The organism is Mesorhizobium bavaricum (assembly GCF_056781655.1).
On record NZ_JBXAYV010000002.1, the window covers coordinates 172,687 to 288,029 of the forward strand.

General features: G+C 58.5%; 100 protein-coding genes and 5 pseudogenes (1 of these 105 running past the window's edge). 51 read left to right on the forward strand and 54 right to left on the reverse strand.

The genetic code is table 11. The features are described from left to right. Positions 1-490 carry the end of a ParB/RepB/Spo0J family partition protein gene (locus AC1RZR_RS37025; protein WP_481829879.1) on the forward strand. It extends 1,661 nt beyond the left edge of the window, so only the last 490 of its 2,151 coding nucleotides appear in the window; the start codon falls outside the window, past its left edge; its stop codon occupies positions 488-490. A gap of 331 nt (positions 491-821) precedes the next feature. On the opposite strand, the gene AC1RZR_RS37030 is transcribed toward AC1RZR_RS37025, so the two are convergent. The 10 genes from AC1RZR_RS37030 to AC1RZR_RS37080 form a co-directional block, all read right to left on the reverse strand. Further along, positions 822-1,802 (reverse strand): GlxA family transcriptional regulator, encoded by a 981-nt coding sequence (locus AC1RZR_RS37030; protein ID WP_481829880.1) that lies wholly within the window; start codon positions 1,800-1,802, stop codon positions 822-824. A gap of 69 nt (positions 1,803-1,871) precedes the next feature. After that, complete coding sequence (locus AC1RZR_RS37035; protein WP_481829881.1) at positions 1,872-3,077, reverse strand: M20 metallopeptidase family protein; 1,206 nt, start codon at positions 3,075-3,077, stop codon at positions 1,872-1,874. Between the two features lie 220 nt (positions 3,078-3,297). Continuing rightward, positions 3,298-3,591, reverse strand: a complete 294-nt coding sequence (locus AC1RZR_RS37040) for an Lrp/AsnC ligand binding domain-containing protein (protein WP_488657414.1) — start codon at positions 3,589-3,591, stop codon at positions 3,298-3,300. A gap of 28 nt (positions 3,592-3,619) precedes the next feature. Next, positions 3,620-3,790, reverse strand: a complete 171-nt coding sequence (locus AC1RZR_RS37050; RefSeq protein ID WP_481829882.1) for an Lrp/AsnC family transcriptional regulator — start codon at positions 3,788-3,790, stop codon at positions 3,620-3,622. Positions 3,791-4,015: 225 nt separating this feature from the next. Then, positions 4,016-5,182, reverse strand: a complete 1,167-nt coding sequence (locus AC1RZR_RS37055) for a M24 family metallopeptidase (RefSeq protein WP_481829883.1) — start codon at positions 5,180-5,182, stop codon at positions 4,016-4,018. Between the two features lie 26 nt (positions 5,183-5,208). Further along, entirely contained in the window at positions 5,209-6,045 is an 837-nt protein-coding gene (gene ehuA, locus AC1RZR_RS37060) for an ectoine/hydroxyectoine ABC transporter ATP-binding protein EhuA (RefSeq protein WP_481829896.1), read from the reverse strand. Then, positions 6,030-6,689 carry an ectoine/hydroxyectoine ABC transporter permease subunit EhuD gene (gene ehuD / locus AC1RZR_RS37065; protein WP_434725490.1) on the reverse strand — a complete coding sequence of 220 codons (660 nt, stop codon included), beginning with the start codon at positions 6,687-6,689 and terminating at the stop codon, positions 6,030-6,032. Before ehuD ends, ehuA begins: the two co-directional genes overlap by 16 nt. Further along, positions 6,686-7,330, reverse strand: coding sequence for an amino acid ABC transporter permease (locus AC1RZR_RS37070; RefSeq protein WP_434725491.1), 645 nt, complete (start codon positions 7,328-7,330; stop codon positions 6,686-6,688). Before AC1RZR_RS37070 ends, ehuD begins: the two co-directional genes overlap by 4 nt. Before the next feature lie 37 nt (positions 7,331-7,367). Then, positions 7,368-8,219, reverse strand: a complete 852-nt coding sequence (locus tag AC1RZR_RS37075; RefSeq protein ID WP_481829884.1) for a transporter substrate-binding domain-containing protein — start codon at positions 8,217-8,219, stop codon at positions 7,368-7,370. Positions 8,220-9,155: 936 nt separating this feature from the next. Next, positions 9,156-10,247, reverse strand: coding sequence for a threonine aldolase family protein (locus tag AC1RZR_RS37080; RefSeq protein WP_481829885.1), 1,092 nt, complete (start codon positions 10,245-10,247; stop codon positions 9,156-9,158). 345 nt (positions 10,248-10,592) lie between these two features. Between AC1RZR_RS37080 and AC1RZR_RS37085 the strand changes: the two genes are divergently transcribed. From AC1RZR_RS37085 to AC1RZR_RS37110, 6 genes are all read left to right on the forward strand, one after another. Further along, positions 10,593-11,885: an amidohydrolase family protein gene (locus tag AC1RZR_RS37085; protein ID WP_481829886.1), complete on the forward strand. Its 1,293-nt coding sequence runs from the start codon at positions 10,593-10,595 to the stop codon at positions 11,883-11,885. A gap of 88 nt (positions 11,886-11,973) precedes the next feature. After that, the gene (locus AC1RZR_RS37090) at positions 11,974-13,095 is read left to right on the forward strand and encodes a M24 family metallopeptidase (protein ID WP_481829887.1); all 1,122 of its coding nucleotides are present in this window, start codon (positions 11,974-11,976) and stop codon (positions 13,093-13,095) included. A 5-nt stretch (positions 13,096-13,100) separates the two neighbouring features. Then, entirely contained in the window at positions 13,101-13,799 is a 699-nt protein-coding gene (locus AC1RZR_RS37095) for an SDR family NAD(P)-dependent oxidoreductase (RefSeq protein WP_481829888.1), read from the forward strand. Between the two features lie 172 nt (positions 13,800-13,971). Then, complete coding sequence (locus AC1RZR_RS37100; protein WP_481829889.1) at positions 13,972-15,603, forward strand: aldehyde dehydrogenase; 1,632 nt, start codon at positions 13,972-13,974, stop codon at positions 15,601-15,603. A gap of 43 nt (positions 15,604-15,646) precedes the next feature. After that, a complete protein-coding gene (locus AC1RZR_RS37105) occupies positions 15,647-16,828 on the forward strand; it encodes a M24 family metallopeptidase (RefSeq protein ID WP_481829890.1) in 1,182 nt (393 codons plus the stop codon). 14 nt (positions 16,829-16,842) lie between these two features. Continuing rightward, positions 16,843-17,061, forward strand: a complete 219-nt coding sequence (locus tag AC1RZR_RS37110) for a hypothetical protein (protein WP_481829629.1) — start codon at positions 16,843-16,845, stop codon at positions 17,059-17,061. Between the two features lie 15 nt (positions 17,062-17,076). Here AC1RZR_RS37110 and AC1RZR_RS37115 read toward each other — a convergent pair whose 3' ends face one another. Further along, positions 17,077-17,286 carry a DUF1173 family protein gene (locus AC1RZR_RS37115; protein WP_481829630.1) on the reverse strand — a complete coding sequence of 70 codons (210 nt, stop codon included), beginning with the start codon at positions 17,284-17,286 and terminating at the stop codon, positions 17,077-17,079. A gap of 173 nt (positions 17,287-17,459) precedes the next feature. On the opposite strand from AC1RZR_RS37115, the gene AC1RZR_RS37120 reads away from it, so the two are divergent. Beyond that, complete coding sequence (locus AC1RZR_RS37120) at positions 17,460-17,684, forward strand: hypothetical protein (RefSeq protein WP_481829631.1); 225 nt, start codon at positions 17,460-17,462, stop codon at positions 17,682-17,684. 182 nt (positions 17,685-17,866) lie between these two features. On the opposite strand, the gene AC1RZR_RS37125 is transcribed toward AC1RZR_RS37120, so the two are convergent. Continuing rightward, entirely contained in the window at positions 17,867-18,325 is a 459-nt protein-coding gene (locus tag AC1RZR_RS37125) for a hypothetical protein (protein WP_481829632.1), read from the reverse strand. Between the two features lie 228 nt (positions 18,326-18,553). On the opposite strand from AC1RZR_RS37125, the gene AC1RZR_RS37130 reads away from it, so the two are divergent. Then, complete coding sequence (locus tag AC1RZR_RS37130) at positions 18,554-19,237, forward strand: transposase (RefSeq protein WP_481829633.1); 684 nt, start codon at positions 18,554-18,556, stop codon at positions 19,235-19,237. Between the two features lie 35 nt (positions 19,238-19,272). On the opposite strand, the gene AC1RZR_RS37135 is transcribed toward AC1RZR_RS37130, so the two are convergent. Beyond that, on the reverse strand, positions 19,273-20,466 hold the full coding sequence (locus AC1RZR_RS37135; RefSeq protein ID WP_481829897.1) for a DUF1173 domain-containing protein: 1,194 nt from the start codon (positions 20,464-20,466) through the stop codon (positions 19,273-19,275). A 185-nt stretch (positions 20,467-20,651) separates the two neighbouring features. Here AC1RZR_RS37135 and AC1RZR_RS37140 point away from each other — a divergent pair, with 185 nt between their 5' ends. The 6 genes and pseudogenes from AC1RZR_RS37140 to AC1RZR_RS37165 all read left to right on the forward strand — a co-directional run bounded on the left by AC1RZR_RS37140 (position 20,652) and on the right by AC1RZR_RS37165 (position 29,027). After that, positions 20,652-25,214 carry a strawberry notch-like NTP hydrolase domain-containing protein gene (locus AC1RZR_RS37140; RefSeq protein ID WP_481829634.1) on the forward strand — a complete coding sequence of 1,521 codons (4,563 nt, stop codon included), beginning with the start codon at positions 20,652-20,654 and terminating at the stop codon, positions 25,212-25,214. A 12-nt stretch (positions 25,215-25,226) separates the two neighbouring features. Next, positions 25,227-26,282: a DUF7146 domain-containing protein gene (locus AC1RZR_RS37145; RefSeq protein WP_481829635.1), complete on the forward strand. Its 1,056-nt coding sequence runs from the start codon at positions 25,227-25,229 to the stop codon at positions 26,280-26,282. A gap of 247 nt (positions 26,283-26,529) precedes the next feature. Next, positions 26,530-27,471, forward strand: a complete 942-nt coding sequence (locus tag AC1RZR_RS37150) for a DUF2493 domain-containing protein (protein ID WP_481829636.1) — start codon at positions 26,530-26,532, stop codon at positions 27,469-27,471. Positions 27,472-27,534: 63 nt separating this feature from the next. Continuing rightward, the gene (locus AC1RZR_RS37155; protein WP_481829637.1) at positions 27,535-27,795 is read left to right on the forward strand and encodes a type II toxin-antitoxin system prevent-host-death family antitoxin; all 261 of its coding nucleotides are present in this window, start codon (positions 27,535-27,537) and stop codon (positions 27,793-27,795) included. After that, positions 27,785-28,204 (forward strand): annotated as a pseudogene (locus AC1RZR_RS37160) (hypothetical protein). The gene AC1RZR_RS37155 and the pseudogene AC1RZR_RS37160 overlap by 11 nt, the downstream one beginning before the upstream one ends. Before the next feature lie 289 nt (positions 28,205-28,493). Then, positions 28,494-29,027, forward strand: a complete 534-nt coding sequence (locus tag AC1RZR_RS37165) for a hypothetical protein (protein WP_481829638.1) — start codon at positions 28,494-28,496, stop codon at positions 29,025-29,027. A gap of 59 nt (positions 29,028-29,086) precedes the next feature. Here AC1RZR_RS37165 and AC1RZR_RS37170 read toward each other — a convergent pair whose 3' ends face one another. Beyond that, the gene (locus tag AC1RZR_RS37170) at positions 29,087-29,818 is read right to left on the reverse strand and encodes a DUF736 family protein (protein ID WP_481829639.1); all 732 of its coding nucleotides are present in this window, start codon (positions 29,816-29,818) and stop codon (positions 29,087-29,089) included. On the opposite strand from AC1RZR_RS37170, the gene AC1RZR_RS37175 reads away from it, so the two are divergent. Further along, positions 29,724-30,047, forward strand: coding sequence for a DUF736 domain-containing protein (locus AC1RZR_RS37175; RefSeq protein ID WP_006205585.1), 324 nt, complete (start codon positions 29,724-29,726; stop codon positions 30,045-30,047). The genes AC1RZR_RS37170 and AC1RZR_RS37175 overlap by 95 nt on opposite strands. A 58-nt stretch (positions 30,048-30,105) precedes the next feature. Further along, complete coding sequence (locus AC1RZR_RS37180; protein ID WP_481829640.1) at positions 30,106-30,420, forward strand: hypothetical protein; 315 nt, start codon at positions 30,106-30,108, stop codon at positions 30,418-30,420. 140 nt (positions 30,421-30,560) lie between these two features. Here the strand turns inward: AC1RZR_RS37180 and AC1RZR_RS37185 are convergent, their stop codons facing one another. Both AC1RZR_RS37185 and AC1RZR_RS37190 read right to left on the reverse strand, forming a co-directional pair. Continuing rightward, positions 30,561-30,968 (reverse strand): hypothetical protein, encoded by a 408-nt coding sequence (locus tag AC1RZR_RS37185; RefSeq protein ID WP_481829641.1) that lies wholly within the window; start codon positions 30,966-30,968, stop codon positions 30,561-30,563. Next, complete coding sequence (locus AC1RZR_RS37190; RefSeq protein ID WP_481829642.1) at positions 30,965-31,645, reverse strand: nucleotide-binding protein; 681 nt, start codon at positions 31,643-31,645, stop codon at positions 30,965-30,967. Before AC1RZR_RS37190 ends, AC1RZR_RS37185 begins: the two co-directional genes overlap by 4 nt. A 488-nt stretch (positions 31,646-32,133) precedes the next feature. Here AC1RZR_RS37190 and AC1RZR_RS37195 point away from each other — a divergent pair, with 488 nt between their 5' ends. Together AC1RZR_RS37195 and AC1RZR_RS37200 are read left to right on the forward strand one after the other, a co-directional pair. Continuing rightward, on the forward strand, positions 32,134-32,541 hold the full coding sequence (locus AC1RZR_RS37195; RefSeq protein ID WP_481829643.1) for a hypothetical protein: 408 nt from the start codon (positions 32,134-32,136) through the stop codon (positions 32,539-32,541). Beyond that, positions 32,538-34,775 (forward strand): relaxase/mobilization nuclease domain-containing protein, encoded by a 2,238-nt coding sequence (locus AC1RZR_RS37200; RefSeq protein ID WP_481829644.1) that lies wholly within the window; start codon positions 32,538-32,540, stop codon positions 34,773-34,775. The genes AC1RZR_RS37195 and AC1RZR_RS37200 overlap by 4 nt, the downstream gene beginning before the upstream one ends. A 252-nt stretch (positions 34,776-35,027) precedes the next feature. Here the strand turns inward: AC1RZR_RS37200 and AC1RZR_RS37205 are convergent, their stop codons facing one another. Then, the gene (locus AC1RZR_RS37205; RefSeq protein ID WP_481829645.1) at positions 35,028-35,666 is read right to left on the reverse strand and encodes an FMN-binding negative transcriptional regulator; all 639 of its coding nucleotides are present in this window, start codon (positions 35,664-35,666) and stop codon (positions 35,028-35,030) included. A gap of 28 nt (positions 35,667-35,694) precedes the next feature. Further along, complete coding sequence (locus AC1RZR_RS37210; RefSeq protein WP_481829646.1) at positions 35,695-36,360, reverse strand: helix-turn-helix domain-containing protein; 666 nt, start codon at positions 36,358-36,360, stop codon at positions 35,695-35,697. An 86-nt stretch (positions 36,361-36,446) separates the two neighbouring features. Between AC1RZR_RS37210 and AC1RZR_RS37215 the strand changes: the two genes are divergently transcribed. Both AC1RZR_RS37215 and AC1RZR_RS37220 read left to right on the forward strand, forming a co-directional pair. After that, positions 36,447-37,583, forward strand: coding sequence for a trans-sulfuration enzyme family protein (locus AC1RZR_RS37215; protein WP_481829647.1), 1,137 nt, complete (start codon positions 36,447-36,449; stop codon positions 37,581-37,583). A 39-nt stretch (positions 37,584-37,622) separates the two neighbouring features. After that, complete coding sequence (locus tag AC1RZR_RS37220; protein ID WP_481829648.1) at positions 37,623-38,258, forward strand: LysE family translocator; 636 nt, start codon at positions 37,623-37,625, stop codon at positions 38,256-38,258. Positions 38,259-38,555: 297 nt separating this feature from the next. Here the strand turns inward: AC1RZR_RS37220 and AC1RZR_RS37225 are convergent. Continuing rightward, positions 38,556-39,164, reverse strand: a pseudogene (locus AC1RZR_RS37225) (cobalamin-dependent protein); the annotation flags it as partial. A gap of 392 nt (positions 39,165-39,556) precedes the next feature. Here AC1RZR_RS37225 and AC1RZR_RS37230 point away from each other — a divergent pair. Both AC1RZR_RS37230 and AC1RZR_RS37235 read left to right on the forward strand, forming a co-directional pair. After that, positions 39,557-41,193 (forward strand): annotated as a pseudogene (locus AC1RZR_RS37230) (thiamine pyrophosphate-dependent enzyme). A gap of 5 nt (positions 41,194-41,198) precedes the next feature. Beyond that, positions 41,199-42,446 carry a pyridoxal phosphate-dependent aminotransferase gene (locus AC1RZR_RS37235; RefSeq protein WP_481829898.1) on the forward strand — a complete coding sequence of 416 codons (1,248 nt, stop codon included), beginning with the start codon at positions 41,199-41,201 and terminating at the stop codon, positions 42,444-42,446. Between the two features lie 156 nt (positions 42,447-42,602). Here the strand turns inward: AC1RZR_RS37235 and AC1RZR_RS37240 are convergent, their stop codons facing one another. After that, positions 42,603-43,811: a M24 family metallopeptidase gene (locus AC1RZR_RS37240; protein ID WP_481829649.1), complete on the reverse strand. Its 1,209-nt coding sequence runs from the start codon at positions 43,809-43,811 to the stop codon at positions 42,603-42,605. Between the two features lie 68 nt (positions 43,812-43,879). Beyond that, positions 43,880-45,457 carry an ABC transporter substrate-binding protein gene (locus AC1RZR_RS37245; RefSeq protein ID WP_481829650.1) on the reverse strand — a complete coding sequence of 526 codons (1,578 nt, stop codon included), beginning with the start codon at positions 45,455-45,457 and terminating at the stop codon, positions 43,880-43,882. A gap of 458 nt (positions 45,458-45,915) precedes the next feature. On the opposite strand from AC1RZR_RS37245, the gene AC1RZR_RS37250 reads away from it, so the two are divergent. From AC1RZR_RS37250 to AC1RZR_RS37270, 5 genes are all read left to right on the forward strand, one after another. Next, positions 45,916-47,037 (forward strand): mandelate racemase/muconate lactonizing enzyme family protein, encoded by a 1,122-nt coding sequence (locus AC1RZR_RS37250; protein ID WP_481829651.1) that lies wholly within the window; start codon positions 45,916-45,918, stop codon positions 47,035-47,037. A 158-nt stretch (positions 47,038-47,195) separates the two neighbouring features. Then, entirely contained in the window at positions 47,196-48,785 is a 1,590-nt protein-coding gene (locus AC1RZR_RS37255) for an ABC transporter substrate-binding protein (RefSeq protein WP_481829652.1), read from the forward strand. 14 nt (positions 48,786-48,799) lie between these two features. Further along, the gene (locus AC1RZR_RS37260; protein ID WP_481829653.1) at positions 48,800-49,756 is read left to right on the forward strand and encodes an ABC transporter permease; all 957 of its coding nucleotides are present in this window, start codon (positions 48,800-48,802) and stop codon (positions 49,754-49,756) included. A 33-nt stretch (positions 49,757-49,789) separates the two neighbouring features. Continuing rightward, entirely contained in the window at positions 49,790-50,647 is an 858-nt protein-coding gene (locus AC1RZR_RS37265) for an ABC transporter permease (protein WP_481829654.1), read from the forward strand. A gap of 180 nt (positions 50,648-50,827) precedes the next feature. Next, the gene (locus AC1RZR_RS37270) at positions 50,828-52,516 is read left to right on the forward strand and encodes an ABC transporter ATP-binding protein (protein ID WP_481829899.1); all 1,689 of its coding nucleotides are present in this window, start codon (positions 50,828-50,830) and stop codon (positions 52,514-52,516) included. A 21-nt stretch (positions 52,517-52,537) separates the two neighbouring features. Here the strand turns inward: AC1RZR_RS37270 and AC1RZR_RS37275 are convergent, their stop codons facing one another. Continuing rightward, on the reverse strand, positions 52,538-53,458 hold the full coding sequence (locus AC1RZR_RS37275; RefSeq protein ID WP_481829655.1) for a LysR substrate-binding domain-containing protein: 921 nt from the start codon (positions 53,456-53,458) through the stop codon (positions 52,538-52,540). Positions 53,459-53,676: 218 nt separating this feature from the next. Here AC1RZR_RS37275 and AC1RZR_RS37280 point away from each other — a divergent pair, with 218 nt between their 5' ends. The 7 genes from AC1RZR_RS37280 to pcaF all read left to right on the forward strand — a co-directional run bounded on the left by AC1RZR_RS37280 (position 53,677) and on the right by pcaF (position 63,401). Continuing rightward, positions 53,677-55,089 (forward strand): NAD-dependent succinate-semialdehyde dehydrogenase, encoded by a 1,413-nt coding sequence (locus tag AC1RZR_RS37280; RefSeq protein WP_481829900.1) that lies wholly within the window; start codon positions 53,677-53,679, stop codon positions 55,087-55,089. 334 nt (positions 55,090-55,423) lie between these two features. Continuing rightward, positions 55,424-56,602, forward strand: coding sequence for an acyl-CoA dehydrogenase family protein (locus AC1RZR_RS37285; protein ID WP_481829656.1), 1,179 nt, complete (start codon positions 55,424-55,426; stop codon positions 56,600-56,602). After that, positions 56,599-57,837, forward strand: coding sequence for a CaiB/BaiF CoA transferase family protein (locus AC1RZR_RS37290; protein WP_481829657.1), 1,239 nt, complete (start codon positions 56,599-56,601; stop codon positions 57,835-57,837). Before AC1RZR_RS37285 ends, AC1RZR_RS37290 begins: the two co-directional genes overlap by 4 nt. A 1-nt stretch (position 57,838) precedes the next feature. Further along, the gene (locus AC1RZR_RS37295; protein ID WP_481829658.1) at positions 57,839-58,966 is read left to right on the forward strand and encodes an acyl-CoA dehydrogenase family protein; all 1,128 of its coding nucleotides are present in this window, start codon (positions 57,839-57,841) and stop codon (positions 58,964-58,966) included. Positions 58,967-59,025: 59 nt separating this feature from the next. Then, positions 59,026-59,994 carry an NAD(P)H-dependent flavin oxidoreductase gene (locus tag AC1RZR_RS37300; protein WP_481829659.1) on the forward strand — a complete coding sequence of 323 codons (969 nt, stop codon included), beginning with the start codon at positions 59,026-59,028 and terminating at the stop codon, positions 59,992-59,994. Between the two features lie 118 nt (positions 59,995-60,112). Then, positions 60,113-62,194 carry a 3-hydroxyacyl-CoA dehydrogenase NAD-binding domain-containing protein gene (locus AC1RZR_RS37305; protein ID WP_481829660.1) on the forward strand — a complete coding sequence of 694 codons (2,082 nt, stop codon included), beginning with the start codon at positions 60,113-60,115 and terminating at the stop codon, positions 62,192-62,194. Position 62,195: 1 nt separating this feature from the next. Further along, on the forward strand, positions 62,196-63,401 hold the full coding sequence (gene pcaF / locus AC1RZR_RS37310) for a 3-oxoadipyl-CoA thiolase (RefSeq protein ID WP_481829661.1): 1,206 nt from the start codon (positions 62,196-62,198) through the stop codon (positions 63,399-63,401). Between the two features lie 242 nt (positions 63,402-63,643). Here the strand turns inward: pcaF and AC1RZR_RS37315 are convergent, their stop codons facing one another. The 13 genes from AC1RZR_RS37315 to AC1RZR_RS37375 all read right to left on the reverse strand — a co-directional run bounded on the left by AC1RZR_RS37315 (position 63,644) and on the right by AC1RZR_RS37375 (position 76,466). Further along, entirely contained in the window at positions 63,644-65,791 is a 2,148-nt protein-coding gene (locus tag AC1RZR_RS37315) for a type IV secretory system conjugative DNA transfer family protein (protein ID WP_481829662.1), read from the reverse strand. Between the two features lie 11 nt (positions 65,792-65,802). Next, positions 65,803-66,828, reverse strand: a complete 1,026-nt coding sequence (gene virB11, locus AC1RZR_RS37320; RefSeq protein WP_481829663.1) for a P-type DNA transfer ATPase VirB11 — start codon at positions 66,826-66,828, stop codon at positions 65,803-65,805. Then, positions 66,825-68,288, reverse strand: a complete 1,464-nt coding sequence (gene virB10 / locus AC1RZR_RS37325) for a type IV secretion system protein VirB10 (protein ID WP_481829664.1) — start codon at positions 68,286-68,288, stop codon at positions 66,825-66,827. The genes virB11 and virB10 overlap by 4 nt, the downstream gene beginning before the upstream one ends. After that, positions 68,288-69,073, reverse strand: a complete 786-nt coding sequence (locus AC1RZR_RS37330; RefSeq protein WP_481829665.1) for a TrbG/VirB9 family P-type conjugative transfer protein — start codon at positions 69,071-69,073, stop codon at positions 68,288-68,290. Before AC1RZR_RS37330 ends, virB10 begins: the two co-directional genes overlap by 1 nt. A gap of 8 nt (positions 69,074-69,081) precedes the next feature. Beyond that, entirely contained in the window at positions 69,082-69,801 is a 720-nt protein-coding gene (locus AC1RZR_RS37335; RefSeq protein ID WP_481829666.1) for a VirB8 family type IV secretion system protein, read from the reverse strand. A 66-nt stretch (positions 69,802-69,867) separates the two neighbouring features. Further along, on the reverse strand, positions 69,868-70,911 hold the full coding sequence (locus AC1RZR_RS37340) for a TrbL/VirB6 family protein (protein WP_481829667.1): 1,044 nt from the start codon (positions 70,909-70,911) through the stop codon (positions 69,868-69,870). A 182-nt stretch (positions 70,912-71,093) separates the two neighbouring features. Further along, positions 71,094-71,267, reverse strand: coding sequence for a hypothetical protein (locus AC1RZR_RS37345; protein ID WP_481829668.1), 174 nt, complete (start codon positions 71,265-71,267; stop codon positions 71,094-71,096). 9 nt (positions 71,268-71,276) lie between these two features. Beyond that, positions 71,277-71,828 (reverse strand): type IV secretion system protein, encoded by a 552-nt coding sequence (locus AC1RZR_RS37350; RefSeq protein ID WP_481829669.1) that lies wholly within the window; start codon positions 71,826-71,828, stop codon positions 71,277-71,279. 9 nt (positions 71,829-71,837) lie between these two features. Beyond that, complete coding sequence (locus tag AC1RZR_RS37355) at positions 71,838-72,995, reverse strand: transglycosylase SLT domain-containing protein (RefSeq protein WP_481829670.1); 1,158 nt, start codon at positions 72,993-72,995, stop codon at positions 71,838-71,840. Then, the gene (locus tag AC1RZR_RS37360; protein WP_481829671.1) at positions 72,979-75,381 is read right to left on the reverse strand and encodes a VirB4 family type IV secretion/conjugal transfer ATPase; all 2,403 of its coding nucleotides are present in this window, start codon (positions 75,379-75,381) and stop codon (positions 72,979-72,981) included. The genes AC1RZR_RS37355 and AC1RZR_RS37360 overlap by 17 nt, the downstream gene beginning before the upstream one ends. Further along, positions 75,378-75,671: a VirB3 family type IV secretion system protein gene (locus AC1RZR_RS37365; protein WP_006339854.1), complete on the reverse strand. Its 294-nt coding sequence runs from the start codon at positions 75,669-75,671 to the stop codon at positions 75,378-75,380. Before AC1RZR_RS37365 ends, AC1RZR_RS37360 begins: the two co-directional genes overlap by 4 nt. A gap of 3 nt (positions 75,672-75,674) precedes the next feature. Further along, a complete protein-coding gene (locus AC1RZR_RS37370) occupies positions 75,675-75,989 on the reverse strand; it encodes a TrbC/VirB2 family type IV secretion system protein (protein WP_023720448.1) in 315 nt (104 codons plus the stop codon). A 12-nt stretch (positions 75,990-76,001) separates the two neighbouring features. Then, on the reverse strand, positions 76,002-76,466 hold the full coding sequence (locus AC1RZR_RS37375; RefSeq protein ID WP_481829672.1) for a lytic transglycosylase domain-containing protein: 465 nt from the start codon (positions 76,464-76,466) through the stop codon (positions 76,002-76,004). A 276-nt stretch (positions 76,467-76,742) separates the two neighbouring features. Between AC1RZR_RS37375 and AC1RZR_RS37380 the strand changes: the two genes are divergently transcribed. Genes AC1RZR_RS37380 through AC1RZR_RS37390 form a run of 3 tightly spaced genes read left to right on the forward strand, consistent with a single transcriptional unit; the run spans position 76,743 to position 78,051 of the window. Beyond that, a complete protein-coding gene (locus AC1RZR_RS37380) occupies positions 76,743-77,345 on the forward strand; it encodes a hypothetical protein (RefSeq protein WP_481829673.1) in 603 nt (200 codons plus the stop codon). Further along, positions 77,342-77,890, forward strand: a complete 549-nt coding sequence (locus tag AC1RZR_RS37385) for a thermonuclease family protein (protein WP_481829674.1) — start codon at positions 77,342-77,344, stop codon at positions 77,888-77,890. Before AC1RZR_RS37380 ends, AC1RZR_RS37385 begins: the two co-directional genes overlap by 4 nt. After that, positions 77,887-78,051 (forward strand): hypothetical protein, encoded by a 165-nt coding sequence (locus AC1RZR_RS37390; RefSeq protein ID WP_481829675.1) that lies wholly within the window; start codon positions 77,887-77,889, stop codon positions 78,049-78,051. The genes AC1RZR_RS37385 and AC1RZR_RS37390 overlap by 4 nt, the downstream gene beginning before the upstream one ends. Here the strand turns inward: AC1RZR_RS37390 and AC1RZR_RS37395 are convergent. Continuing rightward, positions 78,048-78,392, reverse strand: a complete 345-nt coding sequence (locus tag AC1RZR_RS37395) for a hypothetical protein (RefSeq protein ID WP_481829676.1) — start codon at positions 78,390-78,392, stop codon at positions 78,048-78,050. The two genes, AC1RZR_RS37390 and AC1RZR_RS37395, sit on opposite strands and share 4 nt — an antisense overlap. Before the next feature lie 339 nt (positions 78,393-78,731). On the opposite strand from AC1RZR_RS37395, the gene AC1RZR_RS37400 reads away from it, so the two are divergent. From AC1RZR_RS37400 to AC1RZR_RS37410, 3 genes are all read left to right on the forward strand, one after another. Continuing rightward, positions 78,732-80,345 carry an RcgA family putative transporter gene (locus AC1RZR_RS37400; RefSeq protein WP_481829901.1) on the forward strand — a complete coding sequence of 538 codons (1,614 nt, stop codon included), beginning with the start codon at positions 78,732-78,734 and terminating at the stop codon, positions 80,343-80,345. Then, positions 80,335-81,360: an RcgR family putative quorum lactone hydrolase gene (locus AC1RZR_RS37405; protein ID WP_481829677.1), complete on the forward strand. Its 1,026-nt coding sequence runs from the start codon at positions 80,335-80,337 to the stop codon at positions 81,358-81,360. Before AC1RZR_RS37400 ends, AC1RZR_RS37405 begins: the two co-directional genes overlap by 11 nt. A 103-nt stretch (positions 81,361-81,463) precedes the next feature. Next, positions 81,464-81,736 carry an ATP-binding protein gene (locus tag AC1RZR_RS37410; RefSeq protein ID WP_481829678.1) on the forward strand — a complete coding sequence of 91 codons (273 nt, stop codon included), beginning with the start codon at positions 81,464-81,466 and terminating at the stop codon, positions 81,734-81,736. Between the two features lie 89 nt (positions 81,737-81,825). Here the strand turns inward: AC1RZR_RS37410 and AC1RZR_RS37415 are convergent, their stop codons facing one another. Both AC1RZR_RS37415 and AC1RZR_RS37420 read right to left on the reverse strand, forming a co-directional pair. Next, positions 81,826-82,164 carry a helix-turn-helix domain-containing protein gene (locus AC1RZR_RS37415; RefSeq protein ID WP_481829679.1) on the reverse strand — a complete coding sequence of 113 codons (339 nt, stop codon included), beginning with the start codon at positions 82,162-82,164 and terminating at the stop codon, positions 81,826-81,828. 260 nt (positions 82,165-82,424) lie between these two features. After that, on the reverse strand, positions 82,425-83,411 hold the full coding sequence (locus AC1RZR_RS37420; RefSeq protein WP_481829680.1) for a GlxA family transcriptional regulator: 987 nt from the start codon (positions 83,409-83,411) through the stop codon (positions 82,425-82,427). 94 nt (positions 83,412-83,505) lie between these two features. On the opposite strand from AC1RZR_RS37420, the gene AC1RZR_RS37425 reads away from it, so the two are divergent. Genes AC1RZR_RS37425 through AC1RZR_RS37440 form a run of 4 tightly spaced genes read left to right on the forward strand, consistent with a single transcriptional unit; the run spans position 83,506 to position 88,524 of the window. Next, on the forward strand, positions 83,506-84,756 hold the full coding sequence (locus AC1RZR_RS37425) for a sarcosine oxidase subunit beta family protein (RefSeq protein ID WP_481829681.1): 1,251 nt from the start codon (positions 83,506-83,508) through the stop codon (positions 84,754-84,756). An 18-nt stretch (positions 84,757-84,774) separates the two neighbouring features. Then, positions 84,775-85,050 carry a sarcosine oxidase subunit delta gene (locus AC1RZR_RS37430; RefSeq protein WP_477345445.1) on the forward strand — a complete coding sequence of 92 codons (276 nt, stop codon included), beginning with the start codon at positions 84,775-84,777 and terminating at the stop codon, positions 85,048-85,050. Then, on the forward strand, positions 85,050-88,016 hold the full coding sequence (locus AC1RZR_RS37435) for a sarcosine oxidase subunit alpha family protein (RefSeq protein WP_481829682.1): 2,967 nt from the start codon (positions 85,050-85,052) through the stop codon (positions 88,014-88,016). Before AC1RZR_RS37430 ends, AC1RZR_RS37435 begins: the two co-directional genes overlap by 1 nt. Continuing rightward, positions 88,009-88,524, forward strand: coding sequence for an aminomethyltransferase family protein (locus tag AC1RZR_RS37440; RefSeq protein ID WP_477345449.1), 516 nt, complete (start codon positions 88,009-88,011; stop codon positions 88,522-88,524). The genes AC1RZR_RS37435 and AC1RZR_RS37440 overlap by 8 nt, the downstream gene beginning before the upstream one ends. A gap of 147 nt (positions 88,525-88,671) precedes the next feature. Here AC1RZR_RS37440 and AC1RZR_RS37445 read toward each other — a convergent pair whose 3' ends face one another. The 5 genes from AC1RZR_RS37445 to AC1RZR_RS37465 form a co-directional block, all read right to left on the reverse strand. Then, positions 88,672-89,817, reverse strand: a complete 1,146-nt coding sequence (locus AC1RZR_RS37445; protein WP_477345451.1) for an iron-containing alcohol dehydrogenase — start codon at positions 89,815-89,817, stop codon at positions 88,672-88,674. Position 89,818: 1 nt separating this feature from the next. After that, positions 89,819-91,201, reverse strand: a complete 1,383-nt coding sequence (locus tag AC1RZR_RS37450) for an aldehyde dehydrogenase family protein (RefSeq protein WP_481829683.1) — start codon at positions 91,199-91,201, stop codon at positions 89,819-89,821. Further along, positions 91,198-91,995, reverse strand: coding sequence for an N-formylglutamate amidohydrolase (locus tag AC1RZR_RS37455; RefSeq protein WP_477345455.1), 798 nt, complete (start codon positions 91,993-91,995; stop codon positions 91,198-91,200). The genes AC1RZR_RS37450 and AC1RZR_RS37455 overlap by 4 nt, the downstream gene beginning before the upstream one ends. Positions 91,996-92,411: 416 nt before the next feature. Continuing rightward, positions 92,412-93,611, reverse strand: coding sequence for a M24 family metallopeptidase (locus AC1RZR_RS37460; RefSeq protein ID WP_477345457.1), 1,200 nt, complete (start codon positions 93,609-93,611; stop codon positions 92,412-92,414). 76 nt (positions 93,612-93,687) lie between these two features. Beyond that, complete coding sequence (locus AC1RZR_RS37465; protein ID WP_477345459.1) at positions 93,688-94,368, reverse strand: GntR family transcriptional regulator; 681 nt, start codon at positions 94,366-94,368, stop codon at positions 93,688-93,690. A gap of 293 nt (positions 94,369-94,661) precedes the next feature. On the opposite strand from AC1RZR_RS37465, the gene AC1RZR_RS37470 reads away from it, so the two are divergent. From AC1RZR_RS37470 to AC1RZR_RS37485, 4 genes are all read left to right on the forward strand, one after another. Beyond that, positions 94,662-96,260, forward strand: coding sequence for an ABC transporter substrate-binding protein (locus tag AC1RZR_RS37470; RefSeq protein ID WP_481829684.1), 1,599 nt, complete (start codon positions 94,662-94,664; stop codon positions 96,258-96,260). 151 nt (positions 96,261-96,411) lie between these two features. Beyond that, positions 96,412-97,374: an ABC transporter permease gene (locus tag AC1RZR_RS37475; RefSeq protein ID WP_477345463.1), complete on the forward strand. Its 963-nt coding sequence runs from the start codon at positions 96,412-96,414 to the stop codon at positions 97,372-97,374. Positions 97,375-97,376: 2 nt separating this feature from the next. Further along, entirely contained in the window at positions 97,377-98,198 is an 822-nt protein-coding gene (locus AC1RZR_RS37480) for an ABC transporter permease (protein ID WP_477345465.1), read from the forward strand. 4 nt (positions 98,199-98,202) lie between these two features. Then, positions 98,203-99,846 carry an ABC transporter ATP-binding protein gene (locus tag AC1RZR_RS37485; protein ID WP_481829685.1) on the forward strand — a complete coding sequence of 548 codons (1,644 nt, stop codon included), beginning with the start codon at positions 98,203-98,205 and terminating at the stop codon, positions 99,844-99,846. A 12-nt stretch (positions 99,847-99,858) separates the two neighbouring features. Here the strand turns inward: AC1RZR_RS37485 and AC1RZR_RS37490 are convergent. Both AC1RZR_RS37490 and AC1RZR_RS37495 read right to left on the reverse strand, forming a co-directional pair. Beyond that, positions 99,859-100,194, reverse strand: a pseudogene (locus AC1RZR_RS37490) (site-specific integrase); the annotation flags it as partial. A gap of 108 nt (positions 100,195-100,302) precedes the next feature. After that, positions 100,303-100,830 carry a helix-turn-helix domain-containing protein gene (locus tag AC1RZR_RS37495; RefSeq protein ID WP_481829686.1) on the reverse strand — a complete coding sequence of 176 codons (528 nt, stop codon included), beginning with the start codon at positions 100,828-100,830 and terminating at the stop codon, positions 100,303-100,305. A 117-nt stretch (positions 100,831-100,947) separates the two neighbouring features. Between AC1RZR_RS37495 and AC1RZR_RS37500 the strand changes: the two genes are divergently transcribed. Further along, positions 100,948-101,550 (forward strand): hypothetical protein, encoded by a 603-nt coding sequence (locus AC1RZR_RS37500; protein WP_481829687.1) that lies wholly within the window; start codon positions 100,948-100,950, stop codon positions 101,548-101,550. Positions 101,551-101,607: 57 nt separating this feature from the next. Beyond that, positions 101,608-102,066 carry a hypothetical protein gene (locus tag AC1RZR_RS37505; RefSeq protein WP_481829688.1) on the forward strand — a complete coding sequence of 153 codons (459 nt, stop codon included), beginning with the start codon at positions 101,608-101,610 and terminating at the stop codon, positions 102,064-102,066. A gap of 681 nt (positions 102,067-102,747) precedes the next feature. On the opposite strand, the gene AC1RZR_RS37510 is transcribed toward AC1RZR_RS37505, so the two are convergent. From AC1RZR_RS37510 to AC1RZR_RS37550, 9 genes and pseudogenes are all read right to left on the reverse strand, one after another. Continuing rightward, positions 102,748-104,418 (reverse strand): ABC transporter ATP-binding protein, encoded by a 1,671-nt coding sequence (locus AC1RZR_RS37510; protein ID WP_481829689.1) that lies wholly within the window; start codon positions 104,416-104,418, stop codon positions 102,748-102,750. Next, positions 104,418-105,243 (reverse strand): annotated as a pseudogene (locus AC1RZR_RS37515) (ABC transporter permease). Before AC1RZR_RS37515 ends, AC1RZR_RS37510 begins: the two are co-directional and overlap by 1 nt. Positions 105,244-105,251: 8 nt before the next feature. Further along, positions 105,252-106,211, reverse strand: a complete 960-nt coding sequence (locus AC1RZR_RS37520; protein WP_481829690.1) for an ABC transporter permease — start codon at positions 106,209-106,211, stop codon at positions 105,252-105,254. A gap of 11 nt (positions 106,212-106,222) precedes the next feature. Further along, positions 106,223-107,812: an ABC transporter substrate-binding protein gene (locus AC1RZR_RS37525; RefSeq protein WP_481829691.1), complete on the reverse strand. Its 1,590-nt coding sequence runs from the start codon at positions 107,810-107,812 to the stop codon at positions 106,223-106,225. A gap of 250 nt (positions 107,813-108,062) precedes the next feature. Next, complete coding sequence (locus AC1RZR_RS37530) at positions 108,063-109,493, reverse strand: aldehyde dehydrogenase family protein (RefSeq protein WP_481829692.1); 1,431 nt, start codon at positions 109,491-109,493, stop codon at positions 108,063-108,065. Positions 109,494-109,651: 158 nt separating this feature from the next. Further along, positions 109,652-111,241: a GMC family oxidoreductase gene (locus AC1RZR_RS37535; RefSeq protein ID WP_481829693.1), complete on the reverse strand. Its 1,590-nt coding sequence runs from the start codon at positions 111,239-111,241 to the stop codon at positions 109,652-109,654. A 216-nt stretch (positions 111,242-111,457) separates the two neighbouring features. Then, on the reverse strand, positions 111,458-113,041 hold the full coding sequence (locus tag AC1RZR_RS37540; RefSeq protein WP_481829694.1) for an ABC transporter substrate-binding protein: 1,584 nt from the start codon (positions 113,039-113,041) through the stop codon (positions 111,458-111,460). 498 nt (positions 113,042-113,539) lie between these two features. Beyond that, complete coding sequence (locus AC1RZR_RS37545; protein WP_481829695.1) at positions 113,540-114,934, reverse strand: MmgE/PrpD family protein; 1,395 nt, start codon at positions 114,932-114,934, stop codon at positions 113,540-113,542. A gap of 207 nt (positions 114,935-115,141) precedes the next feature. Next, a complete protein-coding gene (locus AC1RZR_RS37550; RefSeq protein WP_481829696.1) occupies positions 115,142-115,324 on the reverse strand; it encodes a hypothetical protein in 183 nt (60 codons plus the stop codon). Positions 115,325-115,343: the final 19 nt, after the last annotated feature.

A 115,343-nucleotide genomic window follows, 5' to 3' on the forward strand; every position in this document is an offset into this window, starting at 1 on the left:
GCTGTTCGCGCACTGCGTCTCGCTGACCCTCAATGCGGTGGTCGAACCCTGGAACAGGCGAGCGAAGGCGCTCGAGCATGCAGACGTGCTTGGCCGCTCGCTCCAGTTCGACATGATCGAGGCGGGCTGGACGCCCACGGTCGAGTTCCTCGGGAGGCTCACCAAGGCGCGGATTCTACAGGCTGTCCGTGAAGCGCGTGGCGCAGACTCCGCGCAGCTGATCGACCACATGAAGAAGGACATCATGGCCCGTGAAGCTGCCCGTCTTCTCGAAGGCTCGAACTGGCTGCCTGAGCCGCTGCGCGTTGAGGTCGATGAAGTGTCTGCCGATGCTGGCGACGCGGCCGCCAGCGAGATGTCGGACGAGGCGGCTCTTGATGGCGATGCCGCCGAGCTGCCGGCCTTCCTTGCCGACGAGGCGGATCCGTCCTCCGATGAGCCGGTGACCATAGACAGCGACGAAACGGACCAGCTGCAGGCCGCCGAATAACCGGCCTCACGCTCGCACCGGGCCCGGCACTCCCGCCGGGCCCAATCCAGTTCCAACTCACCCTCAAGCCCGGGATCGCCACAGCGCGCGCGCTTTCGGCTTCAGAGCCGTGAGGCAAGATCGCCATAATGCCCAAAAGATTGAAATTCAAAAATGCAACTTCGCCGGCCGGGAGCCGCCGCGCGCATTCGTCCGAGGACGGCTAATTATTAACGCCCGCCAAATGCAAACCCAGGAGAGCAATAAAATCTCGTTGATCGAAAGGCTGCTGGGATTTTACATCAGTTGCCGTTGGCTCAATCCACCGACCCAACTTTGAAGACAGTGCTCCTCAACTGGAGGCTCTAAGGTGACTTGGCGTAACTCCGAATGTCTCACGGAAAGCGCGTGTAAAATGCGAAGCATTTTCAAACCCGACCTCGATGGCAATATCCAAAAGCGAAGTCCCGGTCTCTGCTAACAGATGACGGGCCCGTTCGAGGCGCACGCGGCGGTACGCTGAGGCGGGCGAGGTCTTAATCGTCTTCATGAAAAGGCGCTCCAGTTGTCTGCGAGACAACCCGACCGCAGCCGACAATTCGGAGATAGAGAGTGTAGTCTCAATGTTGCCTTCCATGACGATCAGGGCGGCCTGAATACGCGTATCGCTGCAGTCCACCGACAGCGGTTTGCGCGGCTGTATATGCCTCGGTGATCGGGCCCTATCGATTTGGAGGACCTCCAAAGCGTTCTTCTCTGCTCGAATACCTATGTGTCTTCTCACTATCGCAGCGGCCATGTCGGCGGTGCTACTGCCGCCGGCACATGACCCTCTCATACGGTCAAGGTTGAAGATGCGGTCCGAGCGTACCAAATGGCCGGGAAACCGTTCTCGAAATTCTTTGTAATGTAGCCAACTTACGCAGGTACGATGCTGCCTCATCAATCCGGCATCGGCCAGAATGAAGGACCCGGTACATACTCCGATCAATGTTACTTTCTTAGCTGCTGCCGCCTTGAGAAAGGCGACCGTCTGGCCGTCGATCGGTATATCTGCAGCCAACAAGCCTCCGACCACAACGATATAATCAAAATCACTTGGATCCAAAAAATTGGAGGTTGGCGCGACGCGCACGCCGCAGCTTGAGGTGATCAAATTGCGGTTGCTGGCCAAAACTTCCCAGTCAGCCAGAACTCTCCCAGATCGATCAGCCTCGTCGCTTGCGAGGCGCAAAGTATCAATGAACATCGCAAACGCAGAAAGCGTAAAGGATTGGGCGAGGATAAAGCCGATTTTGAGTTGGCCGCGTAGGCGAGGTGCATGAAATGTCATTCAAACCTCTGGAACAAGATGTGGACAATACGTGCTCGGTCTCAAACTGAGCTGCGTTTGCTATTGAGCTCACGAGGTCAGCGCGAGGCTGCGATCGTTTGTCTGTTCCAACAAGCTCCAGCAGTATTTGATTGCCAACTCAGTGGTAGGAATGACCAAGTCGTCCGAAGCGGCAAAAGCTGGCGTATGCAAGCCCGACTCGTGACCGGGTTCCCGACTACCAAACCAAAAGTATATTGCGGGCACGCTTGCAGAGTAGAACCCGAAGTCATCGCTTCCTTCAGCTGTTTTATCGTCCCGGAAACGGTCCTTGCCGATTGTGTCGCTAACCATTTGCCTGAATCTCTGCACAAGCTTAGAATCGTTGATTACTGGGGGTTCTCCAGTGCTGATCACACAATCGGCACGAGCTCTATGCAACGTCGCCACACCCAACGCGATGTCGTTCACGCGCTGCACAAGAAGAGATCTTCGTTCCGCGCTCTTAGTCCGGATCGTACCCTCGAGCACAACTTGCGGGCAGATGATGTTACTTGCTTCACCTCCATGGATGGTGCCAACGGTGATTACTGCAGCGTCGTCGGGCGGCATCTCGCGTGAAACCACTTTCTGCACCTCGTTAATGAACGCGGCCGCTATGGCTATCGAGTCCACACCTCTATACGGCGCCGCGCCGTGGCTCATCGTGCCGTTTATGGTCAACCGAAACTGGTCCGCCGACTTTGTAGCCGCGCCTTCCCGGGCGCCGTAGGTGCCTGAAGGAAGATCAGGGCTAACGTGAAATCCAACCGCATAATTAAAACCAGCAAGGAGCGCACCTTCGACGATGGAGCGACCGCCAACCGGTTCAGCCTCTTCTGCGGGGTGAAAAAACACACGGATCTTCCCAGCAAAGTTGTCGCGCATTCGGTGAAAAGCCAAGGCCGTACCCAGTGCGATCGAGCCGTGGATATCGTGACCGCAGGCGTGCATCACGCCCGGGACTTGGGATTGATAGGGGAGATCAGCCCGCGCTTCGTGGATCGGCAGAGCGTCGATGTCGCCGCGAACGGCAATTGCAGGCCCAGCCCCTACAGCCTTACCGACAATATCGACATAAAGTCCGGTGTTATGGAAAGGCCGGGCGCCCTCCACCCCGAAGCGCTCGAGCATCGCCAAGATTCGGCCCTGAGTTTTTCGCTCCTGATTGGAAAGCTCTGGTTCCCGATGCATGGCATGACGCAGTTCGAGAACCGCCTCACATTCCGCCCCAGTAAGGTAGGTGTTATCACGCATGGTCGGAACCGTTCATGTTCTTAGCACAAAACTTAGTCTATCCGCCGTACACCGCACAAATCGATCATCTAGCGACGGCTGACATCGCGAATTTTCTGTAGGCATCCCATATCCAGAATGATCCTACGCTGCGAAGGGCTCAAACTAGCTGAGAGGCCCGCTTAAGGCACTCAATGAGCGGTAGCCGCCACGTTGCTGAAGAAGTGATGTCAAGTGCTAATCATGACCGGTCGTCGCCCGAAGAATAAAGGTCGTCGATGGGGTATTCGCTGAACCGCTTGACATTCTTGGTAACGATATAGGTATATACCTTGTCAATTCCGACATTCATTTCAATAAGGTTGTTGATCACAAGCTGATAATGGCTTATATCGCGGAATACAAATTTGATAACATAGTCAATCTGACCGTTAACGCCATAGCATTCTACCGCTTCGCGACATCTGGCAATAGCGTTTTCAAATTGAAGTACACTGGCGGTGGTATGATCCTTCATGGTGACTTCGACGATCATAACCAACGTTTTGAAAAGGCGATCGATGTCAATGTCCGCCAGGTAGCGCCGGACGATGCCAGCCTTTTCGAGTTCGGCGAAGCCGTTCGAAACAAGGGCTGACCGACAATCCAACCAATTCAGACAGTTTAGCCTTTGTAATCCTGCCATTTTTTTGAATGGCTTGTAGGATCTTAATGTCGATTTTGTCCAGTTTCATTCAGCAGTCTCTTGTTGGGTATCCCTTTGGAAAAAGGCCTCAAATTGCTGGCTTAAAGGTTGATCACGCAGGAGCCCTCTCAACCGCAAGTGCTTTCATGCTGCCGCACAAGGCTGGCGGGCTTCCGAAGGGAATGCGCCAAAGCAAAAGGCCGCCAGCGCGGCGCCGGGCGGCCTCTAGTAGTCTATCGGTTTCTGGCAGCTAGGCCAGCACCTAGTTGTGGGGCTAAACGACGAAGAGCTTACGTTCGGATTTTCCAAAGACCTCAGCGCCCGTCTCGGTCACCCGGAAAGACTCGCTCAGCGTCACGCCGAAATCCTCTTCCACCCAGGTGCCTAGCATCATGTGGAAGGTCATGTTCGGCTCCAAAACGGTCATGTCCGTGGGCTGAAGGCTGGCAGAAGGCTCCAGCCCCATACCGATCGAATAGCCGCATCGGCTGTCTTTCGAGAACCCATGGCGATTGAGTGCACGATGATAGGCGTTGGCGACATCGGCGCAGGTAACGCCCGGTCGGACCGTGGACAGTCCCGCCTCCAATCCTTCATGCACCCCGTCATGCAGCCGACGAAGTTTTTCAGACGGAGGGCCTAAGCTAATCGTCCGCATGATCGAAGCACTATAGTGATGGCACAGGCCGACAATCTCGAAATTGAGTTGCATGCCATTTTCAACCGTGCCCAGGTACCAGTTGAAATGCGCTGTGCCGATACGGGGTCCTGAGGATATATTAGGGACTTTGATGGTTATCGTATCGATGTCTGGCAACCCTGACGCTAGCGCGTGTATGACATCACCGCCAATTTCGCATTCCCGACGACCCGGCCTGGTCGCCGAGATTGCCGCCAGGACACCGGCGTCCGCTATGCGTGCCGCGTCCCGCATGAGGGCTATTTCGGCATCCGATTTGACGAGGCGTTGGGAAAGGATCAAACCGGAAATATCGGCGAGCGTGCCAGCGCCAAGACGGCTTTCGTACTTACGATAAGCTGCCCGGCTAAGAACGCCTTCCTCGAGGCCTAGCAAGCCAGTGTGCGCCCCCGTGTCTTCAAGCATGTCAAGCACGAAGTCGTGCCCGTTCCTTTCGGGGTTACCGACCAATGTCTCAGGATAGCCAATGATATTGTCTCGGGAGATTTGGGTCGTGTAAATGCCTAACGGGACATCCTGTTTGCGCAAGACCAGCTTTGGTTCGGTCCAGGCCGCATCCAGAATCACCATCTGTGGGAGGTATCCGGAACTGCCGATATATCCGCTTAAATAGGTCATTGAACTGCCGTCCGTTGTTAGGACGGTTTGTAGGCCGCGCTGTGACATGGTTGCCTTCAGCGCAGTCCATCGTGCCTCGTATTCGCTTCGCGCGAAAGGCTGTGCGCCTCTTTCGAGAGCCATAGTCATCTCCCTGTATGGAACTGGTGTCAGCGGGCTTCGAGAACGGCTCGGAGGAATTGGCGCGTGCGCTCCTCGCGCGGCTCATCAAAAATAGCTTTCGCTTCTCCGATCTCGTGTAACTGGCCTTGCCACAGGAAGGCCACGCGATCGGCAAAACTCCGGGCAAACTCCATCTGGTGGGTGACAAGCAACATTGTCAGCGTGCTTTCATCGGCGAGCTTCCGGAGCACATTTAACACTTCGCCGACAAGTTCTGGGTCTAGTGCGCTTGTGACCTCATCAAAAAGCATGATGTCGGGCTCCATAGCGAGTGATCTAGCTATGGCGACACGTTGCTGCTGGCCTCCCGAAAGGCGAGAAGGAAGCTCATCGGCCTTGGCACTAAGACCAACCATCTCAAGATAGCGACGCGCCCGCTCTGCGGCCTCATTGCGGGGCAACCCCAAGACTTTACGAGGCGCAACCGCAACATTTTCAGCGGCGGTCATGTGCGGGAAGAGATTGAACTGCTGAAAAACCATCCCAATGCGGCGCCTTTTGGCGCGAGCCGCGGCATTGTCCGAGCGTTGCCTGTCGTGCGGCCAAGAGCCATGGCTCAGCGTTTCCCCATTAACCTTTATCTCGCCACCGTCGATTGCCTCGAGTGTCATCAAGGTCCGGAGCAGCGTCGACTTACCGGAGCCGGATGGCCCGATAAGCGCTAATTTTTCTCCGTGCGGAACTGAAATAGAGACGTCGCGCAAGACGGTTACGGGTCCGTACCGTTTAACTACGTGAATGAATTCACATGCCGGGGCTTGTGGCGTGGAGGGCTCGGCCTTGACGGTTGAGAAGTCGGCGATGGCATTCATCGGATAATCCAGGAGCGCTCTAATAGCCGCGTGAGGCCGGCGGCGATAAGCGACATGAGCAAAAAGAGGATGCCTGCGAGCGTCATCGGCTCGGTATACCGATAGCTTTCGGTTCCGATCAGCTTCGCGGCGGTGAGGAGTTCGAAGACTGAGATGCTGGAGAGCAATGCAGCATCCTTAAATAACCCGATCAAGTAAGTACCGAGCGCGGGTATCATGGGAGGAATCGCCTGAGGAATAATCACCGTTTTCAGCGTTTCGAAAGGTGACATGCTAACTGCCCATGCCGCCTCGCGCTGCGTGGGATGAACCGCCAGCAACCCTGCACGGTATACCTCCGCAATGTAACAGCTGTAGTAAACGCTGAGCGTCAAGACGCCGGCGCTGATCGGCTGCAAGGCGAACCCGAGCTTAGGCAAACCAAAGAAAACCAAGAACAATTGTACGAGCATTGGGGTGCCACGGATGAATTCGATGAAGCCCCCCGAGGCAATTGACAACGTTCGCGACGCACTTAGGCGTGCCAATGCCAGAGGAAGAGCGATCACAAGAGCGATCGCGAAACTTATCATCGACAGCTCAACGGTGAGGAGAGCGGCCGTCAGCAGGCGCGGCAAAATCTCAACGGTGTAGCTGAGTGAAAAAAAATCGGTCATCCTGCCAGTCCAAGGCGTCGTCGGGTGGAGCGTTCGAAGGCAAGCATAGAGTGCGATATGAGTTGGGACAATACGAAATATATCGCGGCCACGAGCAGAAAGATCCTGAATGGCTCAAACAACATAGCGTTCAGCTGAGTGCTTGCTGATGTCAATTCATAGATACCAATCATCGAAAAAACTGATGTTCCTTTTAGGATATCAATCATCGAGTTTGACCATGGTGGGATTAATCGCAACAATGCTTGCGGCGTTAGTACCGTCGATATTGTCATCCAACGGGGCATTGAAAGGGCGTAGGCCGCCTCGCTTTGGCCGCGTGGAACAGCTTCGAATGCACCCCTTATGATGTCGGCCCCATAAGCGGCACCATTGATCGACAGGCCTACTACCCCCACCGTCATCGACGTCAACACTATTCCGAACTCTGGCAACACGAAGTAAAGCCAGAATAGCTGCACTACGAGGGAGGTTCCTCTGATGATTTCGACAAAGAAACGAACCGCGTTACCGAGATAACGGTTGGGCGATATGAGGGCCAAACCGGCTGCGAACGCGAGAAGGGACGACAAAACCATGCAGATGAGTGATAGCTCAATTGTTGCCAGCGTCGCCCAGAACAATTCAGTCGTCACCCTCATTGTTGAGCACCCTTCTCGCGATCTGTCGAAACAGGAGTTATTCAGGCTTGGCGGCGCAAACGTCGCCAGCCGTCTTTAGAATGTCCTGCGTTTCTGCCGCAGATTTCGATCCGAATTTTTCCTGAATCTTCATGGCCTCTCCCGAGTCGACCAGTTTCTTAATCTGAACGTTGAGCTCCGAAACGAAGGCAGCATTTTTCTTCGCAAAGGGGAATCCTACGAAAGCGTACGCAAATTTCGGAGGATGAAAGCCTTTGAGCACCTCGAGCTGGGGCACCTGCTCAACCATATGTTCAGCGGCATCAGAGGTTTCGTTCAATGCCTGGACCTGACCGTTGAGCAAGGCCTGAATCATCGAGTTCTGGTCGGGCAGGGGTATCAAATGATCATCCGGAACGCCCGCCTTCAGCATATAGCCCTGTTCGGCCGAGCCAGCGTATACCGCAGCTTTCAGCTTGTCATCCTTGAAGGAGTTCCAATCCTTGATCCCGTCTGGATTGCCTTTTTTGATGACCAAAGTTGAAACGGCGACGGAATAGGGGATCGTAAAAGCGACTTCCTTACAACGCTCCGGCGTAATGTTCATGCCTGCGCCGACATCGAAGCGCCCAGATTTCACGCCTGGCACGATCGAAGACCACTCTGTAACTGTCGGATTGAGCGTCTTCACGCCCATGCCCTCAAGCGCCTCAGCGAGTGTTTCTACGGAGTTTCCTGTGATTTTGCCGGCGCCGTCATAAAAATAGTACGGCTTGTCCACGATGATTGCGAAACTGAGCCCGTCGGCCTTGGCCTTGTCGGTGAAGTCGTCAGCTTTCGCGAGAGGGATTGCTCCCAATCCAACGCAAGATGCGATCGTGCTAATCAGCAGTCGGGATATTTTTTGCATATCGGTTCCCCATCGGTTCAGCACTTGTTAATAGATGTGCAGAGGCAATCATGGACATTCCGAGACCCATTCTCGTTCGAATTTTGGCCTCGTCACAGAGGTTTCTCCGCGATAAAGGCGAAAATGCAGAAAAATCGTCTGTGGCTCGGGGGAAGGGCATGGCAGTTGTCGATGTCGCAAAACATTTTTCTGTTTCGCAAGGGCGCTGACGCGACCTATGCGGCTCTCGAACAGCAATCACGACATGGTATCGCAGCGGGAATTAAAAACAGGAAGCCTAGAAAGCGGGCTACCATCTCAGCGCGCTCGTAGATTTCGCGACGACCGCCGTTCCACGCACGTCGACCGCCCTGGCCCGCAAAGGCGTAGGGCGGACTCAGTGTATTGCCGCCTCTTGAAAGCAACTAGCAGTCGCGGCCAACCAGCCGATGAACCTGCACTTCGAAGGGCTGCGGCAAGTCCCTGGGCAGCGGCGGGAGTGCTGCCTCCTAGAGCTGCCAAAGATGGATGTCGCTGGTCACGGAGCAGGATACGAATGATCCAGAATCCGCCACTCGGTGGCGTGGTGCAGGTCGGCAAACTCGCAAAGCGCTATAGGGCCGCCGTCTGTTGGTCGACCAGGCGCATTGCGAAGGTCCCCGCGAGCCCCGCACAACCGAACCGGGTGCTCGCAGCCAGTGACGAACATAGCGCGCGCCGCTAAGGCACCATGCTGAGTGCAAGTACCGGCCTCCCCAACTTTTATTAACGCTAAGGGAGACGATAGAGGGGCCGGCCAGTTGCAATCCCAAAGAGGTTGGTAGGGGATCCTCAAGTAGCATGGTGCTTGCCGAATGCGAATCGCGATACCTATTTGGTTGGCGAAGGGCAGCCGACCTGCCTACTGTAGACTTGCTTAATGCGGAAGGAGTCCGGGATATTGGACCGAATAGCGCGCTATATCGCCGCTGACTCGGCCTCTTGAAATACTGCGAGGCAGTTATCAACGTCAATACGTTTGGTATCGAACGATGTAACGAACCTTAACACATTCCCTTGGTCTCTAGACCAGATACCGTATTGAACTCCTGAGCGCTCTAGAAGACTCATAGTACACGCGTCCACCTCGACAAATACCTCGTTGGCTTCTGTGGCATGAACGATCTTCACACCGGTCTTGCCTGAAAGACCTGTTGAAAGCCGGGCTGCCATGGCGTTTGCGTGTTCCGAGTTCCTCAGCCATAGGTCGTTGCGAAGATAAGCAGCCCATTGTGCGGAAATAAACCGCGATTTGGAGGCAAGATGACCAGCGCGCTTGATCCGGTATGCCAAGTCACCTGCTAGAGCTCCGTCGAAAACTACCACAGACTCCGCCGAAAAGGCCCCATTTTTCGTCCCACCGAAACAAAGGACATCGACGCCAGCCTTCCACGTTAGCTCAGCGGGCGTTACACCCAGAAAGGTGAGCGCGTTGGCAAAGCGAGCCCCGTCCATATGTAAGCGCAGACCGAACTTTTTGCATACTTCGCTGATTTCCTCGATTTTGTCAGGGCGGTATACGGTTCCAACCTCTGTTGCCTGGGAGATACTCACGGTGGTAGGTTTCGAATGGTGGACGCCACTTTCGAACGCCCTTTCCACTGTCTTGTCGAGCACAGTCGCTTCCAACCGTCCGTCTGTGCTTTTCAACCCAATCAACTTGGCTCCACCTGTAAAAAACTCTGGCGCCGCACATTCGTCATAAAACACATGCGCCTGATCGCTGCAGAAGATGCTTCCATACGGAGGTGTTAGGCAAGCCAGAGCCAGTGCATTTGCTGCAGTCCCAGTTAAAACAGGGAAAAACCGCAAGTTACATTCGAAGACTGCTTTGAGCGTGTCTTCGACCTCTCTAGTTTGCTCATCCTCACTGTAGGAAGACCCGGTACCGCGATTCGCCAGTATGATCTCATCGATAATTGCATGAGAGATACCCGCGATATTATCGCTCCGAAAATCCATCTTGCACCTATCAATATGTTTATCAAAGGTCCCAGGGGTTGCCTCCATGGCGCCCGTCGCTGAACTTCCGGTCTCTAGAAATCAACGAACCGCGATTGGACTCAACAAGCAGTTGGCGTTGACAGTCGCAAACCGATGCGCTGCAGACATTCTGCATTGGACCCTAAATCCAGTGGCTTTTTCGGATATCGAGGGCTCCAACAGGCAGAGCTTTCGCGAGAACAGGTGAAACTTCGTGCTGCGTGCCGCGCCGAAAAGTCGAGTGAGCTCGTTGGATGGGTCGTAAACGGGCAAACACGGTCTGGCGGAACGCGTCGCAGTTGGGATAGGCTATGCGCAAGGTATAGAATCGAGCCCAGCCGTTCCTTCAGTTACACGCATTGGGAGAATGTGGTGGCAAATGCCGACAGACAAATTCAACAGCTGGTCGAAGAAACCTCATTTATAGATACGCACGAGCATTTGATCGAGGAAAGCCAGCGTCTTAGTGGAGATCTTGGTCAGTACCTACCTTGCGACGATTGGTCGTATCTATTCACGGACTACGTAGTTGACGACCTGGTCGTTGCGGGAATGCCACTTGCCAAACTCAGAGACTTTCTCAGCCCAACCCTTGCCGGTACGGCAAAATTCCAACTTGTCGCGCCACATTGGGACCGCATACGGCATACTGGTTATGCACAGTCTCTACGGCACACGTTCCGCGGACTATATGGCGAGGATGACCTAACTGCCGAAAGCGAGCCGAGGATTGCTGCTAAATACTATGAAACGCGCCAGCCTGGGTTTTATTCGGCCGTATTCCGACGTGCAAACATCGAAAGCTGTCATGTCAACTCGGTGAGCCGAATTTTCATGCTGACAGAGCAACCGAACCTTCTAAAACAGGACATCAGCATCCTCAATTTTTCTCGCTGCAGCCCGGCCGATGTAGCTCGTATTCATGCTGAGACAGGGAAGGAACCCAGTACGCTCCAGGGTTGGCTCGACATCATCGATTATTATTTTTTCACATTTGCCGGTAGAGCAGTCGCCGTGAAGTGCCAAATCGCCTACTCGCGCACGCTGAATTTCGCTCCCGTCGCCGAGGATTATGCGGCGCAAGTGTTTTCAAAGCACGTTGGGATTAAAAGTGGGCATCCTGCCGACCAAGAAGAAGTGAATTCACTGCAAAGCTTCTTGTTTCGATACTGTGTGGATAAGGCGACGCAATACGGTCTGCCGGTGAAACTGCACACGGGCTATCTCGCAGGTCACTCTTGGATGCAACTCGGCCGCGTGCGCGATAACGGTTCAGACGTTGCACGTCTAGCGCGCGAATTTCCGAACGCGCGATTCGTATTGATGCATATTGGATATCCTTACGGTGATGAATACATTGCTCTGGCAAAGCATTATCCGAATATTGCCATCGATATGTGTTGGGCGTGGATTTTGAGCCCGATAGCAAGTGTTCGCTTCCTTAAGGAATTTCTGCTCGCGGTACCAGCTAGCAACATTTTTACGTTCGGGGGCGACTGTGTTGCTGTGGAATCTGTATATGGTCATTCCTGCGTAGCCCGACAAGGAATCTCGATTGTTATTTCTGAACTACTTGATGAGGGCTGGATTGGCCGCGATGAGGCGCCTGCACTCATCGAAAGGATCATGCGCGGCAATGCGCTCAGTTATTTCCCAAACGTTTAGGCGGATCGACCGTGGCTCCGCACCTCTCTCCTTTGACCCCAGCCGTGCACCATGACTCAGCTATGCGGCAGTACGAGTGAAGCGGCCAATGAAGCTTGACTATACCAACAGGATCGCTGCATTTCGGAGCGCGATGGCCACGGCCTCGATCGACTTGGCAGCCATTGGACCGAGTTCCCACATGGATTGGTTGATCGGTTTCCACCCTCACTCTGACGAGCGACTATGCTTACTGCTGATTGGCCCAGCTACGGAAACCCTGGTCTTAGCGGCGCTCAATGCCGACGGCACCCGCACGCGGACTGACGTGGCCTTCCACGTTTGGGAGGACGATATCGGACCCACCAAAACCTTGGTCGAGGCGATCTCGTTTGTAGGCTCGGCCAATGCGAAGCATATCGTGCTTGACGAAACCATGCGTGCGGATTTCGCCTTTCTGGTATTAGATGCATTGCCTATTGCGAGAACTTCATTGGTGAATGAGGCTCTAGGTTTTCTCAGGATGCGGAAGGATAGCGCGGAACGTCGGCTCCTGAAGGCTAATGCCACTATCGCGGACCGCGCGATGACCGCAGCTTATGCCGCGATCTGCCCCGGGATGTGTGAGAAAGAGCTTGCCTCGGTCATTCGAGCGCAGCTTGCAAAGGATGGGGCGTCCCTTGAATTTTGTATCGTGGCCTCCGGTGCCAACGGCGCCATTCCATACCATGAGACGGGGTCTCGCCAATTCGAGGAGGGTGACGCGGTCCTGATCGACTTTGGAGGTCGCTACCAAGGTTTCTTAAGCGACATTTCACGAATGGCAATTGTCGGTGGCCCTCCCCAAGGCTACGCACATATTCATTGGGTGGTTGAAAGTGCTGTTAAGGCGGGGCTCCAGGCGGCGCGGCCGGGTGTCTTTGCGCGCGATGTAGATGCAGCCGTCCGGGGCGTAATTGCGGAGGCTGGGTACGGCGAATTCTTCACCCATAGGACTGGTCACGGGCTCGGCATTGACCTTCACGAACCCCCTTATATTACAGGGACGTCAGACACCCTCCTTCAGGAAGGGATGGTCTTTTCGATCGAGCCTGGCGTGTATTTGCCCGGCCGATTTGGGGTGAGGCTTGAAGAGATCGTGATCCTGCAGGCCGACGGCGCCCAGGTCCTGTCGGATCTTCCTCGGCGGGCCCATGTTTCGCCGCACCCCATCATACGAAATCAAGGATAGAAAGCATGACCTCAACGCAACACCATCAGCCCAGCACACTTATAACCGGGGTGGGCGGCAGTATTGGAACGGCGATCATAGCCTCTCTGCAAATGGCCGGGAAATCCGTGATAACCTTGAGCCATATCGGTATGTCGAAAGGGGACTTGGAAGCCGACTTCCAGGACGACGCGTCTTTGGTGGATGCCGTAAATAGAATTACGCTTCCTCTCGACGGGGTCGTGCTTGCTCACGGCATGCTGCAACCCGGTCCCCTCAGTCGTGTTTCACCATCGGAGTGGCGCAGTCATCTTAATGTCAATCTCAATAGTAGTTACGCGATCCTTCACACTGTCGTCCCCAAACTTAAAGCTGGTGCCAGCATCGTGGTCATATCGTCGACAGCTGGCCTCGATCACAGCCCGGTCGGCGGGCCTCATTACACGGTCAGCAAATGGGCTCTTAATGGTCTTGTACGCCACTTGGCTGCGGAGCTTGGGCCCCTATCCATCAGGATAAACTCTATTTGCCCCGGCTGGATCGACAATCCTATGGGGCGCGCTTTCCTGACCGATGCTGACATTCAGGCGGGTATAGCGGAAATTCCCCTAAAGAGGCCAGGATCTGCCGACGAAGTGGCTTCCGTCGTCAAGTTTCTGCTGGGATCGGAGTCGAGCTACATGACAGGCGCTCTGGTTCCGGTGTCGGGCGGTTATAGGTATTAGCACGGCCGCCCAACCGGCGGTTACATCTCCGTAAACGACAGCTCACATATTGCTGGTTCGACATCCAGGGCTCATGGAATGCCCGTACCTCTCTCAATGATGATCAGCCAGTAGCTATGGCTCCGCCGCGTATTTACGCGAGCGTAAACCACTCTGCGGCCAAACGTTCTGTATGGAGCTCAATTTCGATGCAGATTTTCTTATTGCGCCCCAACAAATGGGCGGAGTTTCGGTAGCTTTAGCAGAACCTCTTCCACGACTGCCAGCTCAAAGCACAGACGGGCAGCAAGCTCTTTATGGGGAACGAATGTCAAAAACCGCAGTTGACTACGAAGTCTTGGCCGCCGGCCTCGCCCTTCCATCGAATGCGCTGATTGACGGTAAACTAGTCCAGGCGAAGTCCGGCCGTACGTTCGAGACAGTCAATCCCGCAACCGAGACGACAATCGCCGTGGTCACCAGTTGTGACGCATCCGATGTCGATCAGGCCGTTGTGGCCGCTCGAAAAGCATTTGAAAGTGGGATTTGGAGCAGGGCGGGCATTGCTAGACGCAAGGATGTTCTTCTCAAACTGGCCAGTTTGGTCCGTAGGGATGCGGAACAGCTCGCCGTCATCGAGTCGTTGGATACTGGCAAGCCGATCACAGATTGTCTTAATGAAATCGGAAACGAGGTTCCAAAGTTTTTTCAGTGGTATGCTGAACTGCTGGACAAGAGCTATGGCAAAGTCGCTCCCACTGAGAATGATGTACTCGCTTTGGTCGTTGAAGAACCGATCGGTGTTGTCGGGCTGGTGCTGCCCTGGAACTTCCCGCTCCTCATAACAGCGTGGAAGGTGGCCCCGGCGTTAGCGTCGGGGTGCTCCGTTGTTTTGAAACCCGCCGAGCAATCGCCTCTGACTTCGATTAGGCTCGCTGAACTGGCTCTCGAGGCCGGATTGCCGGATGGCGTATTCAACGTCGTCCCCGGAACGGGCGAAATCGCCGGCAAAGCTCTCGGCCTCCACGGCGACGTCGATGCGGTGTCTTTCACGGGTTCATCAGAGGTGGGCGCCTTATTCCTCAGGTACGCATCCGATAGCAATCTGAAGCGTGTAGCCCTCGAAATGGGCGGCAAAAGTCCCATGATCATCTTGTCGGACGCGGATATTACCGACGATCTGATCAACCATGCCGCTTTAGCCGCTTACTGGAACGCCGGTCAGAATTGTTCGGCAAACATGCGCCAACTAGTAGATATCTCCAGAAAAGACGAGTTCATCGAGAGACTTTTGGTCAAAATTCGCTCTCTCAAGATTGGGAATCCGCTTGATCCATCGACGGAAGTCGGGCCAATGATCACAGGAACCCATAGAGACCGCGTTCAAAATTTCATCAAAATCGGACGGGACGAAGGAGCAACGACCGTACAGGGCGCCGATGTCCCATCCAAGGGCTTTTACATCCCGCCAGTCCTTTTTACCGACGTCACGCCTGACATGACGATTGCGCGCGAGGAGATCTTCGGCCCGGTCCTTGGTGTCATCGCCACCTCAAGCCCTGAAGAAGCTTTGCGCATTGCACGCGATACCAAATATGGGTTGCATGCCTCAATATTCACGAAAGACTTTGCGAAAGGTTTTGCCTTGGCCCGACGTATCCCGTGTGGGACGGTTTCGATAAACTCGTTTTCAGAAGGCGACGTCACTACGCCCTTCGGTGGCTACAAGCTGTCCGGGTCCGCTGCCAGGGACAAAGGACTCGAAGCCATGCAGCAATATCAGCAGACGAAGACCATCTGGTCAGCGGTCAGCCCGGGGTTATGACGATCGTCCGCGAGTCGACAATTCTAATCACAGGAACGTTTTTATGGCATTCGAGAAACCTTTCGCTCCTGCCGAGTTTCAGAGACGCCTCACGGACGTCAAAACCCGGATGGAGCTTGCCGGACTTGACCTTCTCATATGCCAAGATCCAGCCAACATGGGTTGGCTCACTGGGTTCGACGGATGGTCCTTTTACACGCCGCAGGCAGTGGTCGTGCATCTAGACCAGGAACAACCGATATGGTTTGGCCGTGCGCAGGATGCGAGGTCCGCAGCAATCACCACCGACCTAACGCCTGACAACATCGTCCCGTTTTCCGAGAGGCTGGTTCACCAGCCTGAGGACCATCCTTTCGATGAGCTTTGCGATTTGATTAAGGCCCGCGGCTGGGAAACAGCGCGCATTGGTGTTGAGCTTGACGCTCTCTACTACACCGCACGGGCGCATCGGCATATCGTCCAAGGCCTTCCTGCGGCGCAAATTGTCGACAGCCGCGAACTGGTCAACTGGGCGAGGCTCGTGAAATCAGACGCGGAACTTGTGTATATGCGTCAAGCCGGTCGTCTGATCACTAAAGTGATGAACGAGGCCATCACACTTACCAAGCCAGGCGTTCCGGAAAACGAGATCATTGCCGAAGTCTATAGGTCCCAAATTCTGGGTATTGACGCGAAGCACGGCGATTACTCCAGTGCCTGTCCATTAATTCAAGTCGGTGAGGGGACGAGCACGCCTCATCTCACTTGGACAAGCGCCCCGCTGCCGAACAGCGGTCTGGTAGTGATGGAGCTGGCGGGTGTTAGGCGACACTACCATGCGCCGCTCAGTCGCACGATTTCGGTCGGTAGACCTTCCGACGCAGCTAAGAAACTAGCTGATGCAATCATTGAGGGCGGAGACGCCGCCCTTGCAGAAGCCAAGTCAGGAGTAGTCACCGAAGAAGTCGAAGCGGTCTGGCAAAACGTGTTGCGAAAGTATGGTTATCGCAAAGACAGCCGTGTCGGCTATTCTATCGGCCTGAATTACCCACCGGATTGGGGCGAGAAGACGGTGAGCCTGCGAAAGGGCGAAAAAACCGTCCTTCAGCAAGGGATGTGTTTCCACTTCCAATCCGGAGTCTGGCTTGAAGACTTTGGAATTGCGATATCGGAGTCGTTCGTGGTTACAGATAAGGGCGGTGAACGTCTCGCCGACGTTGACCGCCGCCTCTTCACTGTTGGCTAGAGCGGACGGCCGGATTGACCAAAGCGCTCCAAGACTGCGCCATGATCGTCGTTTCGGGCGGCGTGAAGATGCAACACCGACATGCGACTGCGTTTACGCCGCGGATCGTCGCACCCGCAGCATGCTCACCGAAAAAGACTATCGCTGGTCACCTCTCAGATAGCGGCTTGCTGTCCAACGCATTGTCTGAATCGATGGCCGCCAACCGATTCAAGACATTGATGGAAATTTGAGATGCCGTTCCCAGCCTATGGAAGGGCCGGCATCTCCCCATCACCGACCCGCCAGGTCCACGCGCTCATCTCCGGCCGGTTCGCGATCATATCCTGCAACGAGGCCTCGAACGCTTCGTCCGCACCGGCCGGGACGACAAAGAGCGCGATCGGCTGCGGCCTGTTCTGGAGCGAAGCGTTGGCGATCGGCTGGTCGGTTCGCAGGTCGTAGCGCAATCCCTTCATACTCACTCGCGCAGACGAGCAAGGGCATCGACAAGCCGCTTTTCTGGACCGTCTCGGAAGGCATCCAGTTCGCGGACACCACCATCAACGCAATCTCCTCGACAATGGCGAGGTCGGCCAGGTTCAGTCCGAATGTCGCGACGCCGCCAGCATTGCCCGGCGCGAGCGACAGCATGACGCTCGAGGAAAAGCTCGAGGCGATCTGGAACATAACCCCTGTCGAGCTCAGGGGGACCGCCCGCAATGCAGACCCCGAGACCGGGTGGGCCGAACATCGCGGCAAACGCACGATTCTCGTTAACGCCGGAAGGCATGATGCTGCCTTCAGGCTGCTCGATGATCTGTCGGATCTCGAGATCGCCGAGTACCTGTCCAAAGTGCGATTGCGTCGGAGTTGACGAAGGAAGACGACGATGGGCATCTATAAGAACCGCGCTTCGGCGGCAAAGCGTCTCCATCACGGTGACCGACTTTCGCTCAATGGATGCACCGCGTACGGCCCATCTTCAAGCTGTTGAGACATGCGAGACCGTATGGCCAACTGCAACGAGGATACAAGCATCCGGCCTTCAGCAAAACTTCAGTGCCTGCGACGCGGGAAGTACCCGGCATTGCGTAAAGCGCCGATGAACAGGCTGGCCGGGCCTGCGATACTCGTCCTGGCCTGCGTTGCGAGCGGCAGCGTGTTCCAGTCCTCCAACGGAGCGATAAAGTTGGAGAAAGTGCCATTGACCATGCAATGGCTGGTCAACAAGCCCTGCTTATCCAGCACCAGAACCCCTGTCTGATTGCTTGGATACCGGATGGCGGCGACGCGCTGAAGTTCCATGTCGCCATCGATGCGCAAATTGAAAAGCAGGACGCCGTGGCTTCTATGGGCGATTTCCGCGACTTTTTCCGCGAAAGGAACAGAAAGCGCACGAACGCTATCGACTGCCATCCCGAAAACAAGCGCGTCCAGCTCATCCGCCGCCATGAGAAGATTAGTTCCCAAGAATATAAGGATTGCAATCGGTCCAGCCGGATTGTGCACAGTCATCGCACTCCGCCGGCTAGACGCCTGAGCATCGCGTGTATGAGGCAGCTCTCTCTCGGTAGGCATGTTTGCCCCCGTTGATTGAACCGATTGCCCAGGCCCATGACACACCGCTTGCTCGTTGCGGGGCTTCTCCGATAAAGCACGGCGAAAGCGATATGATACGTCGGGTACTCGCTAACACGAACTGCGACTTGGCTAGCAAGTCATGCTCACATCAAGGAACAGACTATGAAGCGCCAGATCCGGCCATTCATCGTGGAAGTGAAACAGAGGCGCGGTAAGCAGAAGCCAAGCCGTTCGATCTGGGGCGATCTCGACCTGTCCAAGATTGCCGCGGAGATGACGCAGCCGGCTCATGCTGCTCCGCTCCCAAATTCGGAGGTCATTGACTTCAGTATAAGACCCCTTGATGCTGAAGAAGGGGAAAAACCACAAGCGGAGTATATCATGGCCGATTTTCAGGACGCTCAGACTGTTCAGACAACAGTAGCGCCAGCCAAAGTGGAAGTGCCTGAATCGAAGAAGAAAGTTCCGCGAGCAAAGAAATCGAAGGCAGAGCTCGTAAAGCCTTCCCGCAAGAACGGAGCGAAACCTGCGCCCGCGGCCGCAGAAGCTCCCGTGGCAGCGAAGACCGCCCGCAAGACATATTCCGAGAAGGAACGCGCCCAGAAGCTTGCCCAGATCGAGAAATCGATCGCTGCCGGCGCGACCAGCAAGATTGCGGTCGGCCAGGCCGGCATATCGGAGCAGACCTACTATTATTGGAAGAGGGCTGCCGCACCTTCCTCAGACAGCGGCGATCTCCGTGATCTTGTCGCCCTCGAAGAAGAAAACAAGCGCCTCAAGAACCTGCTTGCCGAGCGTCTGCGCAAGGAAAATGCCGAGCTCAAGAAGAAGCTGGGCCTGGCCTAAGGCATCGTGAGCATCGCTGGAAATTCCGCCGACACTTAAGGCGGTAGCGGCGGCATATCGCCTTCGCCGACCCGCCACACCCAGGAGCCGATCTCCGGTCGCGCGGCGATCATTTCGTCGAGCGACGCTTCGTAGTTCTGGTCCGCTCCGGCCGGAACGACAAAGAGCGCGATCGGCTCGTCCTTGTTCTGAAGCAACGCATTGGCGATCGGCTGGTCGGGTTGCAGGTCAAAGCGCAACCCCTTGACGCTCTTCTCGCGAAGGCGGGCGAGCCCATCGACGAGCCTTTTCTCCGGGACCGTCTCGTAGGGAATCCAGTTCTCGGAGACCACCATCAACGCGACCTCCTCGACAATGGCGAGGCCGGCCGGGTTCAGTCCGAAGGTCGCGATCACCATCAGATGTGAGTTCGGATCCGCTGCCCACAGCGACAATTCTCTCTCGAAACGTGCCTGCAAACGGCGGTGCAATGCATCTTCGATAATGAAGGGAAAGCCGGGCAAGTGCCTGATGACGAGTTTCTGACCGGAGCGGGCGGGGACGATCTCCTTCACTTCGCCGACCAAGACGAGCAACTTTCGGGGACCTGATTTAGGCGGGAGGGCCGTGCCGAGAACCGCGTTGCGACGATGCTCGATGGCTTGCTTGTTCTCGGCGCGAAACGGCTCGGGCACGAACAGGATATCCGCGAGTGGGCCGCCCCTCACCGTCATTTGCCCGGCAGCCTCGAGCAGATGCCAGCGGACATTCCACCAATGCCGTTTGCCGGCCCACCTCGATGTCCAGACCGTCAGTTCGGCCTCGTGCCAGAGATAATGAAGCAGGCCACGCAGCGACATCCTCCTGGGATCGGCCGTTACGCTGGCGGAACTTTGCCCCGCAGGCACCGATGCCGCACGGCTCCCCGTCTTCGACAGGCTGAAGTCCAACTTGAGGGCGGCCAAGCCGTTTTGCGGATCGAGCTGTATCGCGCTGCCCATCAGGGCGCCCAGCCCGGACAGTTCGTAAGGCGATTCATACGAATCGCAGGACGGATCATGCCCGCCGCCGCTCAGCGGCATGCGCTTGATCAGATGAAGGTCGCCGATGCGGGCGATGTACATCGGGCAGCCCGGCTCGCGGCACAGGCATAGCGGGCGCTCGCTGCGGGCATAGGCGTTCGCCAGCGCCGACTGCAGGTCGGGCGCTCCCTCCTCGTAGACCGCACTGCCAATTCTGAACCGTCGCATCACCTCCACAGCTCCAGGTCGCCGCCGCATTCCTGTGCGCGCATTCAAGTCATGGGTTTGCAAAGAGCGCAACCCCTTTGGGGCATCGGCGCCAGAGGCAGAGGGGAGCCGGGAGGAGCGTGGCCCGGCTGGCGCGGAGAGAGTGTCGGCGCGGGCGCCATTCCCCTCTCGCGAAGGACATTTCCATGAACATCGTTTCGACCACACCTGCCGTTGCCCGGACGGCTACTCCAATCGGCGCGCCGACGCCGGCCTCCATCGACACCGCCCAGGCGATTCATCAAGCGGCAACGCTGCTTCTGCCTTTCCTCGAGCAGGGCAAGCCCGTCACCACCGCCGCACTGCGCACCGCCATGACGACCAGTTTTGGCGGCAGCGATGCGCAAGGGTTCTGGCTTTGGAAGGACGCCTATGAGGCGCTCGAAGTCTCCCAGGTGCTGTTTCTGCGCCGGTTCGGTCCGGCGATCCTGTCCCGGTCGAGCACGCCCCAGGCAATGCTGGCGATGATGACGCGCATCGCGGACCTTCTTCCCACCCACACGCGGCGCTCCGACGAGAGCCAGGCCATGCAGCAGCTCTCCACGCCCTTGCCGCTCGCCTTCGTCACGGCGCACGCTGCGGCGATCGCATCTTGCGACCTGGTTCTCGAACCTTCGGCCGGCACCGGTCTGCTCGCTGTCCATGCCGAGATGGCGCGCGCTTCGATCGCCCTCAATGAGTTTGCCGCGACGCGGGCCGATCTCCTCGGACTGCTGTTTCCAAGGGTCCCCGTCTCGCGGCACGACGCGGCCCATATCGACGATCATCTCGACGCGGCCATCGAGCCGTCCGTCGTGCTGATCAATCCACCGTTCAGCGTCGGCGCCTATGTCGACGGCCACGTCACTGACGCGGCATGGCGGCATCTTTCCTCCGCATTCGCACGCCTGCGCGCTGGCGGGCGCTTGGTCGCCATTAGCGGCACCGGGCTGTCTCCGGAAAACCCCAAATGGCGGCCGGCCTTCGAGCGCCTGCAGCAGCAGGGCACCGTCATTTTCACCGCGGCGATCGATGGCCGTGTCTACGCCCGCCATGGCACCACCACTGAGACCCGCCTGACAATTATCGACAAGGTACCGGAGGCCGACCCGACCGGGTTCGTCCGGCCTCCGGGCAAGGCAACTGATGTCGAAACGTTGCTCTCCTGGATCACGGATCTGCCGCCCCGGACACCGGGCGGCTTTCCGGATTCGATCAGTGCCCTGTCCAACGTCATCGCGCGCAATGCCGCCATGCACATGGCTGCCCGATCGGGGGTGAGAGCCGCACCCCTCGCTGTCTCAACGGCTGCTCCGCAGGCCGTCCAATCGGTCCGTACGAATGCGCGGGCCAAACCCGACCGCCAGGTCAAGGCAAACAGCACGCCGGCGGTCCCCCTCGCCTATGAGCTACGCGACTGGATGCCGGAAGAGGGCGGCCGCCTCACCGACACGATCTACGAACCCTACGCGCTCCAGTCGATCGACATTCCCCGCGCAAAGCCGCATCCGACGCCGCTCGTGCAGTCGGCCGCAATGGCCGCCGTCGCGCCGCCAAAACCTTCGTATCGGCCGCTTCTTCCTGATGCGATCATCGACGAGGGCCTGCTGTCGGACGCCCAGCTCGAAAGCGTCATCTATGCCGGCGAAGCCCATTGCGGCCATCTCGCCGGCACCTGGACGGTTGACGAGACCTGCGATGTCGTCTCGGCCGCGCCAGAAGGGGCTGCGAACGCGGTCCGCTTCCGTCGTGGTTGGTTTTTGGGTGACGGAACCGGCTGCGGCAAGGGACGGCAGGTCGCCGGCATCATCCTCGACAATTGGCTGCAAGGGCGGCGCCGCGCGATCTGGATTTCCAAGTCGGACAAATTGCTTGAGGACGCTCAGCGAGATTGGGCGGCACTTGGCCAGGAAAAACTTCTCGTGCAGCCGCTGTCGCGCTATCGGCAGGGCACGCCGATCCGCCTTGCCGAGGGCATCCTGTTCACGACCTACGCGACGCTGCGCTCGCAGGAACGGGAAGGCAAGAAATCCCGGATAGCCCAGATCCTCGACTGGGTTGGCCAAGAGGCGGGGAGGGCCGAAGGCCCGACAGGGAACGGAGGAGAGTCGGCAGGGAAGGCCGAAAGCCAGACAGGAATTGGAGAAAACCCGTCGGCGGCGAAAAACTCGTTCGATGGCGTCATCGTCTTCGACGAGGCCCACGCCATGGCCAACGCCGCTGGCGGCAAAAGCGAGCGTGGCGACGTCGCGCCGTCGCAGCAGGGAAGGGCGGGACTGCGGCTGCAGCACGCCCTTCCCGACGCCCGTATCGTCTATGTCTCGGCAACCGGGGCCACGGCGGTCGAGAACCTCGCCTATGCGCAACGCCTCGGGATCTGGGGCAGCGAGGATTTCCCGTTCGCCAACCGCTCTGAATTCGTCGCGGCGATCGAGGATGGCGGCGTGGCGGCGATGGAAGTGCTCGCCCGTGACCTTAAGTCGCTCGGCCTCTACACGTCGCGCTCGCTCTCCTATGACGGCGTCGAATACGACCTGCTCGAGCACGCGCTGACCGAGGAACAGATCCGTATCTACAACGCCTATGCCGACGCATTCCAGGTCATCCACAACAACCTGACGGCAGCACTCGAGGCGACCAACATCACCAGTGTGTCCGGCACGCTGAACCGGGACGCAAAATCGGCGGCGCGCTCGGCCTTCGAGAGCACCAAGCAACGCTTCTTCAGTCATCTCATCACCTCGATGATGACGCCGACCCTGATCGGGGCGATAGAGCAGGACCGCGCCGACGGTCATTCGGCGGTCGTGCAGATCGTCTCGACCGGCGAGGCGCTGATGGAACGACGCCTTGCCGAAATCCCGACCGAGGAATGGTCGGACCTGCATGTCGACGTCACGCCGCGCGAGTACGTCGGCGGCTACTTGATGCACTCCTTCCCAACCCAATTGTTCGAGGAATATTCGGACGCGGAAGGGAACGCCTATTCGCGGCCTGTCCACGACGAAGATGGCAATCCGGTTCAATGCCGCGAGGCCGTTCGCCGGCGCGACGAGATGGTCAAAAAACTCGCATCGCTGCCGCCGGTCGGCAGCGCACTCGACCAGATCATCCACCACTTTGGCACCGACACCGTCGCCGAGGTGACCGGCCGGTCGCGCCGCATAGTGAAGAAGAGCGGCCGCGACGGCATCGACCGGCTGGCCGTGGAAAACCGCCCTGGCTCGGCCAATCTCGCCGAGACCCAGAGTTTTATGGATGACGACAAGAGCGTTCTGATTTTTTCCGATGCCGGCGGCACGGGCCGCTCGTACCACGCCGATCTCGGGGTCAGGAACCAGGGGCTGCGCAAGCACTATCTGCTTGAGGCCGGCTGGCGCGCCGACAACGCCATCCAGGGTCTCGGGCGGACCCACCGCACAAATCAGAAGCAACCGCCGCTGTTCCGGCCCATGGCCGCGAACGTGAAAGCCGGCAAGCGCTTCCTGTCGACGATCGCACGACGGCTCGACACGCTAGGTGCGATCACGCGCGGCCAGCGCCAGACCGGCGGGGCAGGGTTGTTCCGCGCCGAGGACAATCTCGAAAGCCTCTACGCGCGGGCCGCACTTCGCCAATTTTACATGCTGCTGCATCAGGGCAGGATCGAAGGTTGTTCGCTCACCACCTTCGAGACGGTGACCGGGCTGTCGCTGACGACCGATGAGGGCGGGCTGCGCGACGAACTGCCGCCGATCACGACCTGGCTCAATCGCCTGCTGGCGTTGCGGATCGAAACCCAAAACCTGCTGTTCGAGGTGTTCGAGCAACTGATGACGGCGAAGGTCGAGGGCGCGGTCGCTGCCGGCTCCTATGACAAAGGCCTGGAAACGATCACGGCGGAGAGTATCGTCGTCACCGATCGCCGCACCGTCTACGCGCACCCAGTCTCGGGCGCGCAGTCGCATGTGCTGACCGTCGCGCGCAAGGACCGAATTCGGCCGCTCAGCCTCGTCGACGCGCTGGCCATCGTCCGGGCCGAGCCGCAAGCGGTTCTGCTGGTGAACGCCCGTTCCAACCGTGCGGCGATCCGGCTGCCCACTGCGAGCCTGATGCTCGACGACGGAACCATCGAACCCCGAGTGCGCATGCTGCGGCCGACGGACGAACAGCGCTTCGGGCTCGACGCCCTTGCCGAGACCCACTGGCAGCCCGCCGACCGGAATCTGTTCTGCGACCTGTGGCAGGCAGAGGTCACTGCCGTCCCGGAGTTCACCACCAGCACCTTTCACATCGTGACGGGCCTGCTGTTGCCAATCTGGCGTCGGCTGCCGGATCATGATTGTCAGGTCTACCGGATCCAGACCGATGCTGGCGAGCGTATCATCGGGCGTCACATCGCGCCGACCCTTGTGGCGACCATGTTGCGCAATCTGGGTATCGATCATGTACCGGCGCTCGCCCCGCAAGATGCCTGGACCACCGGGCTCGTGGAAGGCAGGGTCGGACTCCAACTCGCCGACGCACTGATCCTGCGCCGCAGTCGGATCATGAACGACTACCGTATCGAATTGATCGGCTTTACCGACGCTTTAGTTCCGCGGCTGAAGGCGCTAGGCCTGATCTCCGAGATCATCTCCTGGAAGCTCCGGCTGTTCATCCCGGCGAGCGAGCAAGGGCCGTCCATCCTCGCCGCGCTCCTCGACCGCCACACACTGGTCGGCGTCACCGACCGCGCGTCAGTGGCGTGAGGGGAGACGATCATGACCGTCTCGGCCTCCGAGCTGGCACGCCGCCTTGGCGAACATGCCGAGGCGGTGTGCCTCGAATATCTCTCCAACGGCCATCGCTCCGGCAATTACTGGATGGTCGGCGATGTCCGCAACACGCGCGGCCGCTCCATGCATGTGCGGCTCAAAGCGGTGGGCGGCAAGGCAGCCGGAAAGTGGGTCGACGAGTTGTCGGGGGAACATGGCGACCTGCTTGACGTCATCGAGCTGAGCTGTGGTCTGGTCGACTTCCGCGAGGTCGCGGACGAAGCACGTCGCTTCCTCTCCATGCCGCTGCCATCGCCCCAGCCTGCGCCCCAGTCCCTTGGCGCGCAGCGCCAGCCTGCCGCGGCACGCGGCTCCCCCGACGCTGCGCGTCGCCTGTTCGCCATGTCGCAACCGATCGCCGGCACGCTGGCCGAACGATACCTCGCCAGCCGCGGCATTCTGCTCTCCGTGCATGAGCGTGCGCTGCGCTTCCATCCCGGCTGCTACTACCGGGATTTCGTGACCGGCGAGACGCGGACCCTTCCTGCCCTGATTGCCGCTGTCACCAGCTTCGACGGGAAGATCACCGGCCTGCAACGCACCTGGCTTGGTCCCTCGGGTCAGGGCAAGGCGCAACTCGCCGATCCACGCCGCTCACTGGGTCATCTCCTGGGCAACGCCATCTGGCTTGGCCTTGAGCCCGGTGCGCTCGCCCCGGTCATGGCCGCCGGCGAGGGGTTCGAGACGATGGCGTCGCTTAAGGTGGTGATGCCGGCGCTGCCGGTTGCCGCCGCCACTTCGGTCAATCACCTCGCCGGCCTTACCTTCCCGCCTGGCTGCCGTCGCCTCTACATCGCGGCCGATGCCGATGCCGCCGGCCGGCACGGCATCGAGCGTCTCAGCCAGCGAGCCGGCGAAGCCGGAATCCTCGCCCTGGTGTTGCGGCCGCAGCTCGGCGATTTCAACGACGACCTGCGTCATCTCGGGCCCGCCCGTCTCGCGGCATGGCTCCGCGACCAGCTCGTCCCGGAGGATGCCCGTCTCTTCCTGCCGGCCGGATGAACGACCCCGACCGGCAGGCGGGCAAGGGTGGCGTGAGCGGAAGACTTGGCAGGCATGGCGCGGTCCGCCGGAGAGGCCGCGCCCGCGGCCTGCCTGAGAGGCGACCCCTGCCACCCCCCAGTCACGGCCGCAACGGCTGCGCCGTCCTTCGCTCGCGCTCCGGCCTTCGGTGCGGCCGTGCCCGGGGCGCGGCCGGGATGCGCTGTCAGGCCGCGAAGGGCGCGGCCATAACCGACGGAGACACGCCATGACCCACAAGCTTCCCCTCGACGACGCCTACGAGCCCTACCACGCCTCCTCGCCGACCGACCGCGTCATCCTCGAACTGCAGATGTACGGCCATCGCCGGCATCAGGACGAACCTGATCCTCGGCCACTTCCCGACGACGAAGTGATCCGGGCCGGCCTCGCCGGGATCGTGGAAACCTTCGCCGGCATGCTCGGCGACACGAGGCTCGAACCCGATCTCGACGACCTGCTATGGTCCTTCGCAAACGTCTTCCACCGTGCCGCCGAGCGTGTCGCCCGCAGCCTCGACCGCAATGAGGAGGCGCAGCGTTCGAGCCAGCAGGAGCAGGACGGCTCCGAGGTGAAGTCGGTCGATCTCGAACGGCTCACGGCCGAAGGCATCACCTATATCGAGCGCCGCAACGTGCTCGAAATCATGCGCGATGAGGCCGCCGACCTCTACGAGGCACAAACCGGATCGGCATGGCGGCCGCGCACCGGCTCCAAGATCTCCCACCAGGCGATGACCGCTGCGGTGATCGACTCCCGCGACTTCCTCGCCGCCCGTCGCCACGCCGAAACCGAGGTGCTCGTTCCAGCCGGGACCAAGATCGCCTTCGCCGGCGGCCTCGACTGCAATGATCACGACCGGATCTGGGACGCGCTCGACAAGGCTCGCGAGAAGCATCCCGACATGGTTCTGCTCCACGGCGGCAGCCCGCGCGGCGCCGAGCGCATCGCAGCCTGCTGGGCCGAGAACCGGAAGGTCACTCAGATCGCCTTCAAGCCGGACTGGAGCAGGCACGCCAAGGCGGCCCCGTTCCGCCGCAACGACCAGCTTCTCTCGGTGGTGCCCTACGGCCTGATCGTCTTTCCCGGCTCCGGCATCACCGACAACCTTGCCGACAAGGCGCGTCGGTTGGGCATTCCCGTCTGGCGGTTCGCGGAGGGCGGCGCGTGAGCGCCGTTTTCTTGCAAATCCAGAAAATCCAGATAATATGGAGACTGATCAAGGAGTCCAGCCATGCGCCAGTTCACGACGGGGGATCTCAACAAGCAGGTCGGCGACGTCACCGACGTTGCCAGCCGCGAACCCGTTATTCTCACCAAGCACCGGAAACCCCGGTTCGTGCTGATGAGCTACGAGCACTACGAACGGATGCGCATCGGCGGCGATCCCCGCCGTGCATACCATGTCTCCGACATGCCGGAGGAACACAGGGAACTCTTCGCCGCCGAGATCGACCGATTGGCGCGCGGGGAAGGATACGATGATGAGCGGTAGATTTCTGCCTGGTCAGGTGATCTCCTACCCGTATCTTTGGGCATGGCAACACGAGCGCGGCGAAACGGAAGGCCGCAAGAGCCGGCCGACCTGCGTGGTCATCGCTGTCCGCGGCGCAAGAGATGGCCTGACCCATCTCGCGCTCCTGGCGATAACCACTTAGCCACCGACCAGCGATCGGGTCGGTTTGGAAGTCTCCGCTATCGAGTGCCGCCGCGCCGGTCTGACCGATCTCAAACGCTGCTGGATCGTGGTTGACGAATACAACTACGATATTGCCGAACGCTCCTGGTACATCGAAGCCGACGGCAAGCCCCTCGGTCGGTTCAGCAAGGCATTCATGATGAAGATCGCAGGCGCCTTTATCGAAGCGCGCAGCGAGGGCCGCCGCGTCAGCCGTCTGGATTGACGTTCTCTTTTCGCGGCCATGCGCTCGATCCAGGACGTGAGCCTCTGACTGGCCGACAAAGACAACTAGCTCCAAGCGCGAAGCGCCACTAGCCAGATGCGCGTAGCGCCTCCGGCAGCGGCAAGGTCCGGGCGCGCCGGCCTGCGGCCGGCCGGCTCTCGTCGCGGCGTCCCGCCGCTCCGCGAGCCGGCTTTGCCGTCTCGGCCTTCGGGTGACGATCCCTAGCGCAAGGTCAGGGGAGAGGGCGGCCGGCGCGGGGCGGGGGCGCTGGAGAGAAGGGAAAGCCACCATGTCGATGATATTCATAGGCGGATCACGCGAGATATTCGAGCTGCCGGAACCTGCCATCGCTCGCATCGGCGCAATCGTTGCTGCCGAGCACGGCGTGCTGATTGGCGACGCGCCTGGAGCCGATGCCGAGGCGCAGGGCCTCCTCGCCGGCTACAAGTACGAGCATGTCGGTGTCTTCCATGCCGGCAAGGAACCCTACAACAATCTGGGCGATTGGGCCGCCTACCATGTCCCGTCACCTGGAGGCACTCATGGATATTGGTACGACGCCGCCAAGGACCGGGAGATGGCGCGGCGCGCCGACTTTGGCATGATGGTCTGGGACGGCGCATCACCCGGCACGGCCGTCAACGTGCTTCGGCTCGCCATCGCGAACAAGCCGTGCGTCATTTACGATCTGACCAGGGGCCGGATGGCGACGACGTACAATGTGGAGGACTGGTGCGCCATGCTCCGCCATGTCGATCCGGACATTCGCCGCCAGGTCGAAGCCCGCATGATGCCGGACGAGCGTCTGGCGTTGCCAGGATGATGGATGCGGTCCAGCCGACAGGCCGGCGGGTTCCTTATGTTCATCCGGCTCCTCGCCGCCTAATCCACTTGTATGAGCGGACGGAGCCGGCCCCTTTTCCACGCGCAGAGCCGCCGGGCGTCGTGCAGATGATCATCTTGACCCGTCTCGCCTCTGAAGCGGGTGCAAGCCTGCCGAACAAGATCCTGGCTTGCCGGGTCATCCAACCTGACTGCGCCGTATCGTCCCGAGGGGCGTGAAGTTCGCTGCCAGCCGGCTCCGATCTCGAAACCGCTATGCCGCCATTCCGAGCACGCAAGGAGGTCACGCGCCGGGCTGCTGTTCGATGTGTTGGCAATGCCGACGACATGACCCGAGAGGCTGCAGCATGTTCCTGCGATCCGGCACCGTTGCGTCGGCGGTCTAGCGATGGCGGCCTGAGTTCTTGTCCATCTGCCGCATCCGGGCCATTCCCGTTTCATGTCGCCTTTGTAGACGACCGCCTGCTTTGTGCGGTCAACCCCCGTTGGGGGTACACTCGGCGAATATTCAGGAAAATTCGATTTTTGTTTTTGGTCTGCGGGCAGGCGAAGGGCCTTCCCGCAATTTTTCGGCAAATAGAATTTTCCAGAATTTTCGCCGAGATGACCGCAGCAGGACGGCCCTCTCCTTTGGCGCCATCGGGAATGGTCCCGATGCAACCGAAGGAGAACTACCATGGCCACCACGATCGCAAACCTCACCACCAAGGCCGACGGCTCGATGGAAGGCGTCTTTGCCACGCTCCGGGTCAATGCCCCGATCACCCTCATTCCGAACACCAACAAGTCGCGCGAGGACGCCCCCGACTACCGGATCGTCAACAAGCGCACGGGCTTCGAGATCGGAGCCGGCTGGCACCGCATCTCCCAGCGTTCGGGCGAGGAATACCTCTCGGTCAAGCTGGAAGCCCCGGAGATCGGCGTCATCTTCGGCAATCTCGCTCCCGCCCCCGGTGGCGAGGAAAACAAGAAGGTCATCCTCTGGAACAACCCCCAGTGAGGCATCGGTGGCCGGCCCCGCAAGGGGCCGGCTCCCCACCGGCAAAAAGGAGGTTGCAATGAGCCGCTATACCATCACTGTCACTGGTACCACCGGAAAAGTCCGCTCGGATCCAGACGCTGTCATCGGTTACGATCCACCACTCCGGACCTACTTCCTGCAAGCGTTCCCGCACGAAGAAACCGACGAGCCCGGTCTTTGGCTCGGCACCCACGATCGCGCGTTCGAAACGCTTGAGGATCTTCACCGCGCAGCCATCTCACACGGCTACGACTTCATCCCGCTGTCGCCCAAACTGGCCGCAAAGCTGGCCGACGACAAAGCGGCAGCTAGCGGGCGTCCGGTGCAAAACGCAATCCTCGGCAGGTGCTGAAACACCTCAACCAACCCAAGTAGGCAACACGTCTCAGGGCCCGCGACGGAACACTCCGTCGCGGGCCCTTTTTTTGCGCGTCGCAAAAGAGCCACGAACATCACCCGCTACAGCAAGAGACAGCGACTCCAAACCGCCGATTATTCCTTCGGCAGTTTGTGTTTATGAATGCCGATATAGTCCTGGACAGCCTTTCGCAGCAGTTCGGTCATGCTGTGCCCGTTGCTGATCGCCAGCAACTTGAACTGGCGCTGCTCCGCAGCCGTCAGATAGTAGCCGCAGCGGATCATCTCCTCCTCGCGAATCTTCTTTCCGGCGATGGGGTCCTTTTTCTGGCCCTGCCGCAGTAGCTTGCGGAAATCGGGCCCGACTGCCGGTGACGGCTTTGTCGATTCCTGCATCAGTTGCGCAGCTTGCTCCTTGTTCCCTGACGGCTCGGCCTTCGGCGGGATGAACATGCTCGGCAGCGCCGGCGGCTGCGTGGAGATCGCCTTCATCATGCGGGCCTTCTTGTCATCACCGGGTTTCGGTGCGGTTTCTTCACTCATGCCGCGTTCCTTGTGGCTTCGATGAAGGTTTGCAGAAGGTCGTCAAAGACCCCTTCGCTCTCGGCAACCGCCTTCGCGTCAGGCACCTCGGGGCTGTAAAGGGTCTGCCCGGTCTGAAGGTCGCGGTAGGCAATGCGATTGTGCAGGACGTGTTCTGCAATGGGCGTGCCGTTGGCCTGGATGATGGCGCGCAGTTCGGTCAGGGCTCGCGCCCTGCCATCGATGATGGTCTGCTTGGTCAGCACGAATATCGCAGGCAGCGGTCTACCCCGGCTCTCGACCGCCAGCGGAATGTAGTGGTCGGTGATCTGGATAGCGGCGGTTACATCGTCTAGGGCAAAATACACCGGCACGACCACAATATCGGCGGCGAAGAGCCCGGCCATGAGGTTGTCATTTGTGGTGCCTTCCGTATCGATCAATACGACGGAGCGCTCACCGTTGTGAGTGGCTGCAGCGTCAAGGATTTCCTGCGGGGTCATCGCGCTTACCAGCTGGAGCCTGTCAGGACGATTGCCAGCGTCACCCAGCATCTGGAACCAGCGGTTCATATTCTGCCGCCGATCGCCATCGATAAGAGTGACCGAGTAGCCGCGATGCAGCGCGACGGATGCGAGGGTGCGCAGCATTGTCGATTTGCCGGTGCCGCCCTTGGGGATCGCAGCGGAGATGATCATGGGGCCTCCTTCCGGCGTTGTCTCCTTGTCTCGATGTTAACATGGAGACAAGTCATCATGGACACATGAAACAAAATCACGGTCGAAACATCATGACATAGTCGACGGGGAAGCCTGGTTTGGCAACCCAGGCGCGCACAGATAAGGGCTCGCTAAAGATGCAGTTTTTGCGCAGCTGCTTTCGTCAGAAAAGAAGGTCCGGTGGCCCATCGACTGCGCATTTCTAAGCTTTGCCGGCTGCGCATAGGGCCCGATGTATCCATGTTAACATGGATACAAGTCGCCAACGCATCATAGACACATCGCATCAAATCACGATGGGAACATTTCGCCCGCGCTGCTGCCGCTGACAACTGGGCTGGTGAGAAGAGCGACTATATTTTCTTTCCTCGCTTTCCCCGTATTGGCAGGATAGCCTATTTTGTGATACACACAAAATAGGCGGCGCGGCCCTGGCGGGCCTTAGCGCCCGCAAGCGGGCTTGAGAGATGGATGCAGACGCCCAGAAAGCAGCGGTGAAGAGCGCGTCACGACGCTACGGCGAGGTGACGCACATCCGATTTTCGGCTGACGAGCTGGCCAACCTCAAAGCCATTGCGGAGCGGGACGGCGTTACCGTCAGCGAGGTCGTCCGGCGTCTCGTGCGGGCAGAGGTCGGGCATCTGCCTATCGCGTCAGAGGTGTTGCGGCCGGCGATCGTGGACATGACCGATCAGCTGCGGCGCGTCGGCATCAATTTCAATCAGGCCGTGCGCGCCATGAACGACGGTCGAGTTGCCCAGGATGAGGATCTTGAGCAGGCATTGATTGCCGTGGGCAACCTCGTGCGGCAGTTCCGCGACGAACTGAAGGCGATGACTGGCGGGTCCCGCAAGGCGAGGGAGGCCCGGCCATGAGGGGTCGTCTTGCTGGCTACGCGGCCGAAATTGAACGCTATCTGCGGGGCGCTCCCGGCGTGAAGCGTGAGGAGTTGGACGAGGAGAAGTCTCTGACGGGCGCCGGGCGCGAGGCGAGCGAATCCCAGGCGATGAAGAGTTATGAACGGACCGGTGGCAGCGGACGGGTCGGGCAAGGACAAGCCGGCTCGATGGTAAGTGCCAGGAACGGGCCTCGTTCGTCGCCGGGCGGGACAGGCGTGGCGGGGAGCCCCGTTTCCAGCAGGTCACCGAAGTCCGCCGTGGCTGCGAGCCCGCCCAACGCCGCTAGCGCGCCGATCATGGTCTATGGCGCTACGCTCGCCGGTTTCTGGCCGGACGAGGAGGAGGAAGACTGGAAACGGCGCGGGGGCGGCGGCCGTGTTACGGGTCGCGCGAGCGGTACAGGACGGGCGGCGCGCGTCGCCTATCAGGCGCGGGCCGTGGCTGCACGGGCAGGCTATGCGGCGGGCGCGCAGCCTGCCGTGTTCAAGGTTATGCCCAATCCGCCCTCGACCAAGGAAGCCGCCGCTCGGCTGCTCAATTACATCGGGAAGCGCGAAGACGAAAAAGGCGAGAAACACGACATCGAGATTTTTGACGAGGACGGGCAGATCCTTGCGACAGGCGGCGCACGAAAAGCGTTCCTGGAGACGTTTTGCCAAACGTTCGAGCCGCCCCTGGAAAACACCAATTTTATCGAGGTTCGTTTCGAACTCGCCGGCGAGGTCACCGATGCCGCATTGAGCGAGGCCTTGAACAAGGCCTTCGGCGCAAAACCGTTCATCTATGCGCAGGACGGCCAGACGGTGCAGGTTTACGCACACACCGATGAGCGGGCGGGGCCGCTTGCCAAGGTGCTTGCCGGCGGCCGGGAGAATTCGCGCAGCAAGGCGCTCGACAAGATCGAGGCGCGCTTGTCGGAAGCGATGGGCGCCGCTGGCGTGGTCGCCAAGGCAGAGGTAACGGCGGCCGTCAACCATGAACCCAAAGCGAAATACTTTTTGCAAAAGTTTATCCGCACCCACAGCCAGGTCCGCCACGCAAATGGCGAGCCCGTGCCCGGGGCGAAGAATGCCACCAAGGCGGCGGCTTCGGTCTACGAGCAATGGCGCCCACAGTTTTCGGGGCGTGAACGCCGCAATGCCTATCACCTGCTTTTCTCGGCAAAGGCCGGCACCGATGCCAACGCCGTTATGGCCGCGGCGCGGGCCGTGATGGAAGAGCGGGCGCCAGGATACAAGTTCGTCCTGGCGCATCACAAGGACACCAAGCACGTCCATATCCATGCGATGGTGCAGGCGCGCTCTGCCGAAGGTGAGCGCCTGAAGTTCTACAAGCCAGATCTGGTCGCCTGGCGCGAGACTTTTGCGGAAAAAGCACGCGAGAACGGCATTGCGATGGTGGCGACGCGGCGCATGGATCATGCGATGACGCGGCCCTTCACGAAGGAACATGCCGGAGCCTACAGCCGCGCCCAGAGCGATCCGCGCTACCAGGTCAGCGCCAAGACGATCGAGCGGGTGGAGGCCAAGCGGCAACGCCGTTTGGATGGACAATCCCTTGTCGTGAACGGCGATGCAATCGCTGCCGCATGGCAAAAGACTGTGACGACGATGCGTACCGCGGGCATAGTCGGTCAGGCTCTCTCGGCGGCGGAGTTGATCGGCAACAATTTGCTGCTGTTGCGTCGCGACCGCACAGGGGAGGGACAACCAGGTCCTGCCGCGGATCGCGGAGCTGATCAATCTAGGCAGCAGTCTTTCCTGTCCCATCCCGGTATGAGAGAATTGAATGCACTGATAGGAGATTTGAACATGGCGCAAACCCCCTTGGAAATGCGGCGTCAGATGGCCCGCGTCAATCAGGCTCTGGACAACATGCGCGAGACGCTGCCGCCGGCGCATCAGGGACAGTTCGAACAGTTTCGTGAAGAGGTGAACGACAAGATGCACGACCGTCTCGCGCGGCTGCAATTCGAGCGGCAGCAACAGCGTCGTGGTGGTGGCGGTGAGGAGCCAATCCCCGAGCGCGAGGCGCGAGGGCGAGACCTCCCAACTCGGGACGATCCCCGCCAGCCGGTTGAGCCGCGCACAGGCACCGAACAGGAGAAGGTGAGTGCCAAGCAGAAGGACGCCAACAAACAGAAGGCACGGCAGTCGGAAGAGCAGGACCGCAAGACCCAGCGCTCAAACGATAACGATTACGAGCGCTGAGCAAAGATCGCTTACCGGCCCTCTGGAACGCGGGAGAGTGCAAGGAACGAAAATGTCGCCGAGGCTCGTTGGTGCCTCGGCGGTTCAGGATCAGGGGCCACGTATGTCGTTGCGGGGCATTATATTGAATCTGCCAACTGCCGCATCGCGGGGGGTTAGATGCTGGTCCAGTTTCCGGCGAGCCGAAGCATTTGTCTCTCGAGTCACCCGCTGGGATCCAAGCCTCGGCAGCTTCGTCGGGACAGTTAGATGCTATTGGGATTTGGCCGCCGCGGCCGCGAGCATTGCCTGTCCCACCTCAACAGCGCCTTGTGCGGTCAGCGTCTCGCCGGCGTTCTGGATGTCGCGCAGCTCTTTGTTTTGGCTGAGCTTGAATTTTCCAACCAGGCTGGTGATCTCGATCTCCAAGGCCACGATCGCCTTGGCCATCGTGTCAATGAAATCCTTCGGCGCGTCGCCCATCTTCCACGGGGCCGGCTGATTGGCCTCGTGCATGTGAGTGAGCTTCGCGACGTTGCGGCGCACATAGCGCTCGTCGTCCCGGACAGTGATGCGACCATGGGCGTGGGCAACGAGATAGTTCCAGGTCGGCACCTGCTTATGGGATTCGTGTTTGCTGGGATACCAGTTTGGCGAGATGTAGGCGTCGGCCGCACGGAAGACGACGAGCACTTCATCGCCATTGGCAACCTCCGTCCAGACCGGGTTTTTACGAGCGACATGGCAATTGAGGACGCCCTTGTCGCCCTTTGAGCGGTCGAGCTCGAAGGGGATATGGTTGGCGTCGAGGGAGCCATTGCTCTGGGTGATCAGGATACCAAAGGGGTGTTTTTCGATAAGATCGAACAGGGCGTTCTGATCGGGTACGGCGAAATGCGGAGGAACGTACAAGGGGGAATCTCCTGTTGAAGGGCAGTTGTCAGTGGTCAGCGAGGTCTTGGCGAGCAGCCAGCGGCGACCTCGCTGCCGGCGAAGAGGGGGCCGGAACCCGCTGTCCACCGCGCTCGAGAACCGCCATCGAGAAGTGAGCGGGCACGTCGGATGCCGCGGCATAAGAGTGGGGTTGATCCGTAACGAGGCGCGCACTCTCGGCTGCATTTAGGATGATCTCGTGGCTGCCCACCGTGACCTTGAGCGAGCCCTGGGTAACCGAGAGCAGTTCGCGGGTATCGGGACTGTGCGCATCGGCTGCAAACACATCACCCGGCATGAGGACCCAGCTCCAAAGTTCGAACATTGTGCGTCCCGAGGTCGAGGTGTGAAGCTGTGCCCTGCTGCCTTCAGCGCTTGTCCAAAGCGTCCTGGTCACGCTCCGTTCGATCGGCAGGTCGGGGGCCATGGAAGGCGCCTCGTTCAGCAAATCGGCAACCGATAGGGAAAACGCCGCCGCCAGACGGCAAAGGATGCCGATACTCGGGTTTGCCTTACCCTGTTCAAGCGCGACAACCGTCCCTTTCGACAGGCCGGCCAGTTTGGCCAATCGATCGAGGGTCAGGTTTTGGTCGCGTCTCAGATTCTGGATCCGGATCGCGATCGCCTGGCCAAGCTCCTGCTCAGTCTCCAGAGGTGTCGGGGTGTCGGTCATTATATTGACTTCGGCTCTCGCTTCGCTTACGGTCAATATAATGACCGGCGCAAAATTGCAACCGCGCCTTAAACAGGAATTGGCCAGTGCGCTTTGAAACGAAGGCAATCCATAGCGGTCGAGCTGTCGATCCATCCACGGGCGCGGTTTCTTTACCGCTTCATACCAGCACGACGTTCGAGCGCGGTGCCGACGGCTCGTTTCCGTTTGGGTTCGAGTACACTCGCGATGCAAATCCGACGCGCAATGTATTCGAGTTGGCGATGGCCGCGCTCGAACGTGGACACGAAGGCATAGCCTTTGCGTCCGGCATGGCTGCAATCGCTGCGGTCTTTGAAAGCCATCCCTCGACGGGGCGAATCGTTCTTCCCGACGATATCTATTTTGGCATCCGCTCGCTGATCGACGAAACCGACATCGGCTCTCGCTTCGACTTCCACCCAGTCGACATGCGCGATCTGGATGCGGTGCGCGCCGCGGTCACCTCAAAGCGGACTGGCCTCGTCTGGGTCGAGACCCCATCGAACCCGATGATCCGCGTTGTCGACATTTCGGCTATCTGCAAAATCGCCCATGAGGCCGGCGCCATGGCGGTGGTCGACAATACGTGGGCCACGCCCGTGCTTCAGCGGCCGCTTGAGCTTGGCGCGGATGCGGTCATGCACTCGGCAACAAAGTACATTGGTGGCCACTCGGATCTGATGGCGGGCGTCGTTGTTGTCCCGCAATCGTCGCCATTCGGACGTCCGCTACGGATGGTCCAGAAACACAAGGGCTGCGTCGCGGCACCTTTCGACTGTTGGTTGGCACTGCGAGGGCTGCAGACATTGCCGATCCGCATGGGCGCTCATTGTGAAGGCGCCCAGAAGGTTGCGGAGGCCTTGGCGTCCCATCCCCGCGTCGAGAAAGTGCTCTTTCCAGGCCTGGAAGATGATCCTGGACACGAACTGGCTACGCGGCAAATGAGCGGTTACGGAGCGATGCTTTCCTTTATCGTCGAAGGTGGAACCGATGCCGCGATGGCGGTGGCCGGCCGCCTCAAGCTTGTCGTGCGGGCGACAAGCCTCGGCGGGACGCACTCCCTGATCGAGCATCGCGCATCCGTCGAGGGTTCGAAGTCTAAGGCGCCAGGCGGATTGCTGCGAATGTCCGTGGGGCTCGAGCACCCTCAGGACATCATTGACGACCTGAAGCAGGCCCTGAACGCAACTTTCAACGTATGAAGCGCAGCCAGTGGGCCCTCGTCTGCCGAAGGATCTGTGATGGACCATAACCTCAGCCATTTCTTACTGGTCTATACCGCCTATATTATCGCCGCCGGCAGCCCAGGCCCGAGCACCATGCGGATCATGGGAACGGCGATGCAACAAGGCCGCCAGGCTGCCCTCGCTATCTCCGCCGGCGTTGTCACCGGGTCGGTTTTCTGGGGCATCATGGCGGCAACGGGCATTTCCGCTCTCCTAGCCACCTATGCCCAGGCTCTTGTCGTCCTGAAAATTCTAGGGGGCTTCTATCTGCTGTTTCTTGCGTTCAAGGCGGCGAGGGGAGCTTTGTCACCCGAGACGGCCGACAGTGTTGCGGCTATGGCCACCCGGCCTGTTTCTGGCTTGGCACTCTATAGGCGTGGTCTTCTGATGCATCTTAGCAATCCCAAGTCGATTCTGGCCTGGATAGCCTTGGTCACACTTGGGCTCGGTCCCGATGCCTCGGCGACGGACGTAATCCTCATCCTCGCAGGGTGCGCAGTGCTGAGCGCGACGATTTTTTGCGGATATGCCGTCGTGTTTTCCACGCAACCCATGGTCCGGATGTATCGGCGGGCGCGGCGGCGAATTGAGGGTGTTTTGGCGGTCAGTTTCGGCTATGCGGGCCTAAGGCTCGTGCTCTCTCGAATCTGAAAAACCTTTCAACCTGTAGGCGGCGCATCCGAGCTCTTGAAAGCCAGACGTAGGTTTGACAATGTCCGAGCAAAACGCCAGTTTTTTAGGCGAGAAACTGAGACTGCCGACGCCAGCTTAAGGCGCATCGAATATGACGTGGACATTATGTCGTATAGCGAAGCCCACTTGCAAGTAGCTTAAAATCGAGGGGAAGGCGTTCGATAGACATTTTGAATCGAGGGGCTCGGCCACCTCGGCTTCTTAACCCTGATTATTGCGCGACTACGGAGGCATGGAGGCAACCGTCCTCTTTGGTCAGTGGTCGCGGCGCTTTCCTTCCAGAAGATCGACGACCGCCCGTGCTGCATCCAGGACGTGGTTTCCAGGGCCAACACGGCGGCTACTCCATGGTCAAACTGATAATCCTGACGCGGCACCACGCCACCGCACACGACGATGATGTTTTCAGCGCCTTTTGCTTTCAGCGCTTCGACGAGGTGGGGAAGTAGTGTCTTGTGTTCGGGGGCGAGCGAGGACGCTCCGATCACATGCACATGAGAAGCCACGGCCATGCCTGCCGTTTCTTCCGGGGTTTGCAACAGTGGCCCACCGACCACGTGGAAGCCGAAATCGCCAAACGCCGGTGCAATCACTTTGGCGCCGCGGTCATGGCCATCCTTTCCGAGCTTGGCCACCATCAGCTTCGGTTGGCCGCCAAGCGAGACGGCAACGTCTCTGACGCGGGACATTAGGGTTTGGTATTCGGGCTCATTTCTGGACGGAGGCGCCGTAAACCTCCGAGGTCACCTCAGGAACGGCCACGTGATCGCCGAAGGCGCTACGCAGGGCGTCGGAAATCTCCCCAACCGTCGCGCGAGCATGATGCGAGCAGCCAAAGCGTAGAACGCGCCCCAAGGCCGAGCGGGTTGTTGCAGGCCGAGAAGGAGCTTGACGCCAGGGGCTGGCTGTCTGCAGCGCTAAAAGCGCCAGAGTAGAAGACTGAGGCGGTTTCGATAGCCGCCGAATACTGGACCTTCCACTTTGCGACCCGGGACAGCGATGTCCAGGCTTTTTTGCGCCTTGTGGCTTCAGCAGGACTTGCACCGACAGAACTCGCGCTCCCCCCCGATTTTCGTCCGCCCACGGTATCGCGTAGGGTGAACTTCCTTGAGGATTTTTGGCACCCAATGAATTTTTTTCGCTGGGTATGGCCGCAGATTTCTGGTTTCTCTACCGCATCGAATTCAACCGCAGAACGTCATAGTCGGGTGGTCAAGGATCACCCGGGGGCTTTTTGCAACCATTGTGAGGGCATCATGCGGAGCGGCGGGCAGGTTCTAGTTGAAGCATTACGGATAAACGGGGCCGAGGTGATCTTTGGTGTGCCCGGAGAAAGTTACCTCGCCGCACTGGACGCCATTCACGATCAGGGGAATGCCCTGCGCTATGTCACCATGAGGCAAGAAGGAGGCGCAAGCTTTGCCGCCGCAGCCTATGGGGATTTGACGGGGCGCCCTGGCATCTGTTTCGTAACGAGGGGACCTGGCGTGACGTCCGCCACGATCGGCTTGCATACCGCGATGCAGGGCTCGACGCCGATGATCCTCCTGATTGGCCAAATTAGCCGGCCTTACCGCGACCGCGAAGTTTTCCAAGAAATTGATTACAGACGCTTCCTCGGTGAAACCGTGAAGTGGGTAGCGGAAGTAGATGACGCCGCCCGGCTGCCTGAGTACGTCAACCGAGCGTTTAAGATCGCAGTGTCCGGACGACCAGGGCCGGTTGCGCTTGCGCTGCCCGAAGATATGCTGTTTTCGCTGACCGATACCCCCGACCTAGCTGCGGCTCGAGCGACGCCCGCCACTCCTTCTCCCGCAGACATCTATGCAGTCGGCCAAATGCTTGAGCAGGCAAAAAGACCCCTGTTACTGTTGGGAGGAACAATCTGGACACCAGAGGGGCACGCGGCCGTCATTCGGTTTGCCGAGGCACATGACCTGCCCGTCGCCATCGGCTTCCGGCGCCAAGGATTATTCCCCCATGATCATCCCAACTTTGTAGGTAGTGTTGGCTTTGGGGCGGCATACCGCAGCCGAACCAATACGCCCGCGAGGCCGATTTGGTTATCGCTCTGGGCTCCCGCCTGAATGATCCGACTACGATGAAACATAAGATCATTGCAGCGCCACGACCCGACTGCCAGCTTGTACATATCCACCCGGGGGCGGAAGAACTGGGGAGGCTCTATCAGGCCGATTTGCCGATCCTGGCGGACCCGAGCCTCGCCGCTTTGGCGCTCGCTGAACTTCGGCCCACGCGTCTCCATACCGCAGCAACGTCCGACGCTTTGGCCGGTTACACGGCCCATGTGACGTTGCCGCCTCAACCTGGGCCGGTCGACATGGCCGAGGTCATGCGCGTGCTCAACGAGCGCCTTCCTCGCGACACGACAATGACCACCGGTGCCGGGAACGCCACTGATTGGGCCAATATCCACTACTGCTATCGGCAATTCTTGGGAGCGGCGGCTCCGATCAACGGGGCGATGGGTATGGGCGTTCCAGCTGCCGTTGCGGCCAAGTTTGCGCGACCACACTCGCCTTCCATTTACATCGGCGGAGATGGCGACTTTCTGATGAACGGCCAGGAGCTTGCAACTGCGATCCAGTACCAGCTGGACCCACTGTTCATCATCATCGACAATGAGAGCTACGGTACGATTCGTGGCAACCAAGAGGCACGTTACCCAGGACGGGTCTCCGGGACCAATCTGCGTAATCCCGACTTTGCCAAGGTCGCAGAGGGGTATGGCGCACATGGTGAACGGGTTGAATTGACCGAGGATTTTGAACCCGCGCTCGAGCGCGCCCTTTCATCGGGCCGCGCCGCCGTAATCCACGTTTTGGTCGGACCGAAGAGTCTCGGCCCGAACCACTTTTTGGCGGAGGCTTGAGAGTGATGTTGTCCGACACGATCCGCAAGGTTCCGGGATCCCCAATCGGTGCGATGTTTGACCGTGCCACCGAGTTGCGATCGCGTGGTACTGATCTCATCGATCTATCCCTGGGCGAGCCCGACTTCGAAACGCCTGAGCACATCAGACAGGCGGCGATCGACGCGATCAATGCGGGGTATACACGATATACAGCTGCAGACGGTTCGGTGGCTCTCAAGGACGCGGTACGACGAAAATTCGCGCGGGACAATGGTTTGAATTTTGAGCGCTCCCAGGTCGTAATCGCGTCCGGCGCAAAGCCGCTGATTGCGAGTGCAATGCAGGTGGTTCTGAACCGAGGGGATAAGATTATTATCCCCACCCCAGCATGGACGTCACACGTAGGCATGGCGCAGGTATGTGCAGCAACACCCGTGCTGCTGGAGACTGCGGAATCCGAGGGATATAGGATTGACGCCCGCAAGCTTGAAAGGGCGATCACGGCTGAAACGAAGCTCCTTCTTCTGTGCTCGCCAGGCAATCCGACGGGTGCGGTAGCGTCCGCCGAGGAACTCGGTGCCATAGCGGAGGTGCTGCGTCGTCATCCCCACGTCAACGTAATCTCAGATGATCTTTATGAGCATGTCGTCTTCGCGCCGGCGACCTTCGCGACGCTGGCACAAGTGGCTCCGGACCTAGCTGAGAGGGTGTTGACGGTCAACGGGTTGTCGAAGGCTTACGCAATGACCGGATGGCGCATCGGATATGCAGGTGGACCATCTTGGTGGACCACCGGTTTGCGTGTTTTGTTTTCCCAGACTAGCGGCGGGCCATGTTCAATTAGCCAAGCTGCGGGCATCGCCGCCCTCGACGGTCCGCAAGAGTTTTTAGCGGAATGGCGCGAGGTCTACCGCAGGCGTTGCGCTCTCGCGGTAGACGCCCTCTCCAAGGTACCCGACCTTAGGCCTCGAATGCCCCAGGGCGCATTCTTTTTGTATGTGGAATGCGGGGCGTACATTGGCAAACAGGCACCCAACGGCGAGGTCATCGCATCATCGACTGACTTTGCGGATCATTTGTTGGCTGCGGGCGTAGTCACAGTGCCAGGGGCCGCCTTCTATGGGGACCCGTTCATAAGACTGTCGGTAGCAACGTCTGATGCGAACATCGTCGAAGGTATTCGACGGATTGCTGCGGGTTGCAGCCAGCTGAGAGCGGGGGAAATGACAACCCCTGCCAATCTTGTTGTCAGCAAAGAGCTTACGTCCTAGCAACAGATCGCGCGGGTCGACGCCCGTCCCAGCCGTCGACCCGTTGCATCGCTATTCCGAGGTATCGCGTGGTAGCTGCGTGCCACCCATAACAGGCACCGAGGCGAGGCAGCTTTCCCAAGGAGCTCGCCGCGGCCAGGTGCCCTACAGCCTACTTCAGACGAAAAGAAGGTCCCGTGACGCGAAATTCAGGCACTCAGCGCCGGTGTCCGTAATCAGCCACATATCCTCGATGTTGAACTCGCCGACGCTAGGCGGGTAGTAGGGAAGCTCGAGGCAGACCACCATGCCGGGCTCAAGAACGGTATCATTCATCCCAATGAACGGCCGTTCTTCAACCAGGTTGTCGATTCCAATCGAATGACCAAAATGACCGCGCGTGTAGTTCGGCAGACCGTTCGCCCGGACCGTCTGCTCCGCAACCTGGTGAACCATGCGCATGGTATTGCCTGGTTTCAGCTCCATGGCCGCTGCGTCATATGCCTTGCTGAGGGCTTGATAAACCAGCAGCGCCTCTTTCGATGGTTGCCCAAAGATCGCGACGCGCGCGCAATCGCTGTAGTAGCCACTCAGGCGGACGCCAGCGTCGACCTTGATGACGTCGCCATTCTTCACTTTGTTGGTGTCGCCTATGCCGATGGCGTTGAAGGCCCAACTACCTTGATATTCCCCGATCGCCGGGTTGGCTCTGAAGGTTTCAATGGCGCCCAGCTCGCACTCGACGCGCATCTCTTCGAGGGAATAACCCTCTTTGATGCCCCCGAAAGAACGCTCGAGCATTTTATCAAAGACAATGGCAGCGTTGCGCAGCCGCCTGATTTCCTCGGGATGTTTAATCGCGCGCAGCTTGTAAATGGCATCGGCCCAGTCGACGAACGTGGCCCGGCTGCAGGCATTTGCCAAGTGTGTCCGGGTTTCGACCTGCATGAAGTCCAGATCAGTCGCAACACGACCGCCGGCACATTTCCATTCTTCGAGGACACCGGCAACAATGGCGGCAATCTCGGCATGCCTGTATTGCTCCGGGCGCACAGGGCGCAAATCGGGGCGGGCGTCGTTCGGCCGAGACGCAACGATATCTAGATCGCGCGCCTCGATCCACATTGAGTACGCACGGATATCTCGAATGTCGGTGGCCCGTTCCGCGGCGCCGCATAGAAAGTCGCTGACGATCATGACGGGCTCTAAGCCAGGATCGGCCGGGATCAAAACCATGTCGGTGCCCGTCATGCGCCAGCTTAGATCGAGAAAACTGCTGTGATAGCCGGACGCGTAAAAGAAATTGGCGGGTGTGATCGCTAGGTACGCCGCTGACCCGTCCTTCTGCAGTTCAGCCTGGATCCTCCGGCGTACCTCAGTGTGCATGCTCACCATCTATCTACTTTCAACTTAATGCCTGATGACGCCGTGAAGAGTTGTCCAAGACGGCGGTTCTATGCGTTAAACCACCACCGCTCGTGGCATTTGTGCCCGTCGTGAGGCCAGTTCCAGGCCGTGACATCGGGAATGTGCAGTTTGCTTGTCACCCCGTCCACATAGTTGTTGAACAGAGGCACGATTGCGCCGCCATCATCACTGAGAATGGCTTGCATCTCATAGTACATTTGCCTGCGCTTGTTGTCGTCGAATTCGGACCGTGCCGTTAAAAGGAGTTCAGAAAACCGTGGGTTTTCCCAGAAGGTCTCGTTCCAGTTGCCTCCAGGAGCGTAAGCTGTCACAAAAGCCCAGTCTTCGGTCGGCCGCCCGCCCCAGTAGGAAAAGGACCACGGCTTCTTCATCCAGATATTCGACCAGTAGCCGTCGTTGGGTTCGCGCACGACGTTGATATTGATGCCGGACTGCTTCGCATGCAGCTGATAGAGCACCGCAGCGTCCACAGCGCCGGCAAACGCTGCGTCAGAAACGTACAGATCGACCGAAAGATCCGACGCCCCCGCCTTCTTTAAGTGGAACTTGGCCTTGTCCGGATCGAATTTCTTCTGGAGCATTTCACCGTTGTGGTACCGGTTCTTGGAGCTGATCGGATGGTCGTTGCCGACCTCACCATGACCCAGCAGAATCGTTTCTAAAAGCTTTTCGCGATCGAGGGAGTATTTCAGCGCTAGGCGGACATCAACGTTGTTGAATGGCGCTTTTCGTACATCCATCGGGATGGTGTTGTGCCCTGTACCCTTGGTTTCGAAAATCGCGAGATTCGGCACCCTTGCCAGCAGGTGCGCCGTTTTCAGATCAATCCGGTCGATCAGGTCGAAGCTGCCAGATCGCAGGGCCGTTTGACGAGCAGTTGCGTCAGGGACCGATAGGACCGACACACCGTCGAAGAATGCTGCGTTCTCTTTGTAAAAATTGGGTTGGCGCGAGAACTCCGCACGCACACCCGGATCGAAGTTTTCGATCTTGTAGGCACCCGTACCGATACCGGACTTCCAATCCGCGGTGCCATCCGCGTTGGCGGGCATGATCGCGAAGTGGAAGTCGCTCACAATGTACGGAAAATCAACGTTGCCGCCACTAAGGGTAAAAATGACCGCATCGTTGCCATCTGTCTTTATGTTCACCCCTTCCAACAGCGCCTTGGCGGCTGAAGTCGACTTTTCACCCATGTGATGCCGGAAGGAGGCGACAACATCAGTGGCGTCCACTGTCTTCCCGTTGTGAAACTGGACACCCTTGCGTAGCTTGAATCTCCAGGTCTTGGCATCTGAGCTAGGCTCGACGCTCTCCGCAAGATCGCCAGTCACTTTTCCATCTGGCGCGATCTCGGTCAGATGCCCGCGATAACAGTAGCCGGTGAAGATCGTGAAATCATTGTCAAAAAGCCCAGGATCGAGCGTATCAGTGGTGCTACCGTGGCCGAGGCCGACGCGTAGCGTGCCGCCTTTGTTCGGCGCAGCTTGCACCTCAAGCGCCGGGAGGGACGAGAGAGCGATGGCTCCCATGCCCGCCATCGCACCTTTGATTACTTCCCGGCGCGTGGCGCCACGCGAGAGCTTGTCGTCTAGTCGGGCCATTGGTAGCTCCTTATTCGCGGCAGGCGTTCTGCCTGACGCTACGGTCCCCATTGTGACCAATTTGCGAAGCTGCGGGCCTGCGAGCAATCCAATTAGATTCAAGCCCAAACGAAAAAAATGTGACTAGACGGAAACGTTTAACTGGGCACGTCGGGTGAGAAACACCTGCGCTGCGCCCGCTTAGAACTTGAAGGCCACTAAAGCCTGCCGGAGCGGATTTCAATTGCAGTACGCCACTGCCACGGGAACAAGTAACCACCGAGAGCGGCTTGAGCCACTTGTGCGAGCAGTGCTGGGTCATGCGACGACAAGGCCTGGTTAACTACCGATGGACCCGATGCTCTCTTGGCCCAGGGTCCGGTACGGTCCGATCGGAAAGTTCTAAGCGCGGCACAATGCCGTGAAGCATCACCGATAAGCGGATGTGCCTGCCCTCGAATGGGAAGCAAGGGAATAAGATGCGTATTGATCGAATTACTCTTTACTCGATTCCGGTAACTATCGGCTTGGACCTGACGCGATACGTTGCGAGCCAGTCGTTCGACCCCGCTTTGGATGACCTTGTCGTTAAGATAGAAACGGATAACGGCCTGGTTGGGTGGGGTGAGGTGGTGTCAGCACCGCCATACTTTCTTCCTGAAATTTCCGCCGGCGCCCGTGAAGGTATCCGGCACGTTGCACCCGTGGTGCTGGGCCGGGATCCGCGCCAAGTGGCAGCGATCTTTCATGACGTTGCTCTTGCACTAAGGGGCCATGGAAACGCCAAAGCGGCCCTGGAGATGGCACTTTGGGATTTGGCGGCAAAGTCTCACGGTTTGTCTCTCGTTGACCTTTGGGGTGGGCGAGTCTCCAACAGTTTTCCCGTTCACACTCTCGTCCGGATCGGTACGCGCGAGCAGACTCTGGCCGTGTTGGAAAAAGAGCGTGCTCGGGGTGTTTACCGCTTCCAAATTAAAGTGGGAGCCGGCGAAGCCCATGAGGACATTGAAACCATTCGCATGGTCCAGGACATGGCGCTCCCTCATGAGCGGTTCTGGTATGACTCTAATCGGGCATGGCTTGTAGACGACGCTATCAGGATCATTTCTGCTGTTCGAGATCTATCCCCCATGATCGAGAACCCCTGCGATACCTACGAAGAATGCAGGATTGTCGCCAAGAGAACGGGAGTTCCGTTCATGCTTGACGAGGTCATCGACAGCCCACGACGTTTTTTGCAAGCTTCCCAAGAAGGCATTTTGGACGCGGCGACACTCAAGATGTCTTGTGTCGGCGGATTGGAGGCCGCTCGTCAGGCTATGAGTCTGGCAAAGATCTTGGGCGTGCCAGTCCGGATAGAAGATTTCCATGGAACGGGCATTCTGGCGGCCTGCGTAACCCATATGGCACATACGTTGCCGCGAAACCTCATTTGGACACTGTACGACTATGACAGGGATAACCTCATACCTTTGGTCAAGAACCCGTTGGTCGTTACCGCGGGAGACATACGTATTCCCGATGATTGCGGTCCTGGGCTGGGCATCGACGTGGACGAAAGCTTGCTCGGAGAACCCGTTGCCGTACTCGAGAGGAATTGATGCCGCTGCGGGTTGAGTCGGGGCAATCGGGCTCTACGGGACGCTGATGGCGTCCTCCGACTTGTCGACAAGCGTCGAGCGCTTGCCGGCTGTCGAACTGCGCATGGTCTTAGAAGCGAATTACCCAACCACAGACCAACAAAACACAGGGGATTGAAATGGACAAATGGGATACAAGTTTGACCTCATCTTCGGGCGTGAGCCGTAGGCGTTTTCTAAAATCTGCGGCAGCTGTGGGAGCGCTTGCGGTCAGTTCCTCAGGGTCCATATTTCCGGCAGTCGCGCAAAGCGCTACGGCTAAGAAAGGTGGGCACTTCAAGATCGGCGTCGCAGATGGTTCTACGACCGACTCGCTCGATCCGGCCACATGGTCGAGTTCGTTTACCGAAACGTTCGGCCACAGTTTGCACGGCTATCTTACCGAATTGGATCCCGACGGGAATCTGGTCGGTGAACTCGCCGAAGCTTGGGAACCGTCAAAGGACGCAAAGACGTGGACCTTCAAACTTCGGAAAGGGGTAGAGTTCCACAATGGCAAGACCCTAAGCGCCGAAGATGTCATCGCGTCGATTAATCATCACCGCGGCGAACAATCCAAGTCCGGGGCAAAGACGATCGTCGATCCAATCGAAGACATTCGGTCCGATGGCCCGCAGACCGTTACCGTAGTTCTGAAACAAGGCAATGCAGATTTTCCGTACCTTCTGGAGGATTATCACTTAGCGATCATGCCTTCTAAGGACGGAAGTGCAGACACCTCCGGCGTTGGTGCCGGCGGCTATGTGCTCGATGCCACTGACTTTGGCGTCAAGGCATCGTCTAAGCGTTTTGCAAACTATTGGAAGCCAAACGCGGCCTGGTTCGACTCTTTTGAAATTCTCGCAATTCATGACGTTGCGGCCCGCACAACTGCTCTGTCGACAGGCCAGATCCATGCAATGGACAAATGCGAGCTTAAGACCCTCCACCTCCTTGAGCGCAACAAGAACCTGAAAATATCGTCGCTGACTGGCACCCAGCATTACCAGTTCCCAATGCTTGTTGATGCTGCCCCGTTCGACAACGTCGATGTGCGCTTGGCTCTGAAGCATGCCGTTAACCGGCAACAACTGCTCGACACGGTGCTATATGGATATGGCCAACTAGGCAACGACCATCCTATATCCCCCTCAAATCGCTTCTTCGCAAAAGACCTCCCACAGCGAGAGTTCGATCCCGACAAAGCCAAATTCCATCTGAAGAAGGCGGGTGTATCGGACTTGAAAGTGAGCCTGTCGGCTGCTGATTCAGTCTTCACCGGGGCGGTCGATGCCGCGCTCGTTTATCAACAAGATGCTGCCAAGGCGGGGATCACTATCGATGTCGTCCGAGAACCTAGTGACGGCTACTGGGATAATGTCTGGATGAAAAAGCCCTGGTGTACAACCTATTGGGCAGGTCGGCCGACCGCAGACTGGATGTTTTCCCAGGTTTACGCTGCAGATGCAGTGTGGAACGAAACGCACTGGAAGAACCCTCGCTTTAACGAACTTCTCGTTGCGGCAAGAGGTGAACTTGACGACGCCAAACGGCGTGAAATGTACGCGGAGATGCAACTTCTTTGCAGGGATGACGGCGGCACAGTCATCCCGCTCTTCGCCAATTATGTAAGTGCACTGTCTGTAAAAGTCGGTCACAACAAAATCGCATCGAACTGGGAATGGGACGGCTACCGTTGCGCAGAGCGGTGGTGGTTCACCGATGTATAGAAAGTTGTGAAGGAATGACGGCGATTTCGAAAGTCATTGGTCAGCGCGTCGCCTTGGGCGCGCTGACTTTGTGGATTGTCTCACTCATCATCTTCGCTGGGATTCAATTCCTTCCCGGCGACGCCGCCACTGAGATTCTGGGGCAGTCGGCGACACCCGAAACGGTCGCAGCGTTCCGCAAGAGCCTAGGGCTCGATTTGCCATTCTACATTCGTTACGTTGACTGGTTTTGGGGCGTGTTGCACGGCAATTTTGGAAATGCTCTAGCCAGTGGCAGAGACATTTCTGAAGCGATCCGACCGAGGCTTGTGAACACTTTGATTCTCGCGGCAAGCGCAGCAGCCATCTCTGTTCCCTTGGCCCTGTGCGGAGGAGTTGTCGCAGCGCTTTATAGAAATACGTTCATAGACCGCGCGATCAACGTTATCACTCTTACCTGGATCTCTTTCCCAGAATTTTTCGTGGCTTACATCCTTATATTGATCCTCGCCGTCCATGCGGGCGTCCTTCCAAGCCTTTCCGACGTCGATCCCAACACTAGTATTATGGGGCGCGTTCAAACCATTGCGCTTCCGGCACTAACGCTATCGTTTGTAGTCATTGCCCATATGATGAGAATGACGCGCACTTCGATCGTCACCCTATTAGGAAATCAATATATTGAGACAGCACGCCTGAAAGGATTGCCCGAATGGCGAATCCTCGTCAGTCATGCCTTTCCTAATGCGCTAGCGCCAATAGCCAACGTCGTCGTTCTCAACTTGGCATATCTCATAACTGGGGTTGTTGTCGTTGAAGTCGTTTTTGTATACCCAGGCCTTGGTCAACTTATTGTAGATTCTGTACAAAAACGGGACATTCCGGTTGTCCAAGCGTGCAGTCTTATATTTGCGGCCACCTACGTTATTTTGAATCTTACGGCCGACGTTCTATCAATCGTCGTCAACCCAAGACTCATGCATCCGAAATAATTCCGACCATCGGGACAGCGGCGAGTAACACTCATGACAATTCTACACCCGCACGGTGCACTCAGATCTGGAGCTAGAAAACTCGCTTCCGTGCCTTTAAGTGCCCAAATCGGGATGACAATCATCGGGCTCTATTTGCTAACGGCAATTTTTGCTCCCTATTTGTCACCCTATGGGGAAGCGGAAATAGTAGCGACGCCCTTCGAACCTTGGGGAGGCCAGTTCTGGCTTGGCACCGACAGCCTGGGGCGTGATATGTTTACCCGGCTCGTGTTCGGCGCTCGGAACACCATCGGAATCGCTCTGATCACAACGATCCTGGCTTTTACCTTGGGTGCTACAGCGGGCCTGGCAGCTGCCGCTTTCGGGAGGTGGACGGATCAGATCCTATCGCGACTGGTCGATGTTCTGATGTCGATCCCGCAACTGATCTTTGCGCTTCTTCTCTTATCAATTTTCGGCACCTCCATACCCACCCTCATAATCGTTATTGCCGTGCTGGATTCCACCCGTGTGTTTCGGCTCACCAGGGCCGTGGCAATAAACGTAGCCGTTCTCGACTACGTGGAGGCCGCGAGGCTTCGCGGGGAAGGTCCGATCTGGATTATGAGCCGGGAGATTCTGCCTAATGTCGCGCCTACGCTAATAGCCGAATTTGGACTTCGGTTCTGCTTCGTTTTCCTGCTGATCAGCGGCCTTTCGTTCCTCGGTCTCGGTATCCAGCCACCCACTGCAGATTGGGGGTCTATGGTGCGAGATAGCGCGACCTTGATCACTTACGGCGATATCACGCCTCTCCTTCCCGCCGGCGCAATTGCGCTCCTGTCAGTGGCCATCAATCTTGTCGTGGACTGGTTTCTGCATCGTGCTAGCGGGCTTAAGGAGGATTGAGCCAGCGGCCGGTTTTTGAAATTGGCGGCCTCTCAAACGCAAGGCGTGGTGGGCGCACGCCGTGCAAATCCGCTGACGCTATAACCGCTTACTTTCTGCGTGAGCGAGAGGGCAACTATGCCCGGTAACGCTCAGAAAATAAAAACATAAGAAACGAAGGGAACGGCATTGTCTGGCAACATCGTACGTTTAAATGCACCTCACAACGCCACGGCGGAGCACGACAATTGCGAGCGCGATCTTCTGCTCGAGATACGCAACCTTAGGATCGAGGCGACCGTGTACTCCCAGGAGGGAGCGCATGGAGATATTACACTCGTTGATGACGTATCGTTGTCGCTACGCCGTGGCAAGGTCCTCGGCTTAATCGGCGAATCCGGCGCGGGTAAGTCAACGATCGGCCTGGCAAGCATGGGCTACGGGCGCGGGGGGGTGAAGATCACCGGCGGCCAAGTCATGGTCAACAAACGTGACATACTTGAAGGCGGAAAGGCGGGGTTGCGCGCGCTTCGGGGCCGAGAAGTCTGCTATGTGGCGCAATCTGCAGCCGCAGCGTTCAATCCAGCACACCGGCTGATGGATCAGGTCGTGGAGGCCGCTCTTTTCCATACCTCGACGACACGAGCAGAGGCGGAAAAGAGGGCAGTAGCCCTGTTTAGGAAGCTTGGCCTACCTGAGCCGGACACTATCGGGCGACGCTTCCCCCACCAGGTGTCAGGCGGGCAATTGCAACGCGTGATGACGGCGATGGCTCTATGCTCCGAGCCTGATCTTATTGTCTTCGACGAGCCTACGACTGCACTGGACGTCACGACACAGATCGATGTGCTGGCCGCCATCCGGGATGCAATCCATGATACCGGCGTCGCCGCGCTATATATCACGCATGATCTGGCCGTGGTGGCGCAAGTTGCCGATGAGATAGCTGTCCTGCGCAATGGAAAACTGGTCGAGCACGGGATGACTCAACAGATCATCAAAGCGCCCAAAGAGGCTTACACGCGCGCCCTGGTGTCTGTGCATGAGATCAACCACGACCAAAAAGGGTCTCAATCAGCCCCCATTCTCACCGTCAATGGCGTGACAGCGGGTTACGGAAGCGGAGCGGTGAAAATCCTGCGCAATGTCTCGCTTGATCTCCGGCCCGGGCAGACCCTGGCAGTCGTGGGTGAATCAGGGTCGGGCAAATCCACGCTTGCACGCGTCATAACAGGGTTGCTGCCGCCGCTCGCAGGCCGGATCCAGTTTGACGGCCATGAACTCCCGTCACGGCTTGCCGATAGGTCTAAGGAAGAACTCCGCCAGCTTCAGATGATCTATCAGATGGCGGATGTCGCAATGAACCCTCGCCAAACTGTCGCGACAATCATCGGCCGTCCGCTTCAATTCTATTTCGGGATGAGCGGCACAGAGCGTGATCAGCGGATCGCCGAGTTGCTTGAGACGACGGAACTTGGCCAGGCCCTCGCCGGTCGTTATCCGGGGGAACTGTCGGGAGGACAAAAACAGCGTGTCTGCATCGCCAGAGCTTTGGCGGCAAGGCCGAAACTGCTAATCTGCGACGAGGTCACATCGGCGCTCGACCCCTTGGTCGCCAACGGTATCTTGAAGCTTCTTTTGAAGCTGCAGCAAGAGGAGGCGCTCGCCTATCTCTTCATCACTCATGATCTGGCAACCGTCAAATCAATCGCCGATGCAATGCTGGTGATGTATCGTGGGGAAGTCGTCCGCTACGGGCCCAAAGATCAGGTGCTGAGTCCACCCTTCGACCCTTATACGGAACTTCTGCTGGCCTCGGTTCCGCAGGCAGAAGTCGGATGGCTGGATGAGGCCATTAAGTCGAGGCGGATGGAGAGCGCTGGAAACTAGCGGCCGCGCGGACGGTAAGACTCAGTCTACGGGCTCTGTCGCCAAAAAAGGATTTTCCGCTTTGGCTGCTGCAGTCAGCCATGTGCTGAAAGTGCGCACGTTTCGCGCGCTCCAAGACCGGGCCGGTGCCACAAGAAAGTAAGTCATACCCGTCAGGGTGGGTTGCTTGAAAATCGGCACCAGTGTGCCCTGAGCCAGCGCCAAATCGGCGAAAGGCCGGCGCCCAATGGCGATGCCCATGTTCTGCTGGGCAGCCTGCAGCGCCGCCGATCGCGTGTCCACCTCCAGCCAGTGGCCAACGTCACCAAGGGAAACCTGGTTTTGCTCCATCCAGATCCGCCATTCGTCAGGCGAAGACGCGCAATAGATAAGCGGGTAGGCCAGGAGATCAGATGCCTGGGTGATCGGCCCACGCCGTGCGAGGAAGGCCCGTGAGCAGACCGGAGTGATGGTCTCTTGTATCAGGGCTATCGACTTATATGCGCCAGAAGGCTCCGCCCCATACTGAAAGGCAAGGTCAATATCACTGCCGGACAGGTCCACCTTCTCGGGGCTGGTGATTAGGGTGACGGAGATCTCCGGGTATTGCTCGGCAAATCGGGCCAGCAGGGGTACCATCCAAAGCTCGGCGAGAGAGGGGAACAAATTTATTGAAATTCGCCCGGTCTTTCGCGCCAAGGAGACTTTGATCATCGCTGCTTCCAGCTGATCGAGGATGTCGCGCAGCTCCGATGCCAACTGTGATCCAGCCTTCGTAATTCTGAGGCGGTTCTCAGATTTGATCAGTAGTTTGGTTCCGACGTGGCTTTCGAAAGACTTCACTTGGTGGCTAATCGCGCTTGCCGATATGCCGAGCTCGTCACCAGCCGCCTGCAAATTGCCGTGACGTGCTAGCGCTTCAAATGCCCGGATCGCGGCAAAAGGCGGAATCTTGCGTCCCATCAGGCTGTCAGCGCTCCTTGCGCCTTATCCGGCACATTGGTGGTGTTAGCATATTAGCAAGCCACGCATTGGCGCGCAAAGCTCGACGATGCAACTCCGTACGACGGAAAAACATCAAACCCGACTGCGATTCTATTCAATTGAAGCTGCCCCGACTATGGCGGATCAACCCTTCCATAAGGTTCATGCCAGGGTGCAGAATGATGACGCAGGTTAAGATGGCCGCGGACTATCCGGACACGCAACTTTTCATTGGCGGCAGTTGGCGATCTGGAACATCCAAGATTGACGTCATTAGTCCCTCGACGGGAGAGGTGATTGGATACTGCGCTAAGGCGACAATTTCAGATCTTGATGACGCGGTGGCGGCTTCGATAAGGGGCTTTCAGGATTGGTCCGCCACCCCCGCGCACGATCGGGCCGTGGTTCTGAGGCGAGCCGCCGATATCCTCGAGGCCCGGGCAGATTTGATTGGGAGCCAAATCTCTGCGGAACAAGGCAAGCCTGTCCACGAATCTGTCGGTGAGGTCCTTTATTCTGCAGAGGTATTGCGGTGGAATGCCGGCGAGGCGGAGCGAATCTACGGTAGGGTGATCCCGTCGCGTCAATTTGGGGAACGACTTATGGTTCTCCCGACGCCCGTCGGTCCCGTTCTTGCTTTGACGCCCTGGAATTTCCCAATCTACCAACCTGTCGCGAAAATCGCCCCGGCCTTGGCCGCTGGATGCTCGGTCATCGTGAAACCGGCCGAAGAAACGCCGGCGGGTGCTGCGGCGTTGACCAGGGCGTTGCATGATGCAGGATTGCCGGCGGGGACGATCAACATGGTGTTTGGCAACCCTGACGAGATCTCGAGCTACTTAATCGCCTCCCCTGGGATTCGCAAAGTGTCTTTCACCGGATCCGTTGCCATTGGGCGCCTGATAGGTGCCAGAGCGGGACAAGCGCTCAAGAAGGCCACCTTGGAGCTGGGAGGGCACGCGCCCGTTATCGTGTGTCCCGATGCCGATCCGGTCCTTACCGCCCAACTCTCTGCAGCACACAAGTTCCGGAATGCTGGTCAAGTCTGTGTCTCCGCCAGCCGTTTTATCGTGCATCATTCCATCGCCGAGGAGTTTACAACCGCATTCGTGGAAGCGACAAAACTGCAGGCCATCGGCCCGTTGATCAATGCGCGGCGGGTCGCAGCGGTAGATGAGCTTGTTGATCAAGCGGTGAAGGCTGGAGCAAAGCTGGCCTATGGGGGAAACAAGCGACCACAGGCTGGATTTCACTATCCGCCCACCATCCTGAGTGACGTGCCTTCTTCGGCGCGCATCATGCAGGAAGAGCCGTTCGGCCCGGTCGCTGCAATCTGCACCTACGACGACCTCGACGAGGCCCTGACAATCGCAAACAGCCTTCCCTTCGGGCTGGCCGCTTACGCGTTCACTGACTCCAGCGAAGCGGCAGAGCTGCTGATCAACGGCCTGCAAGCCGGCATAGTCCAACTCAACAGCTTCGGGCTGGCTTATCCGGAGGCACCCTTCGGGGGCATCAAAGATAGCGGTTTCGGCAGCGAAAACGGCATAGAAGGCATACAGGGATATCTGCACCCCAAATATGCAGCGCTCACCGCCCCCGTCAGATAAACCGTAGCTGACAGGCGACTGCTGAGCCTATCGTCCAAGGCGCGTTTCAGGGACGTGGCCGAGCCGGTTGCTCTCAAAGCCATCGTGCCCGCCCATGCTTGATCAAGCGTCTGATGCCGAAGCGCATTGGTGCCGCAACCCCTTGAAGTCATGCTATTTATTTACTCGGGATGCGCCTCTCAGGTCTCGCCACTTGTTGGCGGACTGCCGATTCAGAACCATTCAAAGGCGTTGTTTTTTTTTCAATTTCGAGAGTCCGGTTAGCCGCGTATGGGTTGGCATCAGGCTAATCCGCCTGCTGACGAAGTCTCGTCGAGAGGAGCTTGACCGGCGAATGCGTATCATTCCTACAGAAGACGAAGCTGCCGAATTGCGTGGTCGCGTCCTTGAGTTTTGCGAGAGGACGATTCCCCTAACCGTACGCGGGTTGGAGCGCCAAGGCACGATGAGTGACGGCGATTCTGCAGCCTTCTTTAAGGCGCTCGGCCAAGCGGGCTGGATCGGCCGCCACTGGCCCGAACAGTACGGTGGGCGCAGCGCGAGCCATCTGGAGACCGCCATCATCGACGAGGCGCTCGGCTATGCGCGCGCTCCCCTTTCGGCCTACCTCCTTTCCGTCAAGGTCTTCGGCAACTCGCTGATGCTGTTCGGCACCAACGAGCAGAAGAGCAAATACCTTCCTATGATCACTGCCGGCGACGCGATGTTTTGCCAAGGGTTCTCGGAACCCATGGCCGGGTCCGATTTTGGATCCCTGCGGACCGCGGCTGTTCGCGCAGGCGACAAGTACGTCGTCAACGGCCACAAAATCTGGACCTCCTCTGCCGAGGTCGCGACGCATATGTATCTCGCCGCGCGGACCGATCCAAAAGCCGTCAAGCATCGTGGGATAAGCCTCTTCGTCCTCGACATGAACACGCCAGGTGTCACTGTTAACAGTTTCCCAACACTTGGCGGCGGTGTCCTGAACGAAGTCTTTCTGAGCGATGTGCACGTTCCCGCCGAAAACCTTCTCGGCGAGGAAAACCGCGGCTTCCATCAGGCGATGCGCAGTCTTGATCTGGAACGATCCTGTATGGACAGGGTCGGGGCCGCGCGGCTCTCCCTCGATCGGCTCGTCGAATACGTTAGGCGCGAGGGAAGCGACTGCGGCAGGGGCCGTCTCGCCGACGTCAGCATGGTCCAAGACAAAATCGGTGAGCTCCGGACGAAGCTCCAGGTTGCCCGCAGTTTCGGGTATATGATCGCTCGTAACTTAGACGCCGGGAAGGGGATCAGCGCCGAGTTCTCCTTTGGAAAACTCTATGTCGGCTTGTTGACCCAAGCCTTGGCGGACGCAACGGTCGACATTGTCGGTCCACTGGCCCAGTTCGAATACGGTTCCGATCTTGCAATCTTTGACGGCCTCTTCCCAGCCGTTTTCCGCGCCTCTCCGGCGCTTACCTTGGCTGGGGGGTCAAGCGAAATCCAGCGTGGGGTGATTGCCACTCGTGGCCTGGGTTTACCGAAATGACCTCGTCAGGTTCTCTGGACGGCATACGTGTCGTCGATTTTTCAGGCTATATTGCCGGTCCCTTCTGCACCCAACTGCTGGGTGATATGGGCGCCGACATTATCAAGGTTGAGCCACCGGCCGGCGAGCAATGGCGAGGCCAAGATCCGTTCTCGCCGGGGTTCAGCAAAAGCTTTGTTGCGCTCAATCGCAACAAACGATCCATCGTGCTCGACCTGAAGACGGACGAGGCCCTCACCACCGCGAAAGCCCTGATCGCATCGGCCGACGTAATGGTCCACAACTATAGGCCGGGCGTGGCTGAACGCTTGGGTATAGGATACGAGGCGGTCCGCGACCTCAACCCGCGTCTGATCTATGCTTCGAATTCGGCCTACGGACAAAAAGGGCCGAGGGCCCTCCACGCCGGCTATGATCTGGTAATCCAGGCGGTCTCCGGCTTGATCGCGTCAAATCCAAATCCGGATGGGAAAGCCCCGCGGCGGTACGCCGGTATCGCGTTGATTGACTTCACCGCTGGTCAGACGCTGGCGATTGGAGTGCTATCCGCGCTTATCCAGCGACAGCGCACTGGCGTCGGGCAGAAGATCGAAAGTACGCTAATTGAAGCAGCCCTTAGCCTGCAGCGGCAAAAATTGGTGTCGATTGAAGCCGTGGATGGGCAAAACCCCCAGAAGTCGCAAGGGACGGTCAGAGATCGCATGCGGGCATCCGCGAAGCACATGCATGACCTGGTCGCGCGTGAACTCTACTACCGCACCTACGAAACAAGTGACGGCTATGTCACGGTAGGGTGCCTGAATGTCCCCCAGCGACGGCATTTCATGTCCATCGTCGGTTTAGAGGATCCTTGGTTCGAAAATCCGGATGCACTGCCGCAGTCGGACGAAGAGGACACTAGTCGGCGAGCTCTCACCGCATATGCTGAGCACGAGTTCACCAAACGCAGCACCGCTGAATGGGTTACCGCGTTCGAGGCTTGCGGCGTCCCTTGCGCGCCTGTGCAGATGTCAGACGACTTGATGTTTGACCAGCAGGTCGAGGCGGGGGGCTACTTCGTCGATTTCGTCATGCCTGAGTTCGGCCGAGTTCGAACCATGGGCTTGGGCATAGCCACAGATGGTCGCGCCAAATCCCATCGGCCACCCCCCGCATTGGGGCAGCATACCAAGGAAATTCTTGAGGAACTCGCCGCCCGCCAGGCCGCAGAGACATCAGCAAACGGAGTTCGGTGACATGAATCAAGGTGTGGGTGCACTCGAAGCCGGTGAAAGCGTTGTCGACCAGGCTGATTTCGAAATGATCCGGGAGGTCGCTCAGGCCTTTGTCGCGAAGGAGCTGACCACAAAAGTCGTCCGCCAAGCCGAACATGGCGACTGGAGCGCCGCAAACGGGCTCTGGAAGGCGGTCGCCGACTTGGGTTGGATTAGCCTGCTGGCTCCCGATGCGTTCGGCGCCCAGGGGCTGCCCGTTGTCGCCATGATTGCAGAGGAGCTGGCCACCGCGGCGTTTCCGATGCCCTTCGCGGAAACTGCAGCCTTTGTCATTCCCCTTCTGGCAAAGTTTAACGACGGATCCCTCTACGAATTGATCGAAGCTGTCACCACCGGCCAAAAGCTTATAGCGATTGCCATGCCGGCGAATGGGCTGCCAGCAAGCGCAGAAGACTGCGCCATCACACCATTGGCCGATAACGAAAGCGGTAAGCCATGGGTCGCCGAGCACCTTGAGCGTGCCGATGCGGTCCTTATCCCCGTACAGGCGGACGTGGGTGTTGCGTTGGCGCTGGTGCACAAGCCCACTGCCGGATGGGGCGGAGCGGCGAACCCGGATATCACCAACAATGGCTATCGAACACTGGATTGGGTGTCTGTGGCCGACGGCGAGACCATTATCATTGGCAATGGTGATTGCCGATGGGCGGACTTGGAAGCAGCGCTCAACGTCCTGCGCGCGGTCCTGGCAGCCCAGGTCGTTGGTCTTTCCCGAGGGGCACTGGACCTAGCCGTTGCCTATGCCAAGGAACGAGAGGCGTTCGGAGTGGCCATTGGCTCGTTCCAAGCCGTCCAGCAGCGACTTGCGGAGGCGTATATGGAGAACTTCGCCGCGCGTCTGCTCGTCGGAAACGCAGCGATCTCTCCCACTCCTGTTTATGTGGCCATGGCTTCGATCCAAGCCGGGGAGAGCAGCCGCAAATGCACTTTCACGGCGCAGCAGATTTGGGCAGGTATGGGGTACACGCTCGAAACGGATGTGCAGCTTTACTTTCGGCGAGCCCGTGCTCGGCAGCTGCTTCTCGGTTCGCCCTGGCACCACCGGGAAACGGTTTGGCACGAGGCAGCTCAACAAAAATGGGCAGTTTAGCATCAGCGGCGCGAAATTGCGCGGTTGGCGACTTCCCGAAACGTCCAAGAGGCACGGACATGTTCCAGACCAAACTGACCAGACTTCTTGGCATTCAGCACCCCATTATCTGCGGGGGCATGTTCCGGATCGGGCGTGCCCCACTGGCCGCAGCTGTATCCAATGCAGGTGGGCTAGGCATCATTACATCCGCAACTTTCTCTGATCTCGAGACCTTCTCGTCAGAAATCAAGATGTTACGAAGGCTTACCGGAAAGCCTTTTGGCGTGAACATCAACCTCTTTCCCACGGCACGACAGTACGCCCCCGCCGATTTCCTAGAGGTTTGTATCAATGAAGGCGTACCCGTTCTTGAGACTTCGGGCCAAAATCCAGAGGCCTACATTGAACGGATTAAGAAGGCGGGCCTGAAGATCATACACAAGGTGCCTGCCGCCCAGTACGCCCTCAAGGCTCAGAGCATCGGGTGCGACGCCGTCGCCGTGGTAGGAAACGAAACGGGCGGCCATCCTGGAATGACCGACGTGAGCACTCTGATCATGGTGCGGCAGGCCGCTTCGCGGATCGACATCCCCCTTATTGCCGGCGGAGGATTTGGCGACGGCGAAGGGTTGCTGGCTGCATTAAGTCTAGGCGCCGACGGGATCGTCATGGGGACGCGGTTCCTGGCGACGCAGGAGGCGGGCGCCCACCAGGCCGTCAAGGACTGGATGGTAGCTGCGAAAGCCGAGGATACTTTAATCGTACAGAAATCGATCGGCTCGCCGATGCGTGTAGCCAAGAACGCACTCGCAAGCAGGGTCGTGCAAATGGAAACCGCGGGCGCTGGCTTAGAGGAGCTCTTGCCCCTGATCACCGGCAGCCGGAATCCCTCAGTCTACTTTGAGGGCAAACTCGATGATGCGATATGGTCCTGCGGACAAGCTGTCGGCTTGATCAATGACGTGCCCAGCTGCGCAGAACTCATTGATAGGATCATCGCGGAAGCTTCGGCTGCGTTGGCGGCCATCAACGCCAACGTGGCGTGACGCGCGAGGCTCGGGCCAATCTTCCACGCGCTATCGATCTAGAACCGTCTTGGAGCAGGGCTCCGGCTTTACTCTAGCATCGTTTCAAACAGCCAACGCCGTCAGCAAGGATCAGCGGATGTCAGGATCAGCAACACGGGAAGTGGTGAGGCTCGAGAGGCGGGGGGATATTGGCATCATCGTTATCGACAACCCGCCAATCAATGCCGGTTCACTTGAGGTTCGTCACGGGCTGCTGAAGGCGGTACTCTCCGTAGACTCTGATGAGGAATTGGCGGGTGGCCTGCTGATCGGCGCTGCCACGATGTTCATGGCCGGCTCCGACATCCGCGAATTTGGAGCCCCGCTGAAGGACCCGCAACTTCCATCGGTCATAGCTGCCATCGAGGAGAGCACCAAGCCGTTCGTGGCTGCAATTGCCGGCGCGGCTTTGGGCGGAGGGTATGAGCTTGTACTAGCTTGTGATGGCCGCGTTGCCAGTCCCGACGCTGTGGTCGGCCTTCCGGAGACCACCCTCGGCCTTATTCCGGGGGCCGGGGGTACACAGCGCCTTCCGCGTCTGGTTGGGCGGGAAAAAGCAGTGGAGCTCATTTGCGCGGGCACTCGCGTACCTGCAATCGAAGCCGTCAAGTTAGGCATGATCGACGCGGTGGCCGAGCGAGATCTGGAATCTGAAGCCCTTGCTTTCCTGACCAGCCTTCAGTCCGCCAAACGCAAGGTATCCGACAAGCCGGTTCCGGAATGCGAACCTTCCTCATTCGCAGACACGAAGGCTCGAGCGCTTAGTTCCGGCCGCCATCGGCCGCACATCGTGGCGGCGATCAACGCAATCGAACAATGCGGCCGCTTGCCGTTCAAGCAAGGCCTAGCTGACGAACGGGCGGCGTTTCAAAAGCTGAGAAAGGGGCGAGAGGCTTCGGCCCTCCGCCATCTGTTCTTCGCAGAGCGCAAAGCTTTGAAAGCCGCTGAAGCCGCCGCGTCCAGAGCCAACCCGGTCGATGTGGTTGCTGTGATCGGCGGGGGCACCATGGGGGCGGGGATTGCAGCTGCGCTGCTTGGGGCTGGAAAATCCGTCATCATCGTGGAAACCACTTCTGATGCCGGGGCCAGCGCACTTGATCGCGTCCAGAAAGGATTTCAGCGACGCGTCGAGCGCGGTCGACTTGATCCCGCACAATTGGGCCATTTTCTATCCCGGCTTACAGTCACCACAGATGCCCGGCGTGTTGGGGAGGCCGATGCCGTCATCGAAGCCGTCTTTGAGGATATCAGCGCAAAGCAGCAGGTATTTGAGGCCCTTGGGAGCGCAGCGCGACTCGGCGCGGTGCTTTTGACGAATACGTCGTACTTGTCGGTCTCCGAGATCGCAGCGTTTTCCGGCCGCCCCCAAGACGTGGCGGGAATGCATTTCTTCAGCCCGGCTGATGTGATGCGCCTTATTGAGGTCGTTCGACATGAGGGTACGTCCCCGCATGTGACAGGCGCGGCCTTTGACCTCGCGCTCAGAATGGGAAAGCTGCCTGTACTCTCCAAGGACTCGTTCGGATTTATCGGCAACCGCATATTCGCGGCGTACCGCCGCCAGTGCGAATTCATGCTGGAGGAGGGTGCGCTACCGCAGGAGATTGACTCTGCGCTGGAAGCGTTCGGATTTGCCATGGGTCCGTTCGCCGTGGCTGATTTGTCGGGCCTCGACATCAGCTGGCGCATGCGCCAGGCGACAGAGTCACTTCGCAAACAAACAGATCGCTATGTCGTAATCCCGGACCTTTTGTGCGAGGCCGGCAGGTTCGGCCGCAAGACAGGAGCCGGTTACTATCTGTACCCGGCTGCAGAAAGACGCGGCGAAGTTGACCCCATCGTCACCGACCTCATCATGAAGGCGTCTAGCGACGCGGGGCGCGTTCGTCGCTCGATCTCAGCTTCAGAGATCGTCAACCGCGCAATGGCCGCCATGGCAAGCGAGGCTGCATGGGTTATTTCCGAAGGCGTAACTCAGTCGCCGTCCGATATCGACCTGGTGCTGACCAATGGTTACGGGTTCCCCAAGCATGAAGGGGGAGTTCTCTTCTGGGCGCGAAATCAGGATCGCGCATCGTTGGACGCCGCTTTTGCGACCCTCTCCCAAAGCCACGCTCCTGGCTTCAACGTTGGGCCGGTGACAGCGCTTCTGCTGGATAAAACCGAGAGGGCTGCATGACATGGCCGAGGCCTATATCTGCGACTACATCCGCACTCCGATCGGTCGCTTCGGCGGCTTGCTGTCTTCGGTGCGCGCGGACGACCTCGGCGCGATACCCCTGAAGGCACTGGCCGAGCGCAACGCCGGCATCGACTGGCAGGCGATCGACGACGTCGTCTATGGCTGCGCCAACCAAGCCGGCGAGGACAATCGCAACGTGGCGCGCATGGCGCTGCTGCTGGCCGGCCTGCCGAAAGAGATTCCTGGTTCGACCGTCAACCGGCTGTGCGGCTCCGGCATGGACGCGCTGACTATCGCCGCGCGCGCCATCAAGGCCGGGGAAGCGGAATTGATGATTGCGGGCGGCGTCGAGTTGATGAGTCGGGCGCCCTTCGTCATGCCCAAGGCCGACGCGGCGTTTTCGCGCAATGCCGAGATTTACGACACCACCATCGGTTGGCGCTTCGTCAACCCGCTGATGAAGAAGCAGTATGGCGTCGATTCGATGCCGGAGACCGGCGAGAACGTCGCCGAGGATTTTTCCGTGTCACGCGCCGATCAAGACGCCTTTGCGGTGCGCAGCCAGGACAAGGCGGTCGCGGCACAGGCCAATGGAAGGTTGGCCAACGAGATTATCCCGGTGACGATCCCGCAGCGCAAGGGCGATGCGGTTGTTGTCAGCAAGGATGAACATCCTCGCGCGGGCACCACGATCGAGGCGCTGGCCAAACTGCCGACGCCGTTCCGGCAAGGCGGCACAGTGACCGCCGGGAATGCCTCCGGCGTCAATGACGGCGCGGCGGCGCTGATCGTCGCCTCGGAAGCGGCCGTGAAGAAATACGGCCTGACGCCGATCGCCCGCATTCTCGGCGGAGCCGCCGCCGGCGTTGCGCCGCGCATCATGGGCATCGGCCCCGCGCCGGCGACACAAAAACTGTGCGCGCGGCTTGGCCTGACGCCGCAACAGTTCGATGTCATCGAGCTCAATGAAGCCTTTGCCTCCCAAGGCATAGCCGTGCTCCGCGCCCTCAACGTTAGAGAGGACGCGGAGCACGTGAATCCCAATGGCGGTGCGATCGCGCTCGGCCATCCCCTGGGCATGTCGGGCGCCCGCATTGCGGGAACGGCAGCGCTGGAGCTGCGCGAGCGTGGTGGCCGCTATGCGCTGGCCGCCATGTGCATGGGTGTTGGTCAAGGCATCGCTGTGGCGATTGAGCTATCCTAGCCGACGCTTCTGTCAAAGCGCGCCGAGCAGAAATGGCCGACCTGTTTTATGCCCCGGGCTCGGTGCGTCCTGCAGAGGCGGGGCGAGCGACCCTGGAGCGCTCCCGCCCACCCCTTCGACGGCCTTATTTAATCTCCCGCCTCATGCAGTCAAACGGAGATAGCGTGGCCGAGGCATGCAAAATGCGGCCTTCTACGGTGGTTAGGGAGGCTCGTTGCCGGCGATCACCGTAGACTGCTAGGCTAATCAACAAGATCAGGCAAAGCGTCTTCGACGATGCTCAGATTTCGATCGAAAGTCTCGGTGTCGGATGCGGTTGCGCGCAGGGACCGGACCTTGTTCAGGATCGCCGCAACCGCTGCTTCCTTGTCGGGCGCTATGCGTGTTGTCACCGCTTTGGCCGCCAAAGCAGAAAAATCTACGGCGGTATAGACCGGTATCGCCGCAGCGTCGGTTGCTTTCAGGCGTTCTTTTACGCTTGCGCGCCGGCCCGGCGGCGGAGCTAACCGGCCTGCCTTTACGGCAAATGTCGCGCCGCGCCGCAGGCGGGTCTGCAAGAGGCCTGAGCGGTACGCGGACACTGTCGGCACCATGGCCGGGAGCGCAGAAGATGGAACCGCCGCAGCGGAGTTCAACGCAGGACCTTTCGTGCGCGAAACATCCCTAGAGGAGGGCAGAGGCATGTATGCGCGTTTGGCGAGGTGACCGTCGGCGAAATAGAAATTTCGGGTGCCGAGGATCGGCAGTTCGCCGCGCGGCAATATGATGACCTTGTTCTTGTCTAGCGTCCGGATTTCATCCGGCCGCATGAGGGGCCGCCGCACTTCCTTGCGGTGTTCGGAGCGCGTGTAATAAGTGTCGAACAACGTTGCCTTGGTGCGCGTCACGTCCTTTTGCACGTCCGACGTTTCGCCGAGCTGCTCGGAAACGTAGCGCAGATCGTCAACGTCCTGCGCACCGAAAAAGATCTGCACGCGAGCAGCGTTGATGAGTGTCTTGCGCCCTTCCTGGCGATAGATCTCGTCTACAGCCTTCAGCGACTGCACGAAAAACCACATCGAAACGCCGTTGCCGCCGAGCACGCTCGCCATTTCGGTCACGTTCTCGAGCTTGCCGAGGTTCTGAAACTCGTCGAGCATCACAAGCACCGGATGCTCATCCGGCTGCGGCATGGTTTCAGACATGAAGTTCATCATCTGCGTGATCAGGACGTTGAACAACGGTCCAAGCGACGTGATCTGCTCGCGCCGCACGTCGAGATAAAGGGAGATCCGATCGCGCTTGAGAGTCCGAATATCGAACGTGCTGTGCGACGTAGCTCGCATCAGTCGCTCGTTGAGAAAGGGGGCCATGCCGGTGCGTACGCCGGCGTAGATCCCGGAGAACTGCCGTTCAGACATTTCAAAATAGGGCAACAGGGTTTGCAGCGTAAAATGCGAACATTCGCGGCGGCGTTCCTCGCGCAGCGAGCCGATGAATTCGAGGAGCGGCTGCTCGGCGCCGTTCATGATCTCAAGGATTGTGGCAAAGGTCTTCTTCTCGTTCGGGATCGCGGGCGATTCCATGACGAAGGACGCAATACCGGTAAAGAGGAGGCGGGCATCATTAACCCAATAGGGATCCGCGTTCGAAGGGGGGCGCGGAAACAGCGCCGCAGCGATGTTGCGAAGGTCGATGTCGCGCTGCGCCGAATCCAGCGAGATGAAGTCCATGGGATTGTAGCATGCGATATTGCCGTCCGGATCAGCCGGCGCAAAACGCACCACGCGGCTCATGGTCGAGCGGTAGCCTGCGGTCGCTGCATAGGTCTCGCCCCGCAGGTCGAGAACCACCAGCGAATGCGGCCAGATCAAGGCGTTCGGGATGATGAGAGACGTACCCTTACCGGAGCGCGGCGGCCCTATGACGAAGCCGCCGATATCATCGCCATCAATCCACAATTTGTTGCCACCAATCAGCTTGCGCTGCGTCAAGTGGATTTTGCCGGAGCGCTGATCGCGCCTGGGCGACAGAATTTCGGCGAGCTTGCCGCCAGCTCGACCGACGAAGACGCCGCCCACTTTCGTAAGGCCGGTTTTCGATATGTCGCTCATAGTCATGAAGCGAGAGTCATTGCGCTTTCTCGGACGCATGAGAAACAAGCTGACAAGTGGCAAGAGAAACCCAACAAATCCCGCCGCAATGGCGTATTGCACCCGGTCAAAATTTCTTGCAGTCACGTCAGCCCAGGCCAGACGAACAACCGGCAAGGGATTGGCGTTCAGCTGGTCAAACAGGACGTGGGAGCCAGTCCGGTACCAATCTGTCGCGACATAGGCGACCGTGAAGAGCAGGGCGCCCATGGCCATCGCCATGAGCACCATGAAAATTGCTGTTGCGACTTTCTGCATAGGTGTCCCCGTTAGATTGTCTCCGCCTTGGTGAACTTGATCTCGCTGATGCCGCGCCGGCCGCCTTCGGTACGGACCATCTGGACGACCACCGGAATGACCTCGCGCAGGTAGTCGAGGATTTCGCTCCGTGAGAGGCCCGAGCTGCCCTGCATGACCATGAGCGCCAGCCGCTCGTAGGCGGAGCGGGCGGAATTGGCATGAACGGTGGTGAGCGAACCAGGATGGCCGGTGTTGATCGCCTGGAGGAACGCGAAGGTTTCGGCGCCGCGTAACTCGCCCAACAACAAACGGTCGGGTCGCATGCGAAGCGAGGCTTCGAGAAGCTGTTGCGCGGAGACTTTGGCAAGGCCCTGGTCGCCCTTCGAGGCTATCAGCGTGACGTTGTTGGGAGCCGGCAGCCTCAGTTCGCGGGTGTCTTCGATCGTGATGATCCGTTCATGAGGCGGGATCTCCTTCAGGAGTGCATTCAAGAACGTCGTCTTGCCGGTCGACGTGCCGCCGGAAACGACGATCGAGACGCGGTTGCGCACTGCATACTGCAGGAACTCCATCGGCGACGTGTCCTGCAACATCTCGACAAGTCGCTTTTCTTCGGTTGAAAGCGCCAAGCCGGCGCCCATCGCCGTGTTCTCGAAGGCGCCGAGATCCTTGTAGGCATCAAGGCTCATATCCATGATGACCTGCTTGCGGATAGAGATCGCCCCGCCTTCGGGAGCCGCGGGCGGCAAGATGCATTGGATGCGCTCACCTGAGGGTAGGGCAGCCGACAGGACCGGCTTTTCTTCGTTGATGACCTGATTTGTCGCCGAGGCGACGCCCGTCGAGATATGCCTAATCCAGCCAGGCGTGACCTCGCGCTGGACGACGTGCTCCATTTCCTTAGCGCCGAGGCGTTCGATGAACAATTCACCTGGCCTGTTGATCGCAATCTCGGAAACCGAGTCTTCGTTCAAATACGACCATATTGGCTCCAGATGAGCGCGCAGCACCGGGGCTCTTGCCCAAGGGTCGGGGAGGGGATGCACGGCGTTCATTTCACCGGCCTCCCATAGCCGGGATTAAAATGATCCTTTGGCGTCGCGTAAAGAGGCGTCGGATCGATCGCGGTCTTCGGCCGCCCACCTGCCTTCATTCGTGCAACTTCTTCCTGAACGGGATCGGCGTACAAATCCGAGAAATCGAGATCTCGCCGCACCAGCACGACAACCGATGTGCCCTGGTCGACATAGACTGTCGGGCCAATGTTCTGCGTGTCGCGAAACGCCTCTTGCGCGAGTTGCTGCAGGGCGGTCGATGACTTATCGAACGCGATGCCCCGGGCGTCGCGCTGCGAGCCATTGCCACCATAAGTTACGGTCGTGGTCTCACCGGTTACGGGATCGATCGTCGACACCTGGCGCTGTTGTCCATCCTGGCTGCTGTCGCCAAGCGAGGACAGATATTCGGAGACACCGCCAACAACGGAAAGCATGATGGCGTTCCCGTACCTTTCAACCCAGTGCGTGTCGACACGGCCGCCCATGCCACCGCGGCCGAGCGCGTCTGCACCAGGCGACTTGATATCAACGGAAATGCCGTCCGAGCGAATGACCCTGTTCCAGACGATGAACACACGCTTTTGACCGCGCGCGAGCCCTGAACGATATTCTCCGGTCAGGCGCGACCCCTTCGGAATGAGGATCCGCCTGCCGTCGAGCGAAAACACGTCCTCACGCACGACAGCACGCACCGCGCCGGGAAGGTCGGTGTTAACAGCGGTTTCCAAATAGCCGCGAAGGATCGTTCCTTCAGGGATCAACGCGTCGGTACGCCGGAAGACCCTGGCCTTGACGATGCCGGAAGAACTTGCCTCGGACTGCGCCAGGAACACCTTGTTGGGATCACTGTCGGCGCCGGGGACCGGGATGATCTGACCGTCGGGCGCGATTTCGACCTGTGCCGCCTGGGCGCCGGCGTCCGTCGAGCCGGTTTCACCATTCGTCACCATCTGGTTCGAGCGCAGCCGTTCCCACACGGCTTTTTCATGCTCGGCGGCCTCAGCCTTGCGGCGAGCCTCGTCCTCAGCCGCGGCCTTGCGGCGGGCTTCTTCCTCCTCGGCCTTGCGGCGAGCTTCCTCGGCCGCCATTTGTGCCTCCAGCGCGCGGCGCTGCGCATCAAGGTCCGCGCCCTCCTGCACGGTCTGATCGACGTTGTCGGCTTGTTGCGTGCCCTTCTGGTCCTCAGCCGGTGGCGGCACCACGATCTGGTCGATCGTGCCGTCGGCAGGTTGAGGCGGCTCGTTCAACGCCGGCGGGCGAAACTCCGGCGGGTTGAAGTTTTCCTCGCCATCGCTGCGAAGATCGCGCGATACCGGCTCTCGAGGCCAATTCAGCCATATCAACGCGCCTACGAGCACCACGCCGAGGCCGACCAGGGCGATTTTGGTACCCACACCCGCACCACGGCGCGCGACCGTCGGGCTGCCGTCCAGTTGGTTATAGTCGATCTGTGTCATCATCGCCCCCCGCTGGACCAGAACAGGGTAGAACCGCGTGTCAGTTTCGTTGGACCGTAGACCTGCTCGACCGGATCGATAGCGTTGGGTCGAGCCCGGTTGTACAGGCAAAGCGTCTTGCCATCGGCCCGTAAGGTGAATTGCCGTGCTACCTTGTCGATGACGGTGTATTTGCCCTGAGTGCGAACGTTGACCAGCGACTCATGGCGCTTGTCGTCGACCACGAAAATCGCCGGAATGTCGCCCCTGAACTCCAGAAACACCTTGGTGCCGTCGTCGAACACGGTGCGCGGCTTCATGCTGTCGTCGCCCTTGTAGGCATAGTCATAGTTGAGGTCGGCATAATTCAACTCCTTCAAATCCGGATCCGCGGCGCTCTCCTTGGCCTGGGAAAGCAGGCGCGCATTGATATCCTCGTCCGGGTATTTGAACCGGACCTGGAAGGATGCTCGGTCACGGCTATTGTCAGTCGCCTGCAGCAGCAGGGAATAGACGCGCCGGTTGGTGACCACGTTGACGTTGGTCCATGCATCGCGCTCCAGCGGCTTGACGAAGAGGAACCGCGATCCGCGCTTGGGGATGATTGACCAGCCTTTAGTGTCGCCGGCGGAGACAGTTTCGATGACTTCGGTCGGACTGAGTTCGACCATGGTTGAAATGCCAAGAGCGGCGCGCACCGACGTCACGTCGTCATTGTTGAAGGTGACATATCGGATGCGGCCATCGCGCGCCGTCGCGCTGTGGGTTGCGCAGAAGAGAAGGGCGGCACACAGCGCTAGCTTCACGCACCGTCTCATTGCAGGCTGCCCGCGGCCGGCGCCGATTCCTGGTCGCGCCGGTAATCCGTAACCTGAAATCCCAACGGGTTGTCGAAACGCCATTCGTTCTTGAGCGGCGTGGAGGTGTAGCGGAATTTTATCACCGCCACCCAATTGTCGGCCGTGGACGAATTATCCCGACGCGTCGTCGTGGCAAAGCGCACCGAGGCCGTGTTGCGATTGAGCAGGGAAACCGACTTAATCTCGACCGCCACGGTGGCATTGCGGCCATAGATCTTGTCGAGCGACTGCGGATTTGCAGGCGTGAAAAGCCATGTCAAATCCTTGGACGCCGCGTCGGTGGAGTAGAGCTGCGCCAAATCGTAATTCTGTTTCAGTTCACGGGAATCGTAGGTTTCGCGGGCCCTGATGTAGCGCACCAGATTGGCCGCCGTGACGGCCTCGTTCTGCGACAAATCTCCAGGCTTTAGCGCGCGCATGATCTCGAGATAGCCCGTCGATTTGTCGACCTCGACAACGTAGGGTTCGAACTGCCGGAGCGGAAGGATCAGCACGAGCGCCAGCAGCGACAGCACCGCCACCAGTCCGGAAACGCCGCTGACGATCCAGGCCAATGTACGCGATCGCCGCATTGACCTGTGCGTGTCGTCTTCCCAGGTCGCGCCCGCCCTGTAATAGCGTCTGTCGACGAGCTCGCTGCTGCTGTTAGCAGCCGTTTCCGATGGAGTTGACACTTACTATTGCCTCGTTTGAGTGACGCATCCTGATCCAGGGCCGCGATCGATGATCGTTCGTGTGTTCTAGGCCAGAGGCCTGGCGTTATCGCGCGCACCTTGCTGGATGGCGGACCGAGCTGCGTCGTCCGCCCTTGCTGCTCGCGGGGATCGGAAGCTGCTCGCCGCGAGCTGCCGGGCGCCCCGAGCGGCGCGGCCGGCGGCCCATCGGGCACCGGAGTAGCGCAGGGCGTTTCTGCCGAAGTTTCTATAAGGGTTGTATGCGCCCACGGTGCTGAGATACCCGCCGCCATTCAGGATCGAAGCAATCGAGGGTATCTGCATGAGAACGTAGATCCCGATGATCGTCACCAGCACCAAGGGCAGCACCAGCGACATCTTGCTGTCCATGGTCGCTCCACCTGATGTGGCGGTGTTCAGCGCGGCATTGACGAGCGAAAAGTAGAAACCGAGAAAGCCGTAGATCAGGACTTGTTGGATCATCAGAAAGGTTGTCAGCGATAGGAAGCCTTCGCTCATGCGCGAGGACCAGCGGTAAAGCCAAAGAATGATCCATATCGGCGCCAGAGCGAGCGTGATGAACAACATCACCTTGGCGGCGATGATCGCGGCAATGGCCAGCGCTGCGAAGATGATGGCCGACAGCAGGACGAGCAGCGACAAGAGCGCGCCAAAAATGTCGTAGAAGGATCCGCTATAGACCTGATTGGCGACGTCCTGGGCCCCTTGGTAGAGATTGTCGATAAGTGCTGGAATTGCCGCCTGGTCGTTGAGCTGATTGCCGGTGGCCCGCGACACGGCGCCGACGATCACCTTGCCGACCTCATCTGGAATGCTTTGGACAAGCTGGTAGATCGTTGACGAAAATGTGCCCCATCCGGTCAGCAGCAGATAGATGATGACGGCTCGGCCCAGGCGATAGGCCGCTTCGAGTGGCGAAATCGACTCCCGCCCGCTCAGGATCGAATAGCCCCACCACACGATATAGAGGGTCAGCATGAGGGTGAAGACGTTGCCCATCGCATTGCCCAACTGCATATAGACGGTGCGGACGAAGTCCTCACCAATGTTGTCAATGCCACCCAGAATGCTTGCGGCGAGACCGTTCATGGATCCTCGTCAATGATGCTGGCGAACGGCGTTGAATTGACCGGTTTTAGCGCGCCGCATTCGTCGGTGTGGACATACGCCAAAGGCCCGCACGGCGCTTTCCGTTCGCGATTTGCGCATCCAAACAGCACTGCGCCGAGCCCAATCACAGCGCATATGCGCAACGCCCGCCTCGACAAGCGCTAGCCTCCGCTCTTGCCAAATTCCGCGAACGGATTGACGTCGCGCGGCGTCATCATCTTCTGCACCTGGCTCTGACGAAGAAGATCTCCCTTCAGCTTCTCATTCAGGGCCGCGACCGCGCCATTCTGGACGCCGATCAGTTCGTTGACGGCGCGCGCGTTTTCCAGCTGCATTCGGGTGTTCTAGTCCACCGATCCCTTGACGTCCTGCGACTGCCCGATCTGCCCACTCGCGGATTGCAGAGACTGTTGGCGCTGGGTGACGCCCTGCGAGGCCTGCGAAGTCAGCGCGCTTAGCAGCGAGGCCACATTGACGCTGCCGCCATAGGCTGTGTTGACGGCGCTTGTCTCCTTGCCGGCAATCTGCTGGAGTTGTTTCACCAGCTGCAGCCCATTGATGACGGCGCCGGCGATTTTCTGGATTTCGGGCGACAGGCCACCAAACGAAAGCGCGCCGCCGTTCAGGATCGATCCGAAGGACGGCGCCTGGGCAATCGACATATTGCCGCCGAGGCCCATTTGTCCGATGCCGAGCGAACCATCACGACTGCCGCTAAGAGCCTGCAGGATCTCCTGGCTCTTTTTCAAAATATCCTTGTTGGAATCCATGATGGAGTTGGTGTTCTCCGCATTCTTGCGGGCGACATCGAGATTGGCGCCATCGATGACGGCAATTTGTGCAAGGGCAGCACTCGTCCAAAGCGCCATGCCGGCAGCAATCGCGATTTTCTTCATGTCAGCCTCCTATTGCTGTAGGGAATCGATCACGCTGGCAGCGCCGGCAGGATCACTGGTGATGATTAGCGAGCGGCTGTCGGCCGAGCTTGCCGCCGCGTTCTCAACCGCGCATGGCAGCCAACGGCCGCGATCGATCTTCAACCGCTCCAGTTCGGCGGGATCACAAGAGAACGGGTTTGGAGAGCCGCTGTTCGGCTGTTGCACCAGCTTGGACGACTGCGATGCCTGAACGTTCTGAAGTGATAGAAGTTGGGCCAGCAACGCCGTGAAGTCGCCCGCTTGGCCGAGGTACTGGTTGGTCACGCCAGCGTTGATCCCACGAGCCGACGAGTTCAGCTCCCACGCATCCTTGTATTCGGTAACCTGGCCAACGTTGCCCGCCAGCGCGTCGATTGCAGCATTGTTGGCGCCCATCTGCGATGAGCTTGCATCAAGGCCGCCAGCCGCCTTCCTCACCGTGCCCACGGCCGCTTCCTGAGCCGTGCCGCCCGGGCCGTCGGCGGTGACGATCGAGAATGGTGGCGGCGCGGCGGCCGGAGCCTTGCCGCTCGATACATAGTCGTTGAAGTAGCTGTTCCAGCGGCCGACGCCGCCGGCCCACCCTCTCTGCTCGGCAGCATTCGATCCGTTGTAGAAGGAGGCGAGACAGCTGTAATTCGTCGCCCCGCATTGCTTCACGCCCATTCCGAGATATTTGACACCGCCTTCGACGTTCTGCTCGTTCACGTCGCGGTCAAGTCCCATGGACTTGCCGGTGCCCTTGGTCAGTTGCATCACGCCTTTGACGCCGGTGTGGCTCCCGGCGCATGTGTCAAAGCGCGATTCCTGATAGGCAACGGACAGCGCCAGGCCTTCGGGCACGCCATATTTTTGCGCATAGTAGCGGATCATCTTCACGTTGCCCGCGTCGCGCTGCAACGCTTCGGCAGGTGACCGGCGAAACATCTGCGAGCGGTATTTGTTCGAATAGGTGCAGACGACGCTTTTCTTCCTGTCGGTTTCGTCCTTCTTAGACTCATCTGACTTCGTGCTGTGCTGCTCGTCCTCTTGCCGCTTGTCGAGGTTCGGCCCGTCGATGACCGCGATCTGAGCGACAGCCACGGTCATGCTTGCCGCTGTCGCGAGAGCCACGGCCAGACAAAAGCTGCTAAGCCGCTTCGTCATGCTCGTGCTCCCATCCGCAGAAGTACGGCAACCACATCTCCGGCTCGTCGCCGAAGGTTTCCCGGAGCCGTGCGCATTCCTTGCTGTTGGCTTCGTTCGAGGACAGGACCTTGATGAGATCGGGCATTGCCGACAAATCGAGCTTCGCGACGATGGAGTCGCTGTCGTGCTTGACGAGGAAGGTGCGTGTTTCCTTCGCGGTTCGGCGCACGAATTCGAATTCTTTCGCTGTCAGCGAGAAGCGCTCCATGTAGGACTCCTTGCTCGCCTTGGGGTTGGGGAAGAAAATGTTGGTCTTCGTTTGCTCGATCAGGGACGACGAGATGGAGGAGCTGACGACGTCTTCCGCTGTCTGCGTGCCAAAGCCGACCACGCCGTTGCGGCGTCGAATGGTCTTCAGCGTCTCATTGATGAAAGCAGCAAAAACCTCGTCGTCCAGCAGCTTCCAGCCTTCATCGAGGAAGAGCATGATCGGCGAGCCATCGATGACGTCCTCGAGACGCTGGAAGATGTAGAGCAACGCCGCCGAGCGCAGCTTTCGGTCGCCCAGGATCTTCGTCATGTCGAACCCGACAACGGGTTTCGAGAAATCGACCAGATCGACGGGATTGTTGAAAAGCCAGCCCTTGTCCTTCGGGTCGAGCCAAGGTTGTATACGCGCCGCCAGATCATTCATGCCAGGCATCAGCGAGCCTCGCAGCACTTCGGGCAACAGGTCGAAGGTCCGCTGTTCGCGAGGGATCTTGTAGATCATGTCGACGGCGGCATTGATGACGCGCATCTCCGCCACATCAAGCGCACCGCCTTCCGGCGTCAGAATGTAGAGGAGCAGATCTTCCAGGAAAGAACGGTTTTCTGCCGTGTCCTCGAGCTGCAATGGCGCGAACCCGGTCGGCTGAGAGGGTTCCATCACCTCGTAGCGACCGCCGAGCGCCCGAACGAAGATCTCGGCCCCGCGCATGTAGTCGAAATAGACACATCGCGGCCGCGGCATGATGCGCATGGCCTGCGCCATCAGGAACGACAGCACCACGGTCTTGCCCGAGCCGGTCGGGCCGAACACCGTGAAGTGCCCGACATCGTGAACGTGGAAATTGAAATAGTAGGCCGTCTGGCTGGTTGTTTCGAGCAAAGCGATGGGCCGTTTCCAATGCAGCCGCTCACGTTGGCCGGACGGAAAGTTGTGTCCTGAGAAAAGGCCGGCGAAATTCAGCGACGAGATCAACGCACGTCGCGCGATGTAGCTGAAATTTCCCGGCAACTGCGCCCAGAAGGCCAGTTCCGTGTTGAGTGTCTCGCGGACCGGCACGATCGACATGCGCGAAAGTTCGGCTGTGATGTCGGATAGCGCACGGTTGAGCCCGCTCATGTCCGGCGCCAAGGCCATGACGCTCATGTGATGTTGTCCGAATACGACTTCGCCGCCGGCCAGCTTGTCGGCACCGTCGTGGACGGAGACCTCGACCGTCGTGCCCGCCTCGTCGGAACCCTCGACCTGGTTGGCGATGGTGTTGATCCTGCGCATCGCCGTGACACGGTCTTCGATCGCGAAACTTTGCGTCAGGACGAACTCATGCGGCAGTCGCAACAGACCGTCCAAAGAGCCCGGCGCGGTGAACGGCGGATATTCCTTGATTGACATCATGGCGCCGAGCTTGGCTTGGTCCGGACCGCGAAGTTCCAGCGCCGACTTGCCGAAAAACAGCTGCCGCGTCGCCAGCACATCGCCAAGGGACATGCGCGGCAAAGGCATTTCCACGTCGCCACCACCGGCGAGGATTTTCGCCAGAAATTCCGCCGGCTCGGAAAAGAAGCTGTCGCGGCGCTTCACGACGCCGAGAAGACGCGCACCATAAGCCGTGAAATCCTTGACCATGCCGTCAACGATGTCATGCAGTTCGGCTATTGCCTCTTCGCGGGTTTCTTCGCCAGCGGTGCTGATACGGAATGCATTGAGCGCCTTGTCCACCCAGCCGACCCGGCCGACCATCGGGCGCCGTATGACCGTCAGATACGCCTCGTTGACGAAGAGGTTTTTCGAGCCAAGCTCGTCCATGTAGCGGGCGTCGAGCTCGGCCACGAAAGGATTGTCAAAGTCGCCTTCGATTTCCGGGGTCACGTGACGGCGGATGATCGTTGTGTAGACCGCAAAGCGAGAGGTCGACAGGTTGCGGAAGGTAGTGTTGCGGTTGAACAGTCGGCTGTTCAATTCGGCCTGGTCCATCGTCTGGAATGGCAGGCCGCTGAGCCGGATGGCGCCGACCAGAAAGCCGCTCTTCGTCACGATCAGATTGTCATCGACATGGCGAAGGTAGGGGATGTGCATCGCAGCCGGCTTTTCGCGGCGGCGCTCACGGCCAAACTTCAGCTCTGCATCGAGGCTCATGGCGAATAGCTCCTCGCCCCCCAGAAAGTGAGATTCGCCACCGCTCCGCGTTTGGAGACGCGCCGCTCGAAAATATGAAAGATGTAGGGATCGCGCTGGCACAGATATGCGCTGACCAGATGCACCACGCCGAACACGCCAAGACCGAGCATGAAGCTGCTCGTGGCGATAAAGCCGATCACCGCCAGGATGCCATTCAGTGCAAAAACCTCATAGCGCACCCCCCATTTCATCGGGGGGCGTGTTAGGGGCAGGCTGACCGGCTCGACATAGACTTCCTCGTCGTCCATGGCTCAGCTGCCTCCTGCCGTCGCGCGAACCGCGTCCACCAGCTGGGCAGCGCCGAAGATAAGAGCGATGCCAATGATGATGGAAAAAGCCATCATCCACGCCAGCCGCCCCGTCATGGCGAGGAAGCCGAGAAAACAGACCGCGATGATGGCAAATGAGCGCGCTATGTTGCCCTGCAGAACGCCGACGAACCATTCCAGCACGTTTTCGACTGGGGCCGCCGATTGGGCGTATGCGGTGGCTGGCGCCAGAGCTATTCCGACCGCCGAGGCCAAGGCCAGTTTCAGAGCAAATTTGCCTGCTTTCCTGTATTCCACCCTTGGCTCCTTTCAGTTGCCGAAATCCATGACATGACCCTCCTGCCAAGCGTCCTCGCTTGCTGGCGGAGCGGCCGCGAGCATTTCGGATTTGGTCAGGACGGGCTTCTTCGCGACACCGCCGAACTTCCAGCGGTTGAGGATTTTCACGATGTATTCTGCGGTCTCCGGATTCACCGGAATGCCCTGCGCCTTGTAGACGCTGTTGGGCCCGGCGTTATATGCCGCCAGCATCAGCAGCGGATCCTGGAACTCGTCATAGAGTGACTTCAGATAGCGCAGGCCAGCCCGAACATTCGCCTGCGTATCGCAACGGTCGCTCACGCCGAGATCGGCCGCCGTCCCCGGCATCAACTGCATGATCCCAAGGGCTCCGGCCTTGGAAGGACCCTGATTGGCGCCGAGATCGCTTTCAGCCCATGCGATCGCCTCGGCTAGATCGCCGTCGAACCCTTCGTCCTGCGCGATAGAACGCACAAGTTCGGCGACTTCAGTACGGTTTCCGGTCTTGCAAGCCCCAGGCCTCTGCGGCCCGACTGAGGGTAGGGCTTGCCCCGGCGTTGCAAAGGCGACTGCGACGCGGTCTGATGCTAGATCCCGGGCGTGCGCTTCCAAGGGCATTGTAGCGGCACACAGAGTGAGCAGAAGAGCTGTTCGAGTGTTCATACTGTCGCCAAAATTTAACACTTTACTATGGCTACACGCAGCCCTAGTAAAGTGTCAACACCATATGCACCGCAGGGACGGATTTCGATGAAACAGATTGCCCTTTGCTCGGCTTTGCTGCTCCAGGGCACCGTCGCCTATGCCGCCGGCGCCGACGCCCCAAATGCCTTCGCGCAGCCTTCGGAGCGATACTTGCTTCAGTTTGCCAAGCCGGGCGAGAAGGTGTTCGTCTATGAGCGCTACGATGCGAAAGGCGCGCTCTTTCAGCGCGACGCGGCGACCCTCAGTTCGCCGGTTAAGGTGCCGTCGGCGACCGAGCGCGTCATCAACGGCGTGGCCTATCGACTGCGCGGCCTCGCGGCCTGCCCAAAACCAAAGATTACCTACAAGACGCAGGAGTGGGACTGCACGAAGGCCGCGCAGGACTATGAAGAAGGAATCTACAACCGTCGTGCTTCTGTCGTGCTTTGCAAAACGCTTGTGCTGCGGAGCGGGAAGGGGGAACCAGACGCCGTGTCGTGTTTTTCTCTCGTGGGTGCGGGCAATACGAACGACCCGTACAATGTCGCCTACGACGATGACGAAATGGTTTTCTTCGACATGGCCGCAATCGGACGCAACAAGGACGGCAAGTCGCTGCGCCCCGATCTGGAGCACTCCGCCGACCTCGGTGGACAGTTCCAGGAATGAAACAGGCGAGCTTTGCAGTGCTGGCCGCTTTTGGTTTGTGCGCATCGGCACAGGCCCAGGTTGCATCCGAATCTGCCGCGCCAACGCCCTTCGCGGTATCGAAATCGGCTCAACTGCTGACCGGAGATACCTGGCGTGACGGCGACCACCTTTTCCGCCTCTATGGTGTGCAGTCATGTCTTCGGGGCACGTCGGCTGAACAGCCAAATGGGAACAAACTCGATTGCGGGAACATCTCGCTGGCGCACCTGGCCGCCCTGTTCGATAGCGCGGCGGTGACATGCCAACCAATCGGCTACGCCCTCGACAAGGCGGCCTTTGTCGTCTGCGGTGCGCAGCTGAATGGCGACACAATCGACGTCGGCACCGCGCTCATCGCGACCGGATACGCGTTCGCCGCAACGACCGCAAAGGGCAAAGCCGTCAATGAGAACTACCTCATCGCGGAAATCAACGCTAAGATGAAACGTGCAGGTTTGTGGGGCACGACGTTTCAGCATCCTGTGCAGTTGCTGCTAAACAAGCGGCCGGAGAGACAACAATGAAGCACGACGATGAGGCTCACAAATATTACTATCCCGTGGAAGGACGCGGTGACGGCGCTATTGGCGGAGCCGCTGCATTCTTGGCGATCATATTGGTGCCTGCGGGGCTCTATGCGGCCTGGAATACCGTGGTCTCATGGATTTCAGCGCTCTTCTCCTAGGCCTGTAGTTTCGCGAAAGAACCGAGCAACGCGCGCAAATCGTCGACGTCAATCTCGCACCAGTCGTTCCCCACCAGCCGACAGAAATAAGCTGCCTTCATTTTCATCTCAACGACATCGGCCACCGGCGCAGCGGCCGCGCGCCGACGCGCGATAACCTCTTCCGCCATGACCGAATCCAATCGCCGGCCGGTCAGGGTCGCGTCCGGCCCTTCGGCCCCCATCCATCGCTTGCCGAGAAGTTCAACCATGGCGACTGCTTGACGATGCGCCGCGATCAGATTCGGGACCCCGTCGGCCTCTTCCACCACTCCGTTGTTACAGACCACTTGAATGGGCATCGATTGGCTCCACGCTCATGACAATTCGTAAATGATACCTGGGGAGGCGAGAAAAATAGGGATGGGTTCATCCCTCTGCTTCTCAGGCTCCCGAAGCCCTGGCTTCCCCTACTTTTCGCTCATGCGGTCGCGACCGATCCGCGCAGCTCAGTGCCTTGGCCGGCGGTTTGCGAAACATCTCCCCCGCAACAACCGTGTTCAGGCTCTCCGGCGGGTCACCAGTCATCGATCGTCTCCCGTGCCGGCCAAAATCGAGTTGATAAAAACGTTGATTGAGGACGAAGGCACGATAGGATACGAAGCCTAGCGAAACGGAACGAAAATAGAGCCTATAAGTTGTTGTTTAAGAACGGAAAGTTATTTCTCCCTCCGCCGAGAGACGGGAGTGATTTCAAAGAATTATTCAAACGACTGGCGGCGGCGGGTGCGGGTCGCCTGTTGGACAAAGACGGGTTTCCTGCTGGCCCATGGACGCCCGAACTCCTTGCAGAGGCGATTTCACTGATTGATTCCAACCGGGTTGGGGTCGATCTGCGAACGGTGCAGCTTTGGTTTCAAGAGAACGAGAAGGGAATTAGCACTGCCAACATTCGTTGGCTGGCGAGGATTTTTGGATGCGATGATGCGGTCGCAACTAGCGAATGGCAGATGGAGCTAGGTGAGGCGCAATCGCGGTTATCGGCCAAGAGACGAGAATGGAAGAGAGCCGGAAGCAGCGTTGCGCAGGAGATTCCAGATACGGCAGTGACTGCGACCATCGATGACGCGACAGACTCCCCGGTAGAGCTGATACTGGATACTGACCCCAAGGGGCCGAGGCGGCGCTTTAGTTTGGCAAGGGAATCGGAGGCGTTTTTTAGTCGCGGATCTCCCCTGAATCTACCGGCGTCGGTGTTTGCGGGTGTCACCGCTCTTGGGTTTTTGTCGTATCTTACGGGGATTCACAGCGTGACGTATGGCCGGGCGGATGGCGTCGTCAAGCAGGTTGGGTTTCTTTGGACAGCGAATTGGACATTCGTCTTCATGGTATTTTTGCCACTGTTTTTTGCCTTCGTGACCGAGCTGGTGACCTTTTGGAAAGATGAAGGCCGCCCAAAGCTTGTGGCGCAGGGCGACAAGATGGAAAGCGACGATGCCTGGGCACGCACCGTACAAGCTTCTTCGTATTCATATTGGGCGGTTTTTTTGATTTGCGTGGTGTTCGCCGGTCTTCTTCAGTGGATCGGCGTGTCTTTAATCCCGTTGCTCAAAGGGGGTGGCAACTATGCGACGGATTGGGGCTCGTTAGCGATTGTGCGCCCTGAGGTTATATCGGTGCCGGAAGCGATCGTGTTCACGGGGCTCGCTTACCTGTATATGTGCCTCTGTTTTTATCTGTTCTTCGTAGGCCTGATTTTGCTTTATACGGTGATCCATGATCTTTGGAGTATTGGAGAAGCAGCGGGTAATCGGCCGGAGGTGGACTATCAACACGAGCTACATGGAGCCAGCATCAGGGTTATGCGTGCGATTTTTCGGTGTACTGTTTTGGGACTTTTGATCGCCATAGTCATGAAGCTCCAGAGTGCTTACCTGACATCGCGTGGAGAGAATATTGTGTCTTGGTTGGCCGGCGATATGTCTTCCGCCTTTTATGGGCGCAATGATGTGAGCGCCGGGATCATCTACCGTAGGCCGACGCACTACAGCAGCCTTCTTATCGCTATTTCGACCTGTGTGGTATTTGTGTACGGCTCCATCCGTTTAGGTGTCGAATGTCGGTTTTGTATGTCTTTGTGGAGGATGTCAGCGATCGTAGCGTTACTCGTGGCTGGCTACTTGCTGATCGATGCATTTGCTGGCTTTTCGATCCTTCTGGGCGTTGGAGTGCTGTTCGCGATATACGGCCTGTTTGATCCAGGGTTGGGGCGAGGGCAAGCGAGTAAGTTAGGAAACAATCAGAGTGTATCATAGTTGGCTTGATCGTTGGGATGAGCGGCGGGCGCGACGCGGTGAGGAAGGTAAGAAACCATCGGATTTCGCCCTTGACGCGGAACTCGCCTTTCCAGGTGCGAAGAAGATAACAAGTATCGAGGAATTCTGTGCCGTTGCGGACCAGGCCGTGGCTGATCCAGCCTTTTTCGATGCCCCGAATCTGAGTGATCAGGGGTTTGAAAGGCTAGATGGGTGGCTCAAATTTCCGTCGGACATTTCTACTGATGTCGAACAGAACAACGTCGTCTCGGCGAAAATCACAGAAAGCGGGTCGTTCGATCAGGCGATGGTGATTTTTCACCATTGGAATGCAAGCTCCCGGAATCGTCAGATTGCCAACTTCTTCTCCCAGCGTGGCACCACGGTTGTCGAGATTGCTATGCCTTATCACTTCGAACGCAGCCGTCCCGGCTCCGTGCACGCCGACTATATGCTTAGCCCTAGTCTCGGTCGAACGATCCAATCTGTAAGGCAAGCAGTGTTGGATGGGCGAAAACTCATACGTTGGTTGAAGATCGAAGGCTATCGAGAGATTTCGGTTCTCGGTATGAGCTTAGGCTCCTGGGTTGCGGGCCTTCTCGCGGCGCACGACTCGGCTGTGTCGAAAGCCTCGTTGTTTCTGACGGCGGGGAGTCTAGCGGATATGGTTTGGACGGGTCGCGCGACACGATTGATACGTGCTAGTCTCGAGCCTGAGATTAAGCTGACCGATCTCAGAAGGGCTTGGGATCCCCTTAACTTGGAGAATTACGCACGTAGTTTGGCACGGCCTGATCTCGATCTTCACGTTGTGTTGGCTAAGAGAGACAAAGTGGTGTTGCCAGAGCTATCGGAGAGGTTCATGCAGAGGCTGAAGGACGCCGGAGCTAGGCCAAATATTTTGGAATTAAACTGTGGTCATTATTCGCTCGCCATGCCGCCATACATTTTGTTGGCCGGTTTGAGTTTGAAGCGTTTTCTGTCGTGTGCTGACAAGTCTGCCCGGCGAGCATGAGTTTGGCGTTGGCCGGTCAGTTCACCAGCAAATTCTCTGGTGGGGCATCACGACACGAAAGTGATGAATCTGGGTCGCCCCCTACCCGAACCGACCCCTGGAATTGGCCGACAACGGCGCAGGCGTGACACCGGCAGTTGTCGAAAAGGTCACCACACCCTTCTACTCTACACGCGCCGGCAATTACACCGGGCTAGGTTTGACGGCTTGTTCTCATATGGTTTCGACCCTCAAGGGGAAGCTCTTCATCAGCAGAATTCCCGACGCCGGCACAGTCGTCCATGTCAAAGTCCCTTATCATCCCCGCCGCTGCAACAGGCTAGCAGCCGACGATGACAGCAGCGGCCCGACAGCCGCGGCGGGGGTGCTAGTCTAAAGTCGGCCGCCGGGCCTGACGAGCAGGGGCATGGGAGCGGTAGCCGCTGGGGGCGTATTACAGGCCCTTTAGGAACGCTCCTCAGGCGGCTAGATGTCGGCTCCGCCAGGCGGGATCTTTTCGGAAAAGAGGAAGGTCGCTGGATCAAGTTTCAACGCCTTGGCGATCGCCGCAATCGTGTCCACGCTGATATTGCCGCTCGCGCGTTCCAGTTTCGTGAATGTCGCCTCTGCCACGCCGATGAGTTCGGCCATCTCATAGCGGTGCAAGGTACGTCGCTGTCGCTCAAAATCGATGACGTGCACCAGCCGCTTGCGGATCGCATTGTCATCCAACCGATGCGCCCACTCCGGAACTTTCTTGCCGCCGGCGAGCAGCGCTGCAAAAGACAGTTGCAAGCCGTTTGCCATGATCTGCAGCGTCGTCAATGTGACATTGTTTATCTAACGCACAGTCTGAATGTAGGTTCGATAGGCCAGTTTCGGCAACCGGCTCCACGGCGACTCATGGCAATGATGGACTGGACGGAATATTCAATAATATCAAATTTTTATGAGTATGCCGTCTGCAAATCCTGTATACGCACGTTCGTCCGCTTTCTTCTGCACAATCGGGACCCCTAGACCACGCCAGAGACGGTCGTCGGATTGCCGGTCCCAGAATCGACAGCAGACATGGCGTGAGCGTTCTAAAGCGCAAAGGTCGCCTTGGGATGAGCAGATCGCAACGAGCTAGGGGGTCTGCCGTATTGGGACTTGAATGCCTGGGAAAAGTGTCCGGTGCTGGAGAACCCGGTGGCGAAGGCAATTTCTGCAATCGCAAGCGGGCTCTGTTCGATCAGCCGCCGCGCGTGATCCAGCCGGATCCGCCGGTAAGTTTGCAGGAAGCCGGCGTTCAGATGCTGGGTAAATAGGCGATCCAAATGACGGGAGCTGATCGAGAGGAAATGCGCCATTGCTTCGCGATCGAGCGGATTTTCGATCGTCGCTTCCATCTTCTCAAGCGCGGCCAGCAGGATCGGATTGTGGGTGCCAAATCGCTCGGCCGCAGAACCGCGTTGAGGGTCGGAAGGGTCGGCAATCGCGGTATGAAGGTACCAGTCGCTGACGCGGTTCGCGAAATGCGCGCCCATGCGTTCGGCGATCAGCGCATGCATCATGTCGAGCGGAGCCACGCCTCCGCCGCAGGTGATGCGATCGCCGTCGATCACGTAGCGGGCCTGCCGGAGCGCTAAAGCCGGATAGGCCTCGCGCAGTATGGGGGCATGCTCCCAATGAATGGTGAAGTCTCTGTTGTCGAGCAGGCCGGCGGCAGCCAAAAGATAGGCGCCGCTCGAAATTGCGCCAAGACGGACGCCGAGGCGCGACAGCCGTCGCAACGTGCTGAACAGCCTGTCCGCTTCCGCCCAGTTGCCGGGATCGCCGCCCGCGCAGACGAACACTGTATGGAATTCCGTTCCAACGGACGAAATATCATCGCAGGCGATGTCGATGCCGCCGGAACTCTGCACCGGCCGGCCACCCTGTGAAAGCTGCCTGATGACATAGAGGCTGCGCCCCGCGAGAAGGTTGGCGGCACGTAAGGGTTCGGCCGCCGATGCGTAGGACATGAGCGCGAAATTCGGCAGCAGCAGAAAACCGAACTGCTGAGTTTGTATATCCGATTCAATCGTCATGGCCGATCTATACAATAAACCGTCCCATACGTGGAACTGAAATTCGGTCGTCGGGTATAGGTTGACCCGACTCCCAGCTTGGACATGGACAGCGATGCGATACTCCGCTCTCTCGATTTTTCTTAACGGCCTTCGCGGCAATACCGGCTGGAGCCCCGCCTGGCGCGCGCCCGAACCGAAGTCCCACTACGACGTGATCATCGTCGGCGGTGGTGGGCATGGTCTATCCACGGCCTATTATCTCGCCAAGGAATTCGGCATCACCAACGTCGCAGTGCTCGAAAAAGGCTATGTCGGCGGCGGAAACGTCGGGCGAAACACAACAATCATCCGCTCCAACTACCTGCTGCCGGGCAACAATCCCTTCTACGAACTGTCCATGAAGCTCTGGGAAGGCTTGGAGCAGGATTTCAATTTCAACGCCATGGTCTCTCAGCGCGGCGTGCTCAATCTCTACCATTCCGACGCGCAGCGGGACGCATATACGCGGCGCGGCAATGCGATGCTGCTGCATGGCGTCGATGCGGAACTGCTCGACCGCGAGGCGGTCCGCGCCAAGCTGCCATTCCTCGATTTCGACAATGCTCGCTTCCCGATCCAGGGCGGCCTGCTGCAGAGGCGCGGTGGCACGGTGCGGCATGACGCGGTGGCCTGGGGCTATGCCCGCGGCGCCGACATGCGCGGCGTCGACATCATCCAGCATTGCGAAGTGACCGGCATTCGCCGCGAAAACGGCAAGATCGTCGGCGTCGAGACCATGCGCGGCTTCATCGGCTGCGGCAAGCTGGCACTCGCGGCTGCCGGCAATTCCTCGCGCGTTGCCGAGATGGCCGATATCAAGCTGCCGCTCGAAAGCCATGTGCTGCAGGCCTTCGTCTCCGAGGGACTGAAACCCTTCATCGATTGCGTCGTGACCTTCGGCGCGGGCCATTTCTACGTCTCGCAGTCCGACAAGGGAGGGCTCGTCTTCGGCGGCGACATCGACGGCTACAATTCCTACGCCCAACGCGGCAATCTTGCCACCGTCGAGCATGTTGCTGAGGCGGGTAAGGCGATGATCCCGGGCATTTCCCGCGTCCGCGTGCTGCGGTCCTGGGGCGGGATCATGGACATGTCGATGGACGGCTCGCCGATCATTGACCGCACCCACATCGACAATCTCTACCTCAATGCCGGCTGGTGCTATGGCGGTTTCAAGGCGACGCCCGCGTCGGGCCTCTGCTTTGCGCATCTCATCGCACGCGGCACGCCCCACGAGACCGCTCGCGCCTTCCGGCTCGACCGTTTCGCGCGTGGCCATATCCTCGACGAAAAGGGCCAGGGCGCCCAGCCCAACCTTCACTGATTTCCAGGATACCTGAACATGGCAAGCCTTATCCCATGCCCTCATTGCGGCTCTCGACCGAAAGAGGAATTCACCGTGAAGGGAGCAGCACTCGCCCGGCCCGCACCCGATGCCGCCCCGGGGGCGTGGATCGAGTATGTCTATCTGCGCGACAACCCACGCGGCGCCTATGAGGAATATTGGCATCATACGTCGGGCTGCCGGCGCTGGCTGGTGGTGAGCCGCAATACGGCCACGCATGAAATCTCGGGCTGCCGCGACGCGGTGCTCGACCTATCGGCGGAGGCGCTCTGATGACCTCCTATCGACTGCCCAAGGGTGGCCTGATCGATCGCCAGTCACGCCTCGGCTTCAGCTTCGACGGCCAGCCCCTCACTGGGCATGCCGGCGATACGCTGGCTTCCGCCCTGCTCGCCAACGGCCTCCAGCTGGTGGGCCGGAGCTTCAAATACCATCGGCCGCGCGGCATCCTGACCGCGGGGGCCGCCGAACCGAATGCATTGATGACCATCGGCACCGGGGGGCGCACCGAGGCCAATACCCGTGCTACGATGCAGGACCTTTACGACGGTCTTGAAGCCCGGAGCCAGAACCGCTGGCCTTCGCTCGATTTCGATATCGGTTCGCTGAACGGCCTGCTCTCCCCCTTCCTCGCCGCGGGCTTCTACTACAAGACCTTCATGTGGCCGGCGAAGCTGTGGGAAGGTCTCTACGAGCCCTTTATCCGCCGCGCCGCCGGTCTCGGCAAGGCGACGTACGAGGCCGATCCCGACCGGTACGAGAAGAGCTGGGCGCATTGCGACCTGCTGGTGATCGGCGCCGGCCCCGCAGGGCTGGCCGCCGCGCTGACCGTCGGCCGTGCGGGGGCACGTGTCATCATCCTCGACGAACACAGCGTTGCGGGCGGATCGTTGCTGTCGGAGACCGCGACCATCGGCGGAGAAAGCGCGCCGGCATTTGCCAGGCGGCTCGCCGACGAGCTGGAAACGCTGCCGAATGTACGCGTACTGACCCGCACAACCGCTTTCGGCTGGTATGACGGCAATGTCTTTGGCGCTGTGGAGCGCGCCCAGAAACATGTGCGCAACCCCGATCCGAACAAGCCGGTCGAGCGCATGTGGCGCATCATCGCCACGAAGGCGCTGCTCGCCACCGGTGCCGAGGAGCGGCCGCTCGTATTCGGCGGCAACGATATTCCCGGTGTGATGATGGCCGGTGCAATGCGCAGCTATCTCAACCGCTTTGCCGTGGCTCCGGGCCAGCGCACCGCCATCTTCACCACCAGTGACAGTGGTTATGCACTCGCCCGCGATCTCGAGGCGGCGGGTGTCCAGCTTGCCGCAATCATCGACAGCCGCGCCGATGCCGAGTTCGCCTATACCGGCAAGGCTCGCCTTCTCAAGGGTGCCGTCGTTTCAGACGCCAAGGGTGGCAAGGCGCTCTCCAGCGTCAACGTCACGACCGCAAACGGTGCGACCGAAGCCATCCCCGTGGATGCGCTCGCTATGTCCGGCGGCTTCAGCCCGATCATCCACCTTGCCTGCCATCGTGGCGGCAAGCCGCAATGGTCGGATGTGCATGGCGCCTTCATGGCCCCGTCGCAGACCAGGGGCCTCGTGCTCGCAGGCGCCGTCACGGGCACGACCGGATTGTCGGCAAGCTTCGCAGAGGGCGCCGCGCGCGGCGCGACCGTCGCCCAAGACCTCGGGTTCGCCGCCCAACCATTCGACGCCGGTCCAGTCGATGGCGACGTCGTTGCTCCACCGGCCCGCCCGCTCTGGAATATCCGTGGTGTGAAGGGAAAGGCCTTCGTCGACTACCAGAACGATGTCGGGCGAAAGGATCTCGGCCTTGCGGTGCAGGAAGGCTATGGCGATGTCGAACTTGCCAAGCGCTATACGACATCGGGCATGGCCACCGACCAAGGCAAGCTTTCCAATGTCAACGCGATTGGTTTGCTGGCCGAAGCGCGTGGCGTCTCCCCCGCCGAAGTCGGCACGACGACCTTCCGGCCCTTCTACACGCCGATCAGCTTCGGTGCGCTGACTGGCCCGCATCACGGCCATCATTTCCAGCCGGTGCGCAAGTCGCCTCTGCATGACTGGGCCAAGAAGCAGGGCGCGGTCTTTGTCGAGACCGGCCTCTGGTATCGCTCATCCTGGTTCCCGCGCGCGGGTGAAACCAGCTGGCGACAGAGCGTCGATCGCGAGGTCCTGAACGTTCGAAAGAATGTCGGCATCTGCGATGTGTCGATGCTGGGCAAGATCGAGGTCTGCGGCAAGGATGCGGCGGAGTTCCTCAATCGGGTCTATTCGAACGCTTTCCTGAAACTGCCGGTCGGCAAGGCGCGCTATGGCCTGATGCTGCGTGAGGATGGTTTCATCTATGATGACGGCACGACGAGCCGCCTGGCTGACGATCGCTTCTTCATGACGACGACCACCGCCTATGCCGCCGGCGTCATGACGCATCTCGAATTCTGCGCCCAGGCGTTGTGGCCCGGGCTCGACGTGCGGCTCGCCTCGGTGACGGACCAATGGGGACAGATGTCCGTGGTCGGGCCGAAGGCGCGCGCGACGCTGCAGGCGATCGTCGATGATGATATTTCCGACGCTGCCTTCCCCTTTCTTGCGGCAAAAGAAGTCTCGCTGTTCGGCGGCCGGCTGCATGGCCGCCTGTTCCGTATCTCTTTCTCAGGCGAGCTGGCCTATGAGCTTGCCGTGCCGGCCGGTTATGGCGAGAGCGTCGCCGACGCTGTTCTCCAGTCAGGCAAGGAACATGGCATCCAGCCCTATGGCGTCGAGGCGCTCAGCGTACTGCGCATAGAGAAGGGCCATGTGACGCACAACGAGATCAACGGCACGGTGATCCCGTCCGATCTCGGCTTCGCAAAGATGGTGTCGACAACCAAGCCGGATTTCATCGGCAAGGCGATGCTCGGCCGCGAGGGACTGGTGGCGGAGGATCGCCCGAGCCTTGTCGGCGTCATGCCGCTCGATCCCGCGAACACATTCCGAACCGGCTCGCACATCCTCGCCAAGGACGCCGCGCCGGCACTCGAGAACGACCAGGGCTATGTCTCGTCGAGTGCCTTTTCACCGCATGTCGGCTCGACCATTGGGTTGGCGCTGGTGAAGCGAGGCCATGCCAGGCATGGCGAAGAGGTGGTGGTGTGGAACGGCCTGAGCAAAGAATTCACCGCCGCACGTCTCTGCAATCCGGTCTTCTTCGATCTAGCAAACGAGAAGCTCCATGTCTGATTTCGAACTCATCCACCGTCCGGCGATCAGCACCAAACCAGTGCGGAGCTCCGACGCCTTCGCCATGAAGGCGATGCCCGAGGGCACCCTGATCCACATACTCGGCAAGCCCGGGGGCGAGGATCTCACGGCAATGCTACAAGGTCTGTTCGGCGGCGAGGCCAACAGGATCCGCACCTTCGGCCCCGGCCAATGGCTCGTCGTCAGGGATGAGCCGGTGTCTCACGTCGATCTCCAGGCAGAGTTTGAAAAGCTCGCTTCACGAGCCTTTGCGGTCGATCAAACCCATGGACGCATTCGCATCGAAGTCTCTGGCCACGCGGTCACGTCGGTGCTGGCAAAGGGCACGGCCCTCGATTGCGAGGGTATGGCTGTGGGTCGGTGCGCGATGACGATGATGGGACATATCCCAGTGCACATGACCCGCCGCGCTGTGGACCGATTCGAACTAGTCGTACTGCGCGGCTTTGGTCAGAGCCTATGGGACGAGATCGCTGATCTGTGCTGAACCTGGATCGCCGCACGTCCGCCCATGACGCAAAAGTCACTGCCGATCGCCCGGCAATCCATTGCGGGAGATATGCATGTTGGGCCGGAACGCCGAAGTGAAATTGTTACGGGGCGCATGAGGCTGAAAGCCTTTGCTCGGCCTAGATTACACGCACTCTGCATATAGCCTTCTTGCCGACAGTAAGGTCAGGGCAACCGGGTTTCCGCCCGCGCTAGGATCCTCGATGGCCATGGCCGCGAGTTCGTCGATGCGGTCGCCGCCAACGCCGAAAGCTGTCAGATTTTCGGGAACGCCGAGTTGGAAGCGCAGCGAAAGGACATAGTCATAGAAGCCGTCAAAGCCGCCAGAAATGTCGAGATAGGCGGCTGCGCGGACGATCTTGTCTTCGATGGCGGAACGGTTGTACTTCAAAACCATGGGCATCACGACCGCGTTGGTCATGCCGTGATGCGTGTTGTAGACAGCGCCGATCGGGTGCGACAACGCGTGGATGGCCCCGAGGCCCTTCTGGAAGGCGACGGCGCCCATTGCAGCGGCAGACATCATATTGGTGCGGGCCTCGATATCGGTGCCATCCTTATAGGCGCGCGGCAGATATTCCTTCACTAACCGCATGCCTTCGAGCGCAATGCCCTGGCTCATCGGATGGTAGAAGGGCGAGGAATAGGCTTCGAGGCAGTGCGCAAAGGCATCCATCCCGGTGCCGGCAGTGATGATCTTCGGCATGCCGACCGTCAGTTCCGGATCGCAGATTACGACGCCGGGCAGGAATTTCGGATGGAAGATGATCTTCTTCACATGCGTCTTCGAATTGGTAATCACCGAGGCGCGCCCGACTTCAGAGCCCGTGCCGGCGGTTGTCGGCACAGCGACGATTGGCGCAATGCCTTCGACCGAGGCGCGGGTCCACCAGTCGCCAACGTCCTCGAAGTCCCAGACGGGCCGCGATTGGCCTGCCATAAAGGCCACGCATTTGCCGAGGTCGAGGCCTGAGCCGCCGCCGAAAGCTACGACGCCGTCATGGCCGCCGTCACGGAAGGCCTTGATACCGGCTTCGAGGTTGATTTCGTTTGGGTTCGGATCGACATCGGCGAAGATCGCGCGACCAAGGCCGGCATGTTCCAGCACGTCCAGTGCACCGCGCGTGATCGGCATCGTGGCAAGGCCGCGATCGGTGATCAGGAGTGGCTTCTTCATGCCCAAAGACTTGCAGGCATCGGCCAGCTCCTTGATCCGTCCGGCGCCCATTTTCACAGTGGTCGGATAGCTCCAGTTGGCGGTAATCGTCATATCAGAGTGCCTTCTTGAGATGGTAGGATTTGGGACGGGTCAGGTTCTGGAACCCCAGGACCGAGAGCGAGCCGCCCTTGCCAGTTTCCTTGCAGCCGGTCCAGCACAAGGCGGGATCGAGATAATCGGCGCGGTTCATGAAGATCGTGCCGGTCTCGATGTCGCGGCCGATGCGCGCAGCGCGCTCTGTATCCTGCGTCCAAAGCGAGGCGGTCAGGCCATAGGGGCTGTCGTTCATCAGTTCGAGAGCTTCGGCGTCGTTCGCCACCTTCATGATGCCAACGACAGGGCCGAAGCTCTCCTCGCGCATCACGGTCATGGAGTGATCAACATTGATAAGGATCTGCGGGGCCAGATAGGCCCCGCCATCGTCGGCGGGGAACAGGCTCTGGTCGACCAGGCCCTTCGCGCCCTTGGCGATCGCATCGGAAACCTGCGCACGCACCGTAGCGGCAAAACGCCTGTTGGCCATTGGGCCTAGCGTCGTTTCCTGTTCCAACGGATTGCCGAGCTTGTAGGCGGAGGCGAAGGCCACCGATTTTTCTACGAACTTGTTGAACAGACTTTCATGCACATAGATGCGCTCGATGCCGCAGCAGCATTGTCCGGAATTGAAGAAGGCGCCATCCATCAGAGTGTCGACGGCGGCATCAAGATTGGCGTCTTCCATAACATAGCCCGGGTCCTTGCCGCCCAGTTCAAGGCCGAGGCCATTGAACGTGCCGGCTGCCGCCCGCTCGATGGCGCGGCCACCGGCCACCGAGCCAGTGAAGTTGATGAAGTTGAAATTGTTGTCTGCAATCAGCGCCGAGGTGGTGTCGTGATCGAGGAAGACATTGATAAACACGTCACCGGGAACGCCCGCTTCGACAAAGGCGCGCACCATACGCTCGCCGACCAGTAGGGTCTGGCTGGCATGCTTGATTACCACTGTGTTGCCTGCCATCAAGGCCGGCGCAACCGTGTTGATCGCCGTCATGTAGGGGTAGTTCCATGGTGCGATTACGAAGACGACGCCGTGCGGCTCCCGCTCGATGCGGCGTTCAAAGGCTGCACTTTCCTCAACGACATAGGGCGTGAGGCTGTCGGCGGCGATGGAGGCCACATAGTTGGATCGCTCGTTGAAGCCACGAAACTCGCCCCCGTAGCGCACCGGACGTCCCATTTGCCAGGTGATTTCCGGAACGACCTCCGCTGCCATCTCGTTTAGGCGGGCAACACCCTTCATCACCAGTTCCACGCGCTCTTCCAGCGGGCGTCTCGCCCAAGCCTTTTGCGCCTTTCGAGCACGGCCAATCAATGCCTTTGCGGTGTCGAAGCCCAGGGCTTCGCGCTCAGCGTAGACACTGCTGTCAACGGGCGATATGCATCTTATTACGGTCATGGTCGACGTCCTGTGTGGTTTGTTTTTCGTGGCCAAGCCCAATCCGGAGTAGGACCATTGCAGATCAGCCCGCCGAGATACGCGGCCATCGCATTGATCTCCTCCTGCGACCGTAGAAGATCATTACGAACCTCGATCATGACGTTGAGGAGCCCATTTTTGACGCCATGCTCCACAAGCGTGTGCGTGACACCGTCCTTTGGGCCGTAAGGCTCGTTCCTGCGGGTCACAAATCGGCCTTCCAGGCTCTCGACCTGAGCGAGCATCGCATCGGCAAGCCGTCTGTCGACATCGTGAAGTATGCCGACTTCGACCTCGCGTGCTCTGCCGAAAAAGACGGGTGTGAAACTATGAACCGTTACCAGGAGGGTCTGCCTACCTGACTTGCCGCGAGCTTCAAGCAATCCGGAAAGACCCTGTTCAAAAGGGCGATAGAAGGTCTCGATGCGCTGGTCTCGCTCGCGAGCGGAGAGGTTTCTGTTGCCCGGAATGTCATAAACTTCGCTCTTCTCGGGGATGGCTGAGGGGCTTTCGGGCGGACGGTTGCAATCGTAAAGCAGCCTCGAATAGCGCTGGTAACACAAGCTCGCGTCGAGCATTTTCGCCAATTGCATAGAAAGCTCCAGGGCACCGGGATCCCAGGCTATGTGACTGGACAGAGCGTGCCGCTGCAGACCAAGGTCTGCAAAGACACCTGGAATTGCCGCGCTGGCATGTTCACACACCAACAGGACGTCGCCTTTGCCCTGTGGATTGAACACAGCAAAGGGGAGATCGTCATCGCCGCTCAACATTTCGGCCCTCCAAACCCGGCGGCATCGGCCCGACGTTTCCAGGTGGACGGTTGCTCGTGGCAGGCGACGGGCGTTCGGCGCCACCTGCGGACAGTTTGGCCGGGTTGCAGCTTCGGCATTGATCGGCAGCGCGAGCCAACCGGAAGTGGCCGGAAAGAGCCATCTTGTTGCGTTGGAGGTGAGCCCCGCTCCGGAACTTCAAGAGGCTTCCACCGCGGGCGAGTGAGCCGGACTTCGCCGTCAAAGCAGGCCACGGTCCACTCACTGACAGCCGAGCCCTTTGCGATTGGATACATGAGGAAGGCCGCGTTTCCTTGGGTCCCGCCGTTGCACGGATGAAACGAATCCTACATCGACAAGATGACCCAGCTATCTTGTCGATGCATTCCGAGACAATTCCACGGGAATACTTCAGGTCAAATTTGATGGAGCTCTCTCGGATGATCGACCAAAAGCTCATAGCCCTTTTCAGTGATAACAACCGACTCACTGAAAGCGATCCCGAACTTGCTGGGGGCGGTGAAATTCATCGGGACGTGGAATGCCATCCCGGGCTTCAGGACTAGGTCAATTCCTTCCGATATATGGAGGCCGTTTCCCCATGTCGGCGGAAACGTAGCGCCAAGCCCGTAGGCATAGGACCCAAAAAAGTAGAGCTCGTCGTCTAACGACTTGTGTGCCTTCTTGGCATGAGCGACGACATCCCTAAATTCGACGCCAGGCTTCATCATCTCGAGCATAGCGGACAGCGTCGCTTCCGCTGCATCCGCAAACCGCATCATGCCATCAGACGGTTTTCCAGTAACCATCGTCCGCATCAAAGGGGCAGTATACCGGTTGTGGTTCCCCCCATACTCCAGAAAGATCACGTCGTTATCCTCAATCAAAACCCTTCTAAAAGTTTGATGCGGATAACTTGTGCGGACACCCGACGTTACGATGGGTTGAACGGACATGAATTCGCTACCGGCGCCAACCATGGCCTCGTATCCGGCTTTCGCAATATCATTGTCGTAGATGCCAGGCCTCGTGATGGCATAGGATGCTTCGACTCCTGCCGCAGTGTAGGAGCCGGACTTCTTCAAGCATTCGATCTCCACGTCTGATTTGACGTAGGACACCTCTTCCACAATCATTGAGGCGTCGATAAACGTCGCATTCGGCAGCTTTGAGGCCAATGCTTGAAAAACGCTCGCCAGCAGGCCTTTTCGGCCGAGTTCTAGGCCAATTCGCTTCTTATCCTGCACCTTAGACTGGAGCACTTTCACCAAATCGTCCCCTGGCCCGGACCGGAACTGTTGCTGCCAGACGGACGTGTAGACTTCGGTTACGTTAGAATTTACGATGGCAGACGGTATCTCAAGGTCCGCCACATGCATGAACGGATTGCCATCAACTGGGATTATTAGCGAGACATAGTTCCCGCTGCCAAATGTATAGTATCCCGTCAGATAGTAGACGCTGTTAGGGTCCGTGAGTATCAATGTCTCGATACCCCTTGCGGCCATTTGCAATTTTACGAGTTTGGCGCGCCTCTCATATTCATCCTTGTCGAAGGTAATACCGGTTCCGGCGTCGTGTCTTTCGAGTATGTCCTGATATTGGCGCGCGTCCATGTTTCTATCCCGTCAAGATAAGTTTCGATTTCATGCATTTGGTGCACAGCGCGTTCAAAAGCGGTATGCCTGCCAACTACAAGAGGCCTTCAATTAGAACTGCGAAATGTCTGACGTAATTCCTTCTCACCGCCATGACACCTTTGGCGTCTTTTGATTTCATAGAGCGGATCATTTCACAGAGCTCCGAAATCGTTAGCGACATCCAGGGTTGCCACAGTTTCGGGACCGCCACCCACCACTGGCGCGCGGTTCGAAAATGAAGGTTGTCGTATATATCGCGCAAAGCGTCGGTATCGATTATTCTGCGCAGTATTTCGTGATGCGCGTTAATTATCCTCAGATATTCTTCAAGGTCGTGATCAAATTCCAGTGCCTTGGTCCTCTGTACCAGAGATTCCATGTCCGCTATGTCAGCACTGCTATAATCACGCTGCGCTAGGTCGCCCACGATCTCGTCTATTCTGACACGAAGGGCCACCAGCCCATTCATCTCTTCTGACTGGTAGTTTGTTACGATGGTTCCGACGGCGTTGATCGTCTCGACGAGGCCTTCGAATTGAAGCTTTTGGAGCGCTTGTCGTATCGGCGTTCGGCTCACGCCGAACTCTGCCGCCATCTCGGCCTCCTTGAGCAGCATCCCCGGGGGATAGGTGAGCATGATTATCCGATTGCGAAGCGTGCCATGGATCAAATGGAGGCGCTTCTGCGCCTGCGTGTCGGCAGCTCTCATCCTCGCCTTGACCTGCCTTGCCATTTTTTCAATCCCCTCGAATCGCCGCGCGCTCGGAGTTCGTTACCATTAGAGTATACACAGTCCGAAACGACGTCAACACTCTTAACGCTATGAGAGAGCATCCTGAAAGTGCAGAAATCGCTAGAATATCGACAAAAATGGCTGTTTATGCGCACAAAAAGCGTCATTCGCGGGATAGTTCCCCGCCGCCATCGGGTGCCGACGTTGACATAAGCGCTAACTGAGTGTACACACACTGTCGGTTGGCTTATGCCTGCCTGATCAAAAATCTAGAAGAATCTAGGGGAACGGTTATGAAGAATGAGAACTCTGGCAGTAAGGCAGTATCTGGCGTAAGCCGGAGAACGCTTATCAAGACTGGTTTGGCAGTCGGGGGGTTGCTTGCTCTCGAGCGCGCCGGTTGGGCGGCAGGAGCGTCGGCCGCGCCTACTCGTGGTGGGCACTTCCGTGCCGGAGTTGGTGGTGCAAATACGGGCGATTCCCTCGATCCCAGTACCTTCACCGACACTTTCATGATCTCCCTCTCCTTTGCCATCCGCGACAACCTGGTAGCTGTTGGCGCGGACAACAGTCTGGAGGCGGGACTTGCGGAGAGTTGGGAGGCCAACAAAAATGCGACTGAATGGACGTTCAAGATCAGACGCGGCGTTCACTTTTCGAATGGCAAGTCGCTCACCACGGATGACGTAATCACCTCGATCAACTATCATCGCGGTGATAAGTCGAAGTCTGGTGCAGCCAGCCTCTTGGAACGCGTGAAAGATATTTCCGCGGTCGGTGATGATGCTGTCAAATTTACGCTTAAGTTCGCCGACGTCGATTTTCCGTTCGTCCTCACGGACTATCACCTGAACATCCTTCCCAGTGCGGCTGGTTCCGTTGATTGGAAGTCGGGTGCGGGTACAGGACCCTACAAGCTGGAGAGTTTCGAGCCGGGCGTCAGCGCGAAATTGTCGAGAAGCGCCGAGCACTGGAACAGTGCGGTTGGCTTCTTCGATTCCATCGAATTGGTTGCGATCAACGACGCGGCTACCAGGCAAAATGCATTGATCTACGGGGAGGTCGATGCGATCAGCAAGCCCGATCTCAAGCTAATTAGTTTCCTCGAGCGGAACAAAGATATTCAGATCGTCGACGTGCCTGGACGGATTTGGCACTGCGGCATCATGCGAACCGACATCGCGCCCTTTGACAACAACGATCTGCGGCTTGCGCTTAAGTACTCGATTGACAGAAAAGAGTACCTGCAAAAGGTTCTGAAAGGTTACGGCACTATTGGGAATGATAATCCAATTGGGCCGGCGTACCTCTTGCATGCTGCAGACATCGCTCCCAGGGAATATGACCTCGACAAGGCGAAATTCCATCTCAATAAGGCCGGCTACAAACAAGAAGAGCTAAAGCTTCTGACCTGTGAGCTCTTTCCAGGGATGAACAACGCAGTCGAACTCTATCAGCAGCAGGCAGAAAAGGCAGGCGTCAACATCAAGATCGAAACCCGCCCGACAGACGGGTGGTTCACGGATGTGTGGTTGAAGGAGCCGTTTCAGTGGGGTTGGTGGGGGCCGCGGATCACAGAAGATCTGATGCTGTCACTCACTTTCCTTAGCACGGCGCCGTGGAACGATGCGAAGTTCAAAAGCCCGCGACTTGACGAGCTGATCAACGGCGCGCGCGCGGAACTCGACGAAGCCAAGCGGCGAGAAATGTATCGAGAGGCCCAGCTGATAATTAGCAATGAGGGCGGGCACGTGATCCCTGCCAATGCAAACCTGGTGCAGGCCGTAAACAAGAAGGTGTTGGTGCCGCGCGACGATTCCGGAAAATGGAAAATCTCTGCAAGCTGGGAGATGGATGGCGGTTACTTTCTAAAACGCTGGTCATTTGCATAGAGGCGGGACTCGTCGATCGCCGCCACTGAGTTTACCCGCTACGGTCGTTATAGGCCAAAGGGCGGTGTTGGAGGTGGCATCCGCTGCCTCCAAGAACGATCTGTGACTTTTAGCGAGAATGGCGCCGGTGTCGCCGGCTATGAAGGCGCTTATGACCCAAATCCTTCGCATGATAGCACGCCGGGTAGGAATGGGGGTTGCAACCCTTTTCTTTGTTTCAATTCTGACGTTCGTTTCGGTCGAGATCCTGCCGGGAGACCTTGCACAGGCGACGCTTGGCCAATCTGCAACGCCGGAAGCGCTAGCCGAGTTTCGTAAAGAGGTTGGCTTAGACCAGCCGGCGTTTACCCGCTATGTGTCGTGGGTAAATGGGATGTTACACGGTGACCTTGGGCGTTCCTTAGCTAACGGAAAGGAAATATCAGGTCTGATTCAGGTACGGTTGAAAAATACGTTGTTTCTTGGCATGTATGCGGCTTCAATTGCCGTCCCTCTGTCATTGATATTTGGTATATTTGCGGCTCTATACCGAGACAGTGCGAGTGACAAGGTAATAAACGCGACCGCTTTGACTGCGATTTCACTTCCGGAGTTTTTCGTCTCGTATATCTTAGTGGTCATTTTCTCTGGCCTCGGATGGTTTCCGGCGCTTGCAAGCATCCGTCCGGACATGAATTTTTCTGAGCGGCTATATGTAGCATTTTTGCCTGCGCTCGCATTAACGTTCGCCGTGACTGCACACATGTTGCGCATGACTCGTGCGGCGATCGTCAATATCCTATCTTATCCTTACATTGAGATGGCACGGCTAAAGGGTGTTCGCCCTTGGCGTATCATTGTTGCGCATGCGGTGCCAAATGCCATTTCACCGATCGTGAATGTCGTGGCGCTCAACCTTGCCTACCTTTTGACGGGAGTGGTTGTGGTCGAGGTGGTGTTTGGTTACCCAGGCCTTGGACAACTTATGGTCGACGCGGTTACCAGACGTGACGTAACTGTGGTGCAATCCGTCACCATTATATTCGCAAGTGCCTACGTGCTGCTAAATTTAGCGGCCGATATTATTTCGACCGTCTCCAATCCACGTATTTTCCATGCCAGGAGGAACGCTTAGCCATGAGTGCCTTTGCGTTCAGAAAAGCACCGATTACCGCAAAGTTCGGTCTAGTGGTGATCGTTTTGTGTTTCTTCACCGCACTTTTTGCGCCATTGATCGCACCATACGGTCAAGCTGAAGTGGTTGGCGATGAGTTCTTGCCATGGAGCGCCAGCAATATTTTTGGAACGGATTCGATCGGGCGCGACATGCTATCTCGGATCGTCTTCGGTGCGAGAAACTCTGTTGGAATAGCGGTTATAACCACTGTCCTTGCGTTTATAATCGGCTCGGCATTTGGCATTCTTGCTGCTGTTGTGCGGCCTTTCTACGATCAGGTAATAAGCCGGGTGGTTGACGTATTCATGGCGATCCCTTCATTGATATTTCAATTACTTCTCCTGGCGGCTTTCGGTGTTTCCTTTCTCAACATTGTTTTGATTATTGCGTTCGTCGATTCGACCCGTGTATTCCGACTTGTTCGGGCGGTTTCAATAGATATTGTGCAACTTGACTTCATCGAAGCGGCACGTTTGCGAGGAGAGGGGGTGTTCTACCTTATTTTCCGCGAGGTGTTACCCAATGCGGCTGGTCCCATGATAGTCGAATTCGGTGTTCGATTTTGTTACGTGTTTCTATCGATTGCGGCACTGTCTTTTCTTGGGGTCGGTATCCAGCCGCCGTACGCGGATTGGGGCTCCATGGTTCGGGAGAACGCGGCCCTTATTGGCTATGGAGATATCACCCCACTTGTCCCAGCTGGGGCAATTGCTTTGCTTACAGTGGCAGTGAACTTCGTGGTTGATTGGAGATTGCGCGTCATGAGCGCTCTGCGGGATTGAGACGATGAGAGACATGACTCGCCAGCCTATTCTTTTGACGATCCGTGACATCGAAATCGAGGGGCGTTCCGAGGACACTTGGACTCCGATCGTCAGGGGCGTTGACCTAACCTTGCACAGGGGTGAGGTTTTAGGATTGATCGGCGAGAGCGGTGCCGGCAAGTCGACACTTGGGTTGGCAGCCATGGGATTTACTCGAGATGGCTGTCGGATCTCCCGCGGGGCAATAAATTTTGACGGGATAGACCTGCGTGCGGCGAGTGCGGAAGAACGACGTCGCCTATGTGGCAAACGCATCGCCTATGTCGCCCAGTCGGCTGCGGCGAGTTTCAATCCCGCGCATCGACTGATCAATCAATATTGCGAGACGCCGGTAGAGCATGGTGTGATGACACGCGCGGAGGCGGAACATGACGCGGTCGAGCTGTACCGCCGGATGCGACTACCGGACCCGGACACGATTGGTTTTCGCTATCCGCATCAGGTCTCGGGAGGGCAGCTACAGCGAGCGATGACGGCGATGGCTATGTCCTGCCGTCCTGATCTCATCATATTCGATGAACCTACGACGGCCCTGGACGTGACAACTCAGATTGAGGTTTTGTCGGCGATCCGTGACATCGTGGCACAATTCGATACGGCGGCAATCTACATAACCCATGACCTCGCAGTGGTTTCTCAGATGGCCGACAGGATAAAGGTTTTGCGCGGGGGCTACGAAGTTGAAGAAGCCGAGACCCGCGCAATGCTGTCACAGCCCAAGCAGGACTATACCAAGTCGCTTTGGGCGGTGCGCTCTTATGCGCGGCCTTCGCAGCCCCCGGTAGAGAAGGTGGCCGTTCCGATAGTTTCGATGAGGAATGTAGTAGCCGGCTATAGCTCACTCGACGTGCTCAAGGATGTTAGTATTGACATCCACAAGCGTCGTACCGTCGCCGTGGTGGGCGAAAGCGGTTCTGGCAAGTCCACGGTGGCGCGCGTGATCACTGGGCTTCTTCCCCCGCGCAAGGGAGTGGTGCTGGTCGATGGCGAGCCGTTGCCGGCTGATTATCGCAAACGCACCCGGGACCAGCTCCGACAGGTGCAGATGATCTATCAGTCGGCTGATACCGCACTTAACCCAAAGCTGCGACTCGACGAGCTGATCGGTCGGCCCGCACAGATATATCTTGGGTTAAGCGGCAAGGCGTTAACCGCTAGAATTCGTGATCTTCTCAGCCTTATTGGACTAGAGCCAGACGTCTTCATTCACCGCCTTCCCTCCGAACTTTCAGGCGGCCAGAAGCAGCGCGTCGGCATCGCGCGCGCGCTCGCGGCTGAGCCGCAAGTCATCATCTGCGACGAGGTCACCTCAGCGCTGGACCAAATCGTCGCTGAGGAGATTCTCAAACTGCTCGATCGGCTCCAGAGTGAGTTCGATCTGGCTTATATGTTCATCACCCATGACCTTGCCACAGTGCGTGCGATAGCCGATGAGGTAGTCGTGATGCAAAACGGTCAAGTCATCGAGCAGGGCCCTAAGGAACAAATGTTTCGGCCGCCGCATCATCCGTACACAGACCTGCTATTGTCCTCGGTGCCTGAAATGGACCCCGATTGGCTCAGCAACCTTGTGAAAAAGCGTGCCGCTGCCTGGCCCTCAAAATAGCGCCACCGGGCTGTCGCGGGCTGGGAGATTGCGGCCGAGAGTCTCGGCGATCTTGTTCAACCTTTTTTCGGCCTCCTTCCAGGAAGGCTTTCATCTGTTTTGAGCGATGCGACGTAAGCCTCGAATAGATCGGCAACGGTCTGGGCGCGCCTTCTCTGTCATGTCCGCGAAGTCGCGCGTGAAAATCTCGCGGGCCTGGCTGAGACCCTGATGGATAGGAGCCAAGCTTTTTCTTGAGGCGCTTTGGTCTCGCCATTGCTGGGCCATCCAAGCTCGCCGTTACGCGGGTCGGCATTGGCTTTATCACGAGAACAGGCGGCCCGTTCCGTGGCCCTCGCCACCGACAAGTGTGGTCAAAGCGGCTTCGATCTCCCTAAAAAAGTATTGTGTGTCAATGTGCTAGACCGTGATCGTGCATGGTCGTGCAGGAGGCTCATGTCTCACTGAAATGAGTCTCTACGCCTCCGGCGGCGTCAGAAGCATGTGGTCAGTTGTTGGCGCGATCTTATCGGAAAAGAGGAAGGTCGCTGGATCAAGTTTCAACGCCTTGGCGATCGCCGCAATCGTGTCCACGCTGATATTGCCGCTCGCGCGTTCCAGTTTCGTGAATGTCGCCTCCGCCACGCCGATTAGTTCGGCCATCTCATAGCGGTGCAAAGTACGTCGTTGTCGCTCAAAATCGATGATGTGCGCCAGCCGCTTGCGAATCGCATTGTCGTCCAACCGATGCGCCCATTCCGGAATTTTCTTGCCGCCGGCGAGCAGTGATGCAAAAGACAGTTGCAAGCCGTTTGCCATGATCTGCAGCGTCATCAATGTGACATTATTTTTCTGACGCACAGTCTGAATGTAGGTTCGATAGGCCAGTTTTTCGCCCTCGGCGGTCCGAAACAGTTCGGCCATATGCATATGGGATAGGCCGCGCCTGGCTCTCTCCCGCTCTAGCGTCAGTGCAATGTTGACGCGCAACGGGTTGTTGACCACGCCTCCGTCGTCTCGTTTCATAAATCGATGTAGTCGCACAAACCTGCCTTTTCGACCTGTCCTTTTTCGCGCGGATCATCCATAGTAAACTGTCAAATCTGCAGCGAGGAAAAGGCTATGACCATACTCAAATTCCTATTAGGGGGTGCCGTCGCCATCGCAGGCGCCGCAGCTCTTCCATCCCAATCAAAAGCGTCGGAATGGGGCTGTCAGGTTCTCCTATGTCTTTCCGGCGATTGGGAAGGCACCCCCTCGTGCCACCCGCCAATTTACAAGTTGATTGCGGCGATGGAAGCGCCGGGTTTTGATTGGCCGACCTGTCCGCAAGCCAACTCCAGCGCGGCGAGATATGAGAAGTATGAGGATTGTCCGTCTGGCTGGCAAGCAGTTGGCAGCTCCGAATCCGATCGGCCGGGCTTAGGGCAAGAACGGAACATCTGCCGCATCGCGGCCGATAGGCTCTCTCTGCCCGCTGTTTTCAAAAACAACGCCCTCGGCGGGCATCATGGAGACCGATCACGTCCGGTCCAAGTCGAAATCGACGGTAAGGTGGTTGCGGCAACAATCCAGACTGCGGGAAACGATCGAGGGCATTCCCTTGGTAATGGCCCCACCTACTACACCATCCCTCGACCGATGCGCGGAAAGCCCTGGTTCATCGAGTATGATGACGCGAACGGCGTGCGCCGGAAAAGCTGGTTCAATCTCAACATGCCATGAGCCAGGCGATCACGCAGGACGAGGTACTATGAGGGTGACAATTCAGGGAGGTTTGAAGTGTTCAAGGCGCTTCTCCTGTCCACTGTGATTATGAACACAGGCGCAGTGTTGGCGGCGGCTGGTCAGAGCGACAAGCCGCGGTCAAACGTGGACAACCCTATGTGGCCGGCTTCACTGAAATGGGACTGTAAGACCGCAGCCAAAATCGTGTGCGAGCGCGATGGCAGTTGTTCGGTGGCTGAGGATCACACTGGATTTGTGCTGAACTACGGCAGCAACGAAGCTGAGTTTCCGGCCAGCAATGTCAGGATCAAACGCCACTATCAACAGACCGTGCAGGGGAGCCCCTTGCAGCAGGAAGTTAAAGTTGAATTGGCCGACAATCGCGTTCTTTGGCTGACGGCCGTGGATGCCAGCCGCACTTATTCGCAAGCGTGGGTCGGCGCGCTGAGCGAGTTGAAGGGTGGCGCGGTACTCATGGAATCCGAGGGCGTCTATTGCATGCCGCACAAGTGAGTGCGCCGGGAGGGGAGGCGAGCGAAGGCCGATATCGTCTCACCTGGGGCGCCGGCCCCGGCGTTTCAGAAGAGTTCAGACTCTCCCGCCGAGTCTTAATCAGACCATGAGGTGGTGTTAATTAACGCCGATCTGTCGAAGAGTAAGCCGTACCGTTGCAACAATTAAGGGTTGTCATTCGACTGCGGGCCAACAATACTTGCAGAAAGCGACATTAATACTAGAAATTACTAAGAAATACGAACATTTACTGGAGAAAGTCGCATAATCTATCTTATGGAACTCGCGTTTTCAGATAGACATTGGCACATCCGCGGCGCGCCTGTAATCTCAATCCGGATCTCAGACCGCTTCCTTAATGGCGGAAAGGAACAACAGCGTGGATGCCCTTCAATCGGACCGTTCGGTTCCAGCCCCTTCGCTAAGTTGATGCTTACGTTGCATAGCATTGCGAGACTATTTTGATTCTCGGCGCCAAGGGGGCATTATGTCGCCGTCATGAGGAACATGCTGATCTGGCTCAGTGTATCGTGCGCAGCATGCCGACCACGCCAAGAGAAGCAATCAACCAAATTCCTGCCTAACTCCCTCGAGCGCTGGCGTGCCTATCCGGTCTTGGCACACCAGGGCTTCGTGAAGCTACCATGCAGCTTGTAGGCTCTGCTGGCGTCCCGATGGGGCTCAGTGTCCCGCGCCCTCCATACGGCGTCCCTTGATGGCCCTTTCCAACCAACCAACCTGCATCTCAGGAACCGAGGAGAGGAGCAAATCGGTATAAGCATCGAAGGGAGGCTCGAGCACATACGTCTTGGAGCCGTAGCGGGCGACCTCGCCGCGATACATGACAGCTATGGAATCGGCGATCGCCTTCACGGTCGCAAGATCGTGGGTGATGAACAAATAGGCCACATCCTCAAACTTCTGCAGGCGAAGCAACAGCTTTAGGATGCCATCGGCGACAAGCGGATCGAGCGCGCTGGTCACCTCGTCACAGATGATGAGCTTAGGCTTGGCGGCGAGCGCGCGAGCGATGCAGACCCTCTGCTTTTGCCCACCCGAAAGCTCAGCCGGATAGCGGTCAATGAAGCCCTTGCTCATCTCGATCTCGTCGAGCAGCTCGGCAACACGCTTGTCGCGCTCGCGGCCGCGTATGCCGAAATAGAATTCGAGCGGCCGACCGATGATGGTGCCGACGGTCTGGCGCGGGTTCATCGCCACGTCGGCCATCTGATAGATCATCTGAAGTTCGCGAAGATCATCTCTGGATCGGTCGGCGAGTCTCGCAGTCAGCGCGCGGCCGGCGAAGGTAATGCTGCCAGCGAGCGGCGGCAGCAGCCCCGTGATGACGCGGGCCAAGGTGGATTTTCCAGAGCCCGATTCGCCGACGACAGCAAGGGTTTGGCCGGGATGGACGTCAACCGAGACTTCCTGCAGAACCTTCACGACACCGCCTCCATAAGCAGCAGTGGCGCCCCTAACCGACAACAGAGGCGTCGGTGTCGGTCGCTTCTCCTTATGCTCGATCGAACGCACCGAGACCAGCGCCTTAGTGTAGTCCATGCGCGGCGCCTCGATGATCTGCCGGGTTTCAGCGTGCTCCACCCTCTTACCGTCCCTCAGCACCATGATCTCGTCCGAGACCTGGGCGACGACGGCAAGGTCGTGGGTGATGTAGAGCGCCGCCACATGCGTATCGCGGATGGCGTCCTTGATCGCCGCCAGCACGTCGATCTGCGTTGTCACGTCGAGCGCCGTGGTCGGCTCGTCGAAGACGATCAAATCCGGCTCGGAGCACAGTGCCATCGCCGTCATCACGCGCTGCAATTGGCCGCCCGACACCTGGTGCGGGAAACGCCGGCCGATGGTTTCGGGGTTGGGCAGGCCGAGTTTCTTGAACAGTCCAACTGCGCGCTTTTCTGCCTCGGCCTTGTTCGCAAGGCCGTGCAGCAATGTCGCTTCCACCACCTGGTCCATCAGACGGTGCGCCGGGTTGAAGGCCGCCGCTGCCGACTGCGCGACATAGCAGACCTCGCGGCCGCGCAGCTTGCGAAAACCTTCCTTGCCGCCCTTGAGGACATCGCGGCCATTGAGGATGACCTCACCGCCGGTGATGCGCACGCCACCGCGGCCATAGCCCATCGACGAAAGGCCGATGGTCGATTTGCCGGCGCCGGACTCCCCGATGAGGCCGAGCACCTTGCCCTTTTCAAGCGTCAGCGACACGTCATGGACGAGCACGATGTTCTTCGGCGGCTCCCCGGGCGGGTACACTGTGGCCTCGATGCGCAGATTGCGGATGTCGAGCAACAGGCCTTGCTTGGGCTGCCCGGGCTTCGCTTTGGTGCCAGCCATCAGCCGCGTCCTCCCTTCAGGCTTGTCGTGCGGTTTAACACCCAGTCGGCGACGAGATTGACCGAGATGGAGAGCGCTGCGATCGCGCCCGCGGGGATGAGTGCCGCCGGAATGCCGAATACGATGCCGTCCTTGTTCTCCTTGACCATGCCGCCCCAGTCGGCATCCGGCGGTTGTACGCCAAGGCCGAGGAAGGACAGCGTCGACAGAAACAGCACGGCATAGATGAAGCGCAGGCCGAGTTCCGAGACCAGCGGCGACAGCGCGTTGGGCAGGATCTCGCGGAAGATGATCCAGCCGCTGCCTTCGCCGCGCAGCTTGGCCGCCTCGACGTAGTCCATGACGTTGATGTCGACGGCGACTGCGCGCGACAAGCGGTAGACGCGGGTCGAGTTCGAGAATGCCCATCACCAGGATCAGGGTCACAAGGTTGGTCGGCAGCACGGACAGGACGACGAGGCCCATGATCAGCGTCGGGATCGACATCAAAAGGTCGACGAGGCGCGAGAGGATCGTGTCGAACCAGCCGCCGAACACCGCAGCCGAGAAGCCGAGGATGGCGCCGAGCGAGAACGACAGCGCGGTGGCCAGCACGGCGATGAACAGGGTGATTCGGGCGCCGTAGATCATGCGCGAGAGGAGATCGCGGCCGAGATTGTCGGTGCCCAGCCAATGTGCCGATGACATCGGTTCCCAGACGTCGCCGATGATCTCGCCATTGCCGTGTGGCGCGACCCAGGGCGCGAAGATCGCCGCCAGCACGAACAGTGAGGTCAGCACGATGCCGATCAGCGCCGGGATGGGGACGCGTTTGATGTCGAGCATGCCCACCCCTACTTCGGATGTCTGAGGCGCGGATTGGCGACGATCGCCCCAATGTCCGCTATGATATTGATGCTGATGTATACGGCGGCGAAGATCAGGCCCACCGCCTGCACTACCGGCACGTCGCGCTTGGTCACGTGGTCGACAAGATACTGGCCCATGCCGGGATAGACGAAGATCACCTCGACGACGACGACGCCGACGATGAGATAGGCGAGGTTGAGCATGACGACGCTGATGATCGGTGCGATGGCATTGGGGAAAGCGTGCTTGCGGATGACGTTGAAGGCTGAAAGCCCCTTGAGTTCCGCGGTCTCGACATAGGCCGACTGCATGACGTTGAGGATCGCCGCGCGGGTCATGCGCATCATATGGGCGAGCACCACCAGCGTCAGCGCCGTCGCCGGCAGGGCGATCGCCTGCATGCGCTCGCCGAACGGCATGCTGTCATATACGGTCGAGATGCCAGGGAAGATTTGCCACTTCACGGCAAAGAAATAGACGAGCACGTAGCCGATGAAGAACTCAGGCAATGACGCGGACGCGAGCGCCAGTCCGGAGATCAGCTTGTCGATCCAACCGTTGCGGTAACGCACGGCGATCAGGCCGAGGATGACAGCTAGCGGAATTGCCACGATCGCCGCCCAGAAGGCCAGGAAGAGCGTGTTCCACAGCCGTCCCTTGATCGAGGTCGCGATATCCTGGCCGCTCGACATCGCCGTGCCGAGATCGCCGGTCAGCACGCCGCCAAGCCAGTGCAAATACCTGACATAGGATGGCGCATTTAAGCCCAGCTGCTCGCGCAGATTGGCAAGCGACTCCGGCGTAGCCGACTGTCCAAGGATAGCTTGCGCGACGTCGCCGGGCAGGATCTGTGTGCCGGCGAAGATCAGGACCGAAACGGCCAAGAGAAGAAGAATGCCAAGCGCGATGCGCTGGGCAACCAGCCTCAGAACAGGCGAACCCATTGGCATGCTGTTCACGGTTCAAGCCAGCATTGCGCCAGTGCGTAGCCGTTGCACATATCTCGCGCTGGATGCTTCACGAAGCCTTTCACATCCGGCCCCGTTGCGTCTATGAACTGGTTGAAGAACGGTACCATAACACCGCCCTCGTCGCGGAGGATCATAGACATTTCTCGATAGAGGTTCTTGCGCTTTTCCTGGTCGAGTTCTCCGCGTGCCTTGACGAGAAGCTTGTCGAACTTCTCGTTGGTGAAGTGCGTGTCGTTCAATTCAGCTGTCGACAGATAGGACGTCGAGTACATCTGGTCTTGCGTTGAGCGCCCGGTCCAGTAGGAGGCATAGAAGGGCTGCTTTTGCCAGACCTCCGACCAATAACCATCGCCAGGCTCACGCTTGACCTCAACGGTGATGCCGGCCTTGGCGCAACTCTGCTGATAGAGCTGTGCGGCATCGACGGCACCAGGAAAGGCAACGTCCGACGTCCGAAGTAGGATCGGCCCGCTGTGGCCAGATTTCCTATAGTGGAACTTGGCTTTGTCCGGATCGAAGGCGCGCTGCTCGATGTCGTCTGAGAAGAGCGGATAGGCGGGGTTAATCGGAAAGTCGTTACCGACCGTGCCGTAGCCGCGCAGGATTTTGTCCAGCATTTGTTCGCGGTCTAAGGCAAGCTTCAAGGCAATCCTGACATCGTTGTTGTCGAACGGCGCGGTGTCGCAAAACATATTGAAGAGGTAGCAACCGCGCCCGGTCACATTTTGGATGGTGATGCCGGGGACCCGCTTCACCATTTCGACGACCTTCGGCTCGACGCGGTTGATCATGTGCACCTGATTGCCTTGCAGGGCAGCAATACGTGCAGTGGCATCGTTGATGACGGTGATTTCGACCTGATCGGCGTGACCCATCTTGTCGCCCTGCCAGTAGTCCCTGAACTTTTCGCCAACGTGCCGCACACCCGGCTCGTTGACAGCGACCTTGTAGGGACCGGCCCCGATGCCCGCGGCCGGATCGTCCTTGCCGCCATTGGGCTGGATGATCAGGTGATAGTCAGTCATTAGGTAGGGCAGATCAACGTTGGGTTCTTTGAGCGTTATTACCACGTCAGGCCCATCGGCCTTGATGGCTTCGATCCCGCGCAGGATGCCCAAGGCGCCGGATTTCGACTCCTTGTTGGAATGACGCTCTAGCGTGGCGACAACGTCTTGAGGCGTCACTTCCTTGCCGTTGTGGAACTGGATGCCTTTCCGAATTTTCAGAGTCCAGGTCTTGGCATCCTTCGACGAGCCAATTTCCTGAGCGATTCGGTACTCAAGGCCGTTATCGGGGGTCACCTCCATCAGCATCTCGCCCCAACATCTGCCAAAGGTGATTGGAGGTGCGCCTGCTGTAAGCGCTGGGTCGAGACTGTCCGCGGCACTACCGCCTTGAAGGCCAGCTTTCAGGATACCGCCCCTCTTGGGCACCTGCGCCTTAGCGGCCCCGGCAAAAAGCGAATTAGCGACGGCGGCGCTGACACCGAGAGCCGTCGCGCGGCCGAGAAATTCGCGGCGGTTCAACCGACCAGCAGCGACGCAGCGGCTGAGATAGTCGATTTCCTGCGACATCGGGATGATACTCCTTGTTACCGATTGTTCCCACTGGGCCCCGACATTGCGGGGCCATTGATGAGGGTACAACGTCACTGGGCGGCGGTGAGCAAATGTCTAGGCTATCGATGCATGAATTGGGCGTCTTCTCGCCCAAGACGCACAATGACGCTTTATGGCTGGAAAATTCCGCTCATAGTGAGCATGTGGGCTCGGCCCGACTAAACGAAGCGCAAACGAAGTCACGCGGCCTCATTGCCGCGACGGTTTAGGCCATAGGGGCGTCGTAGCCAAGCAGCGCCTTCACTTCGAGGAACTCCTCTAAGCCCCACTTGCCATTTTCGCGTCCATTCCCCGATTGTTTATAGCCACCGAAGGGCGCGGCTCTGTCGAATGCCGGATAGTTTATATGCACAGTGCCTGCCCGCATACGGGCTGCCACCCTGCGGGCGCGTGCAAGGTTCGACGATTGAACATATGCAGCCAAGCCAAAGATTGTATCGTTCGCGAGGTCGATCGCCTCGTCCTCATCCCGGTACGGCAGAATCGATAGAACCGGCCCGAAAATCTCTTCGCGCGCAATGGTCATGTCACTGTGGACATTAGCAAATATTGTGGGGCGGACGAAATAGCCTCGGTTCAGATGCTCCGGCCTACCAAGTCCACCAGTGACAAGATCCGCCCCCTCATGGATGCCAGCCTGAATAAAGCCCTGTATCTTGTCGAATTGGCTTCTATTGACTACTGGACCGATATTTGTTTTCGCGTCACGTACATCCCCAACGATCAGCCGTTCTGCGACCGCCTTCGCAATCCCCTTCACCTCGTCGTGGCGATCTGCTGGTACAAACATACGGGTGGGTGCACTACAAGCTTGGCCGCTATTGCGCATTACTCCGAACACACCCTTCGTCACCGCACTTTCAAAGTCCACATCAGGCAACAGAATATTCGCCGATTTTCCTCCAAGTTCCTGCGCTACACGCTTGACGGTTCTCGCGGCTGACTGAGCGATCAAGATACCTGCGCGTGTCGAACCGGTAAAAGACACCATTTCTATTCCGGGATGCGCTGAAATCGCTTCGCCCACAATAGCGCCTTCCCCTTGGACCATGTTATACACGCCCGCGGGCACACCAGCAGCATGCATGATTTCGGACCAGATAATTGCATTCAGCGGAGCCACCTCGGAAGGTTTGAGCACCATCGTGCAACCCGCAGCAATCGCTGGAGCAACCTTCATTATGATCTGAAGCACCGGATAATTCCAAGGTGTTATCAATCCCACTACTCCGATCGGCTCTCGGATAATCTTGGTCGTTCCTTGCAATTCTTCGAACTGATAGTTTTCCAGAACCCCAATAACGCTTCTAAGGTCAGCCGATGCCAGTTGCCACTCGCGGGCGATTGTAAGCGGTGCACCTAATTCCGTGCAAAGCACCGAGGCAATGTCTTCTTGTCTCCTATCGTATTCCGCAAGGATAGATTCTAGCATCTCCACTCTTTCGCGTGGGGTAGTTGTAGAAAAGTGAGGGAACGCTGCCCGAGCGGCAGCCACAGCTCGATCAACATCCTTTGGTCCGCCACCAGCGATGCGCGTGAATACTTCTTCTGATGAGGGATCAACCACGTCAATTAGATTTGACTCCAAGGGTTCGACCCACTCCCCATTCACATAGTGTTCGCGTTCGTGCTGCAATTCTCGCTCCTATTAGCTCTTTGCCTAGTTCTCTTATGACGCCGAGTTTTCGCGAATTCGATGCAAATTCACATACTGACCCTTGGCAGACGCCTCAGATTCAAGGCAGAGTTTTCCGCTAAGTCGACCAATCTATCGTGGGCAACTACTATCCTTGTTCAGCTCGGGTGGATAAGGTCTGCCGCCCTCTCGCCAATCATAATACACGTCGCGTTGGTGTTGCCTGCAATATGCGATGGGAATATCGACGCATCCGCAACCCATAAGCCCTCAGTCCCCCGCACACGTAGGTCGGGAGTCACGACGGCCTGGTCGTCGATGCCCATGCGGCAGGTGCCGACCGGATGGAAGCCTGGTCCAGTCGAGTTGCGCACATATTCTTCGTCGGCCTCACGCCCCGCTTCACGAGCAGGGACGTCGATAAGCTGGAGAACATGACTGCCGAAGGGCGGTGTGGAAGCCAGGCGCCGAACCCAATCTAGGCCGAGCAAAACGCCTTTTAGGTCGTCTGGGTGATCGAGCAGGCGGGGATAGATAGCTATAGGGTCCCGGGGATCATTCGATCGAAGCGCCAAATAGCCTTTGCTTTTTGAATGGTTTACATTGGCATAGATCGTTACAAGATTTCGAGGTGGGACGTGCCGCCTCCCATTCCTTAATAAAAACCCGAAGGCCAACAGATGGAATTGGAGATCGGGCACCTTTTGGTCAGGAGTAGACTTAAGGAAGGCGATGACTTGCGCCAGGGATTCAGTGAGCACCCCTTTCCTTGCAAAAGCCCATTCTGCGAACGCCCGAATCCGTCCAAGCCCCGACGCGTAAGCGTTTCCGGTCTTTATGTTCATCTCCGCAAGGACATGGAGGCACGGATGCTCTAAAAGGTTCTGGCCAACCTCGGGGCTGGCCACAACGGTCGTTATCCCATGCTTCGAAAGTTCGCCGGGATCGCCAATGCCGGACAGCATTAAGAGGTGTGGCGAATTAAGTGCACCAGCAGACAGAACGACGCCGCGTCGTGCACTTGCGCGGATGACCTGATCACCGCGCGTAAAAACAACGCCCTTCGCACGGTTCGTCTCCATGATCAGACTGTTGACTAAGGAGTTGTCCATGACGACCAAATTAGGGTCTTTCTGCAGCGGGCCAATATACGCGTCGAATGCTGAATGGCGCATGCCGTTCTTCGTAGAGCCCTGGTTCCAAGAAACCCCCTCATGTGAGGCTCCATTGAGGTCAGGGTTATGTGGGACGCCCAATTTCACAAGACTGTCGATGAATTTCTCGGCAACCGGAATGCGCCAACGCAGCGTCGAAACGTGCAGTGGACCCATACCCCCGCGATAGGCGTCATTGTCTGTATATTTATCCGCAGTCTCCATCTTACGAAAGTAAGGAAGTACCGAATTCCAATCCCATCCGCTGTTGCCGAGCTTCCCCCAAGCGTCAAAGTCACTCTGTGCGCCGCGAACGAAGATCATACCGTTGATGGCGGACGAGCCGCCCGGGACGCGGCCACGCGGCCATGATTCCTTGAGCCCGTTACGCGTCGGATCCGGCTCCGTTATATAATTCCAGTCATAGCGTTTGTTGCCCACGGTATACATCGACGATGCCGGGATCCGCGTTACGTGGAGTTTTTCACGCTTGCCAGCTTCGAGCAGCAAGACGCGGGCTCCCTTCTCCACGAGCCGTGCGGCGACTGGACATCCCGCACTGCCCGAACCTACGACGATGTAGTCAAATTCCATTGTTTAACCTTGGCCACTTCATAGTCCGTACATAAGACTAGGCGTTGGATAAGTCCAAAAGGCAATCACCTACATCAGCATCCCTTGATACCGACCGGTTAGACGACGTCGTCGGTCAGACGCGCATGCCGGCAAGATCTACAGTGAGGAAAGCAGGCGGAACGCGACGCGTTGACGCCCAGGAGTCTCACAAGGGCCTACGCGCCGCGCTGCGGATCACGCCTTAAGCCAGCATTTGGCGAACGCATAGCCGTCCATCAACTCAGCACGGCCGCCGACAAATCCACCGATCTTGTCCGAAGTCGCGTCGATGGATTGGTTGAACATGGGGATGATCTCGCCGCCCTCGTCCCTTACGATGATACCCATCTCGCGATAGAGGGCCTTGCGCTTATCCTGGTCGAGTTCTCCGCGCGCCTCCATGAGAAGCTTGTCGAACTTTTCGTTAACGAAACGCGATTCATTCCATTCCGCCGTAGAAAGATAGGTGGTGGAGTACATTTGATCCTGCGTCGGGCGTCCTCGCCAGTTGGTCGCGAAGAAGGGCTTCTTGTTCCAGACCTCCGCCCAATAACCATCGCCAGGCTCACGTCCGACTTCAAGAGTAATGCCTGCCTTGGCGCAACTCTGTTGAAACAGCTGGGCGGCATCGACGGCGCCGGAAAAAGCAACGTCCGACGTGCGCAGCAGGATCGGCCCGCTGTGGCCCGACTTCTTATAGTGGAATTTGGCTTTGTCCGGATCGAAAACGCGTTGCTCGATGTCGTTTGAGAAGAGCGGATAGGCGGCGTTAATCGGAAAGTCGTTACCGACGGTGCCGTAGCCGCGCAGGATCTTGTTCACTATTTCCTCGCGGTCGATGGCGAGCTTGAGCGCCATCCTGACATCATTATTGTCGAAGGGCGCCGTATTGCAGAACATGGCGAAATTGTAGTGGCCGGGGCCCGATCCGGTCTCGATCTTCAAGGTGGGTACGCGCTTAATGAGATCAACGACTTTGGGCTGGACCGCGTTGATAATGTGGACTTGGCCGCCCTGTAGCGCGGAGATGCGGGCGGTGTCGTCGTTTATGATAATGAGCTCGATCTGATCGGCGAAGCCCATCTTGTCTGACTGCCAGAAATTAGCAAAGCGCTCGCCGCCCAGCCGAACACCGGGTTCGTTGACGGTCACTTTGTACGGTCCGGCGCCGACGCCTTGGGTTGGGTCATCTTTGCCCCCGTTGGGCTGAATGACGAGATGAAAGTCGGTCATCAAGTAGGGCAGATCGGCGTTCGGCTCCTTGAGTGTTATGACGAAATTTCGGCCGTCAGCCTTGAAGCTCTCGATTCCCTTCAAGACACCAAGGGCCCCGGACTTCGATTTCTCGTCCGAGTGACGTTCCATCGTGGCCTTCACGTCTTCCGCAGTAACAGTCTTGCCGTTGTGGAATTCCACGTCCTGACGGATCTTGAAGGTCCAAACTTTAGCGTCCTTCGACGAGCCGATTTCCTCGGCGAGGCGGTGCTCCAGTCCGCCATCAGCATCAACTGCAACGAGATATTCCCCCCAACATTTGCCGAAGGTCAATGGCGCCATCATAAAGTTCGCCGGATCAAGGTCTTGGGTCGCCTCACCGCCACTGAGACCGCCTTTGATAATGCCTCCCCGAACGGGTCCCTCGGCAAACGCAGCACCGGCAAGCAGTGAGTTGGCGAAGGTGGCGCTAACGCCGAGCGCCGTGGCGCGGCCGAGAAATTCGCGTCGGTTCAGCGCTCCTGCAGCGACGCGGCGGCTGAGATAGTCGAGTTCCTGCGACATAGATATCTCCCATTTTTGTGAAGTGTCGCCCTAGCGCAAACGATGCGGCTTGGCTTCCTTCTTACGATCTGAATGGTATGCCAGCGCAACTGGCCAACTTTATGCAAATCCTGCTTGTGAACGCAGCAAATCGGCGTTTTTTTGCTCCATACGCATAAACGGCAGCGCTGATGGTGAGACTACGAGATTTCCACCGCGATGAGTTTGTAGAAGGTGTGAAACGCCAACTGCTTGTTTGATCGCAAGCAACGAATTCGACGACCCGGCCGCGACGCGAAGACGCGAGAGCCCGCCATGTCTGCGCCGTAAACGCTATTGGGCGGGTTTTCGGGGCTCGGGCAGGCCACAGTGACTTCGGCTGATTACGATTGCGAACACGTGTAGGTCGACGTCCGCAAGTTCCAGGCCGTCATGTGCGGAAAGCACAGACATTGTTCTGATATCCGACTGAAAAAGCGCCAAACGTCGCGCGAAGTCGCGAAGTCGTCGGGCACTACCCTATTTGCTGCCAACCAGGAGATCGAACAACGGGGCCAATGTGGGCCGCTTATCGAGGTCGTCTATGAACTCGCCGATCAACCCTAGTTGCTTTTCGGAGAACGACACCATCGACATTTCGGCACAAGCCTCCAGCTTCCGCATACCGTCGGCGAGCGAAGCCGGGTTCTCCGGATGCCCGAACGGCTTGTCCACGCGAATGGAACATTTTTCTCCAGACCTTAGATTCACAGTAACTGTTGTCGGCGAATTTCCGTCGCGCCCGTTTGTGCGATCGATCTCAGGATCAATCTCCACCTTCGTGGCAGCCATGATCTCCCGCACAGCCGGATCCATCAGCGTTTCCTTGCGAAAATCGGCAATCGCGACGCTTCCCCGCTGCGCCGCCACAGCGACGGCGTAAGGCAGACTGAAACGCGCTACAACTGGTTCCTTTGGGCCCCACTTTTGGTCAAGGGGCTGTGCGACAACGCTCCTGGCGCGCCGGTTCATTCCGAGTTCAATTGACACAATATCGGCACCCGTGAAGTTGTGCCTCTCACGTAGTTGAAGCATTCCATCGATCCCGTGATGCGTAGCCCTGCATGATGGCCACGGCTTAAAGCTAATGGAAGCGTTCACATAGTCGGAACCAAGCCCGTCCATAAGCATCGCTAGCTCGTAGTCTGGTTCGAAAGCCTTGTAGAATCCGGATTTACCAAAGAATGGCTCGCGCGGACCGCTGAAGCCCACCATCGCTGAGAGTGCGGACTCAAGGCCTGAGCGGGCCCTTAATCCCTGCTGCAGCGCCACCGTATGTGCACTCTCTTCATACATTTGGAATTCGCCTGCAGCGTGGGCGTAAGCAATTCCGAACGCATTACGCGTTTTCTGTTCGTCCAGCCGTAGCAACTTGGTACTAACCGCTGTGGCGCCCCAGACAGCGACCATATTGTCACGCCCTGTGTCTATAGCATTGGTGGTGATGCTGCGCGCCAGACGGATATGCAGGTCGATAGCGGTCGCAAGGGCCGACAGCAAGTCGCCTCCGGTTATAGAAGGATCGCGTTCAGCCAGTGCCAGCGCCGGCGGGACATTATACGCACTTGCATGGCAGCCATTAATGCCAATCTCGTAGGTATCATCAAAATCGAGGGCTCTAGCTGTCGTAGCGTTGACGAGTGCCGCCATGCTCGATGGAAGCCTTTCTCCGGAAACCCAAATTGTGCATTCTGGCTTGCCACCGGATAACGCCCCCAGTTGGCGCGCGCTGTGAGCAATCTGATCATTCGATCCTCCGATCGCACAGGCAATCGTATCGAGAATGGAAAGCTTAGCTCGTTCGATCGCTTTCTCAGGTATCGTCTCTAAGCCGGAATCGAGGACGTGCCGAATAATTCGCGTCGTAACATCCATTGCCAAACCTCCAAGCGATGCGGATTGAAGCCCTTGCGCAGGTCGATCTGCTTGACTCGACACTTCGCCTCGAGACGGTCTCGGGCGATCCCATCCATGCGACGAGGAGCTGTCAGCATTGTAACGTAGGGCGCGTTAGCAGACGCTTTGCGCAATTACATCTGTTTCAACGCAGGAAAACTGCGTTCTTGATGTTTCGTCCGCCACCTAGACTTCCAAAGAGGGGGAGATCGTCGACACGGCGGCAGTCATCTCGGCTGTGTCATTCGGCACCGTAGTGCTCCAGCACTGATGGAGGTGGGTGGCGATGTTGCCGGCGGCGGCCGCACTCGTGCGGCGAGCAACATAACTCTTCGAGATAAGAAAAACACCGGCGAACTTTACCGCCATCCAAGGTCCACGTGACGAC

Bases quoted from the DNA above. Each gene is read 5' to 3' on its own strand.
- virB10 (WP_481829664.1), bottom strand. From the start codon at position 68,288: ATGACACAGATCGACTATAACCAACTGGACGGCAGCCCGACGGTCGCG.
- AC1RZR_RS37365 (WP_006339854.1), bottom strand. From the start codon at position 75,671: ATGGACGACGAGGAAGTCTATGTCGAGCCGGTCAGCCTGCCCCTAACA.
- AC1RZR_RS37190 (WP_481829642.1), bottom strand. From the start codon at position 31,645: ATGATCATCTCCGCTGCGATCCCCAAGGGCGGCACCGGCAAATCGACA.
- AC1RZR_RS37135 (WP_481829897.1), bottom strand. From the start codon at position 20,466: ATGCGACGGTTCAGAATTGGCAGTGCGGTCTACGAGGAGGGAGCGCCC.
- AC1RZR_RS37345 (WP_481829668.1), bottom strand. From the start codon at position 71,267: ATGCAGCTGGAAAACGCGCGCGCCGTCAACGAACTGATCGGCGTCCAG.
- AC1RZR_RS37055 (WP_481829883.1), bottom strand. From the start codon at position 5,182: ATGGCTCTCGAAAGAGGCGCACAGCCTTTCGCGCGAAGCGAATACGAG.
- AC1RZR_RS37485 (WP_481829685.1), top strand. From the start codon at position 98,203: ATGAGAGACATGACTCGCCAGCCTATTCTTTTGACGATCCGTGACATC.
- AC1RZR_RS37200 (WP_481829644.1), top strand. From the start codon at position 32,538: ATGAGGGGTCGTCTTGCTGGCTACGCGGCCGAAATTGAACGCTATCTG.
- AC1RZR_RS37165 (WP_481829638.1), top strand. From the start codon at position 28,494: ATGTCGATGATATTCATAGGCGGATCACGCGAGATATTCGAGCTGCCG.
- AC1RZR_RS37350 (WP_481829669.1), bottom strand. From the start codon at position 71,828: ATGAAGAAAATCGCGATTGCTGCCGGCATGGCGCTTTGGACGAGTGCT.
- AC1RZR_RS37275 (WP_481829655.1), bottom strand. From the start codon at position 53,458: ATGGGACGCAAGATTCCGCCTTTTGCCGCGATCCGGGCATTTGAAGCG.
- AC1RZR_RS37090 (WP_481829887.1), top strand. From the start codon at position 11,974: ATGAAGCTTGACTATACCAACAGGATCGCTGCATTTCGGAGCGCGATG.
- AC1RZR_RS37240 (WP_481829649.1), bottom strand. From the start codon at position 43,811: ATGCACACTGAGGTACGCCGGAGGATCCAGGCTGAACTGCAGAAGGAC.
- AC1RZR_RS37340 (WP_481829667.1), bottom strand. From the start codon at position 70,911: ATGAACGGTCTCGCCGCAAGCATTCTGGGTGGCATTGACAACATTGGT.
- AC1RZR_RS37465 (WP_477345459.1), bottom strand. From the start codon at position 94,368: ATGGCAAGGCAGGTCAAGGCGAGGATGAGAGCTGCCGACACGCAGGCG.
- AC1RZR_RS37250 (WP_481829651.1), top strand. From the start codon at position 45,916: ATGCGTATTGATCGAATTACTCTTTACTCGATTCCGGTAACTATCGGC.
- AC1RZR_RS37070 (WP_434725491.1), bottom strand. From the start codon at position 7,330: ATGAGGGTGACGACTGAATTGTTCTGGGCGACGCTGGCAACAATTGAG.
- AC1RZR_RS37520 (WP_481829690.1), bottom strand. From the start codon at position 106,211: ATGGGTTCGCCTGTTCTGAGGCTGGTTGCCCAGCGCATCGCGCTTGGC.
- AC1RZR_RS37450 (WP_481829683.1), bottom strand. From the start codon at position 91,201: ATGACCGTAATAAGATGCATATCGCCCGTTGACAGCAGTGTCTACGCT.
- AC1RZR_RS37395 (WP_481829676.1), bottom strand. From the start codon at position 78,392: ATGCCCATTCAAGTGGTCTGTAACAACGGAGTGGTGGAAGAGGCCGAC.
- AC1RZR_RS37210 (WP_481829646.1), bottom strand. From the start codon at position 36,360: ATGACCGACACCCCGACACCTCTGGAGACTGAGCAGGAGCTTGGCCAG.
- AC1RZR_RS37235 (WP_481829898.1), top strand. From the start codon at position 41,199: ATGTTGTCCGACACGATCCGCAAGGTTCCGGGATCCCCAATCGGTGCG.
- AC1RZR_RS37245 (WP_481829650.1), bottom strand. From the start codon at position 45,457: ATGGCCCGACTAGACGACAAGCTCTCGCGTGGCGCCACGCGCCGGGAA.
- AC1RZR_RS37120 (WP_481829631.1), top strand. From the start codon at position 17,460: ATGACGCTCGAGGAAAAGCTCGAGGCGATCTGGAACATAACCCCTGTC.
- AC1RZR_RS37300 (WP_481829659.1), top strand. From the start codon at position 59,026: ATGTTCCAGACCAAACTGACCAGACTTCTTGGCATTCAGCACCCCATT.
- AC1RZR_RS37440 (WP_477345449.1), top strand. From the start codon at position 88,009: ATGTCTGATTTCGAACTCATCCACCGTCCGGCGATCAGCACCAAACCA.
- AC1RZR_RS37455 (WP_477345455.1), bottom strand. From the start codon at position 91,995: ATGTTGAGCGGCGATGACGATCTCCCCTTTGCTGTGTTCAATCCACAG.
- AC1RZR_RS37430 (WP_477345445.1), top strand. From the start codon at position 84,775: ATGGCAAGCCTTATCCCATGCCCTCATTGCGGCTCTCGACCGAAAGAG.
- AC1RZR_RS37460 (WP_477345457.1), bottom strand. From the start codon at position 93,611: ATGGACGCGCGCCAATATCAGGACATACTCGAAAGACACGACGCCGGA.
- AC1RZR_RS37425 (WP_481829681.1), top strand. From the start codon at position 83,506: ATGCGATACTCCGCTCTCTCGATTTTTCTTAACGGCCTTCGCGGCAAT.
- AC1RZR_RS37360 (WP_481829671.1), bottom strand. From the start codon at position 75,381: ATGAGCCTCGATGCAGAGCTGAAGTTTGGCCGTGAGCGCCGCCGCGAA.
- AC1RZR_RS37285 (WP_481829656.1), top strand. From the start codon at position 55,424: ATGCGTATCATTCCTACAGAAGACGAAGCTGCCGAATTGCGTGGTCGC.
- AC1RZR_RS37040 (WP_488657414.1), bottom strand. From the start codon at position 3,591: ATGATCGTCGAAGTCACCATGAAGGATCATACCACCGCCAGTGTACTT.
- AC1RZR_RS37535 (WP_481829693.1), bottom strand. From the start codon at position 111,241: ATGGAATTTGACTACATCGTCGTAGGTTCGGGCAGTGCGGGATGTCCA.
- AC1RZR_RS37185 (WP_481829641.1), bottom strand. From the start codon at position 30,968: ATGAGTGAAGAAACCGCACCGAAACCCGGTGATGACAAGAAGGCCCGC.
- AC1RZR_RS37130 (WP_481829633.1), top strand. From the start codon at position 18,554: ATGAAGCGCCAGATCCGGCCATTCATCGTGGAAGTGAAACAGAGGCGC.
- virB11 (WP_481829663.1), bottom strand. From the start codon at position 66,828: ATGAACGCCGTGCATCCCCTCCCCGACCCTTGGGCAAGAGCCCCGGTG.
- AC1RZR_RS37540 (WP_481829694.1), bottom strand. From the start codon at position 113,041: ATGTCGCAGGAACTCGACTATCTCAGCCGCCGCGTCGCTGCAGGAGCG.
- AC1RZR_RS37380 (WP_481829673.1), top strand. From the start codon at position 76,743: ATGAAACAGATTGCCCTTTGCTCGGCTTTGCTGCTCCAGGGCACCGTC.
- AC1RZR_RS37030 (WP_481829880.1), bottom strand. From the start codon at position 1,802: ATGACATTTCATGCACCTCGCCTACGCGGCCAACTCAAAATCGGCTTT.
- AC1RZR_RS37180 (WP_481829640.1), top strand. From the start codon at position 30,106: ATGAGCCGCTATACCATCACTGTCACTGGTACCACCGGAAAAGTCCGC.
- AC1RZR_RS37150 (WP_481829636.1), top strand. From the start codon at position 26,530: ATGACCCACAAGCTTCCCCTCGACGACGCCTACGAGCCCTACCACGCC.
- AC1RZR_RS37050 (WP_481829882.1), bottom strand. From the start codon at position 3,790: ATGAAACTGGACAAAATCGACATTAAGATCCTACAAGCCATTCAAAAA.
- AC1RZR_RS37105 (WP_481829890.1), top strand. From the start codon at position 15,647: ATGGCATTCGAGAAACCTTTCGCTCCTGCCGAGTTTCAGAGACGCCTC.
- AC1RZR_RS37125 (WP_481829632.1), bottom strand. From the start codon at position 18,325: ATGACTGTGCACAATCCGGCTGGACCGATTGCAATCCTTATATTCTTG.
- AC1RZR_RS37385 (WP_481829674.1), top strand. From the start codon at position 77,342: ATGAAACAGGCGAGCTTTGCAGTGCTGGCCGCTTTTGGTTTGTGCGCA.
- AC1RZR_RS37255 (WP_481829652.1), top strand. From the start codon at position 47,196: ATGGACAAATGGGATACAAGTTTGACCTCATCTTCGGGCGTGAGCCGT.
- AC1RZR_RS37390 (WP_481829675.1), top strand. From the start codon at position 77,887: ATGAAGCACGACGATGAGGCTCACAAATATTACTATCCCGTGGAAGGA.
- AC1RZR_RS37445 (WP_477345451.1), bottom strand. From the start codon at position 89,817: ATGACGATTACCGCCAACTGGAGCTATCCGACCACTGTGAAAATGGGC.
- AC1RZR_RS37140 (WP_481829634.1), top strand. From the start codon at position 20,652: ATGAACATCGTTTCGACCACACCTGCCGTTGCCCGGACGGCTACTCCA.
- AC1RZR_RS37035 (WP_481829881.1), bottom strand. From the start codon at position 3,077: ATGCGTGATAACACCTACCTTACTGGGGCGGAATGTGAGGCGGTTCTC.
- AC1RZR_RS37510 (WP_481829689.1), bottom strand. From the start codon at position 104,418: ATGGCTGGCACCAAAGCGAAGCCCGGGCAGCCCAAGCAAGGCCTGTTG.
- AC1RZR_RS37100 (WP_481829889.1), top strand. From the start codon at position 13,972: ATGGAGCTCAATTTCGATGCAGATTTTCTTATTGCGCCCCAACAAATG.
- AC1RZR_RS37170 (WP_481829639.1), bottom strand. From the start codon at position 29,818: ATGAGGGTGATCGGGGCATTGACCCGGAGCGTGGCAAAGACGCCTTCC.
- AC1RZR_RS37280 (WP_481829900.1), top strand. From the start codon at position 53,677: ATGGCCGCGGACTATCCGGACACGCAACTTTTCATTGGCGGCAGTTGG.
- AC1RZR_RS37220 (WP_481829648.1), top strand. From the start codon at position 37,623: ATGGACCATAACCTCAGCCATTTCTTACTGGTCTATACCGCCTATATT.
- AC1RZR_RS37420 (WP_481829680.1), bottom strand. From the start codon at position 83,411: ATGACGATTGAATCGGATATACAAACTCAGCAGTTCGGTTTTCTGCTG.
- AC1RZR_RS37295 (WP_481829658.1), top strand. From the start codon at position 57,839: ATGAATCAAGGTGTGGGTGCACTCGAAGCCGGTGAAAGCGTTGTCGAC.
- AC1RZR_RS37550 (WP_481829696.1), bottom strand. From the start codon at position 115,324: ATGGCGGTAAAGTTCGCCGGTGTTTTTCTTATCTCGAAGAGTTATGTT.
- AC1RZR_RS37080 (WP_481829885.1), bottom strand. From the start codon at position 10,247: ATGGAGGCAACCCCTGGGACCTTTGATAAACATATTGATAGGTGCAAG.
- AC1RZR_RS37175 (WP_006205585.1), top strand. From the start codon at position 29,724: ATGGCCACCACGATCGCAAACCTCACCACCAAGGCCGACGGCTCGATG.
- AC1RZR_RS37195 (WP_481829643.1), top strand. From the start codon at position 32,134: ATGGATGCAGACGCCCAGAAAGCAGCGGTGAAGAGCGCGTCACGACGC.
- AC1RZR_RS37260 (WP_481829653.1), top strand. From the start codon at position 48,800: ATGACGGCGATTTCGAAAGTCATTGGTCAGCGCGTCGCCTTGGGCGCG.
- AC1RZR_RS37500 (WP_481829687.1), top strand. From the start codon at position 100,948: ATGACCATACTCAAATTCCTATTAGGGGGTGCCGTCGCCATCGCAGGC.
- pcaF (WP_481829661.1), top strand. From the start codon at position 62,196: ATGGCCGAGGCCTATATCTGCGACTACATCCGCACTCCGATCGGTCGC.
- AC1RZR_RS37525 (WP_481829691.1), bottom strand. From the start codon at position 107,812: ATGTCGCAGGAAATCGACTATCTCAGCCGCTGCGTCGCTGCTGGTCGG.
- AC1RZR_RS37480 (WP_477345465.1), top strand. From the start codon at position 97,377: ATGAGTGCCTTTGCGTTCAGAAAAGCACCGATTACCGCAAAGTTCGGT.
- AC1RZR_RS37355 (WP_481829670.1), bottom strand. From the start codon at position 72,995: ATGACGAAGCGGCTTAGCAGCTTTTGTCTGGCCGTGGCTCTCGCGACA.
- AC1RZR_RS37095 (WP_481829888.1), top strand. From the start codon at position 13,101: ATGACCTCAACGCAACACCATCAGCCCAGCACACTTATAACCGGGGTG.
- AC1RZR_RS37315 (WP_481829662.1), bottom strand. From the start codon at position 65,791: ATGCAGAAAGTCGCAACAGCAATTTTCATGGTGCTCATGGCGATGGCC.
- AC1RZR_RS37290 (WP_481829657.1), top strand. From the start codon at position 56,599: ATGACCTCGTCAGGTTCTCTGGACGGCATACGTGTCGTCGATTTTTCA.
- AC1RZR_RS37265 (WP_481829654.1), top strand. From the start codon at position 49,790: ATGACAATTCTACACCCGCACGGTGCACTCAGATCTGGAGCTAGAAAA.
- AC1RZR_RS37435 (WP_481829682.1), top strand. From the start codon at position 85,050: ATGACCTCCTATCGACTGCCCAAGGGTGGCCTGATCGATCGCCAGTCA.
- AC1RZR_RS37545 (WP_481829695.1), bottom strand. From the start codon at position 114,934: ATGGATGTTACGACGCGAATTATTCGGCACGTCCTCGATTCCGGCTTA.
- ehuD (WP_434725490.1), bottom strand. From the start codon at position 6,689: ATGACCGATTTTTTTTCACTCAGCTACACCGTTGAGATTTTGCCGCGC.
- AC1RZR_RS37145 (WP_481829635.1), top strand. From the start codon at position 25,227: ATGACCGTCTCGGCCTCCGAGCTGGCACGCCGCCTTGGCGAACATGCC.
- AC1RZR_RS37475 (WP_477345463.1), top strand. From the start codon at position 96,412: ATGACCCAAATCCTTCGCATGATAGCACGCCGGGTAGGAATGGGGGTT.
- AC1RZR_RS37305 (WP_481829660.1), top strand. From the start codon at position 60,113: ATGTCAGGATCAGCAACACGGGAAGTGGTGAGGCTCGAGAGGCGGGGG.
- AC1RZR_RS37470 (WP_481829684.1), top strand. From the start codon at position 94,662: ATGAAGAATGAGAACTCTGGCAGTAAGGCAGTATCTGGCGTAAGCCGG.
- AC1RZR_RS37075 (WP_481829884.1), bottom strand. From the start codon at position 8,219: ATGCAAAAAATATCCCGACTGCTGATTAGCACGATCGCATCTTGCGTT.
- AC1RZR_RS37115 (WP_481829630.1), bottom strand. From the start codon at position 17,286: ATGAAGGGATTGCGCTACGACCTGCGAACCGACCAGCCGATCGCCAAC.
- AC1RZR_RS37155 (WP_481829637.1), top strand. From the start codon at position 27,535: ATGCGCCAGTTCACGACGGGGGATCTCAACAAGCAGGTCGGCGACGTC.